A 112,453-nucleotide genomic window follows, 5' to 3' on the forward strand; every position below is an offset into this window, starting at 1 on the left:
CAACCGCGTCTCCGGCGAGCGCGGCCGGTGCGGCGAAGACGACAGCGAAGAACCCGACCAGGCTCACGATGCCGGTCATGATCGCTCGGGTGATATCGGCCCGTGCCCCCGCGACGGGAGGCAGGTCCAGCGACCGCGCGTATTCGCGTGCCGGGCCGAAGGCATCCGTTGCGGTCTGATTCGAATCGGCGAGGAACTCCTGCGCGGTTGCAACCGCGTCGCCGATGTCGGCGCCACTGACATCGAGCAGCCGCAGTTCCAGCACGAACTGGTCGAGCCAGGCGTCGTTGTCGGTCTTCATCATGTGGCGCTGCCGCCCTGCAGGTGCTTGCGTGTGATCTCCGTGAAGCTCGCCCATTGTGCGGTCTGCCTTTCCAGTTCGTCGAGTCCCTCTGCGGTGAGTGAAAAGTACTTGCGTCCTGGGCCGCCGTCGCCGGCCGTCCATTCGACGGTGACCCAGCCTGCCGATTCGAATCGGGTGAGCAGCGGGTACAGCGTTCCGCCTTTGATGACGCCAAACCCTGCCTCATCAAGCATGCGGACGATCGCGTAGCCATAGGTCGGCCCGCCACCGAGCGCCTTTAAGACGCTGAGGCCGAGCACGGCGCGCATCCAGTCGCTGGGCCACTGAGTCGCTTCCATAGGTAGATGCTCTCACTAGTTAGACAAACTGTCTAGTACCGCGATCGAATTTAGGGGGTAACCGGGCGCGTCACTCCGGACGGACCGAGGGTCAGGCATCCGGTGGCCAGACAGCCGGCGGCCTGGCCAACGGCTCAGGGCAAAAGATACGACAGACCTAGAGCGGCCGACCGTAGGGGTAGTCGACCCAGAGTCCGGCACCCTCCGCCAGGAGCAGCCAGCGCGAACGCTGGCCGCCACCGCCCCGCAGGAATACGATTCACCCGGGCACAGTTGGCTCTCATCGATGCGTACGCATCGACTCTCACCGAACCTCGGACGGATATCTCCATGGCACAGCACCTCGAACTCGGCCTCGACACCTTTGGGGACGTGACCATCGACAGCAACGGCGAGCGCGAGACCGACGCGCAGGTGATCCGCAACGTGATCGCCCAGGCCGTTCTCGCTGACTCCGTCGGCATCGACTTCATCGGTATCGGCGAGCACCACCGCGACGACTTCTCGATCTCAGCGCCCGACATGGTCCTCGCCGCAATCGCCGGCCAGACCGAACGCATCCGCCTCGGCACCGCTGTCACCGTACTCTCGAGCGACGACCCGATTCGCGTGTTCGAGCGCTTCTCCACACTGGATGCCGCCAGCAACGGACGCGCGGAGGTCATCCTCGGTCGCGGCTCATTTACCGAATCCTTCCCGCTGTTCGGTTTCGACCTGGCCGACTACGAGACCCTCTTCACCGAGAAACTCGACCTCTTCGTGCAGCTGCTCAAGGAAAAGCCGGTCACCTGGTCGGGCAGCTACCGCGCGCCGCTCGTCGACGCCGACGTGCACCCCAAGACCGAGTCCGGTCGCCTCACCGCGTGGATCGGGGTTGGCGGATCACCGGAATCCGTCGTGCGCTCCGTGCGCAGCGGCATCCCGATGATGCTCGCCATCATCGGCGGCGACCCGGGCCGATTCCTGCCGTATGTCGAGCTGTACGGGCGCGCGTCCGACCAGCTCGGCCTGCCGCGGATGCCGCTCGGCGCGCACTCCCCCGGCCACATTGCCGAGACCGACGAGCTCGCGCGCGAGCAGCTCTGGCCGCACTTCCGCGTCAACCGCAACCGCATCGGTGCCGAGCGCGGCTGGCCGTCCGTGACCGAAGCCGAGTACGTGCAGGAAATCGAGCACGGTTCTCTCTACGCCGGATCACCCGAGACAGTTGCGCAGCGGATCGCGGCGACGGCACGCACCCTCGGGCTCAACCGCTTCGACCTCAAGTACGCGAACGGCACGATGCCGCACGACCAGCTCATGCGGAGCATCGAGCTCTACGGCACGCAGGTGATCCCGCGCGTGCGCGAGTTGCTCGCGTAGGGCGCGCTTCGGGTGCCGGTCGCGGATGCCTGCGCCCGGACGCCCACCGCTACACATCCATGCTCGCGCTACAGATACTTCTGCAGCGCGAGCGTGGGAACTGCAGCGCTCGACCTCACCCAGGCAGCGGGAGGCTGCCCCTCCTGCCGGGCCGGAGCCCTGCCGCGGATGCCCGCGCGTGCCCGCGTCATCCACCGCGGCACATCCACGCTCGCGCGGCAGATACTTCTGCAGCGCAGGGCATGGAACTGCAGCGCTCGACGGTCCGGCGGCGACGGCTACGTGTACCGGGTCAGGACGCGCGACGGTTGCGGCGGCGCGAGAACAGCCTTCGATCCGCAACCCCGCTGAGAACAGTCACACCGACTTCAATCAGCAACGCCCACATACCGTAATTCTGCAGAAGCCCAGAGCCACCCGCAAGGGTCAGATCCAGGCACACCCGGGTGCCTGCGGGCGGCGCCCCACGTTCAGATGAACCAGCGGATGCCGGTATCCGCCCGCCCTCATCACCCACCGTGTCACATCCGCTACTTCGCCGCCCATCCCGGATGCCGTCATCCGCCCGCCACATCACCGACCGCTACACATCCATTCCCGCGCTACAGATACTTCTGCAGCGCAAAGCATGGAACTGTAGCGCTCGATGGCGAGTGGGCTGGCCCAAGCCCCGCAGACCGCACCAACTCCGCACGAGTCCCCGCGGGCCGGACTAACGGCGCACGAGTCCTCGCGGCCCACAGGTCAGCTGCCGGCGCCCGGCTTGGGCCCGTCGCCCGGCGGCATCCCGCCCCCGCCCGGTATCCCACCGTCGGGCGACGTGTCGCCTGGGTCCTGCGGCTTTGGTTTCTTGTCCTTGCTCGCCGCGTCGAGCGCGACTCCGAGGGCGACGCCGATTGCGAGGCCCGTCCCCACGAACGCCCAGTTATCCAGCGCGACGCTGATGGCCACTCCAAACAGGAGGCCGAAAGAGATTCCCATCGACAGGTAGTAACCCTGACCGTGCTCCCCGTCGCCGGCTGGGTTCGACTTCTTCTCCGTGGCCATGTCGCAACCGTACAAGTCGTCGTGAGTGACGGCATCCGCCCCTCGGGGGATGTTCAGTGGAATTTCCAGCCAGTTTTCACACTCCGGAGATATACTGTCTCAAAGACAGTAAATAGGGAGTGGCGATGGCAGAGCAGAACGACCCACATCCGTACTCATCGGATTTTCTCGCCGCACTCACCGGGATCATTGCCCAGTGGACAGCGCCGAGCTTCCTCGTCGGGGTCACCGCTCGCGAGGGGATCGACCTCGATTCGACGTCGATCACGGCCATCAGCATCCTCGGTCGACGCGGCCCGCTGCGCCCCTCCGCTCTCGCTGAGCACCTCGCAACCGGTGCATCAAACGTGAGCAAGGTGCTTGGCCGGCTGGAGACATCCGGACTCGTCGAACGCCGCAAGGATGACGCCGACGCCCGCGCCTCGCTGGTCCAGCTCACGCCCGCTGGCGAAGACATGGCAACGGCCTTCGTGCGCGCCGGCGACGGCATGCTCGAAGAACTCCTCGACGGCTGGACCGAAAAGGAGCGCCACCTGCTCACCCAAATCACCCAGCGGCTCGATTCGTCCACCCGGGCGTTTGCGGCTCGCATCAGCACCAACCCATCAGGCCCACAAGGCTCAGAAGAAAGAACGGTCTCAGAATGACCCGCACCTACGTCGTCACCGGCTCCGCCTCAGGCATCGGCGAAGCCACAGCCAACCTCCTCCGCGAGCAGGGCCACCGCGTCATCGGTGTCGACCTCCGCAACGCCGACGTCGAGGCCGACCTCTCGACCGCGCTGGGACGCGACTCTGCGATCGCAGGCGTGCTTGAGGCATCCGACGGAAAGATCGACGGAATCATCGCTGCCGCCGGCATCTCGGCCCCGAAGGCACTCACCGTCGCCGTCAACTTCTTCGGCGTCACCGCCCTCCTCGACGGCCTCGCCGAGACACTCGCCAAGAGCGCCGCACCGCGCATCGCCGTCGTGAGCTCGATGGCCTCGCTGCAGCAGAACTCGCCCGAACTCGTCGACGCACTCCTGGCCGGCGACGAGCGCCGCGCGCTCGAAATCGGTGCCGCGCTCGAGGCTGAGGGACCGCGCGTCGGCTACCTCAACTACCCGTCGAGCAAGCGCGCGCTGTCGCGCTGGGTTCGCCGCGAGAGCATCGCGCCGCGCTACGCCGGTGCGGGCATCCCGGTCAACGCCGTCGCCCCCGGAACCGTCGTGACCAACATGACCCGCGACCTCCTCGCCACCGAAGAGGGCCGGGCACTGGCCGACGGCTCCGTCCCGATGCCGCTCAACGGTCACTCCGACGCGATTGTCATCGCCGAGCTGCTCGCCTGGCTGACCAGCGAACAGAACACGCACGTCACCGGCCAGACCATCTACATCGATGGTGGAGCGGATGCCACGCTCCGCGGCGACAACATCTGGGCCTAGTCCCACACACAGACCCGGTCGGTGTTGGCTGGCCCTAGCCCCGGCACCGACCGTGCCCACTCGTGGAGCGCGTCCGCCCCGACCGCGCTCCGTTCGCCACAAATGGCTCCCTCGACCGGCCCAAACCGGTCGCAGGGAGCCATTTTTGGTAAGTGGGCGGGGTGGGCGCGGGCGAGCGGGGCCGCGAGGTGCCGCGAGGTGCCGCGAGGTGCCGCGGGGCGCCGCGAGCACGCGCTACTTCACCGGGGCGGCCGCCTGCGCGGCCCGGTGCGCGAGCACCGCGTCACGCGTATCTTCGGCGACGAGGTCCACGTTGAGTGACACGACCGCACGCAAGCCCTCGTCCGCGCTGGTCACCACCTGCCCGGCCAGGTCGGCGACGTTTCCCGCCGCCCACACGCCGGGGACCGATGTGGCGCCCATGGCATCCGTTTCGATCTGCATTCCCATGCCCATGGGGTGCGGCGCGAGTCGCACGCCCAGCTGCGCCGGGAGATCGGTGCGCGCCGTGAACACCGGCGCGACTACGAGGGCGTCGACCTGGTGAGTCGAACCATCCTCGAGCCGCACCGAGGTGAGCTGGTCGCCCGGGCCTTCGAGCGATTCGACCCGGCCCTCGACGAGAGTGATACCGCGGGCCAGTAGCTGCTCAGTCTCCTCGTCGCTCGGCCGCGGCGCGCCGTGCAGGAAGAGTGTGATGTTCTCACTCCACTGCCGGAACATCAGCGCCTGGTGGACAGACTTGGGACTCGTCGCGAGCACGCCGATCGCACGGTCGCGCACTTCCCAGCCGTGGCAATACGGGCAATGCAGCACGCTCTTTCCCCAGCGCTCCCGCACGCCGGGCACGTCGGGCAGCTCGTCGACCAGCCCGGTGGCGATGAGGAGGCGCCGCCCGGTGAAGGTGTCGCCGGCCGCGGTCGTCACCGTGAACCCGTCCTTGACCTTCGAGGCCGACACCGCCGCACTGTCCCGGAGCCGGGCACCATACCTCTCAGCTTCCGCCCGGCCGAGCCTGAGCATTTCACTCGGTCGGATGCCATCCTGGCTGAGGTAGTTATGCACACCGGATGCCGGTGCGTTGCGTGGCTCACCGCCATCGAGCACGACGACGGAACGGCGAGCGCGCCCGAGGGCGACAGCGGCACTGAGCCCGGCGGCACCGCCGCCGATGATGACAACGTCGAAACTCAAAGGTGAGGAAATAGTCATGAAGCCATGCTGAGTGAGGAACCCGCTCGGATCAAGGAGCGGTGCGAAATTAGCGCCGGAAGTTCCACCGGACGACACTCAAGCTCCTACTGCCGTGCGCGGGGCGAACGGATGCACGCGCGCGCTCCTCACCGCCCCTCGCCTGCACCTCTGACCGGGCGACTACAACTCGAGCAGCTCCAGGTGCACAGTGACGGGGTCGCCCTCGTCGATCCCCTCGGCAACGCGCACTGACTTCTTCATCGGCAAGACGTACACGCCCTCTGCGGCGCCGGGAAACACCGAGGTGTCCCAGGTCGAGTTGCCCACCGTGGCCCGGACTTTGACCGCACCGAAGCCGGACGGCATCCGCGGGATTTCGCGAATGTCAACGCTCTCCTCCTCAGGCACCGAGACGAAGTACCACGAGGCCCTCGCGCTCCATTCCCAGAGCGGGGCGGTGAAGGTGAAGTGCATGCTCGATGCTAACCCGGGTCGGGGTCTCGCGCGCCGCTGCGCCCGCGCTGCCGCCCGGCTGGCGCCACCGCCCACTCACCGCTGCAGTTCCAGCGCTGCGCTGCAGAAGCTTCTGCAGCGCACAAACGGAATGTGCAGCGCTCGACGCTCGGCATGCGCGACGCTCGCCGCGCGGCACCCAAATGTGCAGCGCTCGAGCGCCCACCCCAGGCCCGCGCCAGCCGCAGCCCCGCTCCACCGGAACACCCAGCCCCCGCGATCTAGACTCGGTAAGTGCCACTCCGTATCCTCCTGGTCAGCCTCCACACGTCCCCCGACGACGATCCGGGCACCGGCGACGTCGGCGGCATGAACGTCGCCGTCCGGGCAACGGCACTCGAGCTCGGCGCTCTCGGCCACACCGTCGACGTTGCGACGCGGCGCACCTCACCGGATATGGCATCCGCTCACCCCATCGCCCCTCACGTGGTGCTGCACCACCTCGCCGCGGGCCCGCCCGAGCGCCGGGTGAAGGGCGACCACGAAGGCTACATCGACGAGTTTGCGCGGGCACTCGACGGATTCGGTGACATCGACGTCATCCACTCGCACCACTGGTTCTCGGGCATGGCCGCGCTCGACGTCGCGCGCCGCCGCGGCATCCCGCACGTGCAGAGCTTCCACAGCATCGCCGCCGACCCGGCGACCCCGCTCTCAGAGGGTGAACGCCCCGAATCCCCCGGTCGTATGCGCGGCGAGGAACGCCTCGCCCGTGAATCGGATGCCGTCATCGCGATCAGCGCCGCCGAACGCGACACCGTCGTGAACCGGCTGGGCGCGCCCGAGTCGCGCGTCGCGGTCGTGGCACCCGGCGTCGACGGTGAACTGTTCTCGCCGCTCGCGAACCCGTCGAACGAGCGGCCCGGCTACGTCGTGGTCGCCGCACGGATCGAACCACTCAAGGGACTCGACCTTGCGATGGAAGCCCTCGCCGCTCTGCCGGCGACCGGGCGCCCGGACCTTGTCGTCGCGGGCGGACCGACCACCGGACACGAGGCATACGCCGCCGAACTCCGCACCCTCGGTGACCGAATGGGCATTTCGGTGCGCTTCGTCGGCCCGCAGGCACGGCCGAAGCTGGCAGCACTGCTCCGCGGGGCGCGGATGCTGCTCGTGCCCTCGCACTCCGAGACCTTCGGCCTGGTGGCGCTCGAGGCCGCGGCGAGCGGCATCCCCGTCGTCGCCATGCGCTCGGGCGGTCTCGTCGAGGCGGTCGAACACGGTGTCACCGGCTTGCTCGTGGATTCCCGCGATCCTGCAGCGTGGACGGATGCCGTCGGCCACCTCCTCGCTGATGACGTGTTCGCGCACCAGCTCGGCAAGGCCGGACGCGAACGGGCCCTCACCTTCACCTGGCGCAAAGCCGCGACCGAAACCGCCGACGTCTATGCCCGGTTGATCGCGGCAAAGGGCGGGGCGAGGTCGTGACTCGGGAACCTGGCGCTAAGGATTCCACGCCCGGAATCGACCCGAGCGGAGACATATCGGCACCGGCATATAGGGCTGACGGCAGCGACCAGCGTGCAGCAAGCGTGCCCGAGCCGGGGCCCGTCGGAGCCGCCAATGGTACCGACAGCAGCCGAGTAGTCGAAGGACGCGCCGACGCAACCGCCATGCCTGCGAACGCACCCGACGGCATCCTGCACGGGATCACCTCGGTGCTGTTCGCGCACGCCCACCCCGACGACGAGACCATCTCCACCGGCGCCCTCATCGCCGAACTGTTTGCGCGCGGCATCCGGGTCACCCTGCTCACGGCCACCCGCGGGGAGCAGGGCGAGGTCGTCGCCGGCCCGCTGTCACCGCTGGCCGGGACCGATGCGCTCACCGCCGAACGTGAACGCGAACTCGCCGGTGCCCTCGCCGCGCTCGGCATCACCGACCACTACTGGCTCGGCACGCCGCCCGCGCGCGACGCCGGGCTGCCGCAGCACACCTATCGCGACTCGGGCATGACGTGGGTGGCCGAGGGAGTCGCGGGTCCTGCCGACGACGCGCCCGCCGACGCGCTCGCCCGCGCTGACCTCGCCGACGTGACCGCCGACGTCGCCGCCCTGATCGCGACGGTGCAACCCGACCTCGTGATCAGCTACGACGACCACGGCGGCTACGGGCACCCCGACCACGTGCGCATCCGGGAGGCCTCGCTGCAGGCATCCGTCGCCCTCAACGTCCCGTTCGCAGAGATTCGCGAGCAGCAGGCGCCGGGTGTGGAGTGGTTCGAACTCGAACACCGTCGCGCAACGATGACGGATGCCCTGAGGCACCACGCGAGCCAGCTCACCGTGTTCGGCGATGAGGTCGTGCACTCGGGCGGGCAGAGGGAGCCGATCCACCCGAGTGTGGGCCTCCGCGTCGTCGCCCCGACACGAGCGACCCTCGCCGCAGCGGACTAGCGCTCACCCCGACCACGGGTGGCGGCGAGCGCTGCAGATCCCGTTCGAGAGCTGCAGATGCTTCTGTAGCGCTCGAAAGTAGCTGCAGCGCTCGTTCTCGTTCGCAGGGGTGGGCAGCGCAGCGACACATGCGGGGAGTTCGGGGCCGCGTCTGCCATGATTTCCCCATGCGCCATACGCCCTCGTACATCGTCACCGATCCCGATGAAGTGAAGCGGCTCATCCGCGGAAACGCGTGGGCGACCATCGTCTCGAACACGGCGAAGGGCCTCGTCGCCTCGCACTACCCGGTGATCCTCGAGGAGGATCGCGAGGGCATCAGCATCGTCAGCCACGTCGGACGCCCCGACGACCGCGCACTCGAACTTGGCCAGCACGAGGTGATGGTCATCATCCAGGGTCCGCACGGCTACGTCTCGCCCAGCTGGTACGGCGATAAGCCCGCCGTGCCCACCTGGAACCACGTCACCGCGCACCTCTACGGCGTACCGGAGATCCTCAGCGACGAAGAGAACTGGCGCGTCCTCAGCGAGCTGGTAAGCCACTTCGAGCACAAGCTGCCCGAGCCCAAGCTGCTCGAAGACAACGAGGAATACGGGCGGCGCATCGTCTCGGGTACCGTCGGGTTCCGGATGCTGGTGACACGGTTCGAGGCGCGCTCGAAGCTCAGTCAGGACAAGCCAGCGGATGTCGTCGACAACGTCATGACCGAACTCGAGCACGGCGCAAACTACGCCCATCCCGACCTCGCGGCGGAGATGCACCGGGTCCACGGCGGCGCGGCCAATGGCGCCAACACCGGCAGCGGCAACAGCGGCAGCAACCCGGCCGAGGCCACCGACGCCACCGCCACCACCGACACCCCGCGAATCCCCGAGTCGTGAACGCGGAACCCGACAGCCTCGTCCTCCGCGAGGCCCGCATCGGCGAGCGCGTCACCGATGTTCTGATCACCGACGGCCACATCGCGAAGATCGCCGACAGCATCCGTTCGAGCGCTGAAGAAGTGGCGCTCGACGGCCGCTGGCTGATCCCCGGGCTGTGGGACGAGCACGTGCACTTCAACCAGTGGGCGCTCAAGACCCGGCGGCTCGACGTGTCGACGGCGACAAGCGCCCGCGAGGCCGCCCAGATGACGCAGGCCGCGATCTCGTCAAAGGGCCCGCAACCCGTCGACGCCACGGGTCGCCCACTGACCTTCGTCGCGAACGGCTTCCGCGACGGTGTCTGGCCCGACGCCCCCAACCTTGCCGACCTCGATGCAGCGGGCAACGGTGTTCCGATCGTGCTCATCAGCTTCGACCTGCACTCGGTCTGGCTCAACACCCTCGCTCTCGAGATCTTCGGCCACGCCGGCCACCCGACCGGCCTGCTCCGCGAGACGCCCGCGTTCGAGATCGAGAACCTCGTCAACGCGGTTCCCGATTCGATCCTCGATCCGATGGTGAACGATGCAGCAACGGATGCCGCCTCCCGCGGCGTCGTCGGAATCGTCGATCTCGAGATGGCCTGGAACCTTGAGAGCTGGGAGCGGCGCATGGCCGCCGGCGCCAATTCACTCCGCGTCGAGTTCGGCATCTACACGCAGCACATCGACCGCGCTATCGCGGAGGGGCTGTACACCGGGCAGCGGGTCAACGAACTGCTGACAGTCGGCAGGCACAAGATCATCACCGACGGGTCGCTCGGCACCCGCACGGCGTTCTGCTTCGACGAGTATCCCGGCATGGCCGGGCAGCCCGACGCGCACGGCATCCTCGTGGTCCCTCCCACCGAGCTCGCCGAGCTGCTTGCCCGCTCGGCAGAGGCGCGACTGCAGGCAACCGTGCACGCGATCGGCGACCGCGCCAACTCCCACGTGCTCGACGCCTTCGAGGCGCTCGGCGTCACCCACGGCAGGATCGAGCACGCCCAGCTCGTCACCGACGCGGATGTCGCGCGGTTCGCCGCCCTCGGCGTCGAAGCCAGCGTGCAGCCCGAACACGCGATGGACGACCGCGACATCGCCGACCGGTTCTGGCCGGATCGCACGGCGAACGCCTTCATGCTGCGCTCCTTCGGCGACGCCGGCGTGCGGCTCGTGATGGGCTCAGATGCGCCCGTTGCGCCCCTCGATCCGTGGATCACGATCGCCGCAGCGGTCGGCCGCGCCCGGGATGGTCGCGACCCGTGGCACGTCGAACAGGCACTGAGCGCGGAGCAGGCACTGGCGGCGAGCGCGCGAACGGATGTCGACACCGGGCAGGTCGCGGACCTCGCCATCGTCGAGGCCGACCCCCTCTCGTCGTCGCCCGAGCAGCTGCGCGGCCAGAGCGTCGCCGGCACCCTCCTCGGCGGACGCTGGACACACGACGCCCTGTAGCTGCGCCCCGGGGCCCACCCGCCGGTCGATTACGCGAATGTTTCAGGCTGATAAAACTTTCAATAGATTCTGAAACTTCATTGTGCCGCTGCGATGAAGCACCATACACTCGGGTCACCGCACTCTGCACAGCTCGCCCACCGTGACGCACCCAGCCATACCGGGCACTTCCACGCACGTTCCCCGACCACTGCCGGCCGGCCCCTCGGCCTGAGGAGTAGACATGAGTTTTTCGAAGAAAGCCGGGGTCGGTGCCGCGGCGCTCGTCCTCGCTGTGACCGGTTGTTCGACCGCCGCGACGGATGCCGGAACCGACGGGGACGACACGATTGTCGTCGCCATCGCCGAACCCGACCACCTGACCCCCGGAAACCACTACTCGTCTTACGAGGTTCTGGTGACGGTCTTCAGCCCCCTCATGTCGATCGAGGACGACGGCACGCTTGAGCCGCTCCAGGCCGAATCTGTCGAATCGGATGACGCCGTCACCTGGACGGTCACCCTTCGCGACGGTTGGACCTTCCATAACGGCGAGCCTGTCACGGCCCAGTCGTACGTCGACGCCTGGAACTACGCGGCGTACGAGCCGAACGCCTGGGTCAACGCCGGCCAGCTCCGTAACATCGTCGGCTACCCCGAACTGAGCCCTGGCGACGGCAGCGAGCCGACAGCCACCGAACTGAGCGGGCTGAACGTCGTCGACGAGACGACCTTCACCATCGAACTCAAGACCGCCGACCGCCAGTTCCCCTCCCAGCTCACCGCTGGCCAGACCGGTCTCTATCCGATGCCGGAGGAGGCCTTCGAGGACCTCGAGGCGTACGACCGCCACCCGATTGGCAACGGCCCGTTCCAGCTCACCGGAGCGTGGGAATCCAACAAGGACATCGTCGTCGAGGCGTTCGAGGAGTACGAAGGCCCCGAACCGACCATCGACGGCGTCACCTTCCGGCCGTACCTCGACACGGCAGTCGCATACACCGATGCCCTCGCGGGTGAGGTCGACATTGCCGCCGTCCCGGCAAACAAGGTCGCGGTCGCCGAGAGCGACTTCGGTGACAGGTTCCACGCCCTCGATGCACCTGGCGTCGATTTCCTCGCCTTCCCCGGCACCGACGCTCGCTTCGATGACGTCCGAGTGCGCCAGGCCATCTCGATGGCCATCGACCGCGACGCCGTCAACGAGGCCATCTACGGTGGAACCCAGATCCCGTCAACGTCACTGACCTCACCGACCATGCCGGGAGACCCCGAGGGGATCTGTGGCGAGTTCTGCGAGTTCGACCCGGATGCCGCGAAGGCACTCCTCGCTGAGGCTGGCGGTTTCGAGGGAACCATGGAGATCGCCTTCGTCGGCGGCTGGGGCCAGGAAGACCTTTTCGAGGCCTACGCCAACCAGATCCGCCAGAACCTTGGCATTGAAGACGTCGTCGCAGCACCGTCGACCGACTTCGCCGAGTTCACCGCTCGCGTCGAGTCCGGCGACATCAAGGGAATGGCCCGCGGACGCTGGGGGGCTCTCTACCCCAGCCAGCAGGACACCCTGCACGCGGTCTACACAGCGGCCGGCGACGGCAACTTCGCCACCGGCGGTTACTCCAACCCCGAGGTCGACGCGCTGCTCGCCGAAGCGGACTCCGCCGAGACGCTCGAGGAATCGTATGCAGGTTACGAGGAAGCACAGGCCCGTATCCTTGAGGACTTCCCGGTCATTCCGACCTTCGGAAACCGCTACATGTACGCGACGAGCGAGAAGATCGCCGACCTGCACTCCGTCGCAGGCAGCGTTCTGATGAGCCGCGTCGAACTCGCGGAATAGATTCACGACCCACCACCTGCACCGAAATCAAGGGAACACCAACCAGTGGAAACATCTGCGACCCTCGGTCGCGAGAACCAGGTCGGCTCGCCGGAGAACATCCTCCGGCGGGCCGGCTCGGTCCCCGAGTACACCACCTTTCCGCCCATGGACGAGCTCACCGCTCGGTTCGAGAAGCTCCGCGGCGAACACCCGCAGCTGATCTCTGTGCAACGGATCGGTGCCAGCCGGCTGGGCGACGCCCTCGAGATGTACTCGATCGGCGATGGGCCGCTGTCGCACCTCGTCGTTGGCGGTGTGCATCCGAACGAACCGATCGGGGCGTGGACCGCTCTTCACCTGCTCGAGCAACTCGCTACCGACGACGACCTCCGCACCGGACTCGGCGCCCGCTGGAACATCGTCCCGTGCATCGACCCCGACGGCACCCGTCTCAACGAGGGCTGGTTCGCCAACCCCGGCGACCGCGGCAGTTACGCCAGGGCGTTTTACCGCCCGGCCCCGAACGAGCAGGTTGAGTGGACCTTCCCGTTCAGCTACAAGAAGGCGTACTTCGACGCCATGATGCCCGAGACCCAGGCGCTGGCCAGGGCGATCGACCTCACCAAGCCCGACCTCTATGTCGCGCTGCACAACGCTGAGATGGGCGGCGTCTACTACTACCTCACCCGCGACGTTCCGGAGCTGTACGACCTGCTCGCCGCGGTGCCCGAGAGCCTCGGCCTTCCGCTCGACAAGGGTGAACCAGAGGGCGGCCACCTCAAGGAACTGGCCCAGGCGATCTTCATCACGGGCAGCCTCGAGGAGGTCTACGACTGGGTCGAATCCCTCGGCGGCGATCCCTTCCCGCCCGGCTCCGGCGGCAACGCGTCGAGCGACTACGCCCTCAGGTACGGCACCCTGTCGCTGATCGCCGAGCTTCCGTATTGGAAACACCCGGATGCCGACAACACGGCGCCCACCGACGAGAGCTACTCGGCGCTGCTCGCCCGCACCGGAGCAGTGTTCCTCGACTTCGGCACCGAGCTCATCGAGCTGCTCGCCGAGGCCGAGCCCCTGCTCACCATCGACACTCCTTTCCTCCGCGGCTCCCGGGCGTTCGTGCCGATGATGAAGGCCACCGGCGAGTCCAACATCGCGAGGTCGCGCCAGCCGGAGGCCCAGCGACCGGCGACGGTGGCCGAGCGGTTCGGCTGTGAAGACCTCGTCCACATGTTCCGGCTGCGTTTCGGTGGGATGCTGCTGCGCGCGTTTGAGGCGGAGGTGAACGCCGGCACCGCACCGGCGGAACTCCGTCGAATCACCGAACGGATGCTGTCGCTCTACACCGGATGGCAGCGTGAGGCCGCAGACGACGACAACGCGGAGGTCATCCCGATCTCGTCGCTCGTCGGCGTTCAGTACGGGGCTATTCTCGCCGGGGCCGCCTACTTCGCCGGCACCCTGACATGAGATTCGGGCTCTCGGCGCTGCAAAGGGTCGGTGGCCTCGCCATCGTCTTCTTTGGGGTGACGTTCATCATCTACTACTCGGTGTTCGCCCTGCCGGGAGATCCCATCCGCGCGCTGGCCGGCGACAAGGCGCTCTCCGACGGCATCATCCAGACGCTGCGCGCCAAGTACAACCTGGACGCATCGCTGTGGGAGCAGTACACGAGCTACATCGGCGGCCTGCTTCGCGGCGACTTCGGCATCGACTTCCGTGGTCGCCCCGTCGGCGAGCAGATGGCCGCACGCTGGCCGGTCACCATCACCCTCGCCCTCACCGCATGGGCACTCGAGGTTTTCATCGGACTCGGGATCGGCGTCGTCGCCGCCCTCAAGAAGGGCACCTGGATCGACAAGGGGCTCCTCGCCGGCACCGTGATCGCGAGCTGCATCCCGGTCTTCGTTCTCGGCGCTGTCGCCCAGCTGATCTTCGGTGTGCGGCTCGACCTCCTGCCCGTCGCCGGTGTCTCCGCGGGCTGGCCGGTGTCGTACATCCTGCCCGCCGCCGTCATCGCGATCTTCGGCCTCTCCGCCGTCTCGCGGCTCATGCGTGGTTCGATGCTCGAGAACCTGGGTGCAGACTACGTGCGCACCGCCCGCGCGAAGGGCCTCAGCGAGGGCCGGATCGTCGGCGTGCACGTCATGCGCAACTCGCTCATCCCGGCGTCGACCTACCTGGCCACCGACCTGGGCTTCCTCCTCGGAGGAACGGTCATCATCGAGGGCATCTTCAACCTCCCCGGTGTCGGAAACCTCTTGTTCTCAGCGATCCGCATCCACGAGGGCCCGACGATCGTCGGCATCTCGACGGCGCTCATCCTGATTTTCCTCGTCACATCGCTTCTCGTCGACGCGCTCCACGCCGTCCTGGATCCGAGGGTTCGCTATGGCCGATAATCTCCTCCAGCGCCCGGCTGCGGCCCCGTCCTCCCGATCGGCGGGCAAGCGGGTGCTCAGGCAACCCGGATTCTTCATCCCGGCCGGGGTGCTTCTCGTGCTCCTCGCCATGTCGCTGTTTCCTGCCCTCTTCGCCGGGCTCTTCGGAAACGGGGATCCCCGCGCGTGCAATCTCAGTAACAGCGCGCAGGCGCCCAGCGCCGGGCATCCGTTCGGTCTTGACCTCCAGGGCTGCGACATCTGGGCCAACGTCATCTACGGAACCCAGACCTCCATCTCGGTCGGTGTGCTCTCCACAGTGGCGTCTGTGCTCGTCGCCATCACCCTCGGAACGATCGCTGGGCTCTACGGCGGCTGGGCCGACTGGCTGATCTCGCGGCTCACCGAGGTCTTCCTTGGCTTCCCGTTCCTGCTCGCCGCGATCATCGTTCTCGCGGGGGTTGGCGAGCGCACCGTCCTCACGGTGAGCATGGTGCTCGCGGTCTTCGGCTGGCCGACCATGGCGAGGCTCGTACGCTCGAGCGTGAAGTCGATTCGATCGAGTGAGTACGTGCTCGCCGCACGCACGATGGGACTCAGCCAGGCCCGCATCATCCTGCGGTACATCCTGCCCAACGCGCTCTCCCCGGTCCTCATCCTGGCGACCATCGCGATCGGCGCCGTCATCGTCGCCGAAAGCTCGCTGACCTATCTTGGTATCGGCCTCGAACCGCCGGTGATCTCGTGGGGTCTGCAGATCGCGGCCGGCTCCCGCGCGTACCAGACGGCGACGCATATTCTCATCTTCCCGTCCGTCTTCCTCGCGGTCACCGTGCTCAGCGTTATCGTTCTCGGTGACACCCTGCGTTCCGCGTTCGATCCCAAGCGGCAGCAGTGACACCGGCGTCGACGAAAGGACACACTGTGACCGACACCCCGGATGCGGACAAGGCGGATGCCGCGACGGCGTCAGGCGCTGACGCTGACGAACGTGAGATGGCGCGTCGCCAGTTCGCCGAAGACCTCAGCATCATCTGGGAGGGCGCAGGCACCAACCGCATGGACGGGCGCGTTCTCGGGTACCTGATGATCATGGACCGGCCGTACATCTCATCAGCGGATCTCGCCGCCGCACTGCACGCCAGCGCAGGTGCCGTATCGATGGCGACCCGGCGGCTGCTCGATACCAACTTCATCCGGCGACACTCGGTGCCCGGCGATCGCAGCCACTACTTCCGTGCCGAAGAAGACCCGTGGGGCAGCTTCCTCGCGACGGAGAAGAATCACTTCGACCGTGAGATCGAGGTGATCGAAGACGCTCTCGAGCTGCTCGGCCCCGATGAATCCGCCGCGAGGGTTCGACTCACCAACGGCCGCGACTACCTTCACTGGATCCACGGCTACCACCACAAAATGCTCGCCGACTGGCAGGCCCACAAACACGAGCGTGACGCGCGCGCCTCGGCGAAGGAGTAACAGTGCCAGCTGAGGCCGGAGCATCCGTCGACACACCCACGCCCGCACCGCTGCTCGCGGTTCGCGACCTCACCGTGACGTTCGACGTCGATGGCCAGACGGGTGTCGGGGTGGACTCAGCGAGCTTCGACGTCGGCCATGGTGAGGTCGTCGCGATCGTCGGAGAGTCCGGCTCGGGCAAGAGCGTGACGGCGATGAGCGTGCTTGGACTGCTTCCGGGCAACGCGACAGTCAGCGGCTCGATCCGGTTCGACGGCCGTGAACTCCTTGGCCTCAGCAACACAGCGCTGCGCGGCGTGCGCGGCGCCCAGATCGCCATGATCTTCCAGGACCCCCTGGCTGCGCTCAACCCGGTCTTCACCATCGGGTTCCAGCTCAGCGAAGCCGTGCGCGCCCACGACAGGAAGCTGTCAGCGGCCGACGCGCGCGCCCGGGTGATCGAGCTGCTTACCCTCGTCGAGATCCCCGACCCCGAGTCACGCCTCAAGTATTACCCGCACCAGTTCTCCGGCGGGCAGTGCCAGCGCATCGTCATCGCGATGGCCCTCGCCCGCGACGCCCGGCTGCTCATCGCCGACGAACCGACGACGGCGCTCGATGTCACGGTGCAGGCCGAAATTCTCGACGTGCTCCGCCGCATGCGCGAACGACTCGACAGCAGCATCCTGATCATCACCCACGACATGGGCGTCGTGGCCGACCTCGCCGACCGCGTCGTGGTGATGAAGAGAGGTTCGGTGGTCGAGTCGAATACCGCGCGCGGGCTGTTTCATGCACCGAAGGCCGCGTACACGAGAGACCTTCTCGCGGCCGTGCCCCGGTTCGGCGAGCGTGGTGACACCGCGACACCGGATACCGCCTCGAACGCCGTTCTCGACATCCGGAACCTGGTTGTTCAGTACGGCGGCCGGCTCTCCGGGTACTCGCGCGCGGTCGATGACGTCACGCTCTGCGTTCGCAAGGGTGAGATCTTCGGGCTCGTCGGTGAGTCCGGAAGCGGCAAGACCACGATCGGCCGGGCATCGATCGGGATGGCGCCGATCACCAGCGGCACCATCGAGGTCGGCGGCATCCGTGTTGACACCCGCAACCGGGCCGATCGACTGCGCATGCGCCGCGGCGTGGGAGTGGTGTTCCAGAACTTGGCGACATCGCTCAACCCGCGTTACTCAGTTGCGGAGACAGTGTCCGAGCCGCTGCGCGTGCACGGCCGGCTGGCCGGGAGCGAGCTGCGCGACCGCACCGACGCGCTACTCGAGTCGGTCGGCCTCGACGGGCGCTGGCGCGACCGGTATCCACACGAGCTGTCGGGCGGGCAGCGGCAGCGCGTCGCGATCGCGCGGGCCGTATCGCTCGGACCAGACCTCCTCATCGCCGACGAACCGACGAGCGCGCTCGATGTGTCTGTGCAGGCACAGGTGCTCGACGTGTTTCGCGGACTGCAGGAGCGGCTCGGGTTCGCCTGCCTGTTCATCAGCCACGACCTGGCCGTCGTCGACACGCTGTGCGACCGGGTTGCCGTGATGAGCCGTGGCACGATCATCGAGCAGGGTGGCCGCGACGAGGTGCTGAATTTCCCGCAGCACGACTACACACGCACGCTCATCGCATCCGCGCCCGTCCCCGACCCCGACGAGCAGCAGCGGCGGCGGCTGGCGCGACTCGCGGTCTGAAACCGCCCGAGTTCCGCGTGATTCCGCGGTCCCCCAGGCAGGGGACCGCGCACGAGGGATGCTCATTTCCCTCTTCCCCTGCCCCCATTCGGGGGTCTAGTCTCTGGAACACTGTGCCGGGGCCACGAATCCCGGCGTGACTGTCACTCTCCAACGAAGGGGCAATACATGTTTCAGAAACGCAAGGTGGGATCCGTCCTCACGGCGGCCCTCGCGACCGGCGCACTCGTCGCCGTCAGTTTCGCGGGGCCAGCATACGCCGGCGGGGGCAAGGGCCCTGGGCACGGCAACGGCGGTGGTGGCCATGGCCACGGGCACGGCAACCCGGCGTCCAAGTCGGCCTCCGAAATCCTGAGGAAGGCTGTTTCAGCCGACGGCATCACGAAGCACCTCCAGGCGCTGCAGGACATCGCCGATGCGAATGGCGGCAACCGCGCCGCTGGAACACCGGGTCACGTCGCCTCGGCGGACTACATGGAGGCCAAGCTCAAGCGGGCCGGATACACCACCTGGCGCCAGCCGTTCAGCTACACCAAGAGCATCGTGGACACCGCGGCACTCGAGCAGGTCTCGCCCAACCCCCTGGCTTACGGCTACCTTGTCGACTTCGTTGAAGCCAGCAATGCTTCAGAGGGCGATGTCACCGCCCCGGTGCAGGCTGTCGATGTGAACCTCACCGGTGACCGCGCTTCGACAAGCGGCTGTGAGGCATCCGACTTCGCGGGATTCACCGCGGGCAACATCGCGCTGGTTCAGCGTGGCACCTGTGACTTCCGGGTCAAGTCCGACAACGCACTCGCCGCTGGCGCCGTCGGAGTGATCATCTTCAACCAGGGCAACGCGTCGGAGACGGAAGACCGGTCGGCGCTCTTCGCGGGCACGCTCGGCGACACGATCTTCTCGCTGCCCGTCGCAACGACCACGTTCGCGCTCGGCGAGCAGCTCGCGACGACCGCAGGCGCCGAAGTGCGGCTCGCGTTCGACGCGCACGAAGAGACGATCAACACGTTCAACCTCCTCGCTGACAGCCGGGGAAACGCCAATGAGACCGTCGTCGTCGGCGGACACCTCGACGGCGTTCTTGAAGGACCGGGCATCAATGACAACGGTTCGGGAACCGCGTCGATCCTCGAGACCGCGCTGCAGATGTCGAAGAAGAACCTGACACCGAAGAACAAGGTGCGGTTCGCGTTCTGGAGTGGCGAGGAAGACGGACTGCTCGGCTCGAACTACTACGTTGAGCAGCTGACCGATGCTGAGATCCAGCAGCACGCACTCAACCTCAACTTCGACATGGTCGGATCGCCGAATGCGGTGCGCTTCGTCTATGACGGCGATGGGGACGCGTTCGGCACCGAGGGACCAGCCGGCTCTGACGTGATCGAGGACACCTTCAACGAGTACTTCGCCTCGCAGGGACTCGCGACTGCGCCCACCGAGTTCGACGGACGCAGCGACTACTTCGCGTTCATCGAGAATGGCATCCCGGCCGGTGGCCTGTTCACCGGCGCCGAGGGCATCAAGAGTGCTGAGCAGGCGGCTATCTTCGGCGGCACCGCCGGTGAGCCCTACGACCCGTGCTACCACGCGGCGTGCGACGACATCAACAACATCGACCCTGTTGTGATGGGGCAGATGGCGGATGCCATCGCGCACTCCACCGCGACCTTCGCCGAGGTCAAGACGAAGAAGCAGGGCGGTAAGGGCCACGGCAAGGGCCACCACTACACCGACCGCTGGGACCACAAGGGTCCACGCGGAAACCGCTAGCTACATCCCTTTCTGAGCCGGGGCCCGTCGCATTCGTGTGGCGGGCCCCGGTTTTGTGCGTGCGGCGCGGGATTGGGCGCGCGGGCCGGGGTTTGTGCATGCGGGCCCCACGGCATCCGTTCATCAGACATACAAGCCGACAAACCCATCTCACATCCGACATTCGCGACGGATGACGCCCCGCCGACCCCCGCTGCATCCGTTCATCCGAACCAAATGCCGACAAACCCACTGCAAACCCGGCATCCACGACGGATGAATGGCGCTCGCTGCTTCGCGGGCTATATCCCCGCTTCCGAGCTCGGCGCGAGCCGGCTCGGCGGCTCCTCCCCCTCGAACCAGCCGAGCCAGCCGTCCTCGACGGGCATGATCTCGTACTCGTCGCACACGGTGACCATGGCAGGGCGCTCCGCGGCGGCGGTCCACGTCGCGGTCAGGACGGGAGCGCCCTCCCGTGCCCGCTCGACGCAGTCCCCCTCGGGCGGGCTCGACGTCGTGATGCGGATAACCGAGAGCCGCCCATCTTTTGTTTCCAGCGAACGGATGTCAGTGGCATCCGTCGGAATCCATCCAGGCATATCGCCGGAGGCCCAGTGCTCGGCGGCGGTGTCATAGGTCGCGAACTGTGCCTCGCGTGAGTTGCTGAGCACGTCTTTTACAGAACACCCACTGAGCGTGAGGGCGACGAGGGTGGCCGCAGCGACGGGGGGGAGGGAACGGCGTGTGAGCATGACTCCAGTCCAGCTGGTGCGCGCGCACCGCGGATCGGTCCCGGGGTTGATGTGGGGTCCACCGGGAGGATGAACCTGGGTGAGCGCCCGCGACTATCGCGGGACCTGAGTGACCGCCCGCGCGACCACCGCCTGCGGGACGCGCGATGCGACATCCGTGCGCCGTCCCATAGCAGACGCGACGGCATCCGCCCCTTCTCGACAGGGGGACTTGCGCAACCGGGTTGAACCAGTCACGGTGAGACCGTGAGCACAGAAACCGCAGACAACTCAGGCACCGCAGACACCTCCGAGCAGCAGTTCGCCGCTGTCGTCTACAACCCGATCAAGGTCGACATCGACGCGATCAAGGAAGCCGCGGGCCGCGAGGCTGCGGAGGCGGGGTGGGCCGAGACGCGCTACTACGAGACGTCCGTCGAGGATCCGGGTGGCGAGGTCACGACGCAGGCACTCAAGGATGGTGCCGGCATGGTCATCGCGGCCGGTGGCGACGGAACCGTGCGTGCGGTCGCCGAAGCCATGTCGGGCGCGAAGGTGCCGATCGCGCTCCTCCCCTCCGGCACGGGCAACCTGCTCGCGCGCAACCTCAACCTCACGCTCGACGACCTCGACCACTCTCTGCACTCGGCGTTCAGCGGCAAGAACCGCCCGATCGACCTCGCGAAGATCGACATCGAGCGCTCCGGTGGCGACATCGACCACCACGCCTACCTCGTGATGGCGGGTCTCGGCCTCGACGCGAAGATGCTCGCGAACACCGACGAGGAGCTCAAGGCCAAGGTCGGCTGGCTGGCGTACGTCGGCGCGATCGGCAAGGCCCTGACGGACAAGAACTACCTGCGGATGCGGTACCAGGTCGGCAGGGAGAAGCCGCGGGCCGTGCGCGCGCACACGATCATCATCGGCAACTGCGGCTCTCTCATGGCCAACGTCGTGTTGCTGCCGGATGCCGCCGTCGATGACGGTGAACTCGACATCATTGTGCTTCGGCCGGAGGGTTTCCTCGGCTGGGTGCAGATCTTCGTCAAGGTGATCTGGGAGAACGGCGTGCTCCGGCGCACGAAACTCGGCGAGAAGCTCGTGTCTCCCGACGTCAAGGCGCTCAACTACTTCCGTGGCGACAAGCTCACCGTGAGGCTGAGCCGTGCGGAGCCGATCGAGCTCGACGGCGACGAATTCGGCGAGGCAACAGCGCTGAAGACCTGGGTTGAGCCGGGCGGACTGCTCGTGCGGGTTCCCGCCGACTCCTGACCGCGGCTCGTGCCCGGCGCGCGGCTGCCGCTCAACGAGCGCTGCAGATCCATGTTCGAGCTGCAGAAGTAACTGCAGCGCAAGCATGGAAGTGCCGCGCTCGATCCAGCGCGGACAAGGAAGCGCAGCGCTCGTCGACGCTGTCGGCCCGCTCACACGTGCCGGGCCCGACACCCGCCCACGGGAGGCCAGTGCGCCCTGTCGGACCGCAGCATCCGCTCTACGGAGCACACCCGCCGAGCGCTACAGATCCATCCTCAAGCTGCAGAAGCATCTGCAGCGCGGGCACGGGAAGTACAGCGCTCGATAAAGCGCGGGCAGGGAAGTGCCGCGCTCGACGACGCGCCGGGTGCGCGGGCGCGGCGTGCAGCGCCCGATGACCGCGCCCGTCGAGCGCACCAACGTCGCCGACACCCGAGGTCCGATTGGTGACCTCCGCCCCTGTGACATACCGTGGAGGGATGATCCGTCCACGCCGCCTCCCCGCCGCGGCGGCGCTCGTCGTCGGAATCCTCGCCGTCACCGCGTGCACCCCATCGGGGGCGTCCGAAAAGGCGGGAACCACGACTGTAACGATGAGTCCGGATGCCGGGCTCACGGTTCTCGCGGACACCGACGAAACTGCGGCGTCGGTTGCCACCAGCCGCGCGCTGTTCGAGACCGCACCGCTCGTGGTCGTCGCTCCGGCCGGGGCCGCTGAGGCGCAGAATGTTGCCGCGCGGACCGCGGTTGCGCTCGGCGTGCCGCTCCTGATCGACGGCCCGGCCGCGGTGCCGACCGCCGGCGATGCCCAAACCGAGCCGACACCCCCGGCCGACTCAACCGACGCCCCAACCCCGCTCGGCGACGAGCTCACTCGACTCGACACGACCACCGCGGTCGTGGTCGGTGACGCGGCCGGAACATCCCTCGACGAGTCGCTCACCGTCGTCCAGGTCGAGGCGACCGTTACGGCCGCGAGCGCGACCATCGGCCACACGCTCACCGAACCCGCCTCCGCCGACCCCGCGACGTTCGCCGCCGAAATCGCGGCCCTCGAAGCAACCACGGCGACCGAAGCGACCGACACGACCGACGCAGGCGGCACCAGCACTCCGAGCGACGACATCCCCGCCCTCGATCGCCCCGCCCCCATCGACGACACGGTCGCCATCGCCATCGACGGCGCCGCCCAGCTCGCGTCCATCGCGACCGCCCGCTCCGCCGGCATCCCGGTGCACCTGCTCACCGGGGGTTCCGCAAATCCGCAGGCGAACGCATCCGTCATCGACGCCCTTCACGCCTCGAAGACCGACAAAACCCTCGCGATCGGTGCCGCATTCGGTGCAGAACCCGCGCTCGACTGGAAGGTGCGCACGGCACACAGCGGCACACAGCTTCCCGGCGGAGGTCAGCTCCTCTTCGAGAACCACCAGTTCGTCGCCATCTACGGAACACCGACCACCTCGGTCCTCGGGGTTTTGGGCGAGCAGGATGCCGCTGGCTCGGTCGAGCGCGCCAGGCAGGTTGCGGCGCCATTCCAGGCGCTCACCCCGAAAACAGTTGTGCCCATGTTCGAGATCATCGCGTCGGTTGCCGCCGGTGGCCCCGGCGATGACGGCAACTTCTCGAACGAGCTCTCACCCGAGTCACTGAAGCCGTGGATCGACGCCGCGGCCGACGCGGGCATCTACGTCGTGATCGACCTGCAGCCGGGCAGGACGGACTTCCTCACCCAGGCCAAGCAGTACCAGTCACTGCTCGAACTGCCCAACGTCGGGCTCGCGCTCGACCCCGAGTGGCGCCTTGCCCCCGACCAGCGTCACCTCCATGACATCGGCTCGGTATCAGCGGAAGAGGTGAACTCGGTCACGCACTGGCTCGCCGACCTCACCAACGAGAAGGGTCTGCCCCAGAAGATGCTGGTGGTGCACCAGTTCCGCCCGAGCATGCTGACCGATCGCGAGGCTCTCGATCTCAGCAGACCCGAGATCGGGATGCTCCTTCACGTCGACGGCCAGGGCGGCCAGCCCGACAAGCAGGCGACCTGGGCGAACATCAAGAGGGATGCCCCCGCTGGCGTCGCGTGGGGCTGGAAGAACTTCTACGACGAAGACACTCCCATGCTCACTCCCGAGCAGACCATGTCGCGGGTGCACCCGACCCCGGAGCTCATCACCTACCAGTAGCGCGGCAACGCTGCAGCAACGCAACGCAACGCACCGGCGCCGTAACCTGCTGCCCTCGACCGATCCGCTGGCATACGCTCGAGGCATGACGACAACGACGACGCCACGTATCGGAGTGCGGTTCGAACCCGGGTGGCCCCCTGAAGACCTGCCCGAGTTCGCCCGCTGGGCCGAAGACGCCGGATTCGACGAACTCTGGTTCAGCGAGGACCTCCCCTGGGCCGGCGGAATCGCTATGGCCGCCACCGCCCTCGCGGTCACCTCACGCATCTCGGTCGGCATCGGGCTGCTGCCGGCCGTCACCCGCAACGTCGCGACCGCCGCCATGGACATCGCAGCGCTCGCCCGCCTCCCCCCCGGCCGGGTGATCATCGCGCTTGGCAACGGCATCCTGGCCTGGATGGGCGAGATCGGCGCGCGCGTGCCCCGTCCGCTCGTCGCGCTCGAGGAGACCACCGTCGCCCTGCGCCGCCTCCTCGCCGGCGAGACAGTCTCCGTCGACGGCTCCTACGTACACCTCGAGCACGTCACACTCGGCTTCCCTCCCGTCGAATCACCGAAGATCTTCCTCGGCACGACCGGCCCTGTCGGCCTCAGGGTCACCGGGCGCAGCTCCGACGGCGTGCTTCTGCCCGAGCTGGCGACTCCGGATGCCGTCCGCTGGGCACGCGAACAGATGGCGTCAGCAGGCGGTCGCGGAGAAACCCTCCTCCTCGCGATGACGAGCATCGGCGACGATCGCGCCCAGGCTCTCGCCGAGCTGCGTCCGCGGGTGCAGGGACTCATCGACCTGCGCTTCTTCGACAAGCTCACCGAGATCGCCGGACTGGGTGCCGATGGCAGTGGGGAGCTCACGGACGACATACTGCAGTCGCTCGCCATCGGTGGAACTCCGGAAGACGCCGCTCGCACCGTCGCCGCCTGGACCGAGGCAGGCGCGACCCGCATCATCATCGTGTCTGGTGCCGACGACCCGAGGACGAGTTACCGCCGCTTTGCCGACGACGTGTTCCCTCTCCTCGGCCGCTGAGGTCCGGACATCCGCTCGCCGCGCGCTGAGGTGCGGCATCCGTGGGTCGCTGGCCACGGGCATCCGCTCGCCGCGCGCTGTTCCAGTCACGCGATTACGTCGAATGGGCCCGCATTCGACGTAATCGCGTCACTGGAACGGAAACTCACCCTCACGCGGGCCGTTCGCATGCCGCAAATGTGCGGAATAGCGTCCGCAAACCGCGGATTTGCGGCATTCGAACGCGGCCCGAGGCCGGTGCGCGGACTGGGCCGGTGCCCCGCTCAGAACGACATGAGGCGCAGCACCGCGCCGGTCGGGTCGGTAACCGAGGCGATGCGGCCGTACTCGGTGTCCACCGCGGGGTCCTTCACCGTCGCTCCGAGCTCGACCGCCTTCGCAACTGTGGCGTCGACGTCGTCCGCACCGAAGTACACCGCCCATGAGGCCGGCTCGCCCTCGGCGAGGTCGCCCTTCGCATCGTAGATCCCCGCGAACGCCTGCCCGTCGACCTCGAACGTCTTGTAGCGGAAGTCGTCGCTGGTGCCCTCGTCCTTCAGGCTCCAGCCGAACGCCTTCTCGTAGAACGTGACCGCCTTCTCGAAGTCCGACGCGAGCAGCTCGCACCACACGGGCGCTCCGTGTTCCCGCTCGACCTGGAACCCGGTGTGCTCAGCGGGTTTCCAGTAGCCGACCGTCGCGCCGGTGGCATCCGTCGCGAACCCCATCACGCCCATGTTCGGCACATCCATCGGCGCGAACATATTCTCGCCGCCGGCCTCCGCGACGGCGGCGGCTGTTGCCGCGGCATCCGTCGTCAGGAGGTAGACCGACCAGGAATCCGGGTAGTGCGCATCCCCCTGTTTTTTCATGGCGCCAGCGATGCGCCTGCCACTCAAATTGAAACTCACGTACCCGCCGTAGAGCACGTCATCGCCGATCTCGGCGTCCCAGCCAAAGAGTGCACCGTAGAACTCCTGCGAGCGGGCGGGGTCTGAGGTGGTGAGCTCGAGCCAGCATGGCGCGCCGGGCGTGGTCACCGTGATGTCAGGCATGGGAAGTCCCTTCGTCCGTGTGTGGGGGTCAGGGTACTCCGGTGATTTGGCCGCGGCTAGGGCACCACCGGCGTCCCTCAGCGAGAGCTCCGTGGCTCGTGGCAAGCTGGAACCATGAGCGAATGCAGCCGCGAATGCAGCCGAGAATGCTGAACGACGAGGCGGTCGAGTTCCTCCGCGGCACCACGGAGGGCACCCGCGTGGTCATCCGTTATTCACTCGACGACGGCCAGACGACGGATGCCCTCGGCTGGTTCATGCGCGGAGATGACACAGCCTGCGTCATCGCGGGCAAGCGCGGCATGGAGACCGTCCGGTTTGACCGGGTCATCGCGGCGAAGGAAGTGCCGCCGCCACCAGCGCCCCGCTCACCCCGGCGGAGAGACGGCTACTGAGTCAGGCGGTGGCGGGCGGCACTCCTCACGCGGATATTGACGTCGCGAGCAACTCATCGAGCTGCTCGTACCCCTCAGTGACGCCCTTGTCCATTCCGGATTCCACCATGCCGTCGCGGTTCTCCAGACGCGGGTACACGCTGTGCCCGGTTACGCGGGTACGACCGTTGCCCACATCCTCGAAGTTGAGGAACTCGAGGCTGATCGCGCCGGGGAACCCCTCGTACTCGAAGGTCTGCACGATGCCCTTCTCCGGCGACGCCGAATGCACGACGCCGTTGAACCAGTACGCATCGCCGTCGACGCGGTGTGCATAGCGGTAGCCGCCTCCGGCTTGGATATCCCAGCGCTCGATGTCCATGACATAGCCACGTGGGCCGAGCCACTGCATGACGAGTTCGCGCTCGATGTGCGCCCGGTAGACGGCCTCGAGCGGCGCATCGAATTCGCGGACGATCTCGATGAACGGCACTCCGTCCGGGACGGTGATGGTAGTTGGATTCGTCATCTCTCTTCCTCTCTCTCTTTGTCTGTTTCTTTCTGTGTGTTGGCGGTGACGGGCGTGCCGGCGAGGACCTCGTCGAGCCGGCGGAAGCGTGATTCGGCGGTAAGTCGATAGGCGTCGATCCAGGCGGTGAGTTCTTCGAGCACTTCGGGAACCAGCGCAGCAGGTCGGCGTTGCGCGTCGCGCGAACGGCTGACCAGTCCGGCCTGTTCCAGAACGGCGATGTGCTTCGATACGGCCTGTTTGGTGATCGCGAATGGCTCTGCGAGTTCGTTGACGGATGCCGGTCCCCGGCTTAATCGCGCGATGATCGCCCGGCGAACCGGGTCGGCGAGCGCCATGAAAGCCCGATCGAGCCGCTCGTCAGCGTCGACGGCGGCGTCCGGATCAACGGCGGGGACTGAAAGCATTGTCAACCTTTTTCTTTATCAACCGTTTGGTTGTTAACAAGGTACGACCGCCTGCTCCGTCCGTCAAGAGTCCCGCCCGGAATCCTCCGTTGGAACGCTCCCTGTGGTACCTCTGGACTATGTCCGAATCCGGTGACCGTGCAGCATCCGCTTTTCTCAACCAGGCCGTCGCACTCGCCGTCGAGAACGTCGCGTCTGGCGGCGGGCCGTTCGGTGCCGTCGTCGTCACGGCGGAGGGCAGCGTTTACACCGGCACGAACCAGGTGACGACCCTGAACGATCCAACGGCCCATGCCGAAGTGATGGCCATCAGGCGTGCGTGCGTCGAGCTCGGTACCTTCGACCTCACCGGCGCCACGCTCTATACGAGTTGCGAGCCGTGCCCGCTCTGCGTCGCCGCATCGCTCTGGGCCCACATCGACACTGTGGTCTTCGCTGCCGACCGGTTCGACGCCGACCGGGCCGGGTTCGCCGACAAGCGGTTCGACGACCACTTCGACAAGGTAGCGCCCGCTATCGCCGTCACGCCCGGCGTTGTTGAGCAGCCGCTCGCTCCGTTCGAAGCCTGGGCGGCGAAGGCCGACAGAACGGAATACTGATCGGCCACGGCAAGGGGGTTGTGCCACGACGACGCTGTCGCGTTTGCTTGATGAGCCGTGCTGCGCGGCCGACAGACCGCCAACGAACCGGGGATGCCCCGCGGGAAGGAGCCGAAATGGCAGTGAAACTCAACGAGAAGGCCTTCCGGCACGCGAAGAGCCTCGTCACGAAGGGCACTGTGGTCCGCGACGAGCGAGACGACTGGAGCGAGCATGCTCCGACGCCCGACGACGAGAACAAGTTCATCAAGAAGGAGTCCTGGGCGGAGTACTCGAAGTGGCACCTCGGCGTCGACGACGAACACCCCGACGACACCAAGGGACATTACAAGTTCCCGATCGGCGACTTCAAGAAAGTCCACCGCTGTGCGGTGATCTCGGGTGAGAGCCGCGCCGGCCAGTATGACTATGACGACATCCGGGATGCCCTCGGCACGCTCCTGAAGAAAATCGACGAGGACTGATCGCGCACCATGACATCCGCCACGACTCCCGCTCTGACCCCCGCAGAGGCGCTCGACGAGATCGCCTTCCTCCTCGAGCGTGACCTCGCGTCGCCATACAAAACGAAGGCGTTCCGCACGGCTCTCGCGACGATCGAGCCGCTCGGTGACGACAAGGTCGCCGCCGGGGTGGCCGACGGAAGCCTCAAGCGTCGCAAGGGCATCGGGTCGACCACCTGGACCGTCATCGAGCAGGCGGTTTCCGGCCAGGTGCCCGACTACCTGGTCGACCTTCGCGAGCGGATCGGCGGCCCGGTGACCGAAGACGGCACCGAATTGCGCGCGAAGCTCAAGGGCGACCTGCACAGCCACACCCTGTGGTCGGATGGCACGACCGACCTCGCATCGATGGCGCGCACCGCCCAGCGGCTCGGCCACGACTACCTCGTGGCGTCAGACCACTCGCCGTCGCTGCGCGTTGCCAACGGCCTGAGCACCGAGCGACTCGAGCAACAACTCACCGAGCTCGACGCCCTGAATGAGGGCTTCGACGACTTCCGGATGCTGTCGGGCATCGAAGTAGACATCCTCGAAGATGGAGCCATCGACCAGTCAGACGCGGTGCTCGACGGGCTCGACGTCGTCGTGGCGAGCGTGCACTCCAAACTGCGGATGCCGTCGGGCGAGATGACGAAGCGGATGCTCGCGGCCATCCGGCACCCGCACATCAACGTGCTCGGGCATTGCACCGGAAGGCTCGTGCAGGGCGGAAGGGGGACACGCCCGCAGTCGACGTTCGACGCCGCGGCTGTCTTCGCGGCGTGCGCCGAGAACGACGTCGCCGTCGAGATCAACTCGCGCCCCGAGCGACAGGATCCGCCGGACGACCTGATCCAGATCGCGCTCGACGCCGGGTGCCTGTTCAGCATCGACAGCGACGCTCACGCTCCCGGCCAGCTCGGACTGCTCGACCTCGGAGCGGCCCGCGCCGACGCGCTGGGTGTTCCGGTTGAGCGCATCGTCACGACCTGGCCGCTGGACCGGCTGCTCGAGTGGAGTGGCGCCTAAGCCAACGGGCGGGGAGCTTTTAACCCACCGAGGGCGTTTTGGCCACCCGTTGACCACGTCAGTCCGGAAGCGCACCGTTAACCCCAGCACGAGTTGAACCAGCACAATCCGGTGCCGGGTGTGAAGGAGAACGCAGATGTCGTCAAAGACCGTAGTCGTGATCACAGGCGCATCGAGTGGCATCGGCCGGGCGACAGCCCTGCGCTTTGCCGCCCGGGGTGCAACAGTCGTGCTTGCCAGCCGCAGCGCGGAGGGGCTCGCGTCCCTGGCTGGCCAGTGCCATGACGCCGGAGGCGAGGCACTCGCGGTGCCCACCGATGTCACGGATGCCGCGCAGGTCGCGTTGCTCGCCCGAACCGCGGTGACCCGGTTCGGCAGAATCGACGTCTGGGTCAACAACGCCGGGGTTTCGGCCTTCGCACCGTTCCTCGACATGCCGCTCGACGACTTCCGCCGCGTGCTCGACGTGGACATCATGGGTTGCGTCTACGGTGCCAGGGCCGCCCTGGCCGTGATGACAGAGCAGGGAAGCGGCGCCCTGATCAACGTGTCGTCGATCGTCGGCGAAGTCCCGCAGCCGTACACAGCGCCATACGGGATGTCGAAGGCCGCGGTGCGGGCCCTCGGGGTGAGCCTCAGGTCCGAGCTTGCACTGTCGAAGCAGAAGGGCATCTCGGTGTCGACGATCATGCCCGCCACGATGGATACCCCGTTCTTCCGCCACTCCGCGAATTACACGGGCCGCGAAGTGGTGGCCATGCCCCCGGTGTACAGTCCCGACCTCGTTGCCAGGGCAATCGTCAAGGCGTCGAAGAAACCACGTCGCGAAGTCGTCGTCGGTGGCCCGATCGCCAAGGCGATGGTCGCTCAACACCGCAAGACACCCGCGGCTGTTGAGACGCAGATGGCCCTGCAGACCGACAAGACCCACCTGTCGCGCACCAGAGATGCCCGGCCGACGCGGGGAACCCTGTACTCACCACCTCCGGCAACGGATGCCGCAATCACCGGCGGGTGGGGCGGGAGCGAGCGCGAAGACCGACGGAAGACGATCGGCACACTTCTGGCAGCGGCCCTCGGCGTGTGGCTCGCTCGTCGCTACGTCGAGAGCCGGTCGTCGGAGCGCGGCGACTGAGCCTGACCGATCCGCCGCGATCGATGAGCAACGGGTCAGACGGTAATCGGCATCGGACGGTAATTCCGGTAGCCGTGCAGGAAGTGGTACAGCACGCCCGCGAGCAGCACGATGACGGCGAGTAGTCCGTACATGCCGTGGAAGCCCGTCAACGGGAGCAGTGAGCCCAGCACGAGCGGACCGAAACCGATACCGGCATCGGTCATGAGGAAGAAGGTCGAGGTCGTCACACCGATGCGGTGCCGCGGAGACATCGTCACCGCAATCGCCTGCGCGCACGGCATGAGGGCGCCGAACCCGAAACCGATGAACACCGCCGAGAACGTGAGGACGACGCCGTTGGGCGAGTAGGCCAGCAGGGCGAGTCCGATGGCGAACGAGAGCAGGGTCGGATAGACGACGGCGTTGTCTCCGAAGCGGTCCTGGATCCGGCCCATGAAGAGCCGCGAAATCAGAACGACGACCGCGTAAACCAGGAAGAAGGCGCTGGCGGCGGCGACCATGTTCTCTGCCCGGGCGAAGGAGTTGAGGAACGAGATGATGCCGGAGTAGCCGACGGCCGCCACGAACATGACAGCACCGATCGACATCGCGGCAGGCTCGAAGAGGTCGCGCGGGCGCATGCTCCACCGCGTTGCGGCGTGTTCGGGTGTCGGCGGGTGCTCCGGCAGCTTGAGGAACAGGGCAAGAATGAGTCCGACGGCGGCGCACGCGCCGCAGAGGGCGAAGAGCGCCTCGTAGGTGGCGTATTCCACGAGAATCACGGCGAGGAACGGGCCAATCGCGGTCGCGAGCGTCATCGAAATGCCGAAGTATCCGGTGCCCTCACTGCGTCGGTGGGCCGGGATTAAGCTCATGACGGAGGCCGAGATCGCGGTGCTTGCCGCACCGAAAGCCATACCGTGGATGGTCCTGATAATCACCAGCAGCACGAGGCTGTCAGCGGGGATGTACAGGATGCCGGCAACCACGTACACGAGCAGCGCGATGACCAGCATCCGTCGCCGCCCGACGAAGTCGAGGAATTTACCGGCGAAGATCCTGGCGATGAGCGCACCGATGATGAAGGTGCTCGATGCGAGCCCGGACGCGGTGTCGGATGCGGAGAAGCGCTCGACGGCGTACAGCGCCATCGTCGTCATCAACAGATAGAACACCATCGAGAGGAAGAAGTTCACGAGCACCGCGAGAAGGAATCGGGGCGTCCACAGTTTTGAGTTGATGTCGGTCACAGGTAAATCACTTTCAGGTCCAGGGACTACGCACCACTGGAGATGACGAGCCGAAGGACGATTTTAGCGCTCAATCCTGAGGACGATGCTCAGGGAACGGCGGGATACCGCGGCGGGGCGGATGCGACGGCGCCGGGACGTCCTGAAACTGACAGGTCGCTGAGTAGGAGGAATCCACAGGCGTGACCGCGTGTTGTTTGAGGTAGCGCACAAAGTCCGCCTCATTCTGCGGCACGCGCGCCGAAGGAGATCATGAGCAAAGTATTTGAAGAGATTGAGTCCCGTGAGGGCGACGTCACGAAGTACCGTCGCCACGGCAACGGTCGCGGATTCGTCGCGTCAACGGCCAAAGTAGACCCGACCACATTCCTTGATTCGACCGCGTACGTCGAGCCCGGTGCCCAGATCGCCGGTCGCTGCTGGGTCGGTGCAGGCAGCTGGATCGACCGTGACGCAGTTCTGTCACCCGGTGTCTTTGTTGGCGCCAACGTGCACGTCGGTGCTGGTGCCGTGATCGGAGTGGGTGCCGAGGTCGGCAGCCACTGCCGCGTCGGAGCCAACGCGAAGATCGGCGCCGGTGCACACATCACCCGTGACAGCACGATTGCAGCGAACGCTGTCATCCCCAGCGGTCGTGGCGCAACACGTGTGCCCGACCACATCACGCGCGCCGCGTAGGCCGCACCCCTACCGCACCCCCAAGACCCCCAACACCCCATTCCCGAAACGGATGCCGCGAGCCGGCATCCGTTTTTTCGTGCCATCAGGAGAAACTCACGCACCTCCAAAAGGTTGATTCGGCAGAAGCGCTTCGTTGTTAGGGTCAGAAAGACGCTCGGCGCACGCCGGCGGCGCAACCGGGGGGATAGCCATGAAGCAGAACGACCGACTTCGTCAAATTATTGTTCTCGTCAGTGCGGTGATTGCGCTGACCGGGGGCTTCATCGGTTCGGGGGCCGCTGGCGGTACGCCTATCGCCGAAGCATCCGGCGGCGCCCTGTCGGCGGATGCGACGCCCGTGGCACCCGACGGACCCGCCTTCGGAATCTGGTCGGTGATCTACGCCGGCCTCCTGGCGTACGCGATCTGGCAGGCGCTCCCCGCGCAGAAGACCGCGGCGCGTCACCGGCGGCTCGGTTATCCGATCGCGTTGTCGCTCATTCTCAACGCGGCGTGGATCCTCAGCGTGCAGTTCGACGTGCTCTGGGCGAGTGTTCCGGTGATCGTGCTGCTGCTGATCGTGCTGATCGTGGCGTTCCGCATCACCCTCGCGAGCAGGCCGGCCAATATCGTCGACGCCATTGTGACCGACGGCACCGTCGGTCTCTACCTCGGCTGGGTGACCATCGCGACGGTCGCCAACACGGCGGCGGTGCTCGCTGCCATCGGATTCGACGGGTTCGGCCTCTCCCCCGACGTGTGGGGGGTCATTCTCATTGTCGTTGCCGGCATCATCGGCAGCGCACTTGCGCTGTACAGCAAGGGTCGTCTCGCACCGACCGCGGCGCTCGGCTGGGGAATCGCGTGGGTGGCCGTCGGGCGCCTCGCTGGGGACTTCATCTCGCAGCCGACGGGGATCGCCGCGATTGTCGTGGTCGTGGTGCTCGTTGTCGTCGTCGCCCGGGTGCGTGCGCCGCGGCCGCTGCCCGAGCGGGCGCGCGCCGCAGCCTGACCCAGCTGAGTGCCCCGCGGCATCCGCTTTCGCCACCGCTTTCGCGGGGGCGTCCTCCTTCAGCGGTCGCAAACGCACGTTATTCGCAGGTTTAACGTGAATATGTGACCACCGAGCACGGCAACCACGGCCACGCCATCCCCATTTCCCGGCCTGCGCCCTTCGGTGGTCGCAAACGCACGTTATCCGCCGCTTTGACGTGCACATGCGACAACCGAGCGCGGCTCCCGCAGCGCACGCATCCGCTCACGCGCGCCGACGTCCTTCGGTGGTCGCAAACGCACGTTATCCGCCGCTTTGACGTGCATATGTGACAACCGAACGCGGGATCCGCAGCGAAGCCGTCCACTTCACGAGCCCCACCACCCTTCGGTGGTCGCCAACGCACGTCATGCGCCCGACTTAACGTGCATATGTGACAACCGAGCGCGATGCTCAGGAGGCGCAGACTCAGTTGGCGGACGCCCGAGCCACCCGGATCGCGGCGACAACCCGATGCCTCAGCGCGTTCGAGCGATCGGCGAACGCGCGCTGCTGGCGCACGTACTCGGCCTTGCCCTCCGGCGTCTCGATCGCGACCGGATCGCCGGCCCACGGCGACACGTCGTACGGCGACGCCCGCATATCAAGCCAGCGGATGTCGCGGGCCAGGTCGAACGCGTCGAGCAGCACGTCGCCGGGCACGAGCGGGCCGAGCTTGGCCGCCCACTTGTAGACGTCCATGCCGGCGTGCAGGCACCCGGGCTGTTCGAGCTCCGGCTGGTTGTCACGGGTCGGGCTGAGGCGGTTGAGCGGCACGGCATCCGGTGTGAAGAAGCGAAACGCGTCGAAGTGCGAACACCCGATGCGATGCGATTCGACGACCTCGTCGGTTCCGTTCTGCCCGAGTCGCAGCGGCACGTCGTGCCTGTGCGCCCCCTGCCGGTAGACCATCGCCCACTCGTGCAGCCCGAAGCAGCCGAACTGGCTCACCCTGGCCGCGGTCCGGGAGAGAAGTCGCTCGATGAAGTCGACGGTGGCGGACTTCGCCGCAAGAAAAGCCGCGGCGTCGACGTCGACCGCGCCAACGGCATCCGTTCGATACCAGCGCCAGCCTGCTCGCTCGAACTCCCCCGCTGCCGCGAGCGCGACGCCAGCACCCGGATGCCAGCGCCGCAGGTGGGCAGGTTTCACCGGGTAATAGGTGAAGAGGAAGTCGTCGATCGGATGCTTCTCGCCACGTTGCACCCGCGCCCGCCAGTCGGCGGTGAGGGCATCAGCGCGCTCGACGTGCGCCAGCTCACGCGCCTGCCACTCGGCGCGCCCGAGCAGCGTGGCGGGGGCGGTGAGAGTATCGGGCACCCTTCGAGGGTAACTCCCCCGCGCACAACCCGCCCGCCCCTCAGACCACGCCGCTCCCGCTGCCGCCGGAAGCTGACGAAGCAGGAGCGCTACTCGTTCTTCGTGCTGAACGCGGCGTCGAAGGCGGCGTCCGGCGCGGGGAAGGCGAACTTGCGCACGAACTCGAGCGCCTCGGGTGCGCCAACCAGGCGATCCATCCCCGCGTCTTCCCACTCAACCGAGAGCGGGCCGTCGTAGCCGATCGCGTTCATCATGCGGAACGCGTCTTCCCAGGGCACGTCGCCGTGTCCGACCGAGATGAAGTCCCAGCCACGGCGCGGATCCGCCCACGGCAGGTGCGATGACAGGCGCCCGTTGCGACCGTTGCCGAGGCGCTTCTTCGTGTCTTTGCAGTGCACGTGGTAGATCCGGTCCTGGAAGTCCCAGAGGAACGCGACGGGGTCGATGTCCTGCCAGACCATGTGCGATGGGTCCCAGTTGAGGCCGAACGCTTCACGGTGACCGATGGCATCCAACGTCCGCACCGTCGTCCAGTAGTCGTACGCGATCTCCGACGGGTGCACCTCGTGCGCGAACCGCACGCCGACCTCGTCGAACACGTCGAGAATCGGGTTCCAGCGGTCGGCGAAGTCCTTGTACCCGGCCTCGATCATCTCCTCGGATGCCGGCGGGAACATCGCGACGTACTTCCAGATCGCGGACCCGGTGAACCCGGTCACGGTCTTCACGCCGAGCTTCGCCGCGAGCCGCGCGGTGTTCTTGAGCTCCTCGGCCGCACGCTGCCGCACGCCCTCGGGGTCACCGTCGCCCCAGACGGCATCCGACACGATGTCGCGGTGCCGCTGGTCGATCGGGTCATCGCACACGACCTGGCCCTTGAGGTGGTTCGAAATGGTCCAGACCTTGAGGTTGTGCTTCTCGAGCAGCGCGAGCTTGCCGGCGACATACTCCTCGTCATCCCAGCGCCACGGGTCGAGGTGATCGCCCCAACAGGCGATCTCGAGCCCGTCATAACCCCACTCAGAGGCGAGGCGAACAACCTCTTCGAACGGCAGGTCGGCCCACTGGCCGGTGAACAACGTGACTGGACGGGTCATGAATTTACTCCTTGGTCGATGTCGATCGAGAGAACGGATGCCGCTGGCTCAGTCGGTGCCGGAGGTCGCGACCCACGAGCTTCCGGACTCGGCGCTCTGCTCGACAGCCTCGAGGACCTGCTGCACCTGCAACCCGTCGGCGAACGACGGTGTCGGCTGGCTGCCCTCGACAACGCTCACCACGAAGTCGCGGGCCTGGTGGCTGAAGCCGTGCTCGTAGCCGAGCATGTGGCCGGTGGGCCACCACGCCTCCATGTACGGGTGCTGCGGCTCCGTGACGAGAATCCGCGTGAAGCCCTGGCGGTCGGCGGGCGCTGTTGCGTCGTAGAAGCCGAGTTCGTTGAGGCTCTCGAGGTCGAACGAGATCGCACCCTTCGATCCGGAGACCTCGATCCGAAACGCGTTCTTCCGCCCGGTCGACATGCGCGTCGCCTCGAACGAGCCGACGGCTCCCCCGTCGAACCGGCCGGTGAACAGCGCGAGGTCGTCCACGGTGACATCACCAAGTTCATCGGATGCTGTTCCGGACAGCCCCGAGACCTCGGCGAGAATCGGGCGCTGCTTGACGAACGTCTCGAGCATGCCGCTCACACTGGTGAGCTTCTGCCCGGTGATGAACTGCGCCAGGTCGATGGCGTGAGCTCCGATGTCGCCCAGTGCTCCCGACCCGGCGAGGTGCTTCTGCAACCGCCAGGCGAGCGGGACCTGGGGATCGACGAGCCAGTCCTGCAGGTAGTTCGCGCGAACCTGGCGGACCTCGCCGATCGCACCGGATGCCACGAGGTCGCGAGCGAACGTCGCTGCGGGAACGCGGCGGTAGGTGAAACCCACCATGGCGTAGACACCCTTGGCCGCGGCCTTCTCGGCGGCGTCGGCCATGGCTCTGGCCTCTTCGACGGTATTCGCGAGTGGCTTCTCGCAGAGAACGTGCTTGCCCGCCTCGAGCGCTGCGATCGCAATGTCGACGTGCGAGTCGCCGGGGGTGACGATGTCGATCACGTCAATATCGTCGCGCGCGACAGCATCCCGCCAGTCCGTTGCCGTTTCGGCCCAGCCGAACTTCTCCGCAGCGGCTTTGGCTGCTTCAGCGTTGCGACCGACGAGTAACGTCATCTCTGGCTCGGCCGGCAGGTCGAAGAACCGCGGTGCGACCCTCCAGCCCTGCGAGTGGGCGGCTCCCATGAAGCCGTAGCCGATCATGGCGATTCGAAGTGGTCGCTTGGCAGTGGTCACAGTGTCTCCGTCTGAGTGTTCCGATCGAGGATCGACGGGGCTGTGCTGGCCAGTGCGGTCCTCGTCGACGCTGCCACGATAACAGAATCCACCACCGTGAAACCGATTTCGTTGCGCTGCACGACATATGCGCTGGTCGCGGGGCGAAAGCACCAGTTGCGGTCGAAAGCATCAGTTGCGCCGGGTGTTCTCGACCGGAACTGATGCCCTCTCGGCCCTGTTCCCCTGCCGACTCGACCGATACGGTTGCCCCAGGCTCAAGCGACCGTCGAAAGGTCCTGAATGACACACCGCCTCCCGGACCCGAGGAGCACACGATGACGGCATCGAACCGGCTGGATCGATACGCGGAGATCGCCAGGGTGCTGAGCCGAAACGGCTTCGGCGCCCTTGCCGGTGGGCTCGGACTCGGGCGGTGGATCAGCCCTGCCGACTCGGCGAGGGCCGAGAAGCGCAACCCGAGCGCCGAGCGCCTGCGCATGGCGCTCGAGGAACTCGGGCCGACCTTCATCAAGGTGGGCCAGCTGCTGTCGACGCGTGCCGATCTCCTGCCACCGGACTACATCGCCGAGCTGTCCAAGCTGCAGTCGAGTGCACCGCCCGTGGCGAGTGCGGTCGTGATGACCGTGATCGAGTCCGAACTCGGCGCGCCGACCTCAGAACTGTTCGCGGAATTCACCGAGGAGCCGCTGGCCAGCGCGTCCATCGGCCAGGCGCACGCCGCCGTGCTGAAGGACGGCACACGCGTCGTCGTCAAAGTGCGGCGCCCAGGTGCCGTGGCGCAGGTCAACGAGGACCTCGAGATTCTGTCCAACCTGGCCAGCCAGGCCACGGCGCGCTGGGACCTCGCCGCCGACTACGACCTGGTCGGGCTCATCGACCAGTTCTCCGTGACCATTCGTGCCGAACTCGACTACCTGACCGAGGCCAGAAATGCCGAACGGTTCGCCGAGAATTTCCGGGACAGCCGGATTCACATCCCCCGGGTCTTCCGCGAAACCACAACATCGAGGGTGCTGACGCTCGAGCGGATCACCGGAGTTCGCGTCGACGACCTGCCCGCACTCGACGAGGCCGGCGTCGACCGCTCCGAGGTCATCGCCCTCGCCGTCGACGCGATCTGCCAGATGGTGTTCGTCGACGGCTTCTTCCACGCAGACCCTCACCCGGGAAACCTGTTCATCGAAACGGACGGCCGGATCGGGCTGATCGACTTCGGCATGGTCGGCTCCATCGACGAGAAGATGCGCGACCATCTCGTCTCCCTCTTCTCGGCGCTTCTCCAGGGCGATCCCGACCACATCGCCTCGGCGGTCCTCACCGTCGCGTCGTCGTCGGCCCATGTGAACCGCCCGCAACTGCGCCGGGACTTCGCCCACTTTATGACCCTCTATTCGGGCAAGGAACTCGCCGAACTCGAGATCGGTGCCATGGTCGCCGAGCTCCTGGGCGTGCTGCGCCGCCACCGGCTGCAGCTCGACCCCCAGCTCGTTCTGCTGCTGCGGATGCTCTCGATGATCGAGGGCATGGGCGTGCGCCTCGATCCCACCTTCCGGCTCAGCATTGCCCTCGAGCCGTATGCAACGCGATTCGCCGCCGAGCGGTTCTCGCCACGGGCGCTCGTCCACCGCGCCTCGGAAATCGGCCGTCAACTCGCGGCGCTCGGCGTCGAACTGCCCCAAAAGCTCCGGATGCTGTCGGATTCGATCGGACCAGACGGCATCGAGATCCAGGTGCGCGCGGAGGGACTCGACCCGATCATGGGCCGGGTCGAGAAGATCGGCAACCGGCTCGTCGTCGCGATGATCGCCTCCGCTCTGATTCGGGGCATCGGCGAGTTCACCGTCTCGGGTGATTCCCGCTGGCGCGCCTGGAGCGAACCGCTCATGCGGCTCGGGATCGGGTCGCTCGGCGCACTCAGTGCGTATCTAGCCGTGTCGGCACGCCACCGCCGCAACCAGCGTTAGGACTGCCTGCTTCCGCAGCGCACCGCACGTGGGCCGCCACCCGGGCACAAAGATGCAGTAACTGCACGATTCGCAGCCAACCCCAAGCATCCGGGCATACTCTCTGGCCATGAGCATCCGCGATATTCCCCTGACCACGATCTCCGGCGGCACCACCACCCTGGCTGAGCACAAGGACAAGGTGGTTGTTGTCGTCAACGTTGCGTCGAAGTGTGGCCTCGCGCCGCAGTACGACGTTCTCGAGGCCATGTACGAGAAGTACCGCGATCGCGGCTTCGTCGTTCTCGGCTTTCCGAGCAACCAGTTCTTCCAGGAGCCGGGCGAGGGTGAGGCCATCGAGGAGTCCTGCCGCATCAACCACGGCGTGACCTTCCCGATCATGCAGAAGATCAGGGTCAACGGCAAGGACGCCGCTCCGCTGTACCAGGAGCTGACCAAGACGCCGGATGCCCATGGCAAGGCCGGCAAGGTCAAGTGGAACTTCGAGAAGTTCGTCATCACGCCCGACGACACCGTGTACCGGTTCCGCCCGATGACGGCCCCCGATGCCCCCGAGATTATCTCGGTCATCGAGGGCGCACTCGCCCCAGCCGCCTGATACGAAAACGGATGCCGTCCCGCACTACGCCGGGACGGCATCCGTTTGTGTAATCAGCGCTATCAACGCTTTCCCCGGGCAATCTCGGTGCCGAGGGCGTCGAGGTGCTGGGTCCAGAACCCGCGGAAGTGCGCGAGCCACTCGTCGACGGCCTGTAGCGGCTCGGCGTCAACGGCGTAGATGCGGCGCCGACCATCGGCTCGCACGGTGGTGAAGCCGTTCTCACGCAGCACCTTGAGGTGTTGCGACACGGCGGGCTGACTGATGCCGAACTCCGCGCTGATGATGTCGACCAGCTCGCCCGCCGGCCGCTCTCCCTCGGCGAGGAGTTCGAGCAGTCGCCGCCTTACCGGGTCGCCGAGAATGTCGAAGGCATGCACTACCCGGTGACGTCCCCCGCGACGCCCTCCGCGGGATCCGGGCCGACCCCGGTGTACGCGGCGAGGCAGCGTGCCGCCGCAGCATCCGCATCCGCTTTCTTCTCCCCCGCCGCGATGTTCGCCTCACGCCACGCCTCGTTGCTCCGCGTCATAAAGCGGATGCCATCGGGCGATTCCATCCACGCCATGGCCTCGGCGGGGTCCATGCTTGCGCCACTCGTGAGGTGGAGGGCAAGGCCGAGGAGCATCGAGTCCCAGCCGATGCCGACGGCGCCAGGCCCGAACTGCTTCCAGTCGGCGTCGTCAACGAGGGCGGTGTGCTCGACCTCGAGGGTCGCGGAGTTCTCGTCGCCGGTCAGCCGCGCGGTGACCCAGCTCACGTCGCCGCCGTACTCCCAGGTCACGTCGAGGGTGTGCGGTTCGACGCACTCGAGAATCTCGCCGCCGGCGTTGCCCTCGAGCTGGTAGTGGCCGCCGACCTTCAGGTCACCGGTGATCGGCATGAGCCAGCGCGAGATGCGGTCGCCCGTCGTGACGGCGTTCCACAGGTCGGCCTGGCTCGTCGGGTAGGTCTGTGAGATGGTCACGACCCGTCCACTTTCACCGTCGACCTCGCGGCGGCTCAAGCGTCGTGTGACGGCGCCGATCTGGGCGCCCGTCTTCTCTGTGAGTTCCGAAGAGTTGATGTCCATGCCGTCAACATATCAAGCGAGACTTATATATGCAAGAGCGGGTGCTCCTCGCCGACCAAGCCGTCTACGCCCCCGCGAGGAAGGCGCCAGCGGCGGCCGACAGCCCGAAGAGGTCGTCGACATGGGCAAGTTCCCGCGAAGAGTGCATCGACAGCAGCGGCACGCCAACGTCCACGACGCGGATCCCGAGCCGGGTCGCCGTCAGCGGTCCGATCGTCGATCCGCACGGCACAGTGTTGTTCGACACGAATTCCTGGTGCGGCACCCGGGCTGCGGCGCACGCGCGTGTCCACAGTGACGCGCCGGCGGCATCCGTCGCGTAGCGCTGGTTGGCGTTAATTTTGAGCAGCGGACCCGAGCCCGCGACCGGGTGGTTGACCGGGTCGTGCTTCTCGGCGTAGTTCGGGTGCACCGAGTGGCCGGCGTCGGCCGAGAGGCACCATGACTCTGCGTAGGCACGCAGCCTGTCAGAAACGGATGCCCCGAGGCCGGCTCCGATCCGCGACAGAACGTCGTCGAGGAAGGGTCCGGCCGCCCCGGACCGCGTCTCGGAACCCAGCTCCTCGTGGTCGAACGCCGCGAGAACGCTGATGTGCTCCGACTTCTCTGGAGCACCAAGCAGAGCGACGAGCCCGGCGTACACCGACGAGAGGTTGTCCATGCGACCGGACGCGAACAGCGAGTCGTTGAGGCCGAACCGGCGTGGCTCCTGCGTGTCGGCGGTGAGGATGTCGTAACCGGCGACATCCCAGCTCTCCACTCCCGCGATGTGCGCGAGGTAACCGATGACATCCGCCGTGCTGACGTCGCCAACGCCGAAAACGGGGGTGGTGTGCCGCTGGCGGTCGAGGGTGAGTCCGGAGTTGGCGTCACGGTCGAGGTGGATGGCGAGCTGCGGGATGCGCAGGAACGGACCGGTTCGCACCAGGTATTCGCGGCCCTCGCGAGTGACGATGCGGCCGGCGAGCTCGAGTTCACGGTCGAGCCATGAGTTGAGCAGCGGCCCACCGTAGACCTCGACCCCGGCCTGAAGCCAGCCGTGTGCGCCGATCGTTGGCTTCGGCTTGAGCTTGAACCCGGGAGAGTCGGTGTGTGCCCCGAGGATCCGAAACGGCGTCGTGGCAACGGATGCCTCCGGCTGGCGCCACGCGATCACAGCACCATCGCGGATGACATACCGTTTTCCCGCTCCGGTCAACCATTCTTCCGATTCGTTCAGTCGCGAGAAACCCGCGACCTCGAGCCGCCGGGCCGTCTCGGCGGCCGCGTGATATGACGACGGGCTCGCGGCGATGAAGCGACCGAAGTCCTCGATATAGGCGGCGACGGAATCGTTATGGGCGTGCGCGTCAGTCATGGTCCCATCCAATCACGGGCTGCGCAGGGCGTATCGCCACTGGCGACCCTACTGCGCGGTGAATCCACCATCGACAACGTATTGGGATCCCGTGACGAACGAGGCGTCATCGGAGAGCAGGAAGAGTGCGACGGCGGCGACTTCTGCGGCGATGCCCAGTCGCCCGATCGGATGCCTGGCCACGAGGGTTGTGCGCACGGCTGGCGTCATTCCCTCCAGGAGAGGCGTGTCGATATAGCCGGGATGGATCGAGTTGATCCGGATGCCCTGGGCGGCACAGCCCAGCGCCGCCGCCCTGGTCATTCCGACGACACCGAGTTTCGCCGCGGCATCCGGGATCGCGTGGGGATCGCCCACCAACCCGAGGATCGAGGAGGTATTGACGATCGCTCCCCCGCCTGCTGCCACTATCGCCGGCACCTGGAAGTGCATTCCGTAGAAGACCGAGTCGAGGTTGATCCGCATCAGGCTGCGGTATGACGCTATGTCGATCTCGGCGACCGCCTCGGTCGGCCCCCAGATGCCGGCGTTGTTGACGGCCAGGTGAAGGGCGCCATAGGTGTCGACGGCTTTCTCGACTGCAGCCCGGACGTCATCGGGGTGCGATACGTCGCCGGCGATGGCCACCGCTGTTCCGCCCGCATGGGTGATTTCCTCAACGACCGACTGGGCAACCTCATGGCGGAGATCGTTGACCACGACGCTCGCCCCCTCGTCGGCGAGCGCCATTGCTATTGCCCTTCCTATTCCGGATCCGCCACCGGTGATGACGGCAATCTTGCCTGTGAATTTCTCGGCCACGATGTTTCTCCACCCCGCTGGGCACCCGAACGGCGAGCCCGTTCTATGGAGGGTTCAGACCACCACACGGCTCCGGATTTGCCACCGGTCATTGGTCCCGGGCGGGGGACGCCACGTGCTCAATCGGGAGGGTCTGGGCGAGCGAGCGGGGTCAGCTCTTCCGCAAGGAAACGAAATCCGGATGCCGATTGAGCGCAGCTTCGCCGGCACTCCCCCAGACAGCGAGCACGGCGATCGATTCGGCGTGCTCACAGATCACGAGCATCGGCGGGCGGTCTGCCAGGCGCAGCAGGACCGCACCCTGAACGAGGTGAACCGCGATAATGCTCGCGTACTGCACATCGGCGAGACCGGTCGAGTCCCGGAGGAGGAACCGCCTGTCCGTTGCCGCGAAGCTCACTTCCCGGGGAGTTTCCCACGCCCTGAGCGCGGCCCTCTCCCCCGGCACACCGTCGGAATCACGGGAGAGCACCAGCGTCCTCGCTGTCGTCATGAGTGTCCGCGTCGCCGGGGTGAGCTGTCGATGATTCGTGATGACTGCTGGCCTGGCGATGAAGACCGGCTCCGTGGCATCCGTCTGGATGTCGGCAGCTTTAGTGGTCTGCGGCAGCAGCCCTTTCGAGAGCGACCACAGCAGGTCGCCGGCCTGTTGGGCACCGGTCGCAGGCGGACGCGCCGCTTCGCGTGCCTCGTGGCGACGGGTGTGGATGGCGCGGATGACGAAGAACAGGCACACGGCAGGCACGAGAATCGCGAGGGCCAGCGACGACTCGGAGATGAACCAGCGGACTGTCGACGCTGGAGCGTCGGATGACTCGGTCGCGATCCAGATCCAGCCGAAGCCAACGAGCGCGGCGAGGCCAATCACCAGGGGCACAAGTGGGCCATGTCGCCGTGTCACAGTCCTAATCTACGGCCTCCACAACCGCTCGGACACCGTCGCTGGAGGTAACGGCGCCAAAACCGCAACCCCTTGCATCGGCACTCGGCTAAGGCCTTGACTTGACGGACATGTCCGAGAGAGGAACCCACCACCATGAGCACTCCAGAAGACAGGGACCGGGCGGCACGAGCCGCGGCGAATAACGACAACAGGTCGTCAGATAACGACACCAGGTCGTCCGAGCCGCTCGCCGCCGTACCCGCTGAGTCGCAGAAGTCCTACCGCGAAGACGTCGTCGCTCGCGAAAAGGAACGCTTCGGCGGAATGAAGTTCGGATCGGCATTCTTCGGCTGGCTGACCGCGACAGGCCTCACCGTGATTCTGACTGCCCTGGTCGCGGCGATCGCCCTCGCCATTGCGGGCGGGGTAGACGACGTCGCGGATGACGCTATGGACGCAGAGCTCGGAGGCGTTCTCATCTCCGCGATCATCGCGCTCGTCATCCTGTTCGTTGCGTACTACTGCGGCGGCTACGTTGCCGGCCGAATGGCGCGGTTTGAGGGCGCGAAGCAGGGAATTGCCGTGTGGCTCTGGGCGCTCATCATCGCGATCGTCGTCGCTATTCTCGGCGCCGTTGCCGGTAACGAGTTCAACATCCTGGCCAACCTCGACGCGTTCCCACGGATCCCGACGAGTGTGGAAGAACTGACCACCAGCGGAATCATCACGGCGCTCCTCGCGCTCGTTGTTTCCCTCGCGGGCGCTGTTCTCGGTGGACTCGCCGGTATGCGTTTCCACCGTCGCGTTGACCGGGCCGGCCTCGGCCGCTAACCACAGGGAGATCACATGCTTGATTCACGAGACGTCGGTGGCATTCAGGGGGCTCCCCTGTTCGGAGCCGACAACGAAAAGATCGGCAACGTCGCGCAGGTGTTTGTCGACCCGGCAACAGGGAGCCCGAACTGGGTCACCATCAAGACCGGGTTCCTCGGCCGCCACGAGTCATTTGTGCCGCTGGCAAACGCCACCTGGGACGGTGAAGTGCTGAGGACGGAACTCGACAAGGAAACCGTGCTTGAGGCTCCGCGCCTGAACGCCGAGGAGGGGTTGAGCCCGCACAACGAAGAAGCGCTCAATCGGTACTTCGGCCTCAGCGATGTCGACAGCGATGGTGGAACCGCGCGTCCGCCGGAAGAGTATCCCGAGCGTACCGAACTGATGGACCAGGCCGCCCAGCGTAAGCGGGAGGAAGAGGCTGCCGGACAGCCCACTGGGTCTCAGCACGGTGACGATCACGGCGTGAGCCACGATTCGTCGCACGGCACAGAGCATGAGCCTGTGCGTGAGGTCGCGTATGTACCGGTACAGGACAACGCGCCGGTCCAGGAGCGCGAGCCAGTGGAACACCGTGAGCCGGTTCAGGAGCACGAGCGGGTTCAGGAGCATGAGTCGGTTCAGGAGCATGAGCCGGTTCAGAACCATCCGGCACCGAACCAGCACCAGAACCAGGACCCGTTGCAGGGCACAACACCGGTTCGGGCGGACGTCCGGGCGGATGCCCTCAATTCAAACGGCGGCCTGGACGACACCATGGGCAACAACGCCGCCGATATTGCCGAACCCGGGGCGGCCGAGGGTGGAGACGCCCGCCGCAGCGGGCCGCGACACGCGGCCCAGCGCGACAGCTCCCGGTAGATATAACGGAAACGGAATGTTATGACTCAAGCAGAATATGAAACGAACCTTGACCAGAACTCCGACCAGAAACCCCATGAGGGTACGACAGAGCAGGCCGCGACAGGCACTGCCGCGACCGACGCCGAGGCGCTCGCGCTTGATCACAAGCGTGCTCTCGACGAAGAAGCCATTGAAGCCGAACACCTGGACTACTTCATGGAGCACGTGTCAGGCCAGGGCTGACGTGCGCACTCGCTGAAGGCACCAGCGAACAGCCAACCCGATGAAGGGCCGCTACCGATTCCCCGGGATCGATAGCGGCCCTTCATCGCGATCGGGATCAAGCCAGGAGCGGTGAAGGTGGCAGAATCGGCCTATGCCGACAAACCTCCTGTTCCTCGCGGACACCCACGTCCCTGCGAGGGCGAAGGAGCTGCCCGCCCAGGTGTGGGCTGCGGTCGATGATGCCGATGTCGTGTTCCACGCCGGCGACTGGATCACGGAGCCGCTTCTCGACCAACTCGAGGAGCGCGCGAGCCGTTTGATCGGCGTTTACGGCAACAACGACGGTGCAGGCCTCCGGCGGCGACTACCCCTCGTCGCGCGGACCGAGATCGACGGCATCCGTTTCGCCATGATTCACGAGACCGGTCAGGCCAGCGGCCGCGAAAAGCGCGCTGACCTGGAGTTTCCCGACGTCGACGTGCTGGTGTTCGGGCACAGTCACATCCCCTGGGACACCACAAGCCCGAACGGACTCCGACTGCTGAACCCCGGTTCACCGACCGACAGGCGTCGCCAGCCGGTCTGCACGTACCTCACCGCGGTCGCCGATGCCGGAGTCCTCAGAAATGTTGAGCTCATTCCCGTCGAACGGAACATCCAGCCGAGCCGGGGGTAAGTCGGGGGCAATTCGCAACCCCTTGAGTCGCCGCCGCAGACCGACCTAGCGTGGTTAGTCCCGACGATCGATTGGAGAATCATGAGCGACGCAACACAGGGCAACACAGGCCATGGCGACGAGGACACCGAGATCAGCGACGGGAGCCAGGCAACCGACGGCGTGACCTCGGAAGGTGGCGTGTGGGGAGTCGGCGACCCCAAGGACGAAGAGGCACTTGCCAAGCAGACCGTCACCAATGACGCGGTCGCCGGTGAGCCGGTCGAGCAGGACGCCGCATTCCTCGACGTTGACGAAGCAGACGTGGAGACCTCGACCTCTGACGTTGCAGGCGGCGAGGATGACTCCGAAAACGACCAGCACCTGTTCAGCAACACGCACGGTGAGGTCGAACCGGGCACAGACAACGAAGACACCACGGTTTCGCAGGTCACCGACGCTCTCGACAGCGACGCGCTGGCGTCGAGCGACTCTCCGGCCGCTGACGAGACCGGATCCGAGCGCTAGAAGCTCAGCTCCCGTCCGTTCGGTTCGACCCGTTCCCTCGCAGGGGACGGGTCGAACTGCGTCGAGCCCGGCGTCAGGAGCACACGCACGGATGCCGCACCTACAATAAGTCGGGAAGGCTGGAGGGCCATTGGACGTCATTGCATTCGGCTCGATAGCGCTCGACCTCGTTCTCGTCATCGCTCTCCTCGGAGCACTCATCCAGGGCTACAGGCGCGGGTTTTTCCGGATCCTCGGCGGAATAGCTGGCATGGTTGCCGGGGGAGTCGCAGCATTCTTCCTCTTCCCGCTCATCGCCACCTGGCTCCCCGAATGGCGGGTTCTCGCGTCGGTTCTCGCGGCGATCCTGCTCATCAGCGTTGGATACACCGTGGGGATCGCCCTCGGCAACGCAATCGGGCAGCCGCTGCACAAGACACCCCTCCGCCTCATCGAGAAGCTCGCGGGCGCACTCGCGAACACCTCGGTCGCGCTCATCGTCATCTCGCTGCTCGCGTTCAGCGCGCAGTCGCTCGGCGCCCCGATCCTCAGCCAGTCACTGGCATCGTCGACGGTGCTCCGGACCGTCGACTCGCTCATGCCGAAACCCGTCGAGTCCTTCCTGGCTCAGTTGCGCACCACGGTGATGAGCGACGGCCTCCCGCGTGTGCTCGAGGCCGTCGGGGTGCCGACAACCTCGCCCGACCTGCCGGCGGTCACACTGGACTCTCCGGCACTGACGACCGCCGCGGCATCCGTCGTTCGAATCACGGGAAATGCGCCGTCGTGCGGCACGGGCAGGGTCGGCAGCGGCTTTGTCGTCGCGGACGACCGGGTCGTGACCAATGCGCACGTTCTCGCTGGCGTGACGGAACTCGTCGTCGAGGCCCCTAATGAACTGCCGCGGTCGGGGCGCATCGTCTACTTCGACCCGGTGGATGATCTCGCGGTGATCGACGTTTCGGGCCTCGACGCCCCGCCGCTGGCGATGTCGGCGACCCTCCCGGCCGGTGCGGAGGCCGCGGTGATGGGGTATCCGTTCGGCGGACCGTTCACCGCCGGGGCCGCCAGCGTTATCGCGCAGGGCGCCACCCTGGTTCCCGACATCTATGGGGCAAATCCCACGTCGCGACAGGTGTACACGCTCGCTGCAGACGTGAAGCAGGGCAACTCGGGTGGACCGCTGCTGTCGACCGATGGCTCCGTTGCCGGCGTCATCTTTGCAAAGTCGGATGCCACGGCGAACGTCGGTTATGCCCTCACGATGGAAGAGGTGCTTCCCGTGATCGCGCAGGCACCGGCGCTCACGACCGCTGTCGGCTCGGGAGCCTGCACGACATAACCACGAGAACGCCCGCGGGAACAACGCTGTGCGTCGTTTCCGCGGGCGAACCGGGGGAGTGGATTAACCCAGGCGGCTAGAGGGCGCTGGCCGACTCGAACCACGGCGGGTGCGCGGCGACCTTGGCCTTGTAGTCGGTCGACTCGAGCATGCCCTTGACGGCTTCGCGCACGGACACCGTGGCGACACCGATGACGGAAATGGCATCGAACGGAACGCTGGTTTCGACGAGGACTTCTGCCTCGAGGATCGCTCCGGACTCTTCCTCTGTCCGAAGCTTGCGCAGCATCCGTTCAGCGCTGTCCTTCGTTGATTCCAGGCGCGTGACCGCACCGGAGGCGTCGCCGTCTGTGACGACGATGTTGGAGTATCCGGGTTCGCTCACGTCGCGGACCTTCTTGATCGAGCTCACGAGCACGACGAAGTCGTTGACGGCGGAACCACGGGCTTCGCTCGACAGACGAGGGTCGGCGGCATCCGATCGGAGGCTTTCCCAGAGGCTGGCGTTCGGGCTCAGGAAGAAGGGGACGTAATCGGCGACGGTCGCGGTGCCACCCCGCGATACCAGGGTCGCGCGGCGCTTCTCGCGGTTCTCGGGCGACGAGATGTCAACGCGGGGGTCCGCTGACACTGAGTCGGCGAGCAGCACGCCGGCGGCCAGCATCTTCTCGAGGTTGGAGATGTGCGTCACGTGATAGATGCGCAGCTCTTCGATGTCGATCGCGGAGACCGCTGCGGCCTTCGAGCCGGCTGTTGCTGCCGTACGCAGGCTGGTGGTGCGTGGTCGCGGTGCGCGCTTGGGAGGGGCGACGACCGTCGGTGTCGGTGGGGCTTTAGGGAAGCAGGTGGCACATGCTCCGTTTTCGAAACCGTGCTTACATTCGTTGCTCAAGGCAAACCTTTCAGGAAAACGTGGCCTGCGCAGAGCGCCAGAGCGGGGGACTCGGTGCCACCTCTCTACGTTACGGGGTTTAGCTGGGCAATCGGACCCGGCGGGGAACTCGGGGGCCGGTCGCGGCGGGTTCAGGCGGGCGAACGGATGCCATCACCACGCGAAAACACCCGTTACGGTCGAGATCACCCGGCATTACGGGTGTTTTCGTCCGGAACGGGTGTTCTCGGTGAAGAGCGCGGGACTTAGGCGCCGGCGAGCGCCGACTCGTCGAGGCGCGGGTAGTCGGTGTATCCGAGCGCGCCATCCCCGTAGAACGTTCCGGGGTTGGGCTGGTTCTCCGGGTGCTCTCCCTGCCAGCGAGCAACGAGGTCCGGGTTCGCGATGGCCATGCGGCCGATGGCGACGGCATCCGCGTGGGACGAATCGATGAGCGCAATCGCCTCGTCGCGTGTCGTCACCGTGCCGAAGCCGCTGTTTGCGATGAGCTTGCCGCCGAACCGGGTGCGGAGGCCCTGCACGAGGTCGCCCGTCGGCTCGTTGTGCAGCACGCTGAGGTACGCGAGTCCGAGCGGCTTGAGGCCGTCCATGAGCGCGCCGTAGGTCGCAGCGACGTCGGCCTGATCGGTCTCGAGCGCGTCCTGGATGTTGTGCGACGGAGAAACACGGATGCCTACGCGGCCTGCGCCGACGGCATCCGCTACCGCTGTGGTCACGTCGAGCACGAAGGCCGCGCGGTTCTCGGGGGATCCGCCGAATGCGTCGTCGCGCTGGTTCGAGGCGGGGGAGAGGAACTCGTGGAGGAGGTATCCGTTGGCGGAGTGCACCTCGACTCCGTCGAAGCCGGCCTCGATCGCGCGCACTGCGGCTGCGACGAACTCGTCGCGGACGGTGGTGAGCTCGTCGGCGGTGAGTGCGTGGGGGACAGGGAACGGGGCTTTGCCCTGTGGGGTGCGCACCTCGCCGTTGATCGCGATGGCGCTCGGCGCGACGATGCGGTCGGTGCGGGTGATCGCGGTGTGGCTGACGCGTCCACCGTGCATGAGCTGCATGACGATGCGTCCGCCCTCGGCGTGGACGGCGTCTGTGACCTTGCGCCAGGCGGTGACCTGGGCGTCGGTGACGATGCCCGGCTGGCCCCAGAATGCGCGTGACTCTTCGCTGATGTAGACGCCCTCGGAGATGATCAGGCCGAGGGTGGCTCTCTGCGCGTAGTGTTCGACGACCAGGTCACCAGGGACACCGTCTTCGCCGGATCGAACCCGGGTCAGTGGTGCCATCACAATGCGGTTGGCGAGGTGGAGATCTCCGAGCGAAACGGGCGAGAACAAGTCCATAGAGTGAGAGCCTTTCGTTGCGGCCCGCTGGTGCGAGGCCTCTTGGCCCAACGGGGTTCTGGCGGCGCGTATTCCTCCGGCGGGGGAGTCGGGCGTGTCGGTGCTGGGCGGCGGGCCGGGCGCACGACATCCGTTCAACTGTCACAAATGCACCCCTCGGCGGCGGTAACCGTGCATTTGCGACCGCCGAACCACGATGCCACGGGGCCGGAGTGACGGCATCCGTTCAACTGACGCAAATGCACTGTTCAGCGGCCGAAACCGTGCATTTGCGACCACCGAAGCGACGGATGCCGCAGGGTGGGCCGCCGGCATCCGTTCAACTGTCACAAAAGCGCTGTTCAGCGGCGAAAACGGTGCATTTGCGACCACCGAAGCCCCGACGGCGGCGGAAGCGGCGGGTCAGGCCACGCGGCATCCATTCAACTGACGCAAATGCACCCCTCTGCGGCGGTAACCGTGCATTTGCGACCACCGAACCGCGGATGCCGCAGGGTGGGCCGATGGCATCCGTTCAACTGACGCAAAAGCACCCCTCAACGGCCGAAACCGTGCATTTGCGACCAACGAACCTCCGGATGCTGCGGGGCCGGAGTGACGGCATCCGTTCAACTGACGCAAAAGCACCCCTCAACGGCCGAAACCGTGCATTTGCGACCACCGAACCACGGATGCCACGGGGGCGGGGGAGCCGGACGTGCGGGACCCACGGAGGCGGCAGACCCGCCCCACGAGCGCACTGCGCGCTACAGACCGCGTCCCGACTCCCACAGGTTGTCGGAGGTGCCACTAATGAGCGTCGCCACCGAGATTGCCTGGGCGTCGGTGAGCGACGCGACGTAGTCGATGACCGCGCGCGCCTGGCCGAGCCTGGCGACTTCCGCCACTCCCGTCACTACTCCTGCCGAGGTGAAGAATTCGGGTGAGTCATCCCGTAACTGGCGGTACTCCTCGGTCGCCGCTTCAACCGAGTCGAGCAGCCGGCGCGGGGCACGAGCGGCGTCGGCCGGGTCGTTGAGCCAGCCGTGGAAGCCGTCGACGAGGGCCTCGATCACGCGGGACTGGCCACGCTGGAATACGGCGAGGTCGGGCCGGTCGAGCACGAACCGGGTGTGGACGAACTTGAGCACGACGACGTCATGCCAGGCCTGCCGGCTCAATCGCACGTGTCCACTGCGGATGTTCGGCTCCCGCTCAACCCGAATCGAGCTCTTGAGCCGGTCGATCCAGCGCCGGGTGAAGGCGGAAACCGCGCGATCGGCCTCGAGTCCGCCATCGTAGGGAATGGTGAGGAGCCCCTCGACGAGATCGCTCGTGACCCGATCGACCGCGTTGCGGAAGGCATCCACGTCGGCGATCCAGGCATCCTTCGCCTGCACCTGTCGCCACGCAGCTTCGAGCGAGTGCCCGGGGATGCGGCGAACCGCGAGCTCCGAGGCATCCAGCGCGGCAAGTGCCGACTGGGAGGCCAGCCAGCCACTGAGCTCGGCGGACACTGACGTGTACTGGAGCACTCCCGCGCGATAGAAGTCATCGAGGTCGTGCACCGAGTACGCGATGTCGTCTGCGACATCCATCACCGAGCATTCGAGGGTCTGCTGGTGCTGGGCAATGGCGGGAAAGACGTCGAGAACCTCGGCCATTTCGCGGGCGTCGACCGAGTAGGCGGAGAACTTGAGGGCGCCGTTGGCCATGTCCGAGCCGACGCCGCGGGGAAGATCTTCGGCGGGGCGGGGGCGGATGCTGCGCCATTCGTTGCGTGTCCACGGATACTTGAGCACGGCCGCGCGTACGGCTTTGGTGAGGTTGAGGCCGCGTGGGGTGGCGTCGCAGCTGTCGAGCGCGGTGAGAATGCGGAAGGTTTGGGCGTTGCCCTCGAATCCGTCGGGCAGGCCGAGTTTCTTGCGGGCAATGCGGTCGAGGACCTGTTCGCCGAGGTGCCCGAAGGGTGGGTGACCCAGGTCGTGTGCTGCGGCTGCGGCCTGGACGACGACCGGGTCACAGCCACCGAGATCCTCGATGGTGTCGCGGACATGGTCGGGAACTTCCCGGAATCCCACGGCAATCGATCGCGCAACAGCCGACACCTTGAGCGAGTGCGTGAGTCGGTTGTGCACGACGGTGCCCGAGCCGGCCTGAGGAATCACCTGGGTCACTGCCGAGAGGCGTGAAAAGTAGGGAGAGAACCTGATGCGTTCGACGTCGACGCGGAACTCATCTTCGATGTCGGTGTGTGGCTCGGCGATCGTGCGGTCGCGGCCGCCACCGGTGTGGGACTTTGGGTAGCTCAGCATGGTGTCGCCAGCCTAGCTGCGCGCCGCTGGCCCGGTAGGCCGGTTGGTCCTGTGCTCGGGTTCGGTGTAGGGGCTGGGCCGTTGCAACGGGCACCGGCTGCCGACCGCGGGCACACCGGGCACAGCCATACTGAGGAGCATGCCCCAGCACTCTGATGTCGCACCCCCGAGCCTGGTTCCTGAGCTCCTGATCACAGACCTCACGACCAGCCTCCGTTTCTGGGTCGACCTCTGCGGGTTTGAGATTCTCTACGACCGGCCGGAGGAAGGGTTCGCTTATCTCCACCTGGGTTCCGCGCACGTCATGCTCGACCAGATCGGGCTGGGTCGGGACTGGGTCACGGGCACGCTCGAGCGCCCTCTCGGCCGGGGCGTGAACTTCGAGATCGCTGTTCCTTCCCTCGACGAGATACTGGCTCGCTGTGCCGCCGCCAAGTGGCCTCTCTTCCTGCAGCCCGAAACCCGGTGGTATCGAACAGCGGATGGCGACATCGGCGTGCAGCAGTTTCTCGTGCAGGATCCGGATGGCTATTTACTTCGGTTCACGTCGCGCGTAGCTTCAACGACGGCCTGACATCGACTCCTTGCCCTGGTTGGCGTTGGGTGCTTGATGCATTGGCACGGCTACCAACGGCTGCTCATCTGCGGTACGGAGGATAATGGCGAGATGCCCAAGATCAACGCCCCCACCGTCGCCGAGCACCGGTCTGCTCGTCGAACCGCGCTCCTGCGTGCGACGGAAACCCTGTTGCTCGAATCCGGCCTCGCGGGCGTGAACCCCCGGACCGTCTGCGAACGGGCCAACCTCACTCGCTCGAGTTTCTACGACTACTTCAACTCCAAGGACGATCTCCTCGTCGCCGTTGCAATCGATGCATTCGAGCAGTGGGATCGTGAAATCGAAGCGGAGCTCAGCGGCGTCGAACGCCCAATGGACAGACTGAAGATTCTCATCGAGGCGACCATGCGCATGACGGCCGATGGCAAGCACGACATTGCCGCTCCGCTCAGGCAGGCAGACCTTGCACCGACTCACATCGACGACCTCATGACGCTTCACGACACGCTCATGAGGCCACTCCAGCGGACCATTGCAGATCTGGGCGTCGAGCAGCCAGAGCGGTTCGCTGGACTCGCACAAGGGGTGATGAGCGCTGGCATCCAGCTCGTGCAACACGGACTCGAACCGCAGGCTGTTGCCGACGACGTCTTCCGGATGCTGACAGTCGGCCTGCCGCTGCCCGAGTAGCCGCACGCGAGCGTTTCGACGAACCAGAGACGACTTCGTTTGGAAATTTTGGATTTTAGTGACACAATGTCGGTAAAGATCCCGACACAGTGTCGGCATAATCTATCTTCCACATTGAGGAAAGAAATACATGTTTCTCGCGTTACGCGAATTGCGGTTCGCCCGCGGCCGCTTCACCCTGATGGGCATCGTCATTGCCCTGATTTCAGTACTAGTCGTACTTCTCTCCGGCCTGTCCTCCGGACTCGTCAATGACGGTGTGTCGGGAATGAAGTCCATGCCCGTCACCGCCTTTGCCTTCGACGAAGGCACCATGACGGACAACGCATTCAGCCGCTCCATTGTCGATGATGAGCAGTTGACGTCCTGGCAGAACGCCGATGGCGTCGATAAGGCTGAACCAATGGGCGTCAGCATCGTCAACACAGTCACGGATGATGACACTCAGCTGGACCTGACCCTCTTCGGTGTCGAACCGGACGGCTTCCTGGCACCCGAAGTGTCGTCGGGCGAAAAGCTCGGTGACGTCGCCGGCATCATCGTTTCTCAACCGCTCGAGGACGCCGGAGTCGAACTCGGCACCGTCGTGACCCTCGACCGAATCGACCTCGAACTCACCGTTGTCGGTTTCACCGAGGGGCAGTCGACCTTCGGCCACGTCGATGTCGCCTACCTCCCGATCGAGACCTGGCAGTTGATCGCGTCGAACACAGCTGAGGCGGGAGTCCCGACCGCGTCGGCCATCGACACTGTCGACTACCCGTACTCCAGCGTTGTCGCTATCCAGGCCGCTGATGGCGAAGAGCTCGACTACGCCGCGTCGGACGACGCAGCGGGCACGACGAGCATGACCCTGAACGAAGCGTTCAACGCTTCTCCCGGCTACGAGGCCGAGACGATGACACTCACCATGATCCAGGTCTTCCTGTACGTGATTTGCGCCCTCGTCGTCGGAGCATTCTTCACGGTCTGGACCATCCAGCGCTCGCACGACATCGCGGTCCTCCGCGCTGTCGGAGCGTCGAGCCGCTACCTGCTGCGCGACAGCCTGGCCCAGGCGGCGATCCTGCTCGTCGGCTTCACGATTGTCGGTGTCGCGGCGGGCGTCGGACTCGGCGCATTGATGCCGAGCGCAATGCCCTTCGCTCTCGAGGCAACTCCCATCGCCATAGCATCCGTCACCACCATCGTCCTCGGCCTTCTCGGTGCCGCCGTCGCCGTTGTTCGCATCTCTCGCATCGACCCGCTTGCCGCTCTTGGAGGACGGCGATAATGACTGCAAACACCCCAGCGCTCGATATCAGCGACGCAACCCTGGAGCTCGGCGACGGTGACGCTCGCGTCCTCGCGCTCGACTCCGTTTCCCTCCGCGTCATGCCCGGCGAGTTTGTCGCCATTGTCGGCCCATCAGGGTCGGGTAAGTCGTCCCTGCTGGCCGTGGCCGGCGCACTCTCACGACCGGATTCCGGCAGCGTGCGCGTGCACAACACCGACGTGACCACCCTGTCGAAGGGGGCGTCAGCTCAGTTCCGCCTGGAGAACATCGGTTTTGTGTTCCAGTCCGGCAACCTGCTGCCCGCCCTGAGTGCAGCGGATCAGCTTCGGCTTGTCGGCCGGCTGGCGGGCAACCCCAAGGTTGACGTGGATTCCCTGCTCGAGTCGGTGGGAATGGCTCACCGCGCCAAGCACCGCCCGGGAGAACTCTCCGGTGGCGAGCGCCAGCGCGTCGGAATCGCACGGGCCCTGGTCAACAGCCCGAGCCTTCTCCTGGTCGACGAGCCGACGGCCGCCCTCGACCGTCGACGCAGCCGCGAAGTCGTTGAGCTGCTGGCCAATCAGGCCCGCAACTCGAACGTGGCTGTCGTCATGGTCACACACGATCACGACACACTCGCGTACTGCGACCGCGTCCTTGAGATGACCGACGGCGCCCTCCTCCCGGCAGTTCCAGCCGCCGCCTGAGAACCAACATTGGTGCCATGCGCGCCAATGATCACGTAAAACCCGTGAATGGGCCGAGCAAAACCTGCTCGGCCCATTCACATTTAAGATCTCGCACTCAGAGCGCCGCCGCCTTCGCGAGCAGCACGTCACGCTGCCTCGAGTTCAGCGTCAGCGCCGCAGCCGTCGCGAACTCGGACCGCGCCTCCTCGAGGCGGCCGAGGCGCGCAAGCAACTCACCGCGCACACTCGGCAGCAGGTGGGAGCCGCGCAAGGCGCCTTCATCGGCGAGCTGATCAACAATCAGCAGAGCGGATGCCGGACCGGTCGCCATCGAGACCGCCGCAGCGCGATTCAATTCGACAACAGGATTGGGCGCGATCCGGCCCAGCGCCTCGTAGAGCAGCACGATCCGCTCCCAGTTCGTGCCGGTGACACTCGGCGCGGTCGCATGGCACTCAGCGATCGCCGCCTGCAGGGCATACGGGCCACGGCCGCGACCTGCCGCATCGGCCCGGTCGAGCGCGGCCTGCGCTCGACCGATCTGGGTGCGATCCCATCGGCTACGATCCTGCTCGGCGAGCAGGATCGGCGCTCCCTCACGATCGACCCGAGCCGCAAACCGCGACGCCTGGAACTCCATCAGGGCAACGAGCGCGTGGGCCTCTGGCTCACGTGGCACGAGTTCGGCGAGGATCCGCCCCAGCCGCAGTGCCTCATTGGCCAGGTCGTTTCGGATCCACCGGTCGCCCGAGGTTGCCGCATACCCCTCGGTGAAGATCAGGTAGATCGCACCGAGAACAGCGGACAGCCGTTCCCGCCACTCGCTCGGATCGGGTACCTCGAACGGCACGTTCGCCGCCGAGAGCGTCTTCTTCGCCCGCACGATCCTCTGCTGGACCGTCGCGACCGGAACAAGGAACATTCGCGCAATCTCCTCAGTGGTGAGACCACCGACGATGCGCAGCGTCAAGGCGATCTGCCCCTCACGGCTGAGTACGGGATGGCACGCGGTGAAGATCAGACGGAGGATGTCGTCATCGATCGGCTCCCAGGCATCCGCTGCCATGCCCTCACCTGCCGGGCCGCTCTCGAGCTCGTGACCCATCGCCCGGTAGCGCTCATCGAGGCGTTCACGCCGACGCCAGCCGTCAATGGCCTTCCGCTTCGCGACGGTGGTCAGCCAGGCCGCCCCGTTCCGCGGCACTCCGGATTCCGGCCACTGCACAAGGGCATCGGCAACGGCCTCCTGTGCGAGATCCTCAGCGAGACCGAGATCGCCAGTCACTCTCGCGAGCGTTGCAACGATCCTCGCACCCTCGATGCGCCAGAGTGCATCGAGGGTGCGCTTCACGTCAGTCATGTCGCACCGACTCAGGCCAGCTGCTCGCCGCGTTCGGCCCGCCAGGCAGCCTCCTGCTTCATGGCGGGGGTGTCTGCGTAGTCCGCGAAGTCGCTCATCTCGGTCACTCGACGGACCTCGATCTTCGAGCCAGGCCCGAGCGGAACACGGCTCGCCCACTCGGCTGCTTCTTCCTTCGAACCAACCTGGATGATCCAGAACCCGTTGAAGAGTTCATGGGTTTCGCCGTAGGGGCCGTCGGTGACGACGGGGGTGTCGGTCGAGAAGTCGACGACGAAGTTATCGGTCATGTCGTCGGCGAGTCCGTCACCGCCGAGCAGAACACCGGCCTTGATCAGCGACTCGTTGTATGCGCCCATCGCCTCAAGAATTTCCTCGAACGGCCGTGACTGGTATTCCTTCTTCGCCTCGTCGGTCGACCGCATGATCAGCATGTACTTCATCAGATTCTCCCTGTGCTTGTCGGCGCCGGTTGCGCCTCTACTCAAGACGTCGAACGAGGTGCCAGCGGATCGACATCGACCCGTAATATTTTCGCGAAAGGCCGCCATCGCCCTCGTCGATCATCTCGCTTACCCCTGCCGCGCGAAAGGCGTGTGCGGTGCTGCACTTCCACGATGGCTGAGAGCGCACTGAGCAGCGGGAACTACATTGTGCTGATGACTCCATTTTCTGTTTCGGATGTTCCAGACATGATTGGCCGCACGGTGGTCGTCACCGGTGCCAACAGTGGCCTCGGCCGCTCCACCGCTCGCACGTTCGCATCTCGCGGAGCGCGAGTGATTATTGCCGTTCGTGACGTTGCGAAGGGCAACGACGCTCGGGCCACCATGAGCGGAGACATCGAGGTTCGTCGCCTTGACCTCGCCGATCTCGCCTCGATACGCGCATTCGCCGACAGTCTTGACGAACCCATCGACCTCCTCATCAACAACGCAGGTCTGATGATTCCGCCCCTCGGCCGCACGGCCGATGGGTTTGAGCTGCAATTCGGCACCAACCACCTGGGCCATTTCGCGCTGACCAATCTGCTCCTGCCCCAGATTCGGGAGCGAGTGGTTACGGTGTCCTCCACCGCCCATCGGGCCGGATCGATCGACTTCAACGACCTCAACTGGGAGCGACGGCGCTACCGGGCCATGGCCGCATATGGACAATCGAAGCTCGCCAACCTGCTCTTCACCGCCGAGTTGCAACGACGACTCACGAAAGCTTCGTCGTCGGTGATCGCGACCGCCGCACACCCCGGCACAGCTGCGACCAATCTGGTGAGGCTGTCGGGCAAACGACCGACACTCGATGCGGTCACCCGAAAACTCACCGGGTTGCTCTTCCAGAGCGAGGACGACGGCGCGCTTCCCACTCTCTTCGCCGCAGTGTCAGACATTCCGGGCAACAGCTATGCCGGCCCGAGCGGCTTCCTTGAGGGGCGCGGTGCACCAGAACTGGTCGAGCGCTCACGACGCGCTCGAGATCACGCGGTCGCCCGTCGGTTGTGGACCGTCTCCGAAGAGCTCACCGGGGTGAATTTCCCGCTGTCCCGCGTCACAGGTTGACGTATCTCGCCCGTTGGCGACCACTTCACCCCATTGCGCGACGGCACCGACGGGTGCGCTAATGGACCAGTCCGGAAGGGATGCCCATGCGCGAGATCACCGCGAACGTCTATCAGCTCGAGAAGTCGAAGGGAGCAAACGGGTACGTGGTGCGGGGCGGCGGGCGTACGGCGCTCATCGACCCGGGGATGGCCTCGGGTCATGACCAGGTCGTTGCCGAATTGCGTGACGCACGGCTTCACACCGGCGAAGTCACCGACATCCTGCTCACTCACTACGACTTCGACCACTCACAGGTCGTGAAGCGCCTGCAGGCAACGCTGGATGTGCCGGTCTGGATGAGCGCGACGGATGCTGCGCTCATGCGGGGCGACAAAGCCGCACCCACCGCATTCCGGCGATTCATCAAGCGCGTCGTCTCGCTCGAGTACCCAACTGCTGTGACGGAGATCACCGGTGATCGCGACGTGTTCCCCGGATTGCATGCGTTCGCAACCCCGGGTCACACTCCCGGCCACACAGGTTTTCGCTGGGACAACGTGCTCTTCAGCGGGGATGCCGTCGCCGTCACGAAGACGGGTGACCTCAAGCAGTTCTTCTCCATCACGATCAGCGACAAACCGGCCGCGCTTCGGACGGAAAAGCTGTTGCGTGGGATGATCCGTGCCGAGAACATCGAGTGGATCTGCGCGGGGCACAACCCGCCGACGAAGGCTGCGGCGAACCTTTCCTGACCGCCGTTGCAGGTGGCGCTACCCCACTCCGGTCACTCGCCCAGCGCCGCGCGCAGCCGGCCGCCAGCATCCGTCAGCCGCTGTTCGGCCGCATCGCGGTCGACGCCGAGCCGCAGCATCACCGCAGCGATCTTGACGTTGAAGCCAGCGGATTCGAGGGTCGCCGCCGCGACAGCCCGGTCCACGCCGGCGATGTCCGCAACCATGCCGATCGCGCGTTCCCGCAGCTTGTGGTTGCTCGGGTTGAGGTCGACCATGAGGTTGCCGTAGGTCTTGCCCTGCTGCACCATCACGATGGTCGAGAACATGTTGAGGACGAGTTTCTGAGCGGTGCCCGCCTTGAGCCGGGTGGATCCCGCGAGCACCTCCGGTCCGACGGCAACCTCGATCGCGTGCTCTGCAACGGCGCTGAGCGGGGTATCGACGTTGCAGGACAGCCCCACGGTGAGCGCGCCACGCTCGCCAGCGCGACGAACCGCAGCGATGACGTAGGGCGTGCGGCCGCTCGACGCGATACCGATGACCGTGTCGTTCGGTGTGATTCCGGCCTCATCCATCGCAGCGGAACCGGCCAGCTCATCGTCCTCAGCACCCTCAGCGGGGTGAACGATCGCGGATGGCCCACCGGCGATGATTCCGACCACGAGTGAGGGCGGGGTGCCAAAGGTCGGCGGGCATTCAGACGCGTCGAGGATGCCGATGCGTCCTGGCGTGCCGGCGCCGACGTAGAGCAGGCGGCCGCCACGCGACATCCGTTCGCTTGCCGCTTCGATTGCTGGTGCGATCTGGGGGAGTGCACGGGCGACGGCGGCGGGGACCTCGGCGTCTGCGGCGTTCATCGTCGCCGCCAGTTCGGCCACGGACATCCGGTCGATGTCGCTGTACCGGGAGTCGACAGACTCGGTCGCGAGGCCGGCCAGGTGTTCGTTGAATATGCTCATCGTCGGGCAGCGTCTCCATGCGTAGGATGCCGTGCGCGCTGCGGCAGCTGGCCGCGCGCGGCAGCATCGCCGGTCTCGTGATAGCCAAAGTGTACGGGGCGGATGCGTCGGCGCGTCGTCGCGCTCACGCCGACCGAACCGGCTGCCGCAGTATCGTCTTGAGCTTCTCGGGTGCCGTCCGGCGCGGATCACTGAGGTAGATCTCGTGGTGATCACCGTTGAAGGTGAGGCCGTTGGCCGGGAGGTACTCGTGGTGGAGTCGGGCCAGAGTAGGCGCCTCGTCGTCATACGAACCGATGTGCAGGATCTGCACCGACGTGCCCTCGGTGAGGTCGAGTAGGCGAAGTTGGTCGACCGCAGGGATGCCTTTCTTCGTCTTCGTTGCCGTGATGGCGGCATCCGTCATTTCAGCAGTGATCCAGTCGGGCAGGCTGATCATCATGGTCCAGTCCCAGGCGTCTTTCTGCCGCTGGGTGAAAACCACCGGGTCGTCTGCGCGCCACAGCCCCTCCAACGGCGCGACGACGAAGTCACGGCCGAGCTCTTTCTTGCTCGCGAACTTCAGCGCGTACGCAACGGGGTAGAGCGCTTCGATCGCCGCGGCGTACTCCGGTGAGGTGTTCGGGTCGCCGTGCCCGTCGATCGCGAGGTACTGCATCCGCGGCACGTCGACGACCGAGAAGTCCTTCGGCGAGGGCGAATACAGCTCTTTGAGGGCCACCTTGACGTCGTATTTGTCCACGTTGCTCCTCCGCTCGTGTCAGCTGTAGCTGACCCACACCATCAGGGCGCCCGCCAGGATCTTGAGCACCCCGTCGATCGCCCAGAACACGCGCAGGTCGACGCTCGTCATCCGCAGGCCGATCAGGGCATTGATCATGCAGACGATCGCCAGCAGGGCGCAGATCGGGCCGTGACTGAAGCCCAGGATGAGGAAGTGGGCGCCGACGATGAACAGCATCCACATCCAGAACGGGCGGGAATCCAAGTCGGGGAACTTCCGCACGACAACACTGACCAGGTAACCCTCGACAAGAAAGGCAATGGCGAGCACAATCCACTGCCAGATCGGCGGCCGCACGCCCTCGTCGAAAATGATCCGGGTCGCTCCGCCGACGGCCATGATCAGGATGCCGAGGGCAGCGCCCGCGATCAGCGCGATGATGCGCCACTTGCGATCGCCGAACGCCCCGACGAGGATTCCGAGACCGATGGCGATGAGGAACGCGCCGCCGCCGCGCATGAGCGGGAAGAGCTCGGGCATGTTGGTGAAGATGTCCACGGGCCGAGTCTGACAGCGCGTTGCGCGTGCCGGAACCCACGGTTGTCTCTTTTTTCGACGCACAGGGCGGCCTAGGCTTCCGGTCATGACCGTGACGGACTGGTTGCTCGACTCCGACCCCGCGATCCGCTGGCAGGTGATGAGCGATCTGCTCGACGAGCCGGCCGAGGCGGTGGCCGCCGAGCGGTCCCGCGTCGCGACCGAGGGGTGGGGTGCGCGGCTGCTCGCGCTGCAGGCCCCCGACGGGCAATGGGATGGCGGCACCTACAACCCCGCCGAGGAGACCGACCCGGACGCGCCTGGCCAGCCCTGGACCGCCACCCACCACACCCTCGTTCTGCTCCGTGAGCTTGGGCTCGACCCGGCGAGCGCCGAAGCCCGGAGGGCGATCGGGTTGGTGCGGGAGAACAGCAGGTGGGAGCACGACGACGAGAAATACTTCGACGGCGAGGTCGAGCCGTGCATCAACGGTCTAGTGGTCGCGATCGGCGGCTACTTCGGTGAGGCCGTGCAGAGCATCGTCGACCGGCTCCTCGATGAGCAGCTGGATGACGGTGGCTGGAACTGTGAGGCCGAGTTCGGGTCGACGCGGTCGTCGTTTCACACGACCATCGCTGTGCTCGAGGGGCTGTTGCAGCACGAGCAGTCGACGGGTGCATCAGCCGAGGTCTCCGCATCACGACGGTGGGCAGAGGAATACCTCCTCGAACGACGGATGCTCTGGCGCCTGTCGACGGGAGAGGTCGCCGATCCCGATTTCACCCGTTTCTCGTTCCCGACCCGCTGGTTCTATGACGTGCTGCGGGGTCTCGACTACTTCCGGGGCGCCGGGGGTGCGCCGGACCCGCGACTGGACGAGGCGCTCACCCTGGTCGAGAGCGAGCGCGGTGCCGACGGTCGCTGGTCACTCGAGAACCCGCACCCGGGCAAGGCGCACTTCGAGCTAGAGGCGGAGGGCGAGCCGAGCCGCTCGGTGACGTTGCGTGCGCTGCGGGTGCTGGAGTGGGCGGGGGAGCGGAACTCGCTAAGCGCCTGCCTCGGTCTTATGGGCTCATATCTGCTCGAACCTCGAACAGGTGGACCCCGCACTGGGGCCTGCCCTGTTCTCCGCAGCGACCCTAGATTTGGGTGTCGCTGCCGGACGAGGGGGTCAGATGAGTCGGGAGACCCATTACGACGTTCTCGGCGCGACACGCACGTCAACTGCTGCTGAATTGAAGCTGGCCTACCGGCGAGCGCTGCGCACGAGCCATCCCGATGTGGGAGGTTCGGCCGATAGCTTCCGCCGGGTCCAGACCGCATGGGATGTGCTGAGCAACTCCGCTCGTCGCGCTGAGTATGACCGCATGCACATGCCGCAGCCTTCCGCTCCCCGAGCTTCTACATCCGCCCCGCCAGAAGGCTCGACACGTCGAGAGCGCACCTCATCGCGTCGTGCCGCTCGGCAGACATCCGCACCTCGCCCCAACGAGAACGCGACACCGACGTTTGCAACGACACATGGGCATCCGGGTGGGAGCTCGCGGGCAAGATATCTCGACCTCGCTCGCGACTGGATGCTCTCACCGCGACCGCCAGGGGCGCCTGCCAAGCCACCGCGGATCCGGCACACGCAAGACCGGTTCCTGCACATGTGGGGTGCCGTTTGTCTGCAGCTCTTCTTGCCGATCGCTGCTATCGTGGCGGCTTTCGCTGCGGTCGCGGCAGCCACGGGTAATCCGCCCATCATCCCGGCATATGCGGTGTTCCCGGTGCTGGGACAAGTCGCGCTCAACATACTCTCTGTGGCCTTTGTCTGTGGAGGCATTGTTGCGACGATGAGGCTGTTCACGAGCGAGAAACGTGCTGAAGTTCGACGGGTTCGGTCGAGCAACCGACACATCTATTCGGTCGCCAAGAATCAATTCGCAGTTGATCTGGCGAATCGTCCGGCCGACCCGGGGGTGTTCCTTCACTCGCCATTCGCCGCAGACTCGGTGAGAATCGCGCCGAGTCACGCGCGGGCTCATCTGGAGCGGGCGCTGGCGCAGGAGGCAATAGCAACCGCGTTGAAGACCCTCAGTGCTGAATTCACGGTCTGGCACGACGTTCAACTCGGGGAGGCGCAGGTGTATGCGTCGCACCTTGTCGTCGGCCCGCAGGGTCTTTTCCTCGTGGAACCGCTGACGGAGCGGCAGCGAATCGATGCCGATCACATCGGACGGATTGCAGCAGCCATCGGAGTGGCGGGAGTCTCAGGCGTGCTGTTCGTTGATGTGGATCCGGCCGCGATAAACGCACCACCGGCGAAGCTCGGTGAATGGCCTGCCCAGGCGTGGCGTGTCGGCGTCATCCGAGTCGCACCATTTCTCGGTGGCGGGGTCGATGGAGTCGAGCGTGGAGAACCGTGGGAGATGCGCCAATTGGTGGAGCGGGTCGTGCGGCGAACCGGGGCGGCGTAGCAGCGAGATCTCTTATCAAGGCGCACGTTGCCGTCGGTCGGCACGTGGATCATTCAACGCACGAGTCGCTGAATCAGAAGGCCCATACACGCGCTTCGACCCCCAACTCCCTCGGCGAGCCCTCGGTATTGTCCTCACGCTCACGATCCACCCGGAGCCTTGCTGTATAGCATGACGATATGACATCTCTTTTCCGCTCCTCAACGAAGGCGGCGAGGGTCAGCAAGGGTGTAACGGGCCTCTGCGACGAGATCGCAACAGCAACAAAATGGCGTCTCAAGGCCAACCTCATAACCGTATAATGCGATGACGATGAGAGGAAGGCCTAATTCGCAGGTACCTCTTTAGGGACTTCCCACAACTGATCACGCTTGTAACTGAGCGCATCCACGGACAGTGCATGTAGCTCCTCACGCAGCGCGCTCGGGCCCCTTGCCTGATAGGCGGACAAGGAGGTCTTGTCGAGCAGAATCACCTGAATTGAAGTTGTCTCCGCCGCCTGCTTCGCATACTCGCGAACTGTCTTCGAGAATGTGCTCGTAGTTACTATTGCTACAACTTGCGCGCGAAGCAGCGTTGCCATACCAATTTCTTTGGCAAGCACCGACACCCCCACAGGTGCGGTCTGGTTCTTGCATTGAAATAACCAGCGTGAAAAGTGAAGGTGTGCCGCCTCGGCCACGAGATCCACCTCGGCACCACCAGTTTGGCTGCTTCTGAGCCGTAGGTCCGCAGGAAGTAGACCAATGTCAGAAGCCAATCGAAGCGAGAGAAGCTCGAGCGCAATCCCTTTGGTTCCGGTGTCTGCTGAACCGAGGTCCCTCAAAATTTCCTGCGTGGGCAGGCCAATATGTTCCTGTAGCTCAGTCGGAATGTTTCCTAGCTGTAGGCCGTCGACGAGATCACCGTCCATTGCCAACGTCTTCGCCGTCGGCAACACACTTCCACCCTTTCCTCCGCGTCCCCCTTTTCCAACGACATGGGTAATCCAGCCTCCCGCTACCAGGGGATCGTAGATGGTCTTGCGAACTTGACCAGCCTCGAACTCGACGCCGCGCTGTCGCAGCATCTCAAGGAGCGTGCTCGAAGGCAGGGGTGTCCCGTTTCCGACAGCTCTAATCCGCAGGACCTCCAGGGCGGCGCGTTGAGGGAAAGTGAGAGAACGCCACGACGAGATTCCTTCGGAAGAGACACCGCTCAGTTCCACGAAGATGTCGTCGTTGACTACCCAGTTATTGTCAACCACCCCCGACGGCTCCAACCACTGTCGGAGCTTTCCCGAGTACGAACTGTTCGTCGACACACTGTAACCGCGCACGCGGAGTTCAAGATCAACGGCCTTTTTGCTTACGGCTCCATCGCGGTTACGAATACCTTTCGCAATTTCAAGCAACTCGATTCCATGGCGTTCACGCAATAAGAATGTTGTCAGCAGTTTAATCCCGTCATCGCTTGACCCCTTCTCGTTGAAGATCGCCCTACCCAGGTCGGTGAGTACCAACGGGTTTTTCGACTCCGTGATCAAGCCATATTGCCGCATCCCAGAGATGACGTTCGCAGCCCGTTTCGATTGTTGTTCCCTGCGCTCTTTGATGTCGTTCCGAGAACTCGCAGAATCGGAAAACCACTTCTGTCTAATTGTTTCAACGACTGCATCCCGGTCACCCATCTGGGCCTCGATGAGGTCAAGCAGGGTGAACAAGGACTGCACTCCCCCAAGTTGACCCGGTGTGAATTCATTTGCAGCGGGCAACTTCATGTCGGCCACCCGCAAGTCGTTGATCACGCGACAAGCCGATCATCTCGGGAACCGAGGCGAAGCAACGCAGCGACCTGGATGGCCAAAGACTCGGCGAGCAGTGGGGGGACCGCATTGCCAACCTGCCGCCACTGCTGGTCGAGCTTCCCCTCTAGATACCACTCGTCTGGAAAAGTCTGGAGACGCTTCACTTCCTCAATCCGCAAAATGCGGTTGCGCCAATGAAGTGGACCCATGTTGTTGGAGCGACGCGCCTGGATTGTCCAGGAGGGCATATCCGGGCTCAATTTCAGAAGGAAGGACCAATACCGCTTTCGCCATTCGAAGTGGGGGGTTGGATGCCCCCGTTTCGCAGTCAGAAAAAGGTAGTTATCACCCGGTGGAATCTGTTCGAGCAACTCGCGGTGCTTTCCGCCTGCTACGTGCCCCGCATCGTTGGCGTTTTCTTCTGTATCCAGATCCGAAATCGCTGAACCAGCTGTTCGCCAGGCAGGAAGCCCAGTCTTGTCGGCGATACTGGGATCGGCATGCGTCGCCTCAGGCCAGGTAAAATCTGATCCGTCAAGGGTCCCAACAATGAAGAAGCGTTGCCGGATTTGAGGGACGCCAAAGTCAGCGGCATTGAGCACTCGTGCCGTGCAGGTGTAACCCAAGTCAGCTGCTGTCTCGAGTATGTGATCCAACGTTTCTTTGTGCACCTTAAAGGCCATGCCCGCAACGTTCTCAAGCAGGAACGCTTTGGGTCTCAGCCATTTAAGGGTTTCGAGGTAGCCCGAAATCGTGACTTCGCCGACGGGGTCGCTCATAGCGCGGGGTTTGTCGGTCCGATAAAAGCGACTCTTCGAGAACGGCGGGCACGGTGGGCCGCCAATCAATAAGTCCACGTTATCCAGAGCACCCGGGCCAACGAGAGCCTCGGCGCGTTCGCGCGTAAAGTCTGCGATACTCCCCTCGAAAAAACCAGATGAAGGAAAATTGATCGCGTGGCTCTTCGCCGAGAATGGGTCGTTGTCGACCCCCATGACGATGTCGAAACCGGCGTTACGAAACCCCAAATCAAGGCCTCCGCACCCGGAGAAGAGGCTAACGGCCTTCAGATTATTCACTAGGCCGCCTTTCGCTGACAGGCGAGTGTACCCAACACGGACTTGACCATGTGCTCGGCCATCACTGAAGGCACAGCGTTACCAATCTGTCGGACTTTCTCGCGCCGCGGCCCCGCAAACTGGTAACCCGCGGGGAAAGCTTGTAGAGCCGCTAGCTCAGCAATTCGCAAGCGTCGACCCGTCCAATGGAACGGACCCGTCCAAGGTCCCGGGCTCGCGGGAATCGTCCAAGACGGCCTCTCCGGGGATAGTTTCAGAAGAAAGTTCCAATAGCGAGTCTCTGTCTCAAATGTCGGCTGGGGATGCCCCGCCCAGGCAGTGTGATGCTTGTAATTCATGCCCGGCGGGACCTCACGCAAGTGTTCAGCCCAGCGACCCTCAATAAACTCGCCCTCTTCGGCGAACTGTGGTCCGTCTAAATGCCCGATGGCATCACCCGCCGTCAACCATTTTTGTTCGCCGTCTGCGGGATCTTTCGCGTGCGTAGGCGGAGGAAGTTCTGGTTCCGAAGTCAGGGACCCAAGGAGAAAGACACGCTGACGAGATTGCGCAGCACCGTAGTCTGTTGCCGTCGCGACTACAGTGCGGGTCCTGTATCCCGCTGCCTCCGCATCGGCACGGAGCGCTTCAAACACATGCTTGTTGCGAGGGTGCAAAATACTGGGAACGTTCTCGAAAACGAACGCGGAAGCTGCAGTTTCTTCAACCAAACGCCAGAACTCGTGAACTAAGGTCCGGCGACTGTCAGGCCTTGCCACCGGCGTCTCGGTGGGCTTCAACGCCTCCTCCCCGCGGGAACGAGCGCGGCGATATGCTGCCTCGTCACCTTTGTCTATCCAATAAGCAGCCTTGCTGAAGGGCTGGCACGGCGCGCCACCGATTACTACGAGTTCGTCCCCGTGCGTTAGACCAGCCTTTACCAGAAGGTCGCTCCCTTTTAACTGTGTGACGTCCGCGTGGAGTACCGCGCCGGAGTGGAGCTCGGGATTCATGCGCATTGTCTCGCAGGAGAACGCGTCATTATCAACCGACAACCTCAGATCTGGGCCAGCTTTCTGTGCGCCAAGACCAAGCCCCCCAGCGCCCGCAAAGAGGTCTATTACCGGCAACGTGTTTTGCACAACGCACCTTTCCTGTCTTCCCATTTGATGTTACGAACCTATAGCCGGCCCCTGACACCGGAGCACGAGGTGCTTGGTCAAAGGTACCTGCACCACGGCTCACGGATTGCTTCCCACACCGCCGCTACCGCCGGATGTCCTGAGGGAAGCATTACGGTGGCGAGGAACCACTCCCTCCGGCGCAAGACGCCTTGAATGCTGGCAGGAACCAGCTCCCTGTCTGCCTCGACGAAGCGTGCCCCTACCGCCGCCCCATCCACCACTCCGGCGCCGCCGCCAGAGTCGCCGCAGCTGCCGCATCCAGGTCACTGAGGTCGCCCTCGTTCAACCAGGCCTGCACCGCACCAAAGGTACCCGACGCGGCAAAGGCCACAAACATCCGCTTCTCTGCTTCTGTGGCCGTTCGCCCATCGACGAGCGGCGCGATCTCCGGATGCCGCTCCAGGTGCGCCGTCAACGCCCGCGCACTCGACCGGATCAGCATGTCCCGAACCGGACTGCTCACCTGCGACGACAGGGCATTGCGGTAGATATCCGCGTGCGAGGCGACATGCTCGAACATGGAGACCTCGGGGCCGGCAAAGACACTCTCCCCGGTCTCGGACACCGCCGGGAGCTGCGAGGTGTGCTGCACCAGCTCCTCAACCTCTGCCTCGAGTGCCTGCACCAGGAGGGCAACAGCACTACCCGCGTGCCGATACACGGTGTCACGCTTCACACCGGCACGCCGGGCAATATCGGACATCGTGATGCTGTCGAACGGCGTCGACGCCGCGAGCTCATGAATGACCTCATGCAGCCGGGCGCGAGTACGACGCTGGCGTGGGTCAACAGCGTCATCGGTCACCCAGCGATTCTATGTCCCACGATCTATAGGGCATCTGCCCTATTGTGAAGGTGACGGCCAAAGACGGCCGCCAGTACAGAAGAGAAAGAGCAATATGCGCGCTTTGCAAATCGTGTCAGCCGGCGTCCTGGAAGTACGGGATGTGCCGGTTCCCCAGATCGGTCCGGACGAAGTCCTCGTGAAGGTGGCCGGAGCCGGCCTCTGCCACTCCGACGTCCACGTCCTCCATTCGCCCGAGTGGCCCCTGCCCAACATGACACTCGGCCACGAAACCGCTGGCCACGTTGCCAAACTGGGCAACGACGTCACCGGCCTCGCCGAGGGTGAAGCCGTGCTGGTCTACCTGGTCTGGGCCTGCGGCGTGTGCCGCCCCTGCATCGAAGGCCGCGACAACGTCTGCATCAACGCCGGCGGCCGCGACGCCATGCCTCCCTGCCCCGGCCTCGGCCCAGACGGCGGAATGGCTGAGTACATCAAGGTCAAGGCACGCTACCTCGAACCGCTCGGCGACCTCGACCCGGTCACTGCCGGACCCCTCGCCGACGCTGGCCTCACCCCGATGCACGCCATCAACGGCGCCCGCCACCGCCTCACCCCGGGCTCAACCGTCGCCGTCACCGGTGTCGGCGGACTCGGCCACATGGGCCTCCAGATCCTCAAGGCCACCACCGGCGCCCGCATCATCGCCATCGACTCCAGCGAACAGAAGCTCGAGATCGCCCGCGAGCACGGCGCAGACGAGACGTTCCTGAGCGACGCCGACACCGCCGCGAAGGTCCTCGCCCTCACCGACGGATACGGAGCGGATGCCGTCTTCGACTTCGTCGGCGTGCAGCCGACGGTCGACCTCGCAACGAAGATCATCGCCCCCGACGGCGCCCTCCGCTTCGTCGGTCTCGGTGGCGGCTCCTTCACCTACGCCGCAGACTCGCTCACGAGCACCATCCCGTGGGGCGTCGACGTCCGCCGCTCCTACGGCGGCACCCGCTCCGACCAGCGCCAGGTGATCGAGCTCGCCAAACTCGGCAAGATCTCCGTCGAAACCAAGCAGTACTCGCTCGAAGACGGCATCCAGGCCTTCGCCGACCTCGAGGCCGGCATCGTTCCCGGCCGGGCCATCCTGGTTCCGTAACCCGGCGGTCAGCGGCAGGCCTGTGGCGCAGGCCTACCGACGACACTGACAAAAACGGACGTGACGGTGCACTCTTACGAGAACGCCCCGCGGTCATTCAACGCCACAGTGCCGGTCAGAGTTCACCTCTGACCGGCACTTTTGTGTCCGGGCGACGCCCGTGCTGTTGACTCGATCTGCCGCCGTTGCCAAGCTGGACACTCGCCAACGAGAGGACAAACGTGGGTCCGCAGTTCGATTTCTTCCCGATCATCTTCGGCATCGTGGCCGCCATTATCGTGATCGCCGTGATCCTCATCGTCGTGATGAGTGTCAAAAATGCACGCAAGGTGAAGGATGCCGGTCACGACCCGTTGACACTGCACGCTGACCTCGCAAACCGCGTTCTGGACAGCGATGTCATGCGCCCGGCCCAGTCCACCGAGCAGCGGTTGGCGAAGCTCGATGAGCTGCACGCCCGAAACGTCATCAGCGCCGATGAGCATGCGTCAGCACGCGCGGAGATCATCCGCGGGAACTAGATGTACTGCGCCTGAGGTCAGGCGAGCATACGGGTGACCGCTTCGACCGCGGCGGCCCGCCTCGTCTCACTGCTGGCCCGCGCGTCGGCCGCCAGGAGGCCGATCGGCGCGAGCTGCCAGGCCTGGGCGACGGCGTAGATGATGACGAGGAGGTCGACGGCGCCAATGGCTGGCGACGCCTTTTGCTGCACCGATTCCACTTTGGCCAGATACGTCTCGAGCGGCTCGGAGGCAGCCTCGGGTCGTTCGAGCTGAGCCCAGAGGGAGATGCGCAGCACCTCGGGCCGACGCTGATGGAAATCGAAGAGGTCGCCGACCCAGGTCGGTAGATCGGACGGCTGAGGGGGTACTTCTTCCGCCATCCGCACGATGGCGTCGGTCAGCGCCGCGTCGAACAGGCCACTCTTATTGCCGAAGTAGGCGTAGATCATGCGCACATTGCTCTCGGCATCCTTCGCGATGCGGTCGACCCTGCCGCCCGAATAGCCGTGCACCGCGAACTCCGTCACTGCTGCCGCGAGAATCCGCGCCCGGGTCGCCTCCGCGTCTCGCTGCGCCATGCCCACTCCGCTCATTCAGTGCCGTCCTTGACACGCCCTCATCCCGCGTCTAGCTTATAAGTAAATGGATACTTACTTAGGAGCATGATGGAACCGAGAATCGAACGGGCACTGGCCATCACCCCTGCGTCGAGCGCTCGGGAGCGCACGATCGACATCACCACCACCGGCAGGCGCACCGGCAGGCCGCGGCGCATCGAGGTGTGGTTCTTCCGGGTCGACGGGCACATCTACCTCTCCACGACGCCGGCGACGCGCAGCTGGTACGTGAACATCGTGGCGAACCCGGAGTTCACCTTCCATCTCAAGCACGGAGTGCGGGCCGACCTGCGGGCCGTGGGCACACCGGTGCTCGACCGCGCTCAGCGGGAGGCCGTGTTCTCGTCCATCATTGCCGACCTCAATCAACCATGGAACCCGGCCCGCATCCCGCAGCCGGTCGCACCCCTCGACGAATGGATGAAGGGAAGTCCGCTCATCAGCGTGGAGTTCCTTGAAGGAGATACCAAATGATCGAGAACACCCCTCGAATTGCCGTCGTCACCGGAGGCAACCGGGGCCTGGGCCGAGCGACCGCCCTCGCCCTCTCCCAACGGGACTTCGCCGTGGTGCTCACCTATCGGGGTGACGCCGACGAGGCATCCCGCGTCGTGGAGGAGATCCGCGCCGCAGGCGGAGATGCCATCGCCACGCGACTCGACCTGGCGGATGTCGCCTCCTTCGCCGACTTCACGGCCTCGCTGCGGCGCGACATCGAGGAACGGTGGGGGCGTTCCGTCATCGACGTGCTGGTGAACAATGCCGGGATCGGGCTGTTCGGCGTACTCGAAGACGCCACGGTCGACCAGTTCGACGCCCTCTTCGGAACGAACGTGCGCGGCACCTTCTTCCTCATCCAGGCGCTGGCACCCCACGTCGCCGACGGCGGTCGCATCATCAACGTATCCACCTCGCTCACCCGCCACGTCAGCCCCGGAACCTCGCTCTACGCGGCGTCGAAGACGGCAGTGGAGGCCATCACCCGCAGCCTCGCCGTGGAACTCGGGCCCCGCGGCATCCGCATCAACAGCATTGCCCCCGGCCCGACGGCCACCGACTTCAACGGCGGTGCCATGCGCGACGACCACAACCTGCGCAGCCACCTGGCCGACAACACCGCGCTCGGCCGCGTCGGCCAGCCCGACGAGATCGCGGATGCCATCACCGCCCTCGCGTCGAGCGAACTGCGCTGGATGACGGCCGAACGCATCGAGGTTTCCGGCGGCGCCCTCCTCTAGAACTCTGCGGGCAGATAGCCAGAACACCGGGGTGCACAGGGACAGGGGTTGGGCACCGCGCGGCCTTCCGCCCACAGGACCAAAGATAATTGACATCGCCCGGCAGCTTCCTACGCTGAGGGCGTGACCACTCGACCGCCGGTGCAGCATGCCCACCGGGCACCCACTCAGGATGCCTGATGCGTGTCGAGCTGCGGGACGTGTCCAAGGGTCGCAAGGGCAGGGCGCTGCCTCTAACCTCCCTCTCCTTCGAGACCGGGGAGGCGATTCTCGCCGCCGCCGAGACCGAGCAGCGTCCAACGGTCCTCGGCTTGCTCGCTTCGGGACGAATGCGACCGGATGCCGGAACCGTCACGATCGACGGTGAAGCGAACCGCGCGCTCATGCGGCGACGCATCGCGCTCGTCGACGCACCCGACGTCTCCGACCCCGACTCCAACGTGCTGTTCGCCGGCGTCGTCGCGGAGCAACTGATGTTCGCGGGTCACCACTCGAACCCCATCGCGGCGAGGCGCTGGCTCGCCAGTTACGGCATGAAAGAGCTCGCCACCACCCCGATCTCGGACGTGCCACCCGAAGCCCGGCTCCGCGCGCTGTGTGAGCTGGCCGTGCTGCGGTCCGGGGTCACCGGCCTCGTCGTGGTGTCACCGGACCGCCACGGCGGCCACCCGCTCGTGTGGTGGCGCCTCGCGCAGGACTTCGCCTCGCGCGACTTCGCCGTCCTGATGATCGCTGGCCGGGCATCCGAGTGGACGATCCAGCACGAGCACGACATCAGACAGATCGGGAAGGCGGAGGGAGATCTCCGCGCCCTGGGCATGCTCGAGGAACGCGCGGGCGCCTGGGCGCAGAGCGGCGGTACGCCATTGCCGGAGGTGGAAGGGCACGACCGGCGATCACGAAAAGCGATTGAGGGGCAGTCATGAAGATCCCGCAGATGATTCTCGCCGAGCTGCGGCGACTGGTCTCGACGCCGATGCAAGCGCTCGCACTGATGGCCCTGCTGATCGTGCCCATCCTCTACGGCGGCCTGTACCTGTGGGCGAACCAGGACCCGTACGGCCGGCTCTCGGAGATTCCCGTCGCGCTCGTGGTCGAAGACACCGGTGCCGAGATCAATGGCACCGAACGCAACCTCGGCACGGAGGTCGCCGACGCGCTCGTGAAGGAGAAGACCTTCGACCTCTCGCAGGTCGAAGCGGATGCCGCCACATCCGGCCTCGAGAACGGCGACTACGACTTCGTCATCGAAATCCCGGCTGGGTTCTCCGAAGCTGTCGCGTCCATCAACTCGAGCGACCCGAAGAAGGCGGAGCTGATCCTGCGGACCGACGACGCCAACAACTACCTCGCCACCACCATCGGCAACCAGGCGATTGAGAAGATCCAAACCGAGGTGACCGCGAAGGTCGTCGCGGAGGCAGGACTCACCCTGCTCAATGCACTGAGCACCATCCGCAGCCAGTTGAGCGAGGCCGCCACCGGGGCGACGCAGCTCGCCAACGGGCTGGCGACGGCGCAATCGGGCGCCGGAGAGCTTGTGTCGGGTTCGACCGAACTGGCAACGGGACTGGAGACCCTGCGGAGCGGGTCGGCGACGCTTGCCGCTGGCGCGGCCGAGGTCGCCGGTGGCACGCAGGAGATCGACGACATCGCACGGCGCGTGGGGACGGCAGCGAACGACGTAGTTGCTGCACTCCCACAGGTTCGGACCGATATCTCCCAGGTCCTCGCCGCCGAAGGGCTCGACCAGGCGACGATCGACGCGGTTCTCGCTCGACTCCAGCCGATCGGCACGGGCCTGACCCGGGTCGACCAGCGCGTGCAAACCGCCGTATCGCAGATCAATCGCCTCAACTCGGGTGCGCAGGAGGTCGCTTCCGGAAGCGCGGAGCTCGCGGCGGGCGCGGCGACTGCAGCCAATGGCGCCGTTACCCTGCGGAATGGAACAGCCACGCTCAACAGTGGCCTGGCCGAACTCACCAACGGCGCCAACGAACTCAAGACGGGACTCGAGAACGGTGTTGCACAACTGCCCGACGACACCGAGGACACCCGGCAGGCGCAAGCGTCGACGCTCGGCACACCCGTGTCGATCGACACCAAGGCCATCGCACCGGCGCAGAACTATGGCGCCGGCCTCGCCCCGTTCTTCGCCGCACTCGCGGCGTGGATCGGCATCTACGCACTCTTCCTCATCGTCAAACCGATCTCGCGTCGTGCCGTCACCGCACTGCATTCCCCGTTCCGCGTGACCCTTGCCGGCTGGGCGACACCCGCGATGCTCGGTGCGCTGCAGATGCTCGGACTATTCGGGGTGCTCTCACTCGCGCTTCGCTTCCAATTTGCGAACCCGCTGGCGACCTTCGGGGTCCTGGTCGCGGCATCCCTCACCTATACGGCGATCATTCTGGCGCTCAACGTGTGGCTAAGCGCGGTGGGGCAATTCATCGGACTCGTCATGATGGTGCTGCAGCTCGTGACCGCGGGTGGCACGTTCCCGTGGCAGACCCTGCCTGCACCGCTCGCGTTCATCCACCATATATTCCCGATGAGCTATGTGGTGGATGCGCTCCGACAGCTGATGTACGGCGGTGATATCGGTCGTGTCGGCGCGGACCTGTCCGTGCTCGCGCTGTGGTTCTCGATCGGGATCGTGGCCACGGTGATCGGGGTCACGCGGCAGACGCACCACCGCACGCTGACCGACCTGCAGCCGAGCATCCTGCAGTGAGTGGTGCTGCGGCTGTGGCCGGGGCCGGTGGCGACTTGGGTTGCGGCGACCTGGATCGCGCCGGCAGAAGGACAACGGGCCGAGATAAGGACCGGATGCCGGCTTCCGTCCTTGTGTGGGCGCTATTTCCTTATCTCGGGGCGGTGACCGGCTCAGTTGCCGCGGTTCAGTCGCCGCGGTATGCGGCCTGCAACGCGGCGATGTCGAGCTTGGACATGCCGAGCATCGACTGCATCACCCGCCGGGCCTTCTCCACGTCGGGATCCTCGAGCATTTCGTTGAGCACGGGCGGCACGATCTGCCAGGAGAGCCCGTACTTGTCTTTGAGCCAGCCACACTGGCTGGGCTGGCCGCCGTCGGCGATGAGGGTGTCCCAGAGCCGGTCGATCTCGGCCTGGTCGTCGGCGTTGACGTAGAACGAGACGGCCTCGCTGAAGGTGAACGCCGGTCCGCCGTTGAGTGCCTGGAAGTCGACACCGTCGAGCCGGAACAGCACGACGAGCACCGTCCCTGCGGGCATCGGTGCGCCCTCGCCATAACGAGACACGTGCACGATCTCGGAGTTGGGAAACACCGACACGTAAAACCGTGCGGCTTCCTCGGCCTGGTCGTCGAACCACAGGCACGGTGTGATGCGTTGCATGGGGTACTCCTTCGTACGGGTGCCGCGTTGACTGTACGGATGCCGCGGGGACGTGGGACGGGCGGGGGCGTGCAGCGGCGGCATGCGGCGCCCATGCTACTCAGACCCGTCCCCGCCGTACACCCGCTTTGGGCGCGCAACCGTGCCAACGGCATCCGTCACCGACCGCGTCGACGGCTCGTCAGGAGATCGCACGATTATCAGGACGGGATCGCCAAAAGTCACCTGTCAATCGTGCGATTACCTGAAAACAGGATGCCAGTGGGCCTGTGCGCGCGGCTGAGCGACTCAGGCTGCGCGCACGCGGGAGGCCGGCAGCCCGACCACCAGGACCGCAACGACGATCGCCGCAACGAGCACTCCCGCTGAGGCGGCGAGGCCGGGGTACCCGACCAGCGCGAGAGCAGGACCGGCTGAGGCAGCGCCCGCTGCACCCGCCAGGTTCATGACGAGGTCGCTTCGGCCCTGAATAACGGGTCGGGCGGCGCCGGTCACGAGGTCACCGAGCAGAGCGGATGCCGCGACCGTCGATGCACTCCAGCCCAGGCCGAGGAAGATGAGGCCGACGGTGACCAGGGTCATGGACTCGTCACCGAACGCCACGGTGGCGAGCGCAACCACGAACAATGCCTGCCCGGTGAGGATGATCGGGAACCGGCCAACGCGGTCGCTGAGCCAGCCAAACACCGGCGACAGCGCGAACATGCCGCCGATGTGCAGGCTCAGCGTCAGGCCGACGCCGGCCAGCGAGGTTCCGTGGTGCACGAGGTGAACCGGCGTCATCGACATCACCGAGACCATGATCGCGTGGCTGAGGCCGAGGATGCCGATCGTCATGAAGACGAGTGAGCGGTTGCGTGTGACACCGCCCGAGGTGTTCTCGGCTACGGCGGTGTCGTGATCGGGCTGGGCAGCCGCGAGTTCCTGGCTGACGAGGTACGGGTCTGGCCGTAGTGCGAAGGCATAGACGCACACGGCGGCGAACTGGGCGACGACCGCGATGACGAAGGACCCGGTGAGGGGCGGCATCCCGAACCACTCGGCAATCACCTCGCCGGGGCCGAACAGGTTCGGTCCGATGACCGAGCCGATGGTCGCCGACCACACGACGATCGAGAGGTCGCGGCCACGGTGGCGCGGGTCGGCGACGTCGGTAGCGGCGAACCGCGACTGCAACCCGACAGCGGCGCCCGCGCCGAGCATGGCGAAGCCGAGCAGCATGAGCGGGAAGAAATCCATCGCGGCGGAGAGCACGGTGACCACCGCACCGAACAGGGCGGTGAGGGTGCCGAGCGAGAGGGAGATTCGCCTGCCGTAGCGGCGGGTGAGCCGGCCGAGGGGAATCGCCGCAGCGGCCGCACCGAGCGTGCTCAACGTCGCGGCAGTGCCGGCCCAGGCCTCCGACCCGCCGACCTCCGTCGCGAGCACCGACCCGATGGAGAGGGTCGCACCGATGCCGAGACCACCGAGGATCTGCCCGGCGACGAGCACCCACACAGTGCGTTTTTGCAGGGCGATGAGGTCGACGGTGGCTGTGGTCACGGCATCCATTCTCCCCACTTCGCCGCCGGAATGCACCGTGACAAACCGCCGCAAATGGGAACAATTCGGACAGCGCGCGCGTAACACTTCAGTAACGCACGAACGATTAACGGAAGCAGGACGCATGCCTCGATTTCTTCAGTACACAGAGTTCGGCGGGCCAGAGGTCCTGAAACTCATCACCGTCGACAAGCCGACCGCAGGGCCGGGCGAGATCGTTGTGCGGGTGAAGGCCGTCGGTCTCAACCCTGTCGACTTCAAGATTTTCCGGGGTCCCGCCGCCGAGACCTACGGGGCAACGCTGCCCTCCGGCGTCGCCAACGACTACTCAGGCGTCGTCGAACAGATCGGCGAGGGCGTCACCCGCTTCGCCGTCGGCGACGAGGTGCTCGGCGGCGCCCGTAACTACGCGATGGCCGACTTCCTGGTCACCACCGAAGACGCCACCATCGTGCACAAGCCGGCCGACCTCAGCTTCGAGCAGGCCGCCGGGCTCACCGTTGTCGGACGTACCGCGTGGGCCACCGTCGAGGCGTTCGGGCTGACGGATGCCGACACCGTACTGATCAGCGCCGCCGCGGGTGGTGTCGGTGTGCTTGCCGTTCAGCTCGCGAAGCGCAAGGGTGCGACGGTTGTCGGCACGGCGAGCGAGTCGAACCACGAGTTCGTGCGCTCACTCGGCGCGATCCCCGTTGCCTACGGCGACGGAGTCGTGGAGCGACTGCGCGAGGCAGCACCGCAGGGCTACACGGCGGCGCTCGACAACCACGGACCTGACACCATCGACGCGGCTCTCGAGCTCGGCATCCCGATCGAGCGCATCAACACCATCGCCGTGTGGGGGCCCGCCGACCGCGGCGCATCCCACATCGGCGGTGCCCAGGCCAGAACCGAGGACCTAGCCCGCGTGGCTGAACTGGTCGCGAATGGCGAACTCGAGTTCCCGGTGAGCGGCATCTACCCGCTCGAGCGTGCCGCCGAAGCCTACGAGGAGCTCGAGCGCGGCCACGTGCGCGGCAAGCTCATCGTCGTCACCGACTAGGGGCGCCGAGTAGGGGTCGCGGGCGCGAACGTTTAACAGGAGATCGCACGTTTATCAGGACCAGGGTCGCGAAAGCATCCTGATAACCGTGCGATCTCCTGCGCTACGGACTCGGCCGACGGCATCCGCTGGGCACAGCAGCACGCGCGAACGGATGCCGTGGGCCCGAGATAAGGAAACAATGCCCGGATAAGGACCAAACCGGCGGTTCTGTCCTTCTCTGGCGCCGTTGTCCTTATCTCGGCACCGAGAGCGGGCCGCCGCCCGACTACAGCACGTGGGCGAGTGACCCGCGAAGCTCCTCCGCCGACCGGTGCAGGAGATCGACCTCGACCTCGTCAATCGGCACATCGAGCGTGCGAATCACGCCCTGCGAACCCACGATCGACGGCACGCTGAGTGCCACGCCGCTGATGCCGCGGTAGTCGGTCAAGAGGCTCGACACCGGGAGGATCGCCCGCTCGTTCTGCAGCACTGCCTCAACGATGCGCGCACCCGAAAGGCCGATAGCGTAGTTGGTCGCACCCTTGCCCTCGATGATTTTGTACGCGGCGTGCACCACATCCGAGGTGAGCGACTCGAGCCGTTCGCGCGGGAACAGGCGCGTGCCGGACTCATCCGTCCAGTCGCGCAGCGGGGTCTGTCCGATCGTGGCATCCGACCAGATCGGGAACTCGCTGTCACCGTGCTCGCCCATGATGAGGGCGTGGACGCTCTGGGGCGCGACATCCGCGGCCTCGGCCAGGAGCCAGCGCAGTCGGGCAGAGTCGAGCACGGTGCCGGAGGAGAAGATGCGGCCGGCGGGCAGGTCGACTGCCCGCTCGGCGACAACAGTGAGCACGTCGCACGGGTTCGTCACGAGCACGAACACGGCGTGCGGCGCGAGCTCGACGAGCCGGGGCATGAGGTCCTCGAGAATACGGGCGTTCGTCGCCGCGAGGTCGAGCCTCGTCTGGCCCGGCTTCTGCTTGGCCCCGGCGGTGATCACCACGACGTCGGAATCGGCGACGAGTTCGATGTCGGCGCCACCAGTGATGCGGCTCGCACCGACGAACTGCCTGCCGTGTGCGAGGTCGAGCACCTCGGCGTCAACCCTCGACGCATTGAGGTCGTAGAGCACGACCTCCCTCGCCGAGCCGCGGATGAGCGCGGCAAAGGCGAGAGACGATCCCACACTCCCCGCACCGATGATCGAGAGTTTGGTGTTTCGCACTGGGCTCATAGCCCCATTATGGCGAGATCGCCGACGATAGATAGAGAACAGCGAACGGATGCCGTCGGCCGGTGAACGGCATCTGCACGGTGTTCAGGACCAACGTCGCGAAAGCCGTCGTCCGATGGACGGAAGGACGGCGACCGACCGCTAGCGTGTAACCGTGAGCCCGACGTCCCCTCAATCTTCCCTCGATTTTGACCCGACCCCGCTGATCGAACCGGTCGACCCGCAACGAGTTCTGGAGCACCACAAAGCGCAGGAAGCGAGCCGCAAACCCACCGCTGTCGCCGGGTTCGTGTGGATCGTGATCGTGTGGGCCGTTGTCGCCTTCGCTGCGGTGTGCTGCCTGATCACCGTCGTGCCGCTGTTCATCGACCTGGCCCTCCTTCCCGCAGGGCCGATCCTCGTCCCACTGGTGCTCGCGGCCATCGTCGGAGCCATCGTGCTCATGGTTCGGCGAGCCGTTGCGGCGGGGCGCCGCGAACAGGAGACTCGTTACCGGCTTGACCGATTCGCGGCCGCGAACGGCATGACGTACCAGCCCCGTGTCGCCGACCCCAAACATCCCGGAATGATCTTCTGGGTCGGCAGCGGCCGCGTCTCCACCGACGTCCTTCGCACCGTTGGGTCACCCCACGTCGAATACGGCCACCACACGTACGCGGTGCGCCGCGGCAAAAGGTCGACGACATATCGCTGGGGCTACATCGCGATCGAACTCGGCACGGCGCTCCCACACATCGTGCTCGACGCCGCCGCCAACAACTCCATTCTTGGCACGAACCTGCCGACCTCGTTTGGGGTCCAACAGCGACTTTCGCTCGAGGGAGATTTCGATCGTTACTTCGAGCTGTACTGCCCCGAGGGGTACGAGCGCGACGCGCTCTACCTCTTCTCACCAGACATCATGGCGCGCTTCGTCGACAACGCCGCTCTCTTTGACATCGAAATCGTCGACAACACCCTCTTTCTCTACACCGGTCCCGGAATCTCGACGCTGAACCCTGAGATGTGGGCCTGGCTCTTCGGCACAGTGTCGGCGCTGCAGACCAAGATCGATCAGTGGACGCACTGGCGCGACGAGCGGTTGCTCGAACCCGCTGCCGCTCCACCTGGCACCCCCGCGGCTGCGGCCGTGAGTGCACCCCCACCGTCGCGGCCGCCCGGTGTCGCCGTCGATGGCCGTCGGTTGCGTCGGGGTGGAGGCAACCTCTGGATCGGTCTCGGCATCATCGTCGTCGGCTTCGTGGTGCCCTGGCTCCTCGCGGACTGAACCACCTGCATCCGGCAGAGAAAGCGGATGCAGCGGCACACACCGCGCGGATGCCGTCACGGCGGCACAAGGAAAAAGGCCCCGGATAAGGACAAAAGTACTGATTCTGTCCTTGCCCGGGGCCCTTTTCCTTATCTCGGTGCGAGTGCGCCCCGCCTTGCTACTCGGCGGCGGCGGAAACCGGGGCAGCGTCCGGGGCTGCAGCGGAGGCAGAGGCGGGAGCAGCGGGCGCCTCGGCCGTGACGCCCTTCTTCGCTCCAGCGGCGGTAGACGCCGAGCGACCACCGACGTACCCGCCCAGCAGGCTCGCGAGGTCGATGCCCGTCGAGTCCTTGAGGAGCTGGGTGACCTCGGTGACGTTGCCGACGACCTGCTTCGACAGGTGCGAAGCACCGTCCGTCGAGATGACCGTGAGGTTGTCGATGGCACCGTACGGAGCGGCGAGCTGCTTGGCGATCTCGGGCAGGATCTCGATGGCGCGCTGCTGCAGAAGTGCCTCGGACTCGTCGCGGAGCGCGGCAACCCGCAATTCGGTGGCTCGCGCCTCGGCTTCACCCCTGGCGAAGATGGCGGCTGCTTCAGCCTCACCCTCCGCGCGGGTTGCTTCTGCCTCGGCGATACGGCGGTCGCGGTCTGCCTTCGCCTCTGCGACCACCTGGGCCGCGTGAGCTTCGGCGATCTGGCGGATGCGGTACGACTCGGCATCCGCTGTCTTACGCACGTCGGCGTTGAGCTGCTGCTCCCGCAGTGCGGTCTCGCGCTGGGCGGTGATCTCGCGCTGCTGCAGGATGCCCTGCTGCGCGAATGCCTCGGCGAGCGGTTTTGCTGCCTCCGCCTCGGCGAGCGCCTTATCGGTCTCGCTCTTGATCGACGCGTTCTTCAGCGACAGCTCGCGGTTGGCGTCGGCGATGGCCTCGGCTGCCTCGATGCGGGCCTGCTCGGATGCCCGGGCGGACACGGATTCAGCGATCTCTGCGGCCTGGCGAACACGGGCCTGCTCTGGGCGACCGAGGTCGGTGATGTAGCCCTTGTCGTCGGCGATTTCCTTGATCTGGAACGTGTCGACGTCGAGACCCTGGTTGAGGAGCGACGTGCGCGCGGCCTCGATGACCTGCTCAGCAAGGCCTGCCCGGTCACGGATGATCTCCTCGACGGTGAGGTTACCGATCGACGAGCGCAGCGAACCCGACAGCACTTCCTGGGTGAACGGTTCAATGTGCTGGTCCTGGCCCAGGAAACGCTGGGCGGCGGAACGGATAGCCCCATCACTGTCACCGACCTTCACCACGGCGACGGCTTCGATGCGGATGGTCACACCATTGCGGGTCTGCGCCACCACCTGGATGCCGATGGCACGCGAGCGCAGCGACATCGAGAACTGCTTCTGCAGGAAGGGGATGACGAAGACACCGCCACCCTGCACCACCTTCTGGCCGGTGAGGTCGGTGATGGTGCGTCCGTCGGCGCCCACCGACTTGCGGGCACGACGCCCGGTGACGATGATCGCCTCATCGGGCTGCGCGATCTTGTAGCGACTGTTGACGAAGCCGATGAGAATCAGCACCACCACGATCGCAGCCACAATGGCAAAGATGGCTGGGCTGAACAGTAGGGCGAACAAATCCATGATTCTCCTCGGCGCTCGGTCGGCGCCCCCAGCCTAGCGGCGCGTCAATTCGCGGCGATAGACACCAGTCAGGGGCTCCAGCGCTGCCCGCCGCCGGGCGGTCAGGGATTCAAATGGTGATCGTCATATCGCTGATCAGCCCATCCGCGACGGTGAAGCTCAAATACACCCGAGCGGATGCGCCGCCCCGGCCTACCGTCGCGGTTACCGTTGCGTGCTCACGCGTGGTGATCTCGGCGGTGACATCCACGGTCACCGCGGCTCCGCGGAGATGACCATCCGCCCATGCCCGGATTGCGTCGCGTCCGGTGACCACCCTGCCGCGGTCATTAACTGTGGCGTCGACGGCGAACGTCTCAATGAAGGCCTCGGAATCACCAGCGTTCGCGGCGGCAATCAGTCGCGCAACCGGTTCCGGCAGTGAGCTCGTCATGATCGGTCCTTTCGCTTTCGGCAACCGTAGCGCCGCAGTCTCACCGCTCATAAGAGCCGTTTGGCCCGGAGGTCACACAGTTTGCGGGCATTGCGCATCCCGGTTATGTTGAAAGCGGACCGCACAACGGGGGAAGTGCGGATTGCGTCCTCCGACAGTGTCGGATCCGGTCTCTTTCGGGGGAAAGAGAAGGTGGAGCGTTCGCGCCCACCGTAGCTGGTCGAGTGGGCACCTGCAGGGGGTAGGTGCCCCTCTAGCATCCGTCAGGTATCGCGGTTGAGACTCTGCTCGCTCGCTATTCGACGCCTATTCGACGAAGCGGATGCCGTTCTGCAGCTTCGTCCGGACGTCGAACAGTTCGTTTCCGCCGGCACGGTCCATGCCGGGCAGGCCGTTGCGCAGCAGCCCGGGCAGGAACGACGAACGCACAGCGAGGGTCGCGGCGCCTCGGCTCGAGCCGAGCTCGACCACGGAATCTTCGAGCGCATCGTCCGGCAGCACAATCACCAGAGCGGTGAAGCGGGCGCGGAGCGACCGGGACAGCACCTTGGCTCGAGCGGCCAGGTCGTGCATGGGACGTTCGCCGGCGACGGCCTCCCCGATGAGTTCGCCGCGCTTGACCTTCACCGGTCCACCGAAGTCCTCGGATAACAGAGCAAAGAGCCCGGTCGGGCCGAGAACTATATGGTCGATCTTCTCGTCAGGACCGCCGGTTGCGACGTCGTGCCAGACGGTGAAGCCGAGGCCGAGGTCGGCGAGGCTGCGGGCCGTGGCTTCCTCAGCGAGGGCATCGGCGAGGAGATGCCTGAGCTCACGCGGAGCGGTGCGTACGAGGGCCGGGTCGTACGGGTCCGCGTCCACGCCACGGCCGGTCCACTCCCGCATGAGCCGGAGGTAGCGCTCCCTGCGCCAGCCGCCGGGGTGCCCGTACGAACGTGCGCGGGGGCGTGAGTCTGGCTGGGGCTTCGCGGCCGATGCCGACCAGGTGGGGTGGGCATCCCCGGTCGAGGATCCACTGCCGCGTCCGCGGTCGTACGCCGCACGGCCCTCGACTGTTCCGATCCGCTCCCAGGCAACCTGTACCGCCGTGAACCGCGCGGCACTGCCACCGGTATCCGGGTGGGTCTCCCGCATCAGCCTGCGGTACGCGCGCCGAAGGTCGTCCTGGTCGGCGGTCGGACTCACGCCGAGCACCTCGTATGGCGTCGCCGAGATCGGGCTGTCTGGCATCCGCTCGCTTTCAATCGGGAAATCTGCTGACTCACGATATCGAGAAAAACTGTGAGCGAGCAGCGACGTCCGATTTGTGTGTTGTCGGCGCGTGCGCGCTTCAACGGAAAAGGCTGCGACAGAGGTGTTCCGTCGCAGCCTTTCTCACCGTTCGCTAGCTCGTCAGCCGGGCGGGTGCAACCTCACGGCGCCGGGGCTTCGCTCCTGCCAGCAGAACCAGGAGCGCTCCGGCGGCAATCACTCCACCCGCGAGGAGGAGCGGAGAGTCAGTCCCGGTCATCGGCAGGTAGTCGGAGTGCCCGCCGCCGTTCGACGGCGTCACCGGGGTCTCCGGGGTTTCTTCCTCCGTGACTGTATTGGTGATGGTCGCGTTCACGTCGAATCCGGGCAGAATTCCAACGGTCACGTCTTCGGTCGACTCCACCAGAACGGACTCGGTGGCACCGGTACTGGTCTCCGTGATCGTGCACTCGGTGCCCGCAGGGATCTCCGTGTACGTCGCGACGTACGAACCGGCATCCGCTCGCGCGGGAACCGTAAAGACTTCGGTCAGCGCTTCACCACAGTTCACCTCGAGAACGATCTCGTCCTGGAGACCGGCTGCCTCTCCGGTCACGATTTTGGTCACGGTGAGATCTCCGGGTCGGAGGGTTGCCGTATTCGTGATCGTCGCGTCAGCAACACCGCCGGGCTGAATGGTGACGGTCACATCGTCCGACGGTTCCACCAGTACCGTGTCCGTCGACCCGGAGCTGGTCTCCGTGATCGTGCACTCGGTGTCGGAGGGAAGGTCCGTGAAGGACTGGACATATGAACCCGCCACTGTGCCAGCGGGGAGCGTGAACGTCTCCGCGAGAGCCGTTCCGCAGTCGATGTCGAGAACGATGTCGCCCTGGAGGCCAGCGGCTGCACCGGTTACGACCTTCGTGACGGTGAGACCGCCTGGTCGCAGCGTGACCGTGTTCGCGATGGTGACCGTTTCGCCATCCTCATCGATGGTCGCGCTCTGTGGGGCGTCGGTGGTCACGTCAACAGCGGTTGTCGACCCTGTCGTCGGCTCGGTAACGGTGCAGGTATTTCCAATCGGGATCCCCGGGTACGTGAAGGTTTGCGGCTCTGTCGCAGTGGCGGCGATGTCACTCGTAAAGCTGAAACCTTCGCCGCAGTCCACCAGGAGCTGGATCGGGCCCTGCTGTCCAACCCCATCGCCAGCAAAGGTCTTGGTCACGGTCAAGCTTCCGGCTGCGAAGAAGCCGGGTGTCGCCTGCGCCACGGCCTCAAGTTCGGTGGTCCGCGCGAGAATCACACTCTGCGCGTCCGGCAGGTTGGGATCGTTGCCGTCATAGACATAGATCTGCCCGCCCTGCGCGGTCACCGCGGCGCGGGCGCTCAACGTCGTTTCATTCGGTGTCGTCGTTTCACTGGTCACCCAGATGGATGTGCCCGAGGCAACAGTGCTGGGGTTCGCCAGCGGGGTTGTCGCTGCCGCATCGGCGAACATCGAGTATCCGGTCGGCACCGATACCGTCAACTCGGCGGCACCCTCAGCGGCGACAACAAACGGCCCGGCAGCTGAACCCACAGGGGCTTCGCCCGCCGGTGGGGTAATCGACACATCGGGCGCGGGTGGCTGGGTGGCGGGCCCCGCGGCCTGCGCTGCTTCGACGATTGCCACCGTTGCCGCCCTCACGACCTGCTCGGACGTGTTTACGATGTAGCCATCGGTGAACCACCAAATCGCGGCCTGGACTGCGGCGGCCCTCTGGTTGTCTGTCAGCCCACTGGGCTCGGTGGTGCTCGGGTAGTAGTTATTGACGATGTAGGCCACGTATCCGATGTTGGCCACGTTGGCCTCGTCCCAGGTTGCACTCTCGTAGCCGACACCGACCTGTGTCTCCACCCCGAGCTCGATGCAGTACACCTCAGCCGTCAGGGCCGGGTTGTCGACCGAACTCGTGATGATCGTTCCCGCGTACCTGCCCACCGCTTGATACCCGGTGGGATTGGCGGTTGGATACGGCTCAGCCGGATCGGGCGGTGACGATGTTGGCGGCGCGAACGCCGCGACTCTCTGGGCAGCACCCAGGGCGGTGGCTCGGATTTCCGTGTTCGCACCCGGCTCGGCATCGGAGATGGGAAATGGGTCAGGCACTGACGCCCTCGCTGCACCGCCCAATGGCGTCAGGACCATCGCGAAGACGGCGACGACCGCGAGGAAGGACAACAAGACGCGATGCGCCTCGAGCTGGACTCGAAACCTGGATGCCGGTGTGGCGTTCATAAACGTTCCCCATCTGTCTTATGCGAAGCGGCCACGTTGGGTAGCACCGCGCCCCGCCACCAACGATGGACGGTGCGCGCTCAGGGGCCACTCGTGAACGAGCGCCAGCGACACTGACCGAGATTCTCCAGTGCGCTGCAGAACCGTCATAGAGGCGAATGTCCCGGCACGGGACCATCGCCCTCCTGACCGCGATTGAGGTCGCGCGGCGGGTGCGGAACTGCGGATGCCTGCAGCATCCGTTGGGCGCTCACGAGGATGTTCCAGCGGAAGCCGGAAACGGAGCTGTGGCGGGTGCCCCCGCCACAGCTCCGTTCGGTTAGTCGACGATGCCGGCTGACCCTCTAGTCGTTCCGTCGGACTGTAGCCGACTCACGCCGCCTGGCCGCCGCGCCGCCGATCAGAATCATCGCCAGTCCGCCCGTGATGACCCCACCCGCGATCAGCAGGGACATACCCGGGTTCGAGCCCGTCATCGGCAGGTAGCTTGAGCCACCACCCTCACCGCCGCCACTGGGGGTTTCTTCGCTGGTCACGGTGTTGGTGATCGTTGCGTCGACGAAAGCGCCGGTCGCGATGGTGACGGTCACAGCATCCGTCGCTTCAACCTGAACACCGCCCGTCGACCCGTTCGCTGATTCGGTGACGGTGCACTCGGTGCCCGACGGGATGCCCTGGAATATCTGGATGTATGAATCCGCCGTTGCACCAGCCGGTATCGAGAAGGTGTCGGTCAACGCCTCACCGCAGTCGATATCGATGACGATCTCACCCTGAAGCCCTGCAGCGCCTCCGGTGATTACCTTCGTCACCCGAAGGGCCCCCGGCTGGTAGTTGACCGTGTTGGTGATGGTTGCGTCGACAGTAGCTCCCGGCGCAACGGTCACGGTTACGTCCTCCGTCGGTTCGACCACGACGGTGTCGGTTGCACCGGTTTCGGTCTCCGTCACCGTGCATTCGGTGTTGGCCGGGAGGTTGTCGAAGGTCTCAACGTAGGAGTCCGCCGTCGCTCCCGCGGGGATCGTGACGGTATCGGTGAGCGCTTCGCCACAGTCGATCTCGAGAACGATCTCGCCCTGCAGGCCTGCCGCGTCTCCCGTGATGACCTTGGTCACGCTCAGGCTGCCCGGCTGGAACGTCACCGTGTTGGTGATGATCGCTTCGGCAGTCGCTCCCGGCTCGATGGTGACAGTCACGTCCTCCGTAGGATCGACCACAACGGCGGATGATTCGCCGGTTTCAGTTTCCGTGACGGTGCACTCCGTGCCCGACGGCAGGTCCGTGAACGTTCGCACGTAGGAACCCGCGGTCGACCCGGCAGGGATCGTGAAGGTCTCGGTCAGAGCCTCACCACAATCGACGTCGAGAACGATGTCCTCCTGGGATCCGGCACCTTCACCGGTGAGAACCTTCCTCACCTGGAGAGCACCCGGCTGGAACGTGACCGTGTTCGTGATTGTCGCTTCAGCAGTCGCACCTGGCTCGATCGTGACGGTCACGTCCTCGGTCGGGTCGACCACAACCGTGGACGACTCACCCGTTTCCGTTTCCGTGATCGTGCACTCTGCTCCCGACGGCAGGTCCTCGTAGGACTGGACGTAGGAATCCGCAGTGGACCCGGCAGGGATCGTGAAGGTCTCGCTCAGAGCCTCACCACAATCAATGCTCAGGACGATGTCCTCCTGCGAACCGGCAGCTTCACCCGTGATCACCTTCGTCACGTTCAGAACACCAGGCCGGAACGTCACAGTGTTCGTGATCTCCGCCGCGGCCCCTTCACCGGGCGGGATCGTGACGGTCACGTCCTCCGTGGGATCGACCACAACCGTGGACGACTCACCCGTTTCGGTCTCGGTGATCGTGCACTCTGCTCCCGACGGCAGGTCCTCGTAGGACTGGACGTAGGAATCCGCAGTGGACCCGGCAGGGATCGTGAAGGTCTCACTCAGAGCCTCACCACAATCAATGCTCAGGACGATGTCCTCCTGCGAACCGGCAGCCTCACCCGTGATCACCTTCGTCACGTTCAGAACACCAGGCCGGAACGTCACAGTGTTCGTGATCGTCGCTTCAGCGGTAGCGCCTGGCTCGATCGTGACGGTCACGTCCTCCGTCGGGTCGACCACAACCGTGGACGACTCACCAGTTTCCGTCTCCGTCACCGTGCACTCGGTACCGGCCGGCAGGTCCGTGTAGGACTGCACGTACGAATCCGCAGTAGAACCGGCAGGAATGGTGAATGTCTCCGACAGAGCCTCACCACAATCAATGGTCAGGACAATGTCCTCCTGCGAACCCGCAGCCTCACCCGTGACAACCTTCGTCACGTTCAGAACACCAGGCCGTAACGTCACGGTGTTCGTGATCGTCGCCTCAGCAGCCGCACCCGGCTCAATCGTCACGGTCACATCCTCGGTGGGATCAACCAGAACCGTGGACGACTCACCCGTTTCCGTCTCCGTCACCGTGCACTCGGTACCCGCTGGCAGATCCGCGTAGGACTGCACGTAAGAATCGGCGGAAGACCCGGCAGGGATCGTGAAGGTCTCACTCAGAGCCTCACCACAATCAATGGTCAGGACGATGTCCTCCTGAGAACCCGCAGCCTCACCCGTGACAACCTTCGTCACGTTCAAGCTGCCCGGCTGATTGGTTACCGTGTTGGTGATCGTCGCGTCGACGATCGTTCCCGGCGTCACGGTTACGGTGACATTCTCCGTCGGTACCACCAGGGCAGTTTGTGTCGTCCCGGTCTCGGTTTCCGTGACCGTGCACTCGGTGTTCGCCGGAATATTGTTGAACGTCTGAACATAGGAATCGGCCGTCGCGCCCGCCGGTATCGTGACGGTCTCGCTCAGCGCTTCGCCGCAGCTCACCTGGAGGACGATCGCACTTTGCTGGCCGGCGGCCTCACCCGTGACAACCTTCGTCACCCGGAGACCGCCCGGCTGGAAGGTAGCCGTGTTCGTGATCGTCGCGTCGGACGTCGCACCCGGTGCAATGGTGACTGTCACGTTCTCCGTGGGATCGACCACAACCGTGGACGATTCACCGGTTGCGGTTTCCGTGACGGTGCACGACGTCCCAGCGGGAAGGTCGGTGTAGGACTGGACGTAGGAGCCGGCAGCAGAGCCGGCAGGGATCGTGAAGGTCTCCGCAAGAGCGGCGCCGCAGTCAATGGCGAGGACGATGTCCTCTTGAGAGCCCGCTGCCTCACCGGTAACGACCTTCGTCACATTCAGCACACCCGGCCGGCTGGTGACCGTGTTCGCGATGGTGACTGTCTCGCCGTCCCCATCGATGGTTGCTTCCTGAGGTGCGTCGGTCGTCACCTCAACGGTCGTTGTCGACCCTGTCGTTGGCTCGGTGACCGTACAGGTGTTTCCTTCCGGAATTCCCGGGTAGGTGAAGGTCTGCGTTGCGGTCGTGTTGGCGGGGATCTCGGCTGTGTATCTGTAATCCTCGCCGCAGTCGATGAGAAGTTGAATCGGACCCTGTTGACCAACAGCATCGCCGGCGAAGGTCTTGTTGACCGTCAGGCTTCCGACAGTGAAGAAACTGTGTGTCGCCTGCGCTACTGCTTCGAGTTCGGTGGTCTGCGCCAGAATCAGGTGCTGGGCCTCGGTCAGGTCGGGGTCGTTGCCGTCATAGATATACACCTGGCCCCGCTGCACGGTCACAGCGGCCCGGGCGCTCAGCGTCGTGTCGTTGGCCGTCGTTGCGGTACTCGTGATCCAGAGGGAGGTGCCGGATGCCACTGTGCTGTTGTTGGGCACAGGGATGGTCGCCGCCTCGTCGGCGAAAAGCGCGTACCCGTCGGGCACCGAGACAGTCAACTCGGCGGCATTCTCTGCCTCGACGACGAAGGGACCACCCGTTCCACCGACGGGTGCCTCGGCTGTCGTCGGAGTGATCGTGACGTTGGGAGCGGGCGGTTCTACGACGGGCCCGTTTGTCTGCGCCTCCTGGACAATCGCCGCTACTGCGCTCCGCAAAGGTCCCGGCGCGGTGCTCAGCACGAAGCCATCAGTGAAGTACCAGATCGCGGCCTGGACCGCGGCGGCCTTCTGGGTGTTCGTCAGGCCGGTCGGTCGGTTCGTGGTCGGGTAGTAGTTGTTGAGGATGTAGGTCACGTAACCGATGTTGGGAATGGTTGATTCTTCCCAGGTGCCGCTTTCGTACCCGACCCCGTTCTGCGTCTGGACCCGGATGTTGATGCAGTACATCTCCGCCGTCAGGGTCGGGTCGGAGAGCGATGCCGTCCGGATGGTCCCCGCCCACGAGCTTTCTGGTGAATAGCCGGTGGTCGGATTAGTGGTGGGGTACCCCGCCGTGGGGTCCTGGGTGGTGGGTGTTGTCGGAAGGAACCCCTGGACTGTCTGGCCGGTACCACGGCCGAGGACCTGAATCTCTGTGTTTGACGCTCGCGGCGAGTTGCCACCGGGCTGGGGATCAGGTTCGGCGGCCCCGGCTGCGTTGCCGAAGGGCATGAGGAGCATCGCGAGCATCGCGAGAACGGCTGCGATCGAGAACACGAGTCGATATGGCGCGAACCGCCCGATCGAGCGAGCACTGAAACTGGGTGCGGCGTTCATTTGAATCCTCAACTTCATTACGTGAACGGGTCACATTGGGCAGAACGGCCTTATTACAACCGCCGATCGAGTCCGGGACCAGTGGAGCCAGCGAGCCGCCGAACACTAACGGCGATCATCCACGTCGCTACGGCACCGAGTAGAGGCGAATGTCCCGCGGGGGCCCGGCACCCGTGCGCTCGATTCGACCTGCGGATGCCGGCGGCATCCGTTTCACCTTCCTGAAATTTGCTTCAGGAGGCTTCCTGCACGCTTTTCCGGGGAAGGGTTCGGGCGCATGGCGCTCGGCCCCTCCCTTTGCAGGCTCGGCGAATTGTGCGGCGCAATGCGCGCCCGCAGCGGTCGCGCGTCGACCCGTGCGGAAGCGGGGCCTGATGGAAGCGGCGCCAGAGTGGAAGCGGAGCCAAAGCGCAAGGGGGTTCTGGGTATCGAGCAGCCCCCGTAACCTCGACGCATGAGTGACGAGACACTGAACCCAGGACAGGGCGTACCGAGCGGCGACCCTGTCGAAGAGACCCCGAGTGGTGACCTCAACGACGTCGAGCAGACCACGAAGGACCGGTCGTACAGTCCGTCGAGCGCGGTCGAGACCGAGGAACTGCAGAACGCGGGCGGCGATTCACCGGCCCTCGACGATCCCGACATCGATAATGACAACGTCACTCTGTTGCCTGGCACGGGTGGACCCGATGACGTCGGCGACATCGACGTGGACCCGGGTGAGATCGATATGAGCGGGAACGCCGGCAAGCCTCACACTGACTGACGGCGGTCGGAGTCGTTTCCTCCCCAGCCTGAGACCCGGTTCGGGTTCTCCACAGTTCGAAGTTGATCGAAGATATATTCGAAACTGAGGCGGTTTTGCGATAGAATCAGAGCATGCCTCAGATTCTCGATCGGTTGCCCGAGGTGGTCGCACAGCTGCGAGCCACCCTCGGGCTTCCGGTTCGTCCTGGCGACGATGAGAGCGTGGGGCGACTTGGTTTCGGGCTCCATTCCGGCCCTGGTTCTGGTTCTGGTTCTGGTTCTGGTTCTGGTTCTGGTTCTGGTTCTGGTTCTGGTGCTGGTGCTGGTGCTGGTGCTGGCGCAGAGCTCAGCGAAACCGATCTGCTCGGGCGCCTCAGCGCCGACGATGTTGAGCTGTTCACGCAGACCGCCGCCGAGGTGATGAAGCTCGGTGAGGCCTTGGTGACGATCGGTGCCGGGCAAATCGCCAAGCTCTCCGAGCGTGACCTCGGATACTCCGGCTTGGCGCAGCGCCGGGGGCTTCGAACTCCAGAACAACTCGTTCAGTCCATCACGGGGTCCACCCGTGGCGAAGCAGCAAAACAGGTGCGCGTAGGCACCGCGCTCGGCGAGGCCGAGGCGGCCGAGCGTTTGCGAGCTGCGGCGGAACGCGAGGCGGCGGCGCAGCCGAAGAGCGATGACGGTTCCGACGGGGGAGACCCCGAGATGGCGTTCTGCCTTCCAGTGGATGTGCCGTGGCACTCTCCCGTTTCTCTCGCGGTGGCCAATGGTGAGCTGTCCGCGACCGCCGCCGGTGCAATCACCCGGGGCCTTGGTGAGCCGACGGATACTGTTCCAGCAGAGCTCCTGCGCTCGGCGGCCGAGCGGCTCCTGCTCGTCGCCGCGACGACTGATGCCGACGAGCTTTCCCGGCTGGCACGTGAGGAACGCAATCAGATCGATGTCGCGGGCATTGCCCAGCGAGAGAATGCCCTGCATGAGATGCGCGGACTCCGGATGCTCCGGCGTGACGCCACAGGAATGCGCGGCGTTGCGATCAGGCTCGACCCCGAGAACGAAGCGCTCTTTTCCGGACTGATCGATACAGCCACCAGCCCACGCCGGGGCGGGCCGCGATTCGTGGATCCCAAGCACGTCGCGGCCGCAGAGCGGCTCGTGCGTGACCCCCGCAGCACCGAGCAAATTGCGCTCGACACACTGATCCACCTGATGGAGTTCGGGGCCAAGGCCGACCCGGATACCGTCTTCGACCGCATGGTGTCGGTCCGGTTCATCGTCCCCACCGAGGGCCACCAGCGGCCAGGGGCAACTCCGCCCTGCGGTCCGCGCGGCCCTGCGGAAGAGGATCACCACGGATCGTGGCTGGGGCGCTCCGGGGAACAGGTCCGTGGCGGGTGCAACGTGAACGGGTCCAGCCCGCAGGAGGACAATGGATCGGGCTTGAGCGAAACCGGTGACCAAGACGACCGCGGGTCGGGGCTGAACAGGGCCGGGGTGTCACAGCCGGAGCACGAGGGTGGATCGTGCTGTACGAGTCCAGGGATGCTCGAAGACTCACACGAGCAGGTATCGGCGGCGACCGTCGAGCGCGCCATGTGCGTTGCAGAACTCACAGCGATTCTGCTCGGAGGCGACAAGGTCCCATTCGAATCGTCCATCTCCATGCGCCTCTTCAACCGCAGGCAGCGTCGCGCTCTCGCCGCTCGCGATGGAGGGTGCATGTTCCCGGGCTGCGATCGCCCGGTCTCCTGGACGGAAGCGCACCATATCGTCCCGTGGAAAACGTCGAAGAAGACTCAGGTCATCGATGGAATCCTGTTGTGCAGGCACCACCACATGCTCGTCCATAACAACGGCTGGGTTATTGTGCGCCGTGTCGCCGAGTATTACCTCGTGCCTCCGGCGAGTATCGACCCCGAGCGGAACGAGATTCTGCTCGAGAGCAAGTCCGCCCTGATGAGGGCGCGGAAACCGGCTGGAGCACCATCAGAGCGAGGTGCGGCAACGATTCCGCCAGGGTAGGCCGATCGCACGCTTCTCCAGTTGGAACGGGTCGGTAACCGGCCATTCTGAGCCGATGGGCGGCCTGTCTGCCAAACGGTCGGTAGCTTCTCCGCACCCGAGTGGATTGACCAGCCGCCCACCTAGAAGCGGTCCGCGAGCTTCTCCACGTCGTCGATTGCTCCGGACGACTCGGCGAGCGCCGTGTCACCGTTCCGGTCGTTGATGCCAGCGAGGACTCCGTAGACGAAGGTCCTCTCCCCTTCCGCGTCGGCACGGTTCGCCGTGAGTACCAGGTGCTGACCGAACAACACACTGTCGTGATGTTCACCGAGCGTGTCCTGCACGAGCTCACCCGCTTTCGCGACGCGTTCGTACTTCGAGCCGAAGCCCTTCTTTCCTGCCACGGTCTCGGCGACATACCGCAACCTCCGTGCCGCCCGCCTCACCGCGTGCAGCTGCACCTCAAGGTCCGTTCCGGCATTGCCGATGGCATCCGCACGCTTCTTCACCCGACGGATCTCTCGACGGATCGTTTTCCGCACCACCTTTTTCGCTGGTTTCAGTGCGGCCTTGGTCAACGGAGGATCGGCGACGAACTCGTCGAGCGCATCGAGCAGCCGAAAGTACGCGGTTGACGTCATCAGTTGGCGAAGGCGATCGTGAGCCTCCCGGTAGTCAACTTTGGCACCGTCGATAAGTCGCGATCGGGCATCGTCATCATCCTCCTGCGGCGGCAACCCGTCGAGGTATGCGATCGCGCGCATCCCACGCACCTCAACATCTCGCACCTCGCCGAGGGCGGCACCGAACCGCTTAAGGCGGTCGCGCAGGTCATCGGTGACGGAACGGTCGAACAACTTTCGATACGCGGCGAGCACGCTTCGCAGCCGCCGTACGGTCGTCCTCATCCGATGGACGGCATCCGGTTCGTCGTCACGCGCCGCTGGGTCCGCCTGCTCGAGGGTCAGAACCAGCTCGGAGAGAGCCTCGACGACAACGGATGCCGCACTGCCGTCCGGCAGATCGGCATCCGTCGACTCCTCCTCGACCTGACCGATCTCGTGGGGCGGAACGACGTCGGTGAGCGAATCGCTCCCGAGCGTACGGGCCAGTTTCGAGACACTCGACGACGGGTGCGCACCGACGACTCCAAGCATCCGTTCGATCTGGTCCAACAGCACTGTCCTGCCCTCTTCGGTATCGGGAGCACCGCCGAGCAACTCGACTTCCCACTCACGCCACCTGCGCAGAGCTTCATGGCGGATGTCGGTCGCCTCGACCTCGTCATCGGCAAGCTCAACCACCCCGACACCAGCCGCGTCCTTGAGGTGGACCGCGGTACGCGTCGTCGAGATCCGTGCGAGCGGAGTTACCTCGCGGTCACGCACCCACACACGCACAGGTTCGAGCACAGCATCAGGAACCGCGCCGGTATCTTCCCCGAGGGGCCAGTGCAACTCGGTACGCCCCTCCGCCGCCGGCTTTTTGATGTGCCAGCCCGCGTCTGAACCGCCCTCGCGCCGGCGGATGATGATCCGACGCCTCGCCAGATCGAGATCCGCCGTGTCGTAGTAGACCGCCTCGAGGGTGACCGGGTCCTTCACGTCCATCGATGCAATGCCCGCTACCCCCACCAGCTCAGGGAGCTGCACATCACGGTCGACGTCATACTTGCGTTCGATCTCGACCTGCGAGCGTCCCGGTTCCGAAGAGTTGGTCATATGTCCTGTTTACCCTCTCGGGACCGATGCTTCCATTCGGGCCAGTGGAAACCGGCGGTGCCGCCCGAGCGCCGATGGCTCCGAGCGGGGCAGTGAACCGCCGGTTCAATGACGGATGCCATGACCGATCCCGTGAACGGATGCCATGACCGGATGCCATCGTCAACCCCTGTGACGCAGGGCTTTACCCGGCGTACGCTCACCACATGACGACCAACGACTCCGGTGAGTTCTCCCGCGAATCCAACCCCACATCCACCGATCCGCTCGACAGCGACGCAAACCCCTCGGATGACGCGGGTTTCGGATCCGACGACGGAATCGGCGATGGCACAGGAATGGGCGAGGGCAACGGTAACGCCGGACAGTCGTCGGAGGACACCCCCTCAGAATGAGCGGCAATCTCTCGCCGTCTGACCTCGACCTCGATCCGTCCAGCGGCTCGCCCCAGCAGCTCTACCGCTGGTTTCTGGCGAGCGTCCTGTTCGGGCGTCCAATCCAGCAGTCCGTGGCCGCCGAGACCTATCGGGTCCTGATCAAGCGGGACTTCACGAGCCCGCAGAAGTTCGGTGAGATCGGCAGGGAACCGCTCAGACGGCTCCTCGATCAGGGCGGGTACGTTCGCCTCGATTACCAAATGGCCGACACTCTGCACGCGGTGATGCGCTCCATCATCAGCGACCACGGGTCGGTGCATCGGCTTGTTGCCACCGCCGAGAACGAGGCCGAACTGACCAGGCGCCTCACTGCGCTCAAGGGAATCGGACCCGTCACCGCACGGATCTTCACCGACCAGATACCCGCAGCGCTCTACGGCTCGGCACGCGAGGACGCCCGCGACTAGTCCCGCCCCTTGGGCTGAAGAGTCACCGGATCAACGAGCGTCCCGACGAGAGTGCGCGACCACCACGCACCGGTCCTGCGCTTCTCTTCCGGCGTGGAATACCTGTAGCGGAATACGCGCGCGCGGATCCAGCGCGGTGGTGCCATCGGAAACGGATTGGCACCGAGCAACCGCACCATGCGGTAATCGCCGGCGAGCAGCCGCACGATCAGCATCTGGAACCAGCGGTTGTCTGGCGCCCCGAGCGCGAGAAACCACATCAGCCAGTCCAGCCTGAGGTGGTATGGCGCGATCTGCGGCGGCATCCGATTTACATCGCCCGGCTTGCCCTTGAATTCGTAGGCCAACCACTCCGAGTCGGGTCCGGGGTGCTCGTCAGTGCAGCCCTCGACAATCACCTCGAGCCGCACCTTCGTCACCGTCCCAAAAGCGCCATACGCGTTCACCAGGTGGTACCTGTTGAAACTCGCGTTCATGAGCTGGTGCCGCGCAAACAGGTTCGCAAGCGGCCGCCAACTGAGAACGACGAGGAACGCGGTCACGGCAATCACGACGACCACGAACCAGAGCGGCGTCTCCGGCTGCTCCGCATCGAGCACGAGGGCGGGGAACACCGCCTGCACCGCTTCATCACTCACCGCTGAAAAAGCGAGCACGATCGTGATCCAGTTGAGCCAGGCAAAGTTGCCGGTGAACACCAGCCAGAGCTGGGTCAGAATGATGATCAACGCAGCGACGGATGCCACCGGCTGCGGTGCAAACAGGAAGAACGGGACGACGAGCTGGGTGAAGTGACTGCCAAGCACCTCGCCCTTGTGGAACCACCGCGGCAGATGGTGTGCGTACCAGCTGACCGGGTTCGGCATCGGCTGGGTCTCGTGGTGATAGGTCAGTGCGGTGAGGTCGCGCCACTCGGATCCGCCACGCATCTTGATCATTCCTGCACCGAATTCGAGCCGGAAAACCAACCAGCGCAGGAAGATGATCACCAGGAGGGGCGGGGCGATCTCATCCGAGCCAAGGAAGGCGACGATGAACCCGGCCTCGCACAGCAGGCTCTCCCAGCCAAAACCGTAAAACGTCTGGCCGATGTTGACGATGGAGAGGTACCCGACCCAGAGCAGCAGGAAAGCCACCATGGGCAACCACGGTGGTCCCTGCTGCGGCAGACCGACCACCAGTGTCGCCGATAAGCCCGCCCCCGCCGAGGCAATACCGAGCAGAAACGAGTCGCTGTACTTCCAGTGGAACAGACTCGGGGACTGCCGGAACGTGACCCGACTCAGAAACCACGGCGCTGGCGCCAGGCCCCGCTCACCGAGCAGTGCAGGAAACTGGTTGGCCGCAGAAATGAAGGCGATCAGGTAGAGCGCTGCGATGCCGCGCTGAAGCACCTGGCGCGCCAGCTCGTAGTCCCCCGCTGCAAACCACTCCATGATGGTGCCGACGGTAGTCCCGGCATCCGGGGTGCTGTCAACCGGTTGATGAAGCGCACGTAAACGGGTCGGTTTGCCACCACACCCGGTGCTTGTGCAGCCCCGACGACCGCTGACCAGACGGTTGATCGCCCGACGGATGTCAACCGGGTAGAGAACAGCGGATGCGGCAGCGTAGCGTCGCAATGGATCGACCGGCGTGCGCATTCTGCGCGCCGCCTCGCACAACAAGGGAGACAGAGCGATGACGTTGAACAACCCATTCGATTCAACCCGTGCCGGACACTCGGCAACGCCGGGCTCCCCGGGCACAACGGGCCCGACCGGAGAACCCGTCGGCACCAGCCCTGACACCGTCAACACGGCATCCGGTCGAACCGATGCCGCCCACGGCGCCGACACGATCCCCGATCCCCACGACACGGCTGAGGTGACGACCACCACCGCCGAGGGACTCATTGACGCCGGCATCAGCGATGCGGTGACAGCACCGAGTACCGAGGAAGAGACGACCGACCCCTCGTCGCCCGAGTTCCACGCCGCTGAAGACGACGACATGGTCACGATCGCCAGGCTGGTCAAGGCGTCGAAAATTGCACTGCTCACCACTGTCACGCCGAGCGGCCAGCTGCACAGCCGCCCGCTTGCCACCCAGGAGAGCGACTTCGACGGTGACCTGTGGTTCTTCACCCAGGACCCGAGTTCGAAGGTGGATGACATCCGCTCGAACGACCAGGTCAACGCCGCTTTCGAGTCTGGCAAGGGCTACCTCTCCATCTCGGGCTCGGCAACGCTCGTGCACGACCGCGACAAGATCAACGAACTGTGGAGCCCCGCCCTCGAGGCCTGGTTCCCCGACGGCAAGGACGACCCGACGGTCGCCCTGATCAAGGTCAGCGCGCAGTCGGCCGAATACTGGGCGACGAACGAACCGGGCGTTGTAACCATGTTCAAGATCGCGAAAGCCGTGGTGACCGGAAGTCAGCCCGACATCGGCGACAACAAGTCGGTTGACCTCTAGGCGGCTGGTCAACCCAGGTAGTCGTCTGGCGCGATCCAGCGCACACCCCGCTTGTGGCTGAGCAGTTGCGCTCGAACCGGCACGCCAGCCGCGGCACATTCGGCACTCAGCTGCCGAGCCCACGCCCGGTCGAGCTGGCTGAGGTCGGCACCCGCGTATCGCTCCCAGACCAGAATCACGCGGACCGCCCCCGCGGACTCCATGATGGCCGCCACGCCGGTCGCCAGAGCATGGGCGTCCGCGGGGCGGGGCTGCACCGGAAAGTCGTCGATCGGGACGAGCATGGGCAGCTGAATATCGTCATCGTCGAGAAAGAGCAGCCAGAGCTGCCGTCGGGAGGCACGACCGATGAGGGCACTCACCCGCTGTTCAATGAGCTCGTCTGTGTCGAGCGGTTGCTGATTCGCCGTCGAGGCGCTGATCTCTGTCATGGTTCGATACTCGGCCGTGGTGCCGTCCCCGGCCCACGGCATCCCTGATCTGTGGAGAAATGGATGCCTGTGGACAAACGGATGCCTGTGGACAGCGCACGACGTAGCTTGGGAACATGACAGTAGAGATCCCTGAGCACCTCCGACACCTGCTGGTCGACGCAAACTTCGGCAGCCTCGCGACAGTGCGACCGGACAACACAGCGCAGGTCAACCCGATGTGGTTCGAGTTCGACGGTGAGAACCTGCTGTTCACACACACGACCAAGCGGGCGAAGTTCCGTAACCTGCAGAAGAACCCGTCGATGGCGTTCTCGATCTTCGATCCGGAGAACCCGCTGAGCTACGTCGAGCTGCGTGGAGAACTCGCCGAGGTACGCCCGGACCCCACGGGTGCGTTCTACGTACGGCTCGGCAAGCGCTACGGCAACGCCACGCAAGAGGCGCCGCCCGACAGTGCCGATCGCGTGATTCTGGTGATGAAGATCACGCGGGTGATCGGCCGCTGAACCGGCGGCGCCTCTGCTGAAGCTGCGAAACTAGGCGGTCTGCCCGGAGTGCTCGCCCTCGGCGATTTCCTCGACAAACTTGGCGTTGAACGCCGGCAGGTCATCGGGTGTCCTGCTCGAAACGAAGCCGCTGTCGACGACGACTTCCTCGTCGACCCAGTTCGCTCCGGCGTTGATCAGGTCGGTCTTGAGGCTCGGGTAGCTCGTGAGTTCGCGGCCACGGACGACGCCGGCCTCGATCAGGATCCACGCACCGTGGCAGATGACGCCAACCGGCTTGTGCTCCTCGAAGAAGCTGCGGGCGAACGCCACCGAAGCTTCGTCCATGCGCAGGTGATCAGCGTTGACAACGCCGCCTGGCAGCATGAGCGCGTCGAACTTGGATGCTGACGCGTCGGCTGAACGCACGTCGACGTCCTGCTCGTGCCCGTTCTTACCCTCGATCGTGCCGATTTCGGGTGAGACGAGAACGGCTTCGCCACCGGCATCCGTCACCGCCTGCCACGGGCTCGTCAGCTCGGAGTCTTCAAAACCATCGGTCAGCAGAAATGCGACCTTCTTGCCAGAGATATTCTCAGTCATCGTGCTCCTTTCGGGGTCTGCCACGTTACGCCCTGGCCCATGCGCGGGCACAGGCCTTGACGAGTGCTCCACCAGCCACTATCCACGGGGCGGATGCCGGACACGAGGCGCCGGGACCTGCTGCGCACGTTGGTTGGGGCCCGCTTTCACTTCGCCAGGGCATCCAGCACGAGGTCGATGGCCTCACTCACGATTTCGCTGGCGTACGGTTCGGCGAGAATCGCCCTGGCCTGGCGCGCAAACCGGTCGGGGTCGCCTGTCCCGGAACGTAACGCCCGGAGCGGGGCGAGGAGCGCCGCGCGACGGAGCCACACGTTGTTTTCTCCGAGCCAGCGGTCGAGGGCCGCACGCGCCCGGCTCTGGCCCACGTCGTCCAACCGCTCGATCATCGGCCCGACGACGTCGGTCGCGAGCGGGTCGACCAGCGAGCGAACCCGTCCGTCACGAAGGAACCCTTCGATTCTGGTCAGATCCGAGTTGTCGAGCATCACCACGTGTGACTGCAACACCACGACAGCCGCGAGACGCCGTTCGTAAACCGGAGCCATCCACAGTTCGGACGCCAGTGCGGTGATCTCGTCGTGCGACATCCCGCGGTATTTGCGCATGGCATCCCGTACGGTACCCCGCACGGCACCAACGGACGCACCGTACGACTCCAGTCCACTCGACTCCCGGTCGTCGGCGGGCGGCGTCCACGCGGCCTCCCGCTGCAGAGCCGCGTCGATGAACTCGCCGGCCTCAGTCATTACACAATTCTCGCTCAGCCCGTCCTTGGAGCTGAGCCCGAGCGCGCTGGCAACCTCAGCGTGCTGGCCTGGCGAACCGGTGGTCGGGGTCGAGGGTGTCGAGAATCCGCCCCATGATGCGGTCGAGGTCTGCGATGTCCGTGGCGTCCAGCGGGTCGATGACGTTGTCCCTCACTGTGTTCACGTGGCCGGGCGCCGTCGCCACGACTTTCGCCATCCCGGCCTCGGTCAGGTGCGCATTTGTTGCCCGCTTGTCTTCCGGGCAGGGCCGTCGTTCGATGTACCCCTTCTTCTCCAGCCGGGATGCCACGTGCGAGAGCCGGGGAAGCGTCGCGTTCGTCGCCGATGCCAGCGCCGTCATCCGAAGCACGTGCTGAGGCGACTCCGAGAGCATGGCGAGCACGAAATACTCGAAATGACTGAGTTCGGCGTCTCGCTGCAGTTGCGAGTCGAGCACGCCGGGCAACAGCTCGACCACCGCAACGAACTTCTTCCATGCGTTGAGTTGGTCGTCATCGAGCCAGCGTGGTTCAGTCATGCAGCCAGTCTACTAATGCTTGACGCTACAACCATCCATTATCCGCGGGTTCGCGCTGTGCCACGCGGTTTCGTACCCTGTATAGCAGTGCGCCCACAGGTGCTCACGAGTCACTCGGTGCGTTGTGTGCTTAGAATGAGCACGGCGACACCGGTCGACCCGACCGCTCCGTCGACCCAGCGCAGGCAGCGCCGCCACGCCCGCAGATGCGGAGCACACCACACGCCCACAAGGCGAACCCATCGAGAAGGGTGGCGATCATGACGACGTTTAACACACCGAAGAAGCACAAGACGGCGACCGAGAGCGCCGCCGACGCGTTCCGACGTGACAACCCCATCACGGCATCGATGCCCATCATCAGCGAGTCCCCGGAACTGGTGCTGCTGTCGAACGGCAACTGGCAGAACCGGTTCTCCCGCGATGACGTCGTTCTTCGCAAGGGCGAGTTCACGCTGATCAACGGGCACCTCACGCCGCGTGAGTCCATGATCACCGACCTTCTCAGCATCCGTCGGGTGCTCGAAGAGGCCGACATCCCGTACCTCCTCGTGCGGGGCAGCAACGGCAACCCGGTCATCGCCGTCGACCGCAAGTGCCGCAAACAGCTCTCTGCCGCGTTCGCCACCGCCTATGAGGACGAACCGTTCTACGCGAAGTCCATCGACCCGGCCACCCTTCGCGACGGCGGAAAGCCCGGTAAGTCGCCGGATGCCATTCCCTTCCTGCTCGCGGACGGCACGTTCGCCAGCGATAAGAAGGCCACGGTGTTCCGTCTGTATCGCCCGCGCATCGAGCCAATCGGGCGGTTGCGTTACGGACCGGATACCGCCGTGCAGCTCGAGCTGTGGCGTTTTGGCGAAGACGAAATCGTCGCGCCCGTCGAGAACGCGTTGATGCGTCGCTGGCTGCCGCGCTCTGAAGCACTCGAAGACACGGTCGAGATGTTCGGCCAGAGCTGGCCCACCCTTCAGAACATGTTCGCCGACCTGGCGAGTGATGTGACGTTCGACGTCGACATGGTCTTCTCCTGGGTTGACGGGTCAAGCGAAGAGTTCCAGCGCGCACGTGCGAAGCGGATGCAGAACTACGTCGTCGGCGACGGTGACGACTCGGACGCTCGGTTCCGGCAGATCAACGAACTCAAGTACGCGCTCAGGAGCGTCTACATGTTCGCGCCGTGGGTGCGCCGCATCTTCATCGTCACCGACTCGCCGCGTCCCGAGTGGCTGGCAGAGCACCCCGCCGTCACACTCGTGCGCAGTGAAGATCACTTCAAGGACACGAGCGTGCTCCCCACGCACAACTCGCACGCCGTCGAAGCCCAGTTGCACTACATCGACGGGCTCTCAGAGCACTTCCTGTACTCGAACGACGACATGTTCTTCGGTCGACCGATCAGCCCCGACATCTTCTTCTCGCCCGGCGGAATCACGAAGTTCGTCGAGGCATCCACGCGCATCGGGCTTGGCGACAGCGACCCGTCGCGCAGTGGTTACGAGAATGCGGCTCGCGTCAACAGAGGGCTGCTCCGCGAGCGCTTCGGCAAGGTCACGACGAGGCACCTCGAGCACTCTGCCGCTCCGATGCGCAAAAGCGTTCTGCACGAGCTGGAGGCCGAGTTCCCTGAAGAATTCGCGCGTACAGCTGCGAGCCGATTCCGCTCCGCGACCGACATCTCGGTGACCAACTCGCTCTACCACTACTACGGGCTCATGACCGGTCGGGCGGTCGTCCAGACCAATGCCCGCGTCAAGTACATCGAGACGACACTCAAGTCGTCGCTGCCATCGATGGAGCGGTTGCTCAAGCGCCGCGACCAGGACATGTTCTGCCTCAACGACGGTTCGAAGCCCGAGATCTCGGTCGAGAAGCGCACAGAGGCCGTGACTCGGTTCCTCGAGCACTACTTCCCGTTCGCAGCACCGTGGGAGACCGAAGTTGCGGTTCACGGAGCAGAGCCCGCGCACGTGCCTGAGACCATGACCGACTCGATCACCAGCTCAGTAACCGACGCGATCTAGCCGTTCGAGGCGACCACCAGCATCCGCGGCGCACAGCGACGTGAAGGCGGGCATCCGCTCGCGTCGATGACCAGCGGATGCCGTCACTCCAAACCGCGCGAGCGCCGAGCGAGATCACCCGTTGCGGTCGAGACCATCCGGCGGAACTGGTGCCCTCGACCGCAGCTGATGTCCTCGGTCGCTGCGCGCGAAAACATTCGTTCCGGACAAGATCACTCGTGATAGCGGGTGAACTCGTCCGCAGCGAGTGAACTCAGCGCGAGGGGTGGGTGCCGGCGAAGGGCATGCTCACGGTGTCGGGCGCGAACGGGAGAGTAGCGGTGCGAGCGCAGCGTGTGCGACGCTCAGCAGGTGCCGAAGACCCGACGCCCCTCCCTCGCAGAGATCGCCGCAGAGCTCCGCGCCGCACCGAAACGCGAAACCGCCCCTGATCCAGTGACTCCGGGCAGATTCGACCGCGGCGGTCACCTCATCGATCTGCAGGGAAATGTCCTGCGCCGGGAAGGGAAGCTCACCGCGCAGGAAGCAGTGGCCCTCATGCGCTCGGGCGCTGCGGTTGCCTACGAAGGATGCGGTTGTGGCGGAGGATGCGACCCAGCCTGGCTGGATGAGGCCGAGCTCGCTGCACTCGCAACCGCGGGAAATCCACGCACCGACACCCGCTCGTCCCAGCCGGCCTGGATCGACCTGTGGACGGGCGGATTCAACGACACCGTCTCGCTCGTCCTGCTGAACGGGGAGGCGACCTGGGGCAGGGTCATCCCACGCCGCCACCAAGGGTGAGAAACGGATGCCATCGCGCATTGTCCGCCGAAAGCATCACTTGCGGTCGAGAACATCCCGCGCAACTGATGCGCTCGGCCGGAATTGATGTTCTCGCGGGCACGCCGGGCGAGGGCGACCCCGGGGAGGGCTAGACGAGAACCGGGATCGACTCCGTTGGCGGAGCGCTCCGGTGAACGGGTGTCGGAGCCGTCTGCGTCGGAACCGGCTCGCCGGTAATCGGCGCGGCGATGTGAACACCGAGCACGTCGAGACGCTTTGCGCTCTCCTGCGGATCGATGTAATCGAGCGTTGGGAACGAGCCAAGCGGCACAACCGAGTGCAGCACAGTGTTGGGATACACGTGCACGAGGTTGAACGCCCGGGCACCGTCACGCCCGCGGGTTCCACCGACCGGGACGGTGAGGTCCTGGGTGTAACAGGTGGCGGATGCCACTGACACCGGGATACCTGCAAACGTCGCCATCGACGAGTAATGCAGGTGACCACCGAGGATGCTCCGGACGTCGGTGCCCTCGAGCACTTCAGCAAGACTGCCCTGGTCACGGAGTTCAACGCTGGCTGCGAGGTCGAGCACGCTCGGCACCGGTGGGTGATGCAACGCGAGGATCGTTCCGTCCGGCGCAGGCACCGAAAGCTCCTCGGCAAGCCAGTCGAGCTGGTCGCTCGATACTTCGCCGTAGTGGTGGCCAGGAACCGAGGTGTCGAGCGTGATGACGCGCAGCCCATTGACGTCGTAGACCCGGTCAACGGGCCTCGAGGTCGGCACCTCGTTGAACAGACCGGCGCGGAAAGCTTCTCGTTTGTCGTGGTTGCCCATGACCCAGATCACCTGCGAACCCAGCCGACTCGCCGCCGGATCCACAATGCGCCTGATGCGCTCGTAGGCGTCCGGCTCGCCCTTGTCGGCGAGGTCCCCGGTGAAGATGATGGCCTCCGGCCGACCCCCTGAGGCTTCGAGCTCGGTGAACACCTGCCTGAGGTGTTGCTCGCTGTCGACCGAGCCGTAAAGCCTGTTACCTCCGGCCAAAAGGTGAGTGTCGCTGATGTGCAGAAGGAAGTGGTCCGGCCTCGGATACTCGGCCGTGCGCTCTATCACAATCCGTCCAATCGGGTTTGGCGGTGGTGCTTCGTGGTGTCCACCCTAGGTGTTAACTGCCATTTGATCAGAACATTCCTAACGAAAGGTGAATGCGACACGCCCGGTGTCCGAACGAAAGGCGAATGTCAGACGGCATGCGGAGATCGAATCGTCTTCCGCGCAGCCACGTCAAGGGGTCGATCCTGAGGGTGGTCGCTGGCATACTGCGAGAGATGTCTGAGCCTGATGCAATCGTTGTCGGAGCGGGTCCGAACGGCCTCGCCGCCGCCGTCACACTGGCTCGAGCCGGTCTGTCCGTTCGCGTGTACGAGCGCGCCGACACCATCGGCGGCGGTTCACGCACCTCAGAGGCCACCCTTCCGGGATTCCGCCACGACACCTGCTCTGCCGTTCACCCGATGGCCCTGGCCTCCGAGTTCTTCTCCCGATTCGGGCTGACCGACCGCATCCCGTTCGCGCTTCCCGAGCTCTCCTACGCCCAGCCCCTCGACTCCGGGCGCGCCGGCCTCGCCTGGCACTCTCTCGACCGCACCGTCGAGGATCTCGGGCGTGACGGCGCCAGCTGGCGACAACTGTTCGAGCCGCTCGTCTCACACGGATCCTCGGTTGCGGGCTTCGTCGGAAGCAGCCTTCTTCGTGTGCCGAAGCATCCGATCACCATGGCCAGGTTCGGACTGCGGGCCCTGGAGCAGGGTAGTCCACTGTGGAATGTGCGCTGGCACGACGATGCCGCCCCCGCGCTGCTCACCGGCGTGCTCGCGCACGCGATCCGGCCGCTGCCGAGCCTCGCCCCGACCGCCGCCGGGCTCGTGCTCGCCACCCTCGCGCACGCTGAGGGCTGGCCGGTCCCGATCGGCGGCAGCCAGTCGATCGTCGACGCGATGGCGGCGGATGTCACGGCGCACGGTGGCGAGATCGTCACCGGTTCCGAGGTCACCCACCTCCGCGAGTTGCCCCCGGCCAGGGCTGTCCTGCTCGACACGAGCGCGCGCGGCCTCGTGAAGATCGCCGGGAACCGCCTACCCGCTGGTTACGCCAGGCGGCTGGGCAAATTCCGCTACGGCAACGCCGTTGCCAAGGTCGACTTCGCACTGTCAGGGCCTGTTCCCTGGGCCAACGAAACCCTGCGCGAGGCCGGCACGCTCCACCTCGGCGGTACCCGCGAGGAGATCGCAACCGCTGAGCACGACGTCGCCAGCGGACGGCATCCGTCGAATCCCTACGTCCTCGTGTCGCAGCCGAGCGTCTTCGATTCGACGCGAGCACCGGAGGGCCAGCACACACTGTGGGCGTACACACACGTTCCTGCGGGCTCCACCGAGGACAGGACCGAGGCGATTACCCGGCAGATCGAACGGTTCGCACCCGGTTTCCGCGACCTGATCCTCGCCAGCGCCCACAAGTCGGCCGTCGAGTACGAGTCGTACAACCCCAACTACGTCGGCGGCGACATCTCCGCCGGTGACGTTGACATGCTCCAGCTCGTCGCGCGCCCCACCCTCTCGCTGAACCCGTGGCGGACTCCGGTCGCCGGCCTGTACCTCTGCTCGTCATCGACCCCACCAGGGCCAGGCGTGCACGGAATGCCCGGCTGGAACGCGGCACTGCTCGCCCTCCGCGACAGATTCGGCATCACGACACCTCCCTCACTCTCGCCCACATCAGACCAGCTACTCGGAAGGCAGCAATGAGCGTCAACTATCGACTCATCCACACGAGCCCGGAACGCGTCTTCGAGGTACTGGCCAACGGATGGCTCTACCCGAGCTGGGTCGTCGGTGCGTCGCGAATGCGAGACGTCGATGACTCCTGGCCCACCGAAGGGGCCCAGCTGTTCCACTCGTTCGGCGTCTGGCCCTTCCTCATCAACGACTCGACCTCTGTGCTGGAGTGGGATCCGCCCCGGCACATGAAGGTCCGCGCCCGCGGCTGGCCGATCGGAGTGGCGCACGTCACCCTCGACGTGAAGCCTCGCGGGGAAAACTGTGTCGTGCGTATCACCGAAGACGCCGTCGAGGGTCCCGGTCGCCTCATCCCGGAGCCCATCCGCCGGCTGATGCTGCACGCGCGCAACACGGAAACGCTGCAGCGCCTCGCCTATCTCGCCGAGGGCGGCGCAACCGCCAACTGACGCGCGTCCGCGGAAAGCGTCTCGCGATGCAGAAAAGAGAAGCGAACCCGGAATCACGCGGATGCGCAAGCCCCTTGCTGGTCGTCAACCCCGTCGATAACTTCAGCTGAGCAGCAGTTTCGCTGATGATTTTTCGGCACGGTGGCCGACCGCGGATGGCCTCGTGACTCAACGAAGGGAATTCGATGGTTCAGAGGCAGAAGCGGCTGATTGCGGTGACTGTGGCGGCATCCGTGCTCGTCCTGACGGGATGCAGCGGGGGCGGCGGCGAAACGGCGGACGTGTCGTTCAGCGACAGCCCGTCCGGTGCTCTGGCCGCCTGGGGATTCGACAACGCCGACGACGTCGGAACGTCGCGGCTCGAGTACGCCGAGAAGCAGCTCTCGGACGTCGACATCGAGATCGACCAAACGGCATTCGACGCTCAGAAGTTCACGACGAGGGTCGCCAGCGGAAATGTCCCGGACGTGGTGCAGATGGATCGCCAGTTCGTCGGTACGTATGCGGCGCAAGGGCTCATCACCCCTCTCGACGAGTGCTTCGCCACGCACGGCGTCGACCCTGACGAGCAGTACTACGAGTCGGTCGTGGATGACGTTGAGTGGGACGACAAAGTGTGGGGAGTCCCGCAGTTCTACCAGCCACCGGCAATCATCCTGAACAAACGCGTCATGGACGCGGCAGGCGTTACGGCTGACCAGATCGACACCTCAAAGCCCGACGTGCTCCTCGCGGCCATCGGCAAGATGTACACCGCATCGGGCGGGAACCCCACAGTCCTCGGCTTCGACTCCGTCGGCGTCAACCAGGCCGGGTTGTGGCTCCTCGGCTTCGGCGGGGAGATTATGGATGACGAGGGTGTGCCGGCTCTCGATTCGCCCGAGAACGCCCGGGCGCTCGACTTCCTCAAGCAGCTGTTCGACGCCCAGGGCGGATACGCGAAGTACAGGAGCTTCACCGACTCCTTCGATGCATTCGGCGACAACAACCCCTACGTTGCTGACCAGGTCGCCGCGCAGGTGAACGCGCAGTGGTACGTGAACGTCCTGAGCCCGTACGTGGATGAGGTCCAGATCGAGGCTGTCCCATTCAAGAACATCGAGGGTGAGCCCTTCTCGGTCGCCAGCGGAACCGCGTTCGTAATCCCTGTTGGAGCGAAGAATGCGGATGCCGCCTGCGCCTGGGCGCTGGAACTCACCTCCCAGGACGCGTGGCTGGCTGCGGGAGAAGCGCGCGCGGCGACGATCTCCGACAGCCCGGGAGCGATCAACACCGGTCTGTTCACCGGATCTCCGGCCGCCGACGAGGCAATTCGCGACCAGTTCGTCAAGGAGAGCGGAAACGCTGGCTTCGACCAGACGATCGCCACTTTCTATGAGGTCGTCGGAGAGGGCGAGTCGTACGGCGCTTCCGCCGCGGGGCAGGAGATCCAGACCGAATTGAAGAACGCGGTCACATCGGCGCTGCTGGGTGACAAGTCGTCTGAGGATGCTCTCGCCGACGCTCAGGACGCGGCGATGCGGGCATACGACAAGGTCGTGAACTAACGTCCCACGTCACTCACAAAGAACGGGTAACCCTCCTGGGTTACCCGTTCTTTCTGGGTGAGGGAAAGCTCAGCCCTTTCGCCCCTGCGTGGCCACCCCTTCGATGAAGTAACGCTGGCCGAAGGCGAAGATCAACAGCATGGGCAGGGTGATGATGAGCGACGCCACCATCACGTACTGGTAATCGCCGTGGCCGCCAGCGGTGGGGCTGTACTTCGTCATCGCGTACGCGATCCCGAGCGGGGCGGTGAATCCCTCGACCGAACCCGCGTTGAGGTAGATGAGCGACGCCTGAAGGTTGTTCCAGCTGGCCTGGAACTCGAAAACGAAGACAATGATGAACGACGGGATCGACAGCGGCATCGCGATGCGTCGGAAGAGGCCCCAGTAGCTGCAGCCGTCGATGCGAGCGGCCTCAAACAGCTCGCGCGGGAGTCCGAGAAAGAACTGCCTCTGCAGGAAAATGTAGAACGCAGAGCCGAAGAGATTCGCTCCCCAGAGCGGCACCCACGTTCCGATCAGGCCCAGTTCCTTCCAGATGAGGTACTGGGGAATCATTGTGACGGCACCCGGCAACATCATCGTCGCGAGGACAAGCCCGAACAGCAGGTTGCGTGCCGGGAACTTGAAGTAGGCGAAGCCGAATGCCACGACCGAACTCGAGATGGCAACGGCCAGTGCCGCGAGCAAGGCAATCGAAAGGCTGTTGAACATCCAGCTGACCAGGGGTAACTGATCCCAGACCTCGACATAGTTCTCGGGAACCCAGGTGCGCGGGATCAGCGAGTTGTCGAACACCTGTCCACGTGGCTTGAGACTCGCTGCGAGTAGCCAGACGAACGGATACATGAACAACAGCGCGAAAACGATGAGTGCGATCCAGAGAATCACCTTGCCGAGGACACTCTTCGGTTTGTACCAACGGTCGACCTTCGGACCGTTTCGGGGCGTGCCGGCAACCGTCTGCTCCCCGATCACCTGACCCTTGAGCCTGACGGCGTCCGGCGATGACTCAGTCACGCTCATGTGTGGTCATCTCCCTCGTAGTACACAAACCGGTTGCCGAACTTCATCTGAATGAAGGTGATCAGCATGATGATCATGAACAACAGCCATGCCATCGCCGCTGCGAACCCGAAATCGAACTGCCGAAACGCCTGCTGGAACAGGTAAACCGCGTAAAACAAGGACGACTCCGGTGACGCGTTGGACTGGTCACGCCAGAACAGGAGATACGCCTGGTCGAACACCTGAAACGCCCCGATCGTCAACACGATCACGTTGAAAAAGATCGCGCTCGAAATCATCGGCACGGTGATCGAGAAGAACTTCCGCACCGGCCCGGCGCCGTCCAGCGACGCCACCTCGTACAGGTCACGGGGCACGCTTTTCAAGGCTGCGAGAAAGATCACCATTGTTCCGCTGACGGTCCACAGCGTCATCAACACAATCGACGGTTTCACCCACGCGGGGTCGACGAGCCATTGCGGGCCTTCGATGCCGAGAAGGCCAAGCCCCTGGTTGATGGCGCCCGAGTTGCCGTTGAGGAGAAGGAGAAAGACGGATGCCGTCGCGACCGTCGGGGTCATCTTGGGCAGGTAGTAGACGGTGCGGAAAAAGCCTGCACCCCTTCCGACGCGAGCGAGCAGCATCGCCAGAAACAACGCGAACGCAATCTCGAGTGGGACAGCCATGAGCGCGTATACGAGGGTATTGCCCAGAGCGAGACCGACCTTCGGGTCCTCGAAGAGCTGGGCGTAGTTTGCGAAACCAACGGGTGTCGAGGTGTTCGCTGCGAGGTTGTAATCGCTGAACGAGATAATGAGGCTGTAGACCATCGCACCGAGGGTGAAGATCAAAAACCCGATCACCCATGGAGCGATAAAGAGATAGCCGGCGATGGCTTCGCGACGGTTGTAGGTTCGCTTGGGCGCCCGGCGAGGGCGCACGCGCCCAGCGCTTGCCTTCGTATCACGGCCATCTGCGTGGCCGACGACGCTGGTCACGAACGGTCCCGTGTCCGAGACGCCCTGAAGATTCGTCTTTTCATGCTTCTTCCCTGTGTCAGGTTCGGGACAGTGCTGAAAACCACGCCGTTTTGCAGCGCCACTACAACGGGACTCTAGAAGCGAACGGAGAAGTCGGCAAGACATTCTCAGCAGAAATAATCCGGCTATCATGCCGTCGTCGCGGTACCGATGATCCGGCGACAGGGTTGACCATCCTCCCTACTGGCCACATCGGGACTGTGACATAGTGTGCTCGACCTTCGATCAGGTCTTTCGAGCAGGAGTACTCATGACCACGCAATCCTCGCAGCGGGTCGGCCTGCTGCACACAGTCCCCGCTCTCGCGGAGTCCTTCTCTTCAGCACTCCACGAGGCTCATCCCACTGTCGAATCAGTCCATATTGTGGACGCCGGGCTGCTCGACCCGGATCCCGACGGAGGAGTGACACAGGAAACCACCGACCGTGTCGCCGCCCACATCAGGCACCTCGAAGAATCCGGTGCCCTGGCCATTCTCGTCACCTGCGCATCGACCGCTGAGGTTGCGGAGCAGGTCGACTCAACGGTTCCCGTTGTTCGGGTCGACGAGGCGATGGCCGAACAGGCCGTGACGATCGCGACCGAAGCGGCCCGCCGCGAAGACCGCACGGGGCACGTCGAAGTACTCGTAACCCGTCCTTCCACCGTCGGGCCCACCGGACGCCTGCTCGAACGGTTCGCAGCCGCTCACCCCGACCTGACGGTCGATGTCACGGTCGTCGACGGCGCCGAGGATGCCAGGGAACGGGGTGACATCGCGGGCCATGACGCCCTGATCCGGGACGCAGCGATC

Annotated in this window: 110 protein-coding genes (2 of these 110 cut by a window edge); 62 read left to right on the plus strand and 48 right to left on the minus strand. The window is 65.3% G+C overall.

The window, feature by feature from the left end; genetic code table 11:
* Both C3E77_RS14465 and C3E77_RS14470 read right to left on the minus strand, forming a co-directional pair.
* Positions 1-304, minus strand: partial view of a hypothetical protein gene (locus tag C3E77_RS14465; protein ID WP_108392612.1) — the start only. It extends 410 nt beyond the left edge of the window; 304 of the gene's 714 nt are visible here — the first part of the coding sequence; its start codon is at positions 302-304; the stop codon falls past the left edge of the window.
* On the minus strand, positions 301-642 hold the full coding sequence (locus C3E77_RS14470; protein ID WP_108392614.1) for a PadR family transcriptional regulator: 342 nt from the start codon (positions 640-642) through the stop codon (positions 301-303). The genes C3E77_RS14465 and C3E77_RS14470 overlap by 4 nt, the downstream gene beginning before the upstream one ends.
* A gap of 330 nt (positions 643-972) precedes the next feature.
* On the opposite strand from C3E77_RS14470, the gene C3E77_RS14475 reads away from it, so the two are divergent.
* Complete coding sequence (locus tag C3E77_RS14475) at positions 973-2,004, plus strand: LLM class flavin-dependent oxidoreductase (protein ID WP_108393418.1); 1,032 nt, start codon at positions 973-975, stop codon at positions 2,002-2,004.
* Between the two features lie 744 nt (positions 2,005-2,748).
* On the opposite strand, the gene C3E77_RS14480 is transcribed toward C3E77_RS14475, so the two are convergent.
* A complete protein-coding gene (locus C3E77_RS14480) occupies positions 2,749-3,051 on the minus strand; it encodes a hypothetical protein (protein WP_108392616.1) in 303 nt (100 codons plus the stop codon).
* Positions 3,052-3,176: 125 nt separating this feature from the next.
* On the opposite strand from C3E77_RS14480, the gene C3E77_RS14485 reads away from it, so the two are divergent.
* Positions 3,177-3,698 carry a MarR family winged helix-turn-helix transcriptional regulator gene (locus C3E77_RS14485; RefSeq protein WP_108392618.1) on the plus strand — a complete coding sequence of 174 codons (522 nt, stop codon included), beginning with the start codon at positions 3,177-3,179 and terminating at the stop codon, positions 3,696-3,698.
* On the plus strand, positions 3,695-4,480 hold the full coding sequence (locus C3E77_RS14490; protein ID WP_108392620.1) for an SDR family oxidoreductase: 786 nt from the start codon (positions 3,695-3,697) through the stop codon (positions 4,478-4,480). The genes C3E77_RS14485 and C3E77_RS14490 overlap by 4 nt, the downstream gene beginning before the upstream one ends.
* A gap of 234 nt (positions 4,481-4,714) precedes the next feature.
* Here C3E77_RS14490 and C3E77_RS14495 read toward each other — a convergent pair whose 3' ends face one another.
* Positions 4,715-5,692 carry an NAD(P)/FAD-dependent oxidoreductase gene (locus tag C3E77_RS14495; RefSeq protein WP_108393420.1) on the minus strand — a complete coding sequence of 326 codons (978 nt, stop codon included), beginning with the start codon at positions 5,690-5,692 and terminating at the stop codon, positions 4,715-4,717.
* 162 nt (positions 5,693-5,854) lie between these two features.
* Positions 5,855-6,148: a DUF1905 domain-containing protein gene (locus C3E77_RS14500; RefSeq protein WP_108392622.1), complete on the minus strand. Its 294-nt coding sequence runs from the start codon at positions 6,146-6,148 to the stop codon at positions 5,855-5,857.
* 273 nt (positions 6,149-6,421) lie between these two features.
* Between C3E77_RS14500 and C3E77_RS14505 the strand changes: the two genes are divergently transcribed.
* From C3E77_RS14505 to C3E77_RS14555, 11 genes are all read left to right on the plus strand, one after another.
* Positions 6,422-7,615 carry a glycosyltransferase gene (locus C3E77_RS14505; RefSeq protein WP_234031227.1) on the plus strand — a complete coding sequence of 398 codons (1,194 nt, stop codon included), beginning with the start codon at positions 6,422-6,424 and terminating at the stop codon, positions 7,613-7,615.
* A gap of 185 nt (positions 7,616-7,800) precedes the next feature.
* The gene (locus C3E77_RS14510; protein WP_108392624.1) at positions 7,801-8,583 is read left to right on the plus strand and encodes a PIG-L deacetylase family protein; all 783 of its coding nucleotides are present in this window, start codon (positions 7,801-7,803) and stop codon (positions 8,581-8,583) included.
* 167 nt (positions 8,584-8,750) lie between these two features.
* A complete protein-coding gene (locus C3E77_RS14515; protein ID WP_108392626.1) occupies positions 8,751-9,467 on the plus strand; it encodes an FMN-binding negative transcriptional regulator in 717 nt (238 codons plus the stop codon).
* Positions 9,464-10,945, plus strand: coding sequence for an amidohydrolase (locus C3E77_RS14520; RefSeq protein WP_108392628.1), 1,482 nt, complete (start codon positions 9,464-9,466; stop codon positions 10,943-10,945). Before C3E77_RS14515 ends, C3E77_RS14520 begins: the two co-directional genes overlap by 4 nt.
* A 223-nt stretch (positions 10,946-11,168) precedes the next feature.
* Entirely contained in the window at positions 11,169-12,764 is a 1,596-nt protein-coding gene (locus tag C3E77_RS14525) for a peptide ABC transporter substrate-binding protein (RefSeq protein ID WP_108392630.1), read from the plus strand.
* Positions 12,765-12,809: 45 nt separating this feature from the next.
* Positions 12,810-14,216, plus strand: a complete 1,407-nt coding sequence (locus C3E77_RS14530; RefSeq protein WP_234031228.1) for a M14 family zinc carboxypeptidase — start codon at positions 12,810-12,812, stop codon at positions 14,214-14,216.
* Positions 14,213-15,148 (plus strand): ABC transporter permease, encoded by a 936-nt coding sequence (locus C3E77_RS14535; RefSeq protein ID WP_108392632.1) that lies wholly within the window; start codon positions 14,213-14,215, stop codon positions 15,146-15,148. Before C3E77_RS14530 ends, C3E77_RS14535 begins: the two co-directional genes overlap by 4 nt.
* Entirely contained in the window at positions 15,138-16,025 is an 888-nt protein-coding gene (locus tag C3E77_RS14540) for an ABC transporter permease (protein ID WP_108392634.1), read from the plus strand. Before C3E77_RS14535 ends, C3E77_RS14540 begins: the two co-directional genes overlap by 11 nt.
* 26 nt (positions 16,026-16,051) lie before the next feature.
* Positions 16,052-16,603: a GbsR/MarR family transcriptional regulator gene (locus C3E77_RS14545; protein WP_108392636.1), complete on the plus strand. Its 552-nt coding sequence runs from the start codon at positions 16,052-16,054 to the stop codon at positions 16,601-16,603.
* Between the two features lie 2 nt (positions 16,604-16,605).
* Positions 16,606-18,276 (plus strand): ABC transporter ATP-binding protein, encoded by a 1,671-nt coding sequence (locus C3E77_RS14550; RefSeq protein ID WP_198412162.1) that lies wholly within the window; start codon positions 16,606-16,608, stop codon positions 18,274-18,276.
* A 168-nt stretch (positions 18,277-18,444) separates the two neighbouring features.
* Positions 18,445-20,046, plus strand: a complete 1,602-nt coding sequence (locus tag C3E77_RS14555) for a M28 family metallopeptidase (protein WP_108392638.1) — start codon at positions 18,445-18,447, stop codon at positions 20,044-20,046.
* 281 nt (positions 20,047-20,327) lie between these two features.
* On the opposite strand, the gene C3E77_RS14560 is transcribed toward C3E77_RS14555, so the two are convergent.
* Positions 20,328-20,777 carry a hypothetical protein gene (locus C3E77_RS14560; RefSeq protein WP_108392640.1) on the minus strand — a complete coding sequence of 150 codons (450 nt, stop codon included), beginning with the start codon at positions 20,775-20,777 and terminating at the stop codon, positions 20,328-20,330.
* Between the two features lie 246 nt (positions 20,778-21,023).
* Here C3E77_RS14560 and C3E77_RS14565 point away from each other — a divergent pair, with 246 nt between their 5' ends.
* The 3 genes from C3E77_RS14565 (at position 21,024) to C3E77_RS14575 (ending at position 25,226) form a co-directional block, all read left to right on the plus strand.
* Positions 21,024-22,028, plus strand: coding sequence for a diacylglycerol/lipid kinase family protein (locus C3E77_RS14565; RefSeq protein WP_108392642.1), 1,005 nt, complete (start codon positions 21,024-21,026; stop codon positions 22,026-22,028).
* Positions 22,029-22,489: 461 nt separating this feature from the next.
* The gene (locus tag C3E77_RS14570; RefSeq protein ID WP_108392644.1) at positions 22,490-24,196 is read left to right on the plus strand and encodes a hypothetical protein; all 1,707 of its coding nucleotides are present in this window, start codon (positions 22,490-22,492) and stop codon (positions 24,194-24,196) included.
* A gap of 85 nt (positions 24,197-24,281) precedes the next feature.
* Positions 24,282-25,226 (plus strand): LLM class flavin-dependent oxidoreductase, encoded by a 945-nt coding sequence (locus C3E77_RS14575; RefSeq protein ID WP_108392646.1) that lies wholly within the window; start codon positions 24,282-24,284, stop codon positions 25,224-25,226.
* Between the two features lie 263 nt (positions 25,227-25,489).
* On the opposite strand, the gene C3E77_RS14580 is transcribed toward C3E77_RS14575, so the two are convergent.
* Positions 25,490-26,260 (minus strand): VOC family protein, encoded by a 771-nt coding sequence (locus C3E77_RS14580; protein ID WP_108392648.1) that lies wholly within the window; start codon positions 26,258-26,260, stop codon positions 25,490-25,492.
* A 146-nt stretch (positions 26,261-26,406) separates the two neighbouring features.
* Here C3E77_RS14580 and C3E77_RS14585 point away from each other — a divergent pair, with 146 nt between their 5' ends.
* Entirely contained in the window at positions 26,407-26,655 is a 249-nt protein-coding gene (locus C3E77_RS14585; RefSeq protein WP_108393428.1) for a hypothetical protein, read from the plus strand.
* Between the two features lie 25 nt (positions 26,656-26,680).
* Here C3E77_RS14585 and C3E77_RS14590 read toward each other — a convergent pair whose 3' ends face one another.
* Positions 26,681-27,163: an SRPBCC family protein gene (locus tag C3E77_RS14590; protein WP_108392650.1), complete on the minus strand. Its 483-nt coding sequence runs from the start codon at positions 27,161-27,163 to the stop codon at positions 26,681-26,683.
* On the minus strand, positions 27,160-27,570 hold the full coding sequence (locus tag C3E77_RS14595; protein WP_108392652.1) for an ArsR/SmtB family transcription factor: 411 nt from the start codon (positions 27,568-27,570) through the stop codon (positions 27,160-27,162). Before C3E77_RS14595 ends, C3E77_RS14590 begins: the two co-directional genes overlap by 4 nt.
* Positions 27,571-27,689: 119 nt before the next feature.
* On the opposite strand from C3E77_RS14595, the gene C3E77_RS14600 reads away from it, so the two are divergent.
* The 4 genes from C3E77_RS14600 (at position 27,690) to C3E77_RS14615 (ending at position 30,815) form a co-directional block, all read left to right on the plus strand.
* On the plus strand, positions 27,690-28,169 hold the full coding sequence (locus tag C3E77_RS14600) for a nucleoside deaminase (RefSeq protein ID WP_108392654.1): 480 nt from the start codon (positions 27,690-27,692) through the stop codon (positions 28,167-28,169).
* A gap of 116 nt (positions 28,170-28,285) precedes the next feature.
* Complete coding sequence (locus C3E77_RS14605) at positions 28,286-28,633, plus strand: hypothetical protein (RefSeq protein ID WP_108392656.1); 348 nt, start codon at positions 28,286-28,288, stop codon at positions 28,631-28,633.
* Between the two features lie 33 nt (positions 28,634-28,666).
* Positions 28,667-29,680, plus strand: a complete 1,014-nt coding sequence (locus tag C3E77_RS14610; protein WP_198412233.1) for a PHP domain-containing protein — start codon at positions 28,667-28,669, stop codon at positions 29,678-29,680.
* A gap of 136 nt (positions 29,681-29,816) precedes the next feature.
* Positions 29,817-30,815 carry an SDR family oxidoreductase gene (locus tag C3E77_RS14615; protein WP_108392660.1) on the plus strand — a complete coding sequence of 333 codons (999 nt, stop codon included), beginning with the start codon at positions 29,817-29,819 and terminating at the stop codon, positions 30,813-30,815.
* Positions 30,816-30,850: 35 nt separating this feature from the next.
* On the opposite strand, the gene C3E77_RS14620 is transcribed toward C3E77_RS14615, so the two are convergent.
* A complete protein-coding gene (locus C3E77_RS14620) occupies positions 30,851-32,047 on the minus strand; it encodes an MFS transporter (protein ID WP_234031229.1) in 1,197 nt (398 codons plus the stop codon).
* 252 nt (positions 32,048-32,299) lie between these two features.
* Between C3E77_RS14620 and C3E77_RS14625 the strand changes: the two genes are divergently transcribed.
* Both C3E77_RS14625 and C3E77_RS14630 read left to right on the plus strand, forming a co-directional pair.
* Positions 32,300-32,725: a DapH/DapD/GlmU-related protein gene (locus C3E77_RS14625; protein ID WP_108392662.1), complete on the plus strand. Its 426-nt coding sequence runs from the start codon at positions 32,300-32,302 to the stop codon at positions 32,723-32,725.
* Positions 32,726-32,918: 193 nt separating this feature from the next.
* Positions 32,919-33,719, plus strand: a complete 801-nt coding sequence (locus tag C3E77_RS14630) for a TspO-related membrane protein (protein WP_108392664.1) — start codon at positions 32,919-32,921, stop codon at positions 33,717-33,719.
* Positions 33,720-34,169: 450 nt separating this feature from the next.
* Here the strand turns inward: C3E77_RS14630 and C3E77_RS14635 are convergent, their stop codons facing one another.
* The 3 genes from C3E77_RS14635 to C3E77_RS14645 form a co-directional block, all read right to left on the minus strand.
* Positions 34,170-35,060 (minus strand): 3-methyladenine DNA glycosylase, encoded by an 891-nt coding sequence (locus tag C3E77_RS14635; protein WP_108392666.1) that lies wholly within the window; start codon positions 35,058-35,060, stop codon positions 34,170-34,172.
* Positions 35,061-35,149: 89 nt separating this feature from the next.
* A complete protein-coding gene (locus tag C3E77_RS14640; protein WP_108392668.1) occupies positions 35,150-36,157 on the minus strand; it encodes a sugar phosphate isomerase/epimerase family protein in 1,008 nt (335 codons plus the stop codon).
* Positions 36,158-36,205: 48 nt separating this feature from the next.
* A complete protein-coding gene (locus C3E77_RS14645; RefSeq protein ID WP_108393432.1) occupies positions 36,206-37,357 on the minus strand; it encodes a Gfo/Idh/MocA family protein in 1,152 nt (383 codons plus the stop codon).
* A 350-nt stretch (positions 37,358-37,707) separates the two neighbouring features.
* On the opposite strand from C3E77_RS14645, the gene C3E77_RS14650 reads away from it, so the two are divergent.
* Positions 37,708-39,357 (plus strand): ABC1 kinase family protein, encoded by a 1,650-nt coding sequence (locus C3E77_RS14650; protein ID WP_108392670.1) that lies wholly within the window; start codon positions 37,708-37,710, stop codon positions 39,355-39,357.
* 109 nt (positions 39,358-39,466) lie between these two features.
* A complete protein-coding gene (locus C3E77_RS14655) occupies positions 39,467-39,955 on the plus strand; it encodes a glutathione peroxidase (RefSeq protein ID WP_108392672.1) in 489 nt (162 codons plus the stop codon).
* Positions 39,956-40,017: 62 nt separating this feature from the next.
* Here C3E77_RS14655 and C3E77_RS14660 read toward each other — a convergent pair whose 3' ends face one another.
* From C3E77_RS14660 to C3E77_RS14680, 5 genes are all read right to left on the minus strand, one after another.
* The gene (locus C3E77_RS14660) at positions 40,018-40,335 is read right to left on the minus strand and encodes an ArsR/SmtB family transcription factor (protein ID WP_108392674.1); all 318 of its coding nucleotides are present in this window, start codon (positions 40,333-40,335) and stop codon (positions 40,018-40,020) included.
* A complete protein-coding gene (locus C3E77_RS14665; RefSeq protein WP_108392676.1) occupies positions 40,335-41,027 on the minus strand; it encodes an SRPBCC family protein in 693 nt (230 codons plus the stop codon). The genes C3E77_RS14660 and C3E77_RS14665 overlap by 1 nt, the downstream gene beginning before the upstream one ends.
* Before the next feature lie 64 nt (positions 41,028-41,091).
* Positions 41,092-42,384 (minus strand): M18 family aminopeptidase, encoded by a 1,293-nt coding sequence (locus tag C3E77_RS14670; protein ID WP_108392678.1) that lies wholly within the window; start codon positions 42,382-42,384, stop codon positions 41,092-41,094.
* Positions 42,385-42,432: 48 nt separating this feature from the next.
* Positions 42,433-43,188, minus strand: coding sequence for an SDR family NAD(P)-dependent oxidoreductase (locus C3E77_RS14675; protein WP_198412234.1), 756 nt, complete (start codon positions 43,186-43,188; stop codon positions 42,433-42,435).
* A 148-nt stretch (positions 43,189-43,336) separates the two neighbouring features.
* Positions 43,337-44,086 (minus strand): MscL family protein, encoded by a 750-nt coding sequence (locus C3E77_RS14680; protein ID WP_162925037.1) that lies wholly within the window; start codon positions 44,084-44,086, stop codon positions 43,337-43,339.
* 135 nt (positions 44,087-44,221) lie between these two features.
* Between C3E77_RS14680 and C3E77_RS14685 the strand changes: the two genes are divergently transcribed.
* The 6 genes from C3E77_RS14685 (at position 44,222) to C3E77_RS14710 (ending at position 48,474) form a co-directional block, all read left to right on the plus strand.
* On the plus strand, positions 44,222-44,899 hold the full coding sequence (locus C3E77_RS14685; RefSeq protein ID WP_108392684.1) for a hypothetical protein: 678 nt from the start codon (positions 44,222-44,224) through the stop codon (positions 44,897-44,899).
* A 15-nt stretch (positions 44,900-44,914) separates the two neighbouring features.
* Positions 44,915-45,763, plus strand: coding sequence for a PRC-barrel domain-containing protein (locus tag C3E77_RS14690; protein ID WP_108392686.1), 849 nt, complete (start codon positions 44,915-44,917; stop codon positions 45,761-45,763).
* A gap of 21 nt (positions 45,764-45,784) precedes the next feature.
* Entirely contained in the window at positions 45,785-45,988 is a 204-nt protein-coding gene (locus C3E77_RS14695; RefSeq protein ID WP_108392688.1) for a hypothetical protein, read from the plus strand.
* Positions 45,989-46,121: 133 nt separating this feature from the next.
* The gene (locus tag C3E77_RS14700; protein ID WP_108392690.1) at positions 46,122-46,646 is read left to right on the plus strand and encodes a metallophosphoesterase family protein; all 525 of its coding nucleotides are present in this window, start codon (positions 46,122-46,124) and stop codon (positions 46,644-46,646) included.
* Positions 46,647-46,727: 81 nt separating this feature from the next.
* The gene (locus C3E77_RS14705; RefSeq protein WP_108392692.1) at positions 46,728-47,153 is read left to right on the plus strand and encodes a hypothetical protein; all 426 of its coding nucleotides are present in this window, start codon (positions 46,728-46,730) and stop codon (positions 47,151-47,153) included.
* Between the two features lie 130 nt (positions 47,154-47,283).
* Positions 47,284-48,474: a MarP family serine protease gene (locus C3E77_RS14710; RefSeq protein WP_234031230.1), complete on the plus strand. Its 1,191-nt coding sequence runs from the start codon at positions 47,284-47,286 to the stop codon at positions 48,472-48,474.
* A 76-nt stretch (positions 48,475-48,550) separates the two neighbouring features.
* On the opposite strand, the gene C3E77_RS14715 is transcribed toward C3E77_RS14710, so the two are convergent.
* On the minus strand, positions 48,551-49,366 hold the full coding sequence (locus tag C3E77_RS14715) for a DarT ssDNA thymidine ADP-ribosyltransferase family protein (RefSeq protein WP_108392694.1): 816 nt from the start codon (positions 49,364-49,366) through the stop codon (positions 48,551-48,553).
* Between the two features lie 245 nt (positions 49,367-49,611).
* Positions 49,612-50,703, minus strand: coding sequence for an alkene reductase (locus C3E77_RS14720; protein ID WP_108392696.1), 1,092 nt, complete (start codon positions 50,701-50,703; stop codon positions 49,612-49,614).
* Positions 50,704-50,899: 196 nt separating this feature from the next.
* On the opposite strand from C3E77_RS14720, the gene C3E77_RS14725 reads away from it, so the two are divergent.
* The gene (locus C3E77_RS14725; protein ID WP_108392698.1) at positions 50,900-51,133 is read left to right on the plus strand and encodes a hypothetical protein; all 234 of its coding nucleotides are present in this window, start codon (positions 50,900-50,902) and stop codon (positions 51,131-51,133) included.
* Positions 51,134-51,449: 316 nt separating this feature from the next.
* Here the strand turns inward: C3E77_RS14725 and C3E77_RS14730 are convergent, their stop codons facing one another.
* Positions 51,450-52,997, minus strand: a complete 1,548-nt coding sequence (locus tag C3E77_RS14730) for a deoxyguanosinetriphosphate triphosphohydrolase family protein (protein WP_108392700.1) — start codon at positions 52,995-52,997, stop codon at positions 51,450-51,452.
* Positions 52,998-53,136: 139 nt separating this feature from the next.
* Between C3E77_RS14730 and C3E77_RS14735 the strand changes: the two genes are divergently transcribed.
* From C3E77_RS14735 to C3E77_RS14750, 4 genes are all read left to right on the plus strand, one after another.
* Positions 53,137-53,571 carry a bleomycin resistance protein gene (locus C3E77_RS14735; RefSeq protein ID WP_108392702.1) on the plus strand — a complete coding sequence of 145 codons (435 nt, stop codon included), beginning with the start codon at positions 53,137-53,139 and terminating at the stop codon, positions 53,569-53,571.
* Positions 53,572-53,664: 93 nt separating this feature from the next.
* Positions 53,665-54,246, plus strand: coding sequence for a TetR/AcrR family transcriptional regulator (locus C3E77_RS14740; RefSeq protein ID WP_108392704.1), 582 nt, complete (start codon positions 53,665-53,667; stop codon positions 54,244-54,246).
* Positions 54,247-54,376: 130 nt separating this feature from the next.
* Positions 54,377-55,519: an ABC transporter permease gene (locus tag C3E77_RS14745; protein WP_108392706.1), complete on the plus strand. Its 1,143-nt coding sequence runs from the start codon at positions 54,377-54,379 to the stop codon at positions 55,517-55,519.
* A complete protein-coding gene (locus C3E77_RS14750) occupies positions 55,519-56,208 on the plus strand; it encodes an ABC transporter ATP-binding protein (RefSeq protein ID WP_108392708.1) in 690 nt (229 codons plus the stop codon). Before C3E77_RS14745 ends, C3E77_RS14750 begins: the two co-directional genes overlap by 1 nt.
* A gap of 97 nt (positions 56,209-56,305) precedes the next feature.
* On the opposite strand, the gene C3E77_RS14755 is transcribed toward C3E77_RS14750, so the two are convergent.
* Together C3E77_RS14755 and C3E77_RS14760 are read right to left on the minus strand one after the other, a co-directional pair.
* Entirely contained in the window at positions 56,306-57,550 is a 1,245-nt protein-coding gene (locus tag C3E77_RS14755) for an RNA polymerase sigma factor (protein ID WP_108392710.1), read from the minus strand.
* Between the two features lie 11 nt (positions 57,551-57,561).
* Positions 57,562-57,993, minus strand: a complete 432-nt coding sequence (locus C3E77_RS14760) for a YciI family protein (RefSeq protein WP_108392712.1) — start codon at positions 57,991-57,993, stop codon at positions 57,562-57,564.
* Between the two features lie 216 nt (positions 57,994-58,209).
* Between C3E77_RS14760 and C3E77_RS14765 the strand changes: the two genes are divergently transcribed.
* Positions 58,210-59,106 (plus strand): oxidoreductase, encoded by an 897-nt coding sequence (locus tag C3E77_RS14765; protein WP_108393434.1) that lies wholly within the window; start codon positions 58,210-58,212, stop codon positions 59,104-59,106.
* An 86-nt stretch (positions 59,107-59,192) separates the two neighbouring features.
* On the plus strand, positions 59,193-59,840 hold the full coding sequence (locus C3E77_RS14770) for an MBL fold metallo-hydrolase (RefSeq protein ID WP_162925038.1): 648 nt from the start codon (positions 59,193-59,195) through the stop codon (positions 59,838-59,840).
* Positions 59,841-59,872: 32 nt separating this feature from the next.
* Here C3E77_RS14770 and murQ read toward each other — a convergent pair whose 3' ends face one another.
* The 3 genes from murQ to C3E77_RS14785 all read right to left on the minus strand — a co-directional run bounded on the left by murQ (position 59,873) and on the right by C3E77_RS14785 (position 62,063).
* A complete protein-coding gene (murQ, locus tag C3E77_RS14775; protein ID WP_108392716.1) occupies positions 59,873-60,781 on the minus strand; it encodes an N-acetylmuramic acid 6-phosphate etherase in 909 nt (302 codons plus the stop codon).
* A 124-nt stretch (positions 60,782-60,905) separates the two neighbouring features.
* Positions 60,906-61,523, minus strand: a complete 618-nt coding sequence (locus C3E77_RS14780) for a GyrI-like domain-containing protein (protein ID WP_108392718.1) — start codon at positions 61,521-61,523, stop codon at positions 60,906-60,908.
* Positions 61,524-61,541: 18 nt separating this feature from the next.
* On the minus strand, positions 61,542-62,063 hold the full coding sequence (locus C3E77_RS14785) for a DUF6609 family protein (RefSeq protein WP_108392720.1): 522 nt from the start codon (positions 62,061-62,063) through the stop codon (positions 61,542-61,544).
* 85 nt (positions 62,064-62,148) lie between these two features.
* On the opposite strand from C3E77_RS14785, the gene C3E77_RS14790 reads away from it, so the two are divergent.
* The 3 genes from C3E77_RS14790 to C3E77_RS15745 all read left to right on the plus strand — a co-directional run bounded on the left by C3E77_RS14790 (position 62,149) and on the right by C3E77_RS15745 (position 64,806).
* Positions 62,149-63,276 carry a prenyltransferase/squalene oxidase repeat-containing protein gene (locus C3E77_RS14790; RefSeq protein ID WP_335583235.1) on the plus strand — a complete coding sequence of 376 codons (1,128 nt, stop codon included), beginning with the start codon at positions 62,149-62,151 and terminating at the stop codon, positions 63,274-63,276.
* Positions 63,218-64,504: a J domain-containing protein gene (locus C3E77_RS15850; protein WP_108392722.1), complete on the plus strand. Its 1,287-nt coding sequence runs from the start codon at positions 63,218-63,220 to the stop codon at positions 64,502-64,504. The genes C3E77_RS14790 and C3E77_RS15850 overlap by 59 nt, the downstream gene beginning before the upstream one ends.
* Before the next feature lie 179 nt (positions 64,505-64,683).
* Positions 64,684-64,806 (plus strand): hypothetical protein, encoded by a 123-nt coding sequence (locus tag C3E77_RS15745; RefSeq protein ID WP_257791001.1) that lies wholly within the window; start codon positions 64,684-64,686, stop codon positions 64,804-64,806.
* Between the two features lie 23 nt (positions 64,807-64,829).
* Here C3E77_RS15745 and C3E77_RS14800 read toward each other — a convergent pair whose 3' ends face one another.
* From C3E77_RS14800 to C3E77_RS14815, 4 genes are all read right to left on the minus strand, one after another.
* On the minus strand, positions 64,830-66,290 hold the full coding sequence (locus tag C3E77_RS14800) for a restriction endonuclease (protein ID WP_108392724.1): 1,461 nt from the start codon (positions 66,288-66,290) through the stop codon (positions 64,830-64,832).
* Entirely contained in the window at positions 66,287-67,369 is a 1,083-nt protein-coding gene (locus tag C3E77_RS14805) for a DNA cytosine methyltransferase (protein WP_198412163.1), read from the minus strand. Before C3E77_RS14805 ends, C3E77_RS14800 begins: the two co-directional genes overlap by 4 nt.
* A complete protein-coding gene (locus C3E77_RS15825) occupies positions 67,369-68,514 on the minus strand; it encodes a DNA cytosine methyltransferase (RefSeq protein ID WP_108392726.1) in 1,146 nt (381 codons plus the stop codon). Before C3E77_RS15825 ends, C3E77_RS14805 begins: the two co-directional genes overlap by 1 nt.
* 217 nt (positions 68,515-68,731) lie before the next feature.
* Positions 68,732-69,337 carry a TetR/AcrR family transcriptional regulator gene (locus C3E77_RS14815; protein ID WP_108392728.1) on the minus strand — a complete coding sequence of 202 codons (606 nt, stop codon included), beginning with the start codon at positions 69,335-69,337 and terminating at the stop codon, positions 68,732-68,734.
* A 94-nt stretch (positions 69,338-69,431) separates the two neighbouring features.
* On the opposite strand from C3E77_RS14815, the gene C3E77_RS14820 reads away from it, so the two are divergent.
* Both C3E77_RS14820 and C3E77_RS14825 read left to right on the plus strand, forming a co-directional pair.
* Positions 69,432-70,469 (plus strand): NAD(P)-dependent alcohol dehydrogenase, encoded by a 1,038-nt coding sequence (locus C3E77_RS14820; protein ID WP_108392730.1) that lies wholly within the window; start codon positions 69,432-69,434, stop codon positions 70,467-70,469.
* Between the two features lie 221 nt (positions 70,470-70,690).
* Entirely contained in the window at positions 70,691-70,990 is a 300-nt protein-coding gene (locus C3E77_RS14825; RefSeq protein WP_108392732.1) for an SHOCT domain-containing protein, read from the plus strand.
* 17 nt (positions 70,991-71,007) lie between these two features.
* On the opposite strand, the gene C3E77_RS14830 is transcribed toward C3E77_RS14825, so the two are convergent.
* Positions 71,008-71,565: a TetR/AcrR family transcriptional regulator gene (locus C3E77_RS14830; protein WP_198412165.1), complete on the minus strand. Its 558-nt coding sequence runs from the start codon at positions 71,563-71,565 to the stop codon at positions 71,008-71,010.
* Between the two features lie 69 nt (positions 71,566-71,634).
* On the opposite strand from C3E77_RS14830, the gene C3E77_RS14835 reads away from it, so the two are divergent.
* The 4 genes from C3E77_RS14835 (at position 71,635) to C3E77_RS14850 (ending at position 75,561) form a co-directional block, all read left to right on the plus strand.
* Positions 71,635-72,063, plus strand: a complete 429-nt coding sequence (locus C3E77_RS14835; RefSeq protein ID WP_234031232.1) for a nitroreductase/quinone reductase family protein — start codon at positions 71,635-71,637, stop codon at positions 72,061-72,063.
* Positions 72,060-72,827 (plus strand): SDR family NAD(P)-dependent oxidoreductase, encoded by a 768-nt coding sequence (locus C3E77_RS14840; RefSeq protein ID WP_108392738.1) that lies wholly within the window; start codon positions 72,060-72,062, stop codon positions 72,825-72,827. The genes C3E77_RS14835 and C3E77_RS14840 overlap by 4 nt, the downstream gene beginning before the upstream one ends.
* Before the next feature lie 179 nt (positions 72,828-73,006).
* Positions 73,007-73,753: a P-loop NTPase family protein gene (locus C3E77_RS14845; protein ID WP_198412166.1), complete on the plus strand. Its 747-nt coding sequence runs from the start codon at positions 73,007-73,009 to the stop codon at positions 73,751-73,753.
* On the plus strand, positions 73,750-75,561 hold the full coding sequence (locus C3E77_RS14850) for a YhgE/Pip family protein (protein WP_108392740.1): 1,812 nt from the start codon (positions 73,750-73,752) through the stop codon (positions 75,559-75,561). The genes C3E77_RS14845 and C3E77_RS14850 overlap by 4 nt, the downstream gene beginning before the upstream one ends.
* A 166-nt stretch (positions 75,562-75,727) precedes the next feature.
* On the opposite strand, the gene C3E77_RS14855 is transcribed toward C3E77_RS14850, so the two are convergent.
* Positions 75,728-76,204, minus strand: coding sequence for a VOC family protein (locus tag C3E77_RS14855; protein ID WP_108392742.1), 477 nt, complete (start codon positions 76,202-76,204; stop codon positions 75,728-75,730).
* 288 nt (positions 76,205-76,492) lie between these two features.
* Positions 76,493-77,755, minus strand: coding sequence for an MFS transporter (locus tag C3E77_RS14860; protein WP_108392744.1), 1,263 nt, complete (start codon positions 77,753-77,755; stop codon positions 76,493-76,495).
* Between the two features lie 115 nt (positions 77,756-77,870).
* On the opposite strand from C3E77_RS14860, the gene C3E77_RS14865 reads away from it, so the two are divergent.
* Positions 77,871-78,788 carry an NADP-dependent oxidoreductase gene (locus tag C3E77_RS14865; RefSeq protein ID WP_108392746.1) on the plus strand — a complete coding sequence of 306 codons (918 nt, stop codon included), beginning with the start codon at positions 77,871-77,873 and terminating at the stop codon, positions 78,786-78,788.
* A gap of 268 nt (positions 78,789-79,056) precedes the next feature.
* On the opposite strand, the gene C3E77_RS14870 is transcribed toward C3E77_RS14865, so the two are convergent.
* A complete protein-coding gene (locus C3E77_RS14870) occupies positions 79,057-80,010 on the minus strand; it encodes an L-lactate dehydrogenase (protein WP_108392748.1) in 954 nt (317 codons plus the stop codon).
* Positions 80,011-80,164: 154 nt separating this feature from the next.
* Here C3E77_RS14870 and C3E77_RS14875 point away from each other — a divergent pair, with 154 nt between their 5' ends.
* Entirely contained in the window at positions 80,165-81,277 is a 1,113-nt protein-coding gene (locus C3E77_RS14875; protein WP_108392750.1) for a hypothetical protein, read from the plus strand.
* A gap of 160 nt (positions 81,278-81,437) precedes the next feature.
* Here C3E77_RS14875 and C3E77_RS14880 read toward each other — a convergent pair whose 3' ends face one another.
* The 5 genes from C3E77_RS14880 to C3E77_RS14900 form a co-directional block, all read right to left on the minus strand.
* Entirely contained in the window at positions 81,438-82,904 is a 1,467-nt protein-coding gene (locus tag C3E77_RS14880) for a flotillin family protein (RefSeq protein ID WP_108392752.1), read from the minus strand.
* 109 nt (positions 82,905-83,013) lie between these two features.
* Positions 83,014-83,337 carry a nuclear transport factor 2 family protein gene (locus C3E77_RS14885; protein ID WP_162925039.1) on the minus strand — a complete coding sequence of 108 codons (324 nt, stop codon included), beginning with the start codon at positions 83,335-83,337 and terminating at the stop codon, positions 83,014-83,016.
* Between the two features lie 306 nt (positions 83,338-83,643).
* Complete coding sequence (locus C3E77_RS14890; protein ID WP_108392756.1) at positions 83,644-84,567, minus strand: J domain-containing protein; 924 nt, start codon at positions 84,565-84,567, stop codon at positions 83,644-83,646.
* Positions 84,568-84,721: 154 nt separating this feature from the next.
* Positions 84,722-86,848, minus strand: a complete 2,127-nt coding sequence (locus C3E77_RS14895) for a thioester domain-containing protein (RefSeq protein WP_108392758.1) — start codon at positions 86,846-86,848, stop codon at positions 84,722-84,724.
* A gap of 344 nt (positions 86,849-87,192) precedes the next feature.
* On the minus strand, positions 87,193-91,443 hold the full coding sequence (locus C3E77_RS14900; protein ID WP_108392760.1) for a thioester domain-containing protein: 4,251 nt from the start codon (positions 91,441-91,443) through the stop codon (positions 87,193-87,195).
* A 454-nt stretch (positions 91,444-91,897) separates the two neighbouring features.
* Here C3E77_RS14900 and C3E77_RS14905 point away from each other — a divergent pair, with 454 nt between their 5' ends.
* On the plus strand, positions 91,898-92,209 hold the full coding sequence (locus tag C3E77_RS14905) for a hypothetical protein (protein WP_108392762.1): 312 nt from the start codon (positions 91,898-91,900) through the stop codon (positions 92,207-92,209).
* Positions 92,210-92,322: 113 nt separating this feature from the next.
* A complete protein-coding gene (locus C3E77_RS14915) occupies positions 92,323-94,212 on the plus strand; it encodes an HNH endonuclease signature motif containing protein (RefSeq protein ID WP_162925040.1) in 1,890 nt (629 codons plus the stop codon).
* A gap of 122 nt (positions 94,213-94,334) precedes the next feature.
* On the opposite strand, the gene C3E77_RS14920 is transcribed toward C3E77_RS14915, so the two are convergent.
* A complete protein-coding gene (locus C3E77_RS14920; RefSeq protein ID WP_108392766.1) occupies positions 94,335-95,915 on the minus strand; it encodes a CYTH and CHAD domain-containing protein in 1,581 nt (526 codons plus the stop codon).
* Positions 95,916-96,121: 206 nt separating this feature from the next.
* Here C3E77_RS14920 and C3E77_RS14925 point away from each other — a divergent pair, with 206 nt between their 5' ends.
* Together C3E77_RS14925 and C3E77_RS14930 are read left to right on the plus strand one after the other, a co-directional pair.
* Positions 96,122-96,310, plus strand: a complete 189-nt coding sequence (locus C3E77_RS14925) for a hypothetical protein (protein ID WP_108392768.1) — start codon at positions 96,122-96,124, stop codon at positions 96,308-96,310.
* Positions 96,307-96,759 (plus strand): DNA glycosylase family protein, encoded by a 453-nt coding sequence (locus tag C3E77_RS14930; protein WP_108392770.1) that lies wholly within the window; start codon positions 96,307-96,309, stop codon positions 96,757-96,759. The genes C3E77_RS14925 and C3E77_RS14930 overlap by 4 nt, the downstream gene beginning before the upstream one ends.
* Here the strand turns inward: C3E77_RS14930 and C3E77_RS14935 are convergent.
* Entirely contained in the window at positions 96,756-98,195 is a 1,440-nt protein-coding gene (locus C3E77_RS14935; protein ID WP_108392772.1) for a lipase maturation factor family protein, read from the minus strand. The genes C3E77_RS14930 and C3E77_RS14935 overlap by 4 nt on opposite strands.
* Before the next feature lie 244 nt (positions 98,196-98,439).
* On the opposite strand from C3E77_RS14935, the gene C3E77_RS15700 reads away from it, so the two are divergent.
* Positions 98,440-99,216, plus strand: coding sequence for a pyridoxamine 5'-phosphate oxidase family protein (locus tag C3E77_RS15700; protein ID WP_234031233.1), 777 nt, complete (start codon positions 98,440-98,442; stop codon positions 99,214-99,216).
* Between the two features lie 8 nt (positions 99,217-99,224).
* Here the strand turns inward: C3E77_RS15700 and C3E77_RS14945 are convergent, their stop codons facing one another.
* Positions 99,225-99,647, minus strand: coding sequence for a hypothetical protein (locus tag C3E77_RS14945; RefSeq protein WP_162925041.1), 423 nt, complete (start codon positions 99,645-99,647; stop codon positions 99,225-99,227).
* Between the two features lie 116 nt (positions 99,648-99,763).
* Between C3E77_RS14945 and C3E77_RS14950 the strand changes: the two genes are divergently transcribed.
* On the plus strand, positions 99,764-100,156 hold the full coding sequence (locus tag C3E77_RS14950; protein WP_108392776.1) for a PPOX class F420-dependent oxidoreductase: 393 nt from the start codon (positions 99,764-99,766) through the stop codon (positions 100,154-100,156).
* Positions 100,157-100,186: 30 nt separating this feature from the next.
* On the opposite strand, the gene C3E77_RS14955 is transcribed toward C3E77_RS14950, so the two are convergent.
* The 3 genes from C3E77_RS14955 to C3E77_RS14965 all read right to left on the minus strand — a co-directional run bounded on the left by C3E77_RS14955 (position 100,187) and on the right by C3E77_RS14965 (position 102,025).
* Complete coding sequence (locus C3E77_RS14955) at positions 100,187-100,738, minus strand: type 1 glutamine amidotransferase domain-containing protein (protein WP_108392778.1); 552 nt, start codon at positions 100,736-100,738, stop codon at positions 100,187-100,189.
* A 146-nt stretch (positions 100,739-100,884) separates the two neighbouring features.
* Positions 100,885-101,487, minus strand: a complete 603-nt coding sequence (locus C3E77_RS14960) for a DNA alkylation repair protein (protein WP_108392780.1) — start codon at positions 101,485-101,487, stop codon at positions 100,885-100,887.
* A gap of 55 nt (positions 101,488-101,542) precedes the next feature.
* Positions 101,543-102,025 (minus strand): MarR family winged helix-turn-helix transcriptional regulator, encoded by a 483-nt coding sequence (locus C3E77_RS14965; protein ID WP_108392782.1) that lies wholly within the window; start codon positions 102,023-102,025, stop codon positions 101,543-101,545.
* Positions 102,026-102,285: 260 nt separating this feature from the next.
* Between C3E77_RS14965 and C3E77_RS14970 the strand changes: the two genes are divergently transcribed.
* Together C3E77_RS14970 and C3E77_RS14975 are read left to right on the plus strand one after the other, a co-directional pair.
* Entirely contained in the window at positions 102,286-104,049 is a 1,764-nt protein-coding gene (locus tag C3E77_RS14970; RefSeq protein ID WP_234031234.1) for a stealth family protein, read from the plus strand.
* Positions 104,050-104,400: 351 nt separating this feature from the next.
* Positions 104,401-104,832 (plus strand): hypothetical protein, encoded by a 432-nt coding sequence (locus C3E77_RS14975; protein WP_162925042.1) that lies wholly within the window; start codon positions 104,401-104,403, stop codon positions 104,830-104,832.
* A 130-nt stretch (positions 104,833-104,962) separates the two neighbouring features.
* On the opposite strand, the gene C3E77_RS14980 is transcribed toward C3E77_RS14975, so the two are convergent.
* Positions 104,963-105,931 carry a phosphodiesterase gene (locus C3E77_RS14980; protein ID WP_108392786.1) on the minus strand — a complete coding sequence of 323 codons (969 nt, stop codon included), beginning with the start codon at positions 105,929-105,931 and terminating at the stop codon, positions 104,963-104,965.
* A gap of 191 nt (positions 105,932-106,122) precedes the next feature.
* On the opposite strand from C3E77_RS14980, the gene C3E77_RS14985 reads away from it, so the two are divergent.
* From C3E77_RS14985 to C3E77_RS14995, 3 genes are all read left to right on the plus strand, one after another.
* On the plus strand, positions 106,123-107,625 hold the full coding sequence (locus C3E77_RS14985; protein ID WP_418288081.1) for a phytoene desaturase family protein: 1,503 nt from the start codon (positions 106,123-106,125) through the stop codon (positions 107,623-107,625).
* Entirely contained in the window at positions 107,622-108,065 is a 444-nt protein-coding gene (locus C3E77_RS14990) for an SRPBCC family protein (protein WP_108392788.1), read from the plus strand. The genes C3E77_RS14985 and C3E77_RS14990 overlap by 4 nt, the downstream gene beginning before the upstream one ends.
* Positions 108,066-108,250: 185 nt before the next feature.
* A complete protein-coding gene (locus C3E77_RS14995; RefSeq protein WP_108392790.1) occupies positions 108,251-109,612 on the plus strand; it encodes an ABC transporter substrate-binding protein in 1,362 nt (453 codons plus the stop codon).
* A gap of 69 nt (positions 109,613-109,681) precedes the next feature.
* Here the strand turns inward: C3E77_RS14995 and C3E77_RS15000 are convergent, their stop codons facing one another.
* Entirely contained in the window at positions 109,682-110,638 is a 957-nt protein-coding gene (locus tag C3E77_RS15000; RefSeq protein WP_108392792.1) for a carbohydrate ABC transporter permease, read from the minus strand.
* Positions 110,635-111,561: a carbohydrate ABC transporter permease gene (locus C3E77_RS15005; RefSeq protein ID WP_108393444.1), complete on the minus strand. Its 927-nt coding sequence runs from the start codon at positions 111,559-111,561 to the stop codon at positions 110,635-110,637. Before C3E77_RS15005 ends, C3E77_RS15000 begins: the two co-directional genes overlap by 4 nt.
* Before the next feature lie 349 nt (positions 111,562-111,910).
* Between C3E77_RS15005 and C3E77_RS15010 the strand changes: the two genes are divergently transcribed.
* Positions 111,911-112,453, plus strand: the 5' portion of a protein-coding gene (locus tag C3E77_RS15010) for a hypothetical protein (RefSeq protein WP_108392794.1). Its footprint extends 180 nt past the window's final position; only the first 543 of its 723 coding nucleotides appear in the window; its start codon is at positions 111,911-111,913; its stop codon lies beyond the right edge, outside the window.

Origin of the sequence: Mycetocola zhujimingii (assembly GCF_003065425.1) — a bacterium.
Taxonomy (GTDB): Bacteria; Actinomycetota; Actinomycetes; order Actinomycetales; family Microbacteriaceae; genus Mycetocola_A; species Mycetocola_A zhujimingii.

What these genes read in the sequence shown, in the direction of transcription:
- C3E77_RS14760 (WP_108392712.1), bottom strand. Translation starts at nt 57,993, where the DNA reads ATGAAGTACATGCTGATCATGCGGTCGACCGACGAGGCGAAGAAGGAA.
- C3E77_RS14970 (WP_234031234.1), top strand. Translation starts at nt 102,286, where the DNA reads ATGACGACGTTTAACACACCGAAGAAGCACAAGACGGCGACCGAGAGC.
- C3E77_RS14845 (WP_198412166.1), top strand. Translation starts at nt 73,007, where the DNA reads ATGCGTGTCGAGCTGCGGGACGTGTCCAAGGGTCGCAAGGGCAGGGCG.
- C3E77_RS14745 (WP_108392706.1), top strand. Translation starts at nt 54,377, where the DNA reads ATGTTTCTCGCGTTACGCGAATTGCGGTTCGCCCGCGGCCGCTTCACC.
- C3E77_RS14580 (WP_108392648.1), bottom strand. Translation starts at nt 26,260, where the DNA reads ATGCCTGACATCACGGTGACCACGCCCGGCGCGCCATGCTGGCTCGAG.
- C3E77_RS14655 (WP_108392672.1), top strand. Translation starts at nt 39,467, where the DNA reads ATGAGCATCCGCGATATTCCCCTGACCACGATCTCCGGCGGCACCACC.
- C3E77_RS14820 (WP_108392730.1), top strand. Translation starts at nt 69,432, where the DNA reads ATGCGCGCTTTGCAAATCGTGTCAGCCGGCGTCCTGGAAGTACGGGAT.
- C3E77_RS14650 (WP_108392670.1), top strand. Translation starts at nt 37,708, where the DNA reads ATGACGGCATCGAACCGGCTGGATCGATACGCGGAGATCGCCAGGGTG.
- C3E77_RS14840 (WP_108392738.1), top strand. Translation starts at nt 72,060, where the DNA reads ATGATCGAGAACACCCCTCGAATTGCCGTCGTCACCGGAGGCAACCGG.
- C3E77_RS14955 (WP_108392778.1), bottom strand. Translation starts at nt 100,738, where the DNA reads ATGACTGAGAATATCTCTGGCAAGAAGGTCGCATTTCTGCTGACCGAT.
- C3E77_RS14885 (WP_162925039.1), bottom strand. Translation starts at nt 83,337, where the DNA reads ATGACGAGCTCACTGCCGGAACCGGTTGCGCGACTGATTGCCGCCGCG.
- C3E77_RS14615 (WP_108392660.1), top strand. Translation starts at nt 29,817, where the DNA reads ATGTCGTCAAAGACCGTAGTCGTGATCACAGGCGCATCGAGTGGCATC.
- C3E77_RS14600 (WP_108392654.1), top strand. Translation starts at nt 27,690, where the DNA reads ATGTCCGAATCCGGTGACCGTGCAGCATCCGCTTTTCTCAACCAGGCC.
- C3E77_RS14485 (WP_108392618.1), top strand. Translation starts at nt 3,177, where the DNA reads ATGGCAGAGCAGAACGACCCACATCCGTACTCATCGGATTTTCTCGCC.
- C3E77_RS14500 (WP_108392622.1), bottom strand. Translation starts at nt 6,148, where the DNA reads ATGCACTTCACCTTCACCGCCCCGCTCTGGGAATGGAGCGCGAGGGCC.
- C3E77_RS14740 (WP_108392704.1), top strand. Translation starts at nt 53,665, where the DNA reads ATGCCCAAGATCAACGCCCCCACCGTCGCCGAGCACCGGTCTGCTCGT.
- C3E77_RS14510 (WP_108392624.1), top strand. Translation starts at nt 7,801, where the DNA reads ATGCCTGCGAACGCACCCGACGGCATCCTGCACGGGATCACCTCGGTG.
- C3E77_RS14720 (WP_108392696.1), bottom strand. Translation starts at nt 50,703, where the DNA reads ATGGACTTGTTCTCGCCCGTTTCGCTCGGAGATCTCCACCTCGCCAAC.
- C3E77_RS14585 (WP_108393428.1), top strand. Translation starts at nt 26,407, where the DNA reads ATGCTGAACGACGAGGCGGTCGAGTTCCTCCGCGGCACCACGGAGGGC.
- C3E77_RS14645 (WP_108393432.1), bottom strand. Translation starts at nt 37,357, where the DNA reads ATGATCGGCTACGGCTTCATGGGAGCCGCCCACTCGCAGGGCTGGAGG.
- C3E77_RS14765 (WP_108393434.1), top strand. Translation starts at nt 58,210, where the DNA reads ATGACTCCATTTTCTGTTTCGGATGTTCCAGACATGATTGGCCGCACG.
- C3E77_RS14475 (WP_108393418.1), top strand. Translation starts at nt 973, where the DNA reads ATGGCACAGCACCTCGAACTCGGCCTCGACACCTTTGGGGACGTGACC.
- C3E77_RS14945 (WP_162925041.1), bottom strand. Translation starts at nt 99,647, where the DNA reads ATGACAGAGATCAGCGCCTCGACGGCGAATCAGCAACCGCTCGACACA.
- C3E77_RS14495 (WP_108393420.1), bottom strand. Translation starts at nt 5,692, where the DNA reads ATGACTATTTCCTCACCTTTGAGTTTCGACGTTGTCATCATCGGCGGC.
- C3E77_RS14865 (WP_108392746.1), top strand. Translation starts at nt 77,871, where the DNA reads ATGCCTCGATTTCTTCAGTACACAGAGTTCGGCGGGCCAGAGGTCCTG.
- C3E77_RS14950 (WP_108392776.1), top strand. Translation starts at nt 99,764, where the DNA reads ATGACAGTAGAGATCCCTGAGCACCTCCGACACCTGCTGGTCGACGCA.
- murQ (WP_108392716.1), bottom strand. Translation starts at nt 60,781, where the DNA reads ATGAGCATATTCAACGAACACCTGGCCGGCCTCGCGACCGAGTCTGTC.
- C3E77_RS15000 (WP_108392792.1), bottom strand. Translation starts at nt 110,638, where the DNA reads ATGAGCGTGACTGAGTCATCGCCGGACGCCGTCAGGCTCAAGGGTCAG.
- C3E77_RS14915 (WP_162925040.1), top strand. Translation starts at nt 92,323, where the DNA reads ATGCCTCAGATTCTCGATCGGTTGCCCGAGGTGGTCGCACAGCTGCGA.
- C3E77_RS14770 (WP_162925038.1), top strand. Translation starts at nt 59,193, where the DNA reads ATGCGCGAGATCACCGCGAACGTCTATCAGCTCGAGAAGTCGAAGGGA.
- C3E77_RS14490 (WP_108392620.1), top strand. Translation starts at nt 3,695, where the DNA reads ATGACCCGCACCTACGTCGTCACCGGCTCCGCCTCAGGCATCGGCGAA.
- C3E77_RS14590 (WP_108392650.1), bottom strand. Translation starts at nt 27,163, where the DNA reads ATGACGAATCCAACTACCATCACCGTCCCGGACGGAGTGCCGTTCATC.
- C3E77_RS14755 (WP_108392710.1), bottom strand. Translation starts at nt 57,550, where the DNA reads ATGACTGACGTGAAGCGCACCCTCGATGCACTCTGGCGCATCGAGGGT.
- C3E77_RS14890 (WP_108392756.1), bottom strand. Translation starts at nt 84,567, where the DNA reads ATGCCAGACAGCCCGATCTCGGCGACGCCATACGAGGTGCTCGGCGTG.
- C3E77_RS14685 (WP_108392684.1), top strand. Translation starts at nt 44,222, where the DNA reads ATGAGCACTCCAGAAGACAGGGACCGGGCGGCACGAGCCGCGGCGAAT.
- C3E77_RS14790 (WP_335583235.1), top strand. Translation starts at nt 62,149, where the DNA reads ATGACCGTGACGGACTGGTTGCTCGACTCCGACCCCGCGATCCGCTGG.
- C3E77_RS14735 (WP_108392702.1), top strand. Translation starts at nt 53,137, where the DNA reads ATGCCCCAGCACTCTGATGTCGCACCCCCGAGCCTGGTTCCTGAGCTC.
- C3E77_RS14925 (WP_108392768.1), top strand. Translation starts at nt 96,122, where the DNA reads ATGACGACCAACGACTCCGGTGAGTTCTCCCGCGAATCCAACCCCACA.
- C3E77_RS14835 (WP_234031232.1), top strand. Translation starts at nt 71,635, where the DNA reads ATGATGGAACCGAGAATCGAACGGGCACTGGCCATCACCCCTGCGTCG.
- C3E77_RS14670 (WP_108392678.1), bottom strand. Translation starts at nt 42,384, where the DNA reads ATGACTGACGCGCACGCCCATAACGATTCCGTCGCCGCCTATATCGAG.
- C3E77_RS14750 (WP_108392708.1), top strand. Translation starts at nt 55,519, where the DNA reads ATGACTGCAAACACCCCAGCGCTCGATATCAGCGACGCAACCCTGGAG.
- C3E77_RS15825 (WP_108392726.1), bottom strand. Translation starts at nt 68,514, where the DNA reads ATGGGAAGACAGGAAAGGTGCGTTGTGCAAAACACGTTGCCGGTAATA.
- C3E77_RS14480 (WP_108392616.1), bottom strand. Translation starts at nt 3,051, where the DNA reads ATGGCCACGGAGAAGAAGTCGAACCCAGCCGGCGACGGGGAGCACGGT.
- C3E77_RS14540 (WP_108392634.1), top strand. Translation starts at nt 15,138, where the DNA reads ATGGCCGATAATCTCCTCCAGCGCCCGGCTGCGGCCCCGTCCTCCCGA.
- C3E77_RS14850 (WP_108392740.1), top strand. Translation starts at nt 73,750, where the DNA reads ATGAAGATCCCGCAGATGATTCTCGCCGAGCTGCGGCGACTGGTCTCG.
- C3E77_RS14605 (WP_108392656.1), top strand. Translation starts at nt 28,286, where the DNA reads ATGGCAGTGAAACTCAACGAGAAGGCCTTCCGGCACGCGAAGAGCCTC.
- C3E77_RS14855 (WP_108392742.1), bottom strand. Translation starts at nt 76,204, where the DNA reads ATGCAACGCATCACACCGTGCCTGTGGTTCGACGACCAGGCCGAGGAA.
- C3E77_RS14870 (WP_108392748.1), bottom strand. Translation starts at nt 80,010, where the DNA reads ATGAGCCCAGTGCGAAACACCAAACTCTCGATCATCGGTGCGGGGAGT.
- C3E77_RS14525 (WP_108392630.1), top strand. Translation starts at nt 11,169, where the DNA reads ATGAGTTTTTCGAAGAAAGCCGGGGTCGGTGCCGCGGCGCTCGTCCTC.
- C3E77_RS14935 (WP_108392772.1), bottom strand. Translation starts at nt 98,195, where the DNA reads ATGGAGTGGTTTGCAGCGGGGGACTACGAGCTGGCGCGCCAGGTGCTT.
- C3E77_RS14515 (WP_108392626.1), top strand. Translation starts at nt 8,751, where the DNA reads ATGCGCCATACGCCCTCGTACATCGTCACCGATCCCGATGAAGTGAAG.
- C3E77_RS14905 (WP_108392762.1), top strand. Translation starts at nt 91,898, where the DNA reads ATGAGTGACGAGACACTGAACCCAGGACAGGGCGTACCGAGCGGCGAC.
- C3E77_RS14895 (WP_108392758.1), bottom strand. Translation starts at nt 86,848, where the DNA reads ATGAACGCCACACCGGCATCCAGGTTTCGAGTCCAGCTCGAGGCGCAT.
- C3E77_RS14730 (WP_108392700.1), bottom strand. Translation starts at nt 52,997, where the DNA reads ATGCTGAGCTACCCAAAGTCCCACACCGGTGGCGGCCGCGACCGCACG.
- C3E77_RS14470 (WP_108392614.1), bottom strand. Translation starts at nt 642, where the DNA reads ATGGAAGCGACTCAGTGGCCCAGCGACTGGATGCGCGCCGTGCTCGGC.
- C3E77_RS14830 (WP_198412165.1), bottom strand. Translation starts at nt 71,565, where the DNA reads ATGAGCGGAGTGGGCATGGCGCAGCGAGACGCGGAGGCGACCCGGGCG.
- C3E77_RS14965 (WP_108392782.1), bottom strand. Translation starts at nt 102,025, where the DNA reads ATGACTGAACCACGCTGGCTCGATGACGACCAACTCAACGCATGGAAG.
- C3E77_RS14625 (WP_108392662.1), top strand. Translation starts at nt 32,300, where the DNA reads ATGAGCAAAGTATTTGAAGAGATTGAGTCCCGTGAGGGCGACGTCACG.
- C3E77_RS15850 (WP_108392722.1), top strand. Translation starts at nt 63,218, where the DNA reads ATGAGTCGGGAGACCCATTACGACGTTCTCGGCGCGACACGCACGTCA.
- C3E77_RS14725 (WP_108392698.1), top strand. Translation starts at nt 50,900, where the DNA reads ATGCCACGGGGCCGGAGTGACGGCATCCGTTCAACTGACGCAAATGCA.
- C3E77_RS14880 (WP_108392752.1), bottom strand. Translation starts at nt 82,904, where the DNA reads ATGGATTTGTTCGCCCTACTGTTCAGCCCAGCCATCTTTGCCATTGTG.
- C3E77_RS14665 (WP_108392676.1), bottom strand. Translation starts at nt 41,027, where the DNA reads ATGGACATCAACTCTTCGGAACTCACAGAGAAGACGGGCGCCCAGATC.
- C3E77_RS14700 (WP_108392690.1), top strand. Translation starts at nt 46,122, where the DNA reads ATGCCGACAAACCTCCTGTTCCTCGCGGACACCCACGTCCCTGCGAGG.
- C3E77_RS14640 (WP_108392668.1), bottom strand. Translation starts at nt 36,157, where the DNA reads ATGACCCGTCCAGTCACGTTGTTCACCGGCCAGTGGGCCGACCTGCCG.
- C3E77_RS14930 (WP_108392770.1), top strand. Translation starts at nt 96,307, where the DNA reads ATGAGCGGCAATCTCTCGCCGTCTGACCTCGACCTCGATCCGTCCAGC.
- C3E77_RS14695 (WP_108392688.1), top strand. Translation starts at nt 45,785, where the DNA reads ATGACTCAAGCAGAATATGAAACGAACCTTGACCAGAACTCCGACCAG.
- C3E77_RS14990 (WP_108392788.1), top strand. Translation starts at nt 107,622, where the DNA reads ATGAGCGTCAACTATCGACTCATCCACACGAGCCCGGAACGCGTCTTC.
- C3E77_RS14995 (WP_108392790.1), top strand. Translation starts at nt 108,251, where the DNA reads ATGGTTCAGAGGCAGAAGCGGCTGATTGCGGTGACTGTGGCGGCATCC.
- C3E77_RS15700 (WP_234031233.1), top strand. Translation starts at nt 98,440, where the DNA reads ATGACGTTGAACAACCCATTCGATTCAACCCGTGCCGGACACTCGGCA.
- C3E77_RS14920 (WP_108392766.1), bottom strand. Translation starts at nt 95,915, where the DNA reads ATGACCAACTCTTCGGAACCGGGACGCTCGCAGGTCGAGATCGAACGC.
- C3E77_RS14575 (WP_108392646.1), top strand. Translation starts at nt 24,282, where the DNA reads ATGACGACAACGACGACGCCACGTATCGGAGTGCGGTTCGAACCCGGG.
- C3E77_RS14570 (WP_108392644.1), top strand. Translation starts at nt 22,490, where the DNA reads ATGATCCGTCCACGCCGCCTCCCCGCCGCGGCGGCGCTCGTCGTCGGA.
- C3E77_RS14630 (WP_108392664.1), top strand. Translation starts at nt 32,919, where the DNA reads ATGAAGCAGAACGACCGACTTCGTCAAATTATTGTTCTCGTCAGTGCG.
- C3E77_RS14690 (WP_108392686.1), top strand. Translation starts at nt 44,915, where the DNA reads ATGCTTGATTCACGAGACGTCGGTGGCATTCAGGGGGCTCCCCTGTTC.
- C3E77_RS14900 (WP_108392760.1), bottom strand. Translation starts at nt 91,443, where the DNA reads ATGAACGCCGCACCCAGTTTCAGTGCTCGCTCGATCGGGCGGTTCGCG.
- C3E77_RS14595 (WP_108392652.1), bottom strand. Translation starts at nt 27,570, where the DNA reads ATGCTTTCAGTCCCCGCCGTTGATCCGGACGCCGCCGTCGACGCTGAC.
- C3E77_RS14555 (WP_108392638.1), top strand. Translation starts at nt 18,445, where the DNA reads ATGTTTCAGAAACGCAAGGTGGGATCCGTCCTCACGGCGGCCCTCGCG.
- C3E77_RS14560 (WP_108392640.1), bottom strand. Translation starts at nt 20,777, where the DNA reads ATGCTCACACGCCGTTCCCTCCCCCCCGTCGCTGCGGCCACCCTCGTC.
- C3E77_RS14535 (WP_108392632.1), top strand. Translation starts at nt 14,213, where the DNA reads ATGAGATTCGGGCTCTCGGCGCTGCAAAGGGTCGGTGGCCTCGCCATC.
- C3E77_RS14705 (WP_108392692.1), top strand. Translation starts at nt 46,728, where the DNA reads ATGAGCGACGCAACACAGGGCAACACAGGCCATGGCGACGAGGACACC.
- C3E77_RS14960 (WP_108392780.1), bottom strand. Translation starts at nt 101,487, where the DNA reads ATGACTGAGGCCGGCGAGTTCATCGACGCGGCTCTGCAGCGGGAGGCC.
- C3E77_RS14860 (WP_108392744.1), bottom strand. Translation starts at nt 77,755, where the DNA reads ATGGATGCCGTGACCACAGCCACCGTCGACCTCATCGCCCTGCAAAAA.
- C3E77_RS15745 (WP_257791001.1), top strand. Translation starts at nt 64,684, where the DNA reads ATGACATCTCTTTTCCGCTCCTCAACGAAGGCGGCGAGGGTCAGCAAG.